This is a genomic window from Mucilaginibacter lappiensis, assembly GCF_900155965.1.
Classification (GTDB): domain Bacteria; phylum Bacteroidota; class Bacteroidia; order Sphingobacteriales; family Sphingobacteriaceae; genus Mucilaginibacter; species Mucilaginibacter lappiensis.
Genome location: NZ_FTMG01000003.1, coordinates 1 through 115,343, shown reverse-complemented (window position 1 = coordinate 115,343; position 115,343 = coordinate 1). Strand labels below are relative to the sequence as shown.

General features: G+C 41.2%; 116 protein-coding genes (1 of these 116 running past the window's edge). 66 read left to right on the top strand and 50 right to left on the bottom strand.

Annotated features, from left to right (window positions below):
• Nucleotides 1-952: the 3' portion of an RICIN domain-containing protein gene (locus BW976_RS07715; protein WP_076372132.1), read on the top strand. It extends 560 nt beyond the left edge of the window; the window shows 952 of its 1,512 coding nt (coding positions 561-1,512); its start codon lies off the left edge, out of view; its stop codon occupies nucleotides 950-952.
• Nucleotides 953-1,264: 312 nt separating this feature from the next.
• Here BW976_RS07715 and BW976_RS07710 read toward each other — a convergent pair whose 3' ends face one another.
• Both BW976_RS07710 and BW976_RS07705 read right to left on the bottom strand, forming a co-directional pair.
• Nucleotides 1,265-1,987 (bottom strand): hypothetical protein, encoded by a 723-nt coding sequence (locus BW976_RS07710; RefSeq protein WP_076372130.1) that lies wholly within the window; start codon nucleotides 1,985-1,987, stop codon nucleotides 1,265-1,267.
• 45 nt (nucleotides 1,988-2,032) lie between these two features.
• On the bottom strand, nucleotides 2,033-2,956 hold the full coding sequence (locus BW976_RS07705) for an alpha/beta fold hydrolase (RefSeq protein ID WP_084192109.1): 924 nt from the start codon (nucleotides 2,954-2,956) through the stop codon (nucleotides 2,033-2,035).
• A gap of 43 nt (nucleotides 2,957-2,999) precedes the next feature.
• Between BW976_RS07705 and BW976_RS07700 the strand changes: the two genes are divergently transcribed.
• The 6 genes from BW976_RS07700 to BW976_RS07675 all read left to right on the top strand — a co-directional run bounded on the left by BW976_RS07700 (nucleotide 3,000) and on the right by BW976_RS07675 (nucleotide 6,525).
• Nucleotides 3,000-3,830, top strand: a complete 831-nt coding sequence (locus BW976_RS07700; protein ID WP_317042928.1) for a Rossmann-like and DUF2520 domain-containing protein — start codon at nucleotides 3,000-3,002, stop codon at nucleotides 3,828-3,830.
• A 19-nt stretch (nucleotides 3,831-3,849) separates the two neighbouring features.
• A complete protein-coding gene (locus BW976_RS07695; RefSeq protein WP_076372126.1) occupies nucleotides 3,850-4,182 on the top strand; it encodes a 2Fe-2S iron-sulfur cluster-binding protein in 333 nt (110 codons plus the stop codon).
• A gap of 125 nt (nucleotides 4,183-4,307) precedes the next feature.
• Nucleotides 4,308-4,550, top strand: coding sequence for a Fe-S cluster assembly protein IscX (iscX, locus tag BW976_RS07690; RefSeq protein WP_076372124.1), 243 nt, complete (start codon nucleotides 4,308-4,310; stop codon nucleotides 4,548-4,550).
• Between the two features lie 90 nt (nucleotides 4,551-4,640).
• The gene (locus BW976_RS07685) at nucleotides 4,641-5,162 is read left to right on the top strand and encodes a KdsC family phosphatase (protein ID WP_217696219.1); all 522 of its coding nucleotides are present in this window, start codon (nucleotides 4,641-4,643) and stop codon (nucleotides 5,160-5,162) included.
• 68 nt (nucleotides 5,163-5,230) lie between these two features.
• The gene (locus tag BW976_RS07680) at nucleotides 5,231-5,803 is read left to right on the top strand and encodes a Maf family protein (RefSeq protein WP_076372119.1); all 573 of its coding nucleotides are present in this window, start codon (nucleotides 5,231-5,233) and stop codon (nucleotides 5,801-5,803) included.
• 65 nt (nucleotides 5,804-5,868) lie between these two features.
• Nucleotides 5,869-6,525, top strand: a complete 657-nt coding sequence (locus tag BW976_RS07675) for a DUF4136 domain-containing protein (protein ID WP_084192108.1) — start codon at nucleotides 5,869-5,871, stop codon at nucleotides 6,523-6,525.
• 56 nt (nucleotides 6,526-6,581) lie between these two features.
• Here the strand turns inward: BW976_RS07675 and BW976_RS07670 are convergent, their stop codons facing one another.
• The 4 genes from BW976_RS07670 to BW976_RS07655 all read right to left on the bottom strand — a co-directional run bounded on the left by BW976_RS07670 (nucleotide 6,582) and on the right by BW976_RS07655 (nucleotide 15,693).
• Nucleotides 6,582-6,815 carry a hypothetical protein gene (locus BW976_RS07670; RefSeq protein WP_076372115.1) on the bottom strand — a complete coding sequence of 78 codons (234 nt, stop codon included), beginning with the start codon at nucleotides 6,813-6,815 and terminating at the stop codon, nucleotides 6,582-6,584.
• Nucleotides 6,816-6,822: 7 nt separating this feature from the next.
• Entirely contained in the window at nucleotides 6,823-10,362 is a 3,540-nt protein-coding gene (locus tag BW976_RS07665) for a hypothetical protein (protein ID WP_139332243.1), read from the bottom strand.
• A 313-nt stretch (nucleotides 10,363-10,675) separates the two neighbouring features.
• A complete protein-coding gene (locus tag BW976_RS07660; protein WP_076372111.1) occupies nucleotides 10,676-13,948 on the bottom strand; it encodes a T9SS type A sorting domain-containing protein in 3,273 nt (1,090 codons plus the stop codon).
• Between the two features lie 239 nt (nucleotides 13,949-14,187).
• Nucleotides 14,188-15,693, bottom strand: a complete 1,506-nt coding sequence (locus BW976_RS07655; RefSeq protein WP_076372109.1) for an ATP-binding cassette domain-containing protein — start codon at nucleotides 15,691-15,693, stop codon at nucleotides 14,188-14,190.
• Nucleotides 15,694-15,926: 233 nt separating this feature from the next.
• On the opposite strand from BW976_RS07655, the gene BW976_RS29285 reads away from it, so the two are divergent.
• Together BW976_RS29285 and BW976_RS07650 are read left to right on the top strand one after the other, a co-directional pair.
• On the top strand, nucleotides 15,927-16,094 hold the full coding sequence (locus tag BW976_RS29285) for a hypothetical protein (protein ID WP_175614067.1): 168 nt from the start codon (nucleotides 15,927-15,929) through the stop codon (nucleotides 16,092-16,094).
• An 88-nt stretch (nucleotides 16,095-16,182) separates the two neighbouring features.
• Nucleotides 16,183-16,638 (top strand): ferritin-like domain-containing protein, encoded by a 456-nt coding sequence (locus BW976_RS07650; RefSeq protein WP_076372107.1) that lies wholly within the window; start codon nucleotides 16,183-16,185, stop codon nucleotides 16,636-16,638.
• A 68-nt stretch (nucleotides 16,639-16,706) separates the two neighbouring features.
• On the opposite strand, the gene BW976_RS07645 is transcribed toward BW976_RS07650, so the two are convergent.
• From BW976_RS07645 to BW976_RS07630, 4 genes are all read right to left on the bottom strand, one after another.
• Nucleotides 16,707-17,150, bottom strand: coding sequence for a hypothetical protein (locus BW976_RS07645; protein WP_076372105.1), 444 nt, complete (start codon nucleotides 17,148-17,150; stop codon nucleotides 16,707-16,709).
• Between the two features lie 120 nt (nucleotides 17,151-17,270).
• Nucleotides 17,271-17,489, bottom strand: coding sequence for a hypothetical protein (locus BW976_RS07640; RefSeq protein ID WP_076372103.1), 219 nt, complete (start codon nucleotides 17,487-17,489; stop codon nucleotides 17,271-17,273).
• A 177-nt stretch (nucleotides 17,490-17,666) separates the two neighbouring features.
• Nucleotides 17,667-17,891 carry a hypothetical protein gene (locus BW976_RS07635; protein WP_076372101.1) on the bottom strand — a complete coding sequence of 75 codons (225 nt, stop codon included), beginning with the start codon at nucleotides 17,889-17,891 and terminating at the stop codon, nucleotides 17,667-17,669.
• A 177-nt stretch (nucleotides 17,892-18,068) separates the two neighbouring features.
• A complete protein-coding gene (locus BW976_RS07630) occupies nucleotides 18,069-18,293 on the bottom strand; it encodes a hypothetical protein (RefSeq protein ID WP_076372099.1) in 225 nt (74 codons plus the stop codon).
• 338 nt (nucleotides 18,294-18,631) lie between these two features.
• On the opposite strand from BW976_RS07630, the gene BW976_RS07625 reads away from it, so the two are divergent.
• Both BW976_RS07625 and BW976_RS07620 read left to right on the top strand, forming a co-directional pair.
• Nucleotides 18,632-19,201, top strand: a complete 570-nt coding sequence (locus BW976_RS07625; RefSeq protein ID WP_076372097.1) for an RNA polymerase sigma factor — start codon at nucleotides 18,632-18,634, stop codon at nucleotides 19,199-19,201.
• 12 nt (nucleotides 19,202-19,213) lie between these two features.
• Complete coding sequence (locus BW976_RS07620) at nucleotides 19,214-20,320, top strand: S1C family serine protease (protein WP_076372095.1); 1,107 nt, start codon at nucleotides 19,214-19,216, stop codon at nucleotides 20,318-20,320.
• A 188-nt stretch (nucleotides 20,321-20,508) separates the two neighbouring features.
• Here the strand turns inward: BW976_RS07620 and BW976_RS07615 are convergent, their stop codons facing one another.
• Together BW976_RS07615 and BW976_RS07610 are read right to left on the bottom strand one after the other, a co-directional pair.
• Nucleotides 20,509-21,705: an NADH-quinone oxidoreductase subunit D gene (locus tag BW976_RS07615; RefSeq protein WP_076372782.1), complete on the bottom strand. Its 1,197-nt coding sequence runs from the start codon at nucleotides 21,703-21,705 to the stop codon at nucleotides 20,509-20,511.
• Between the two features lie 311 nt (nucleotides 21,706-22,016).
• A complete protein-coding gene (locus BW976_RS07610) occupies nucleotides 22,017-22,865 on the bottom strand; it encodes a cupin-like domain-containing protein (protein WP_076372093.1) in 849 nt (282 codons plus the stop codon).
• 153 nt (nucleotides 22,866-23,018) lie between these two features.
• On the opposite strand from BW976_RS07610, the gene BW976_RS07605 reads away from it, so the two are divergent.
• Entirely contained in the window at nucleotides 23,019-23,990 is a 972-nt protein-coding gene (locus tag BW976_RS07605; protein ID WP_245834661.1) for a glycosyltransferase family 2 protein, read from the top strand.
• 181 nt (nucleotides 23,991-24,171) lie between these two features.
• Here BW976_RS07605 and BW976_RS07600 read toward each other — a convergent pair whose 3' ends face one another.
• Complete coding sequence (locus tag BW976_RS07600) at nucleotides 24,172-25,386, bottom strand: BaiN/RdsA family NAD(P)/FAD-dependent oxidoreductase (protein WP_076372091.1); 1,215 nt, start codon at nucleotides 25,384-25,386, stop codon at nucleotides 24,172-24,174.
• Here BW976_RS07600 and BW976_RS07595 point away from each other — a divergent pair.
• Genes BW976_RS07595 through BW976_RS07585 form a run of 3 tightly spaced genes read left to right on the top strand, consistent with a single transcriptional unit; the run spans nucleotide 25,385 to nucleotide 26,860 of the window.
• Complete coding sequence (locus BW976_RS07595; RefSeq protein WP_076372089.1) at nucleotides 25,385-25,999, top strand: NADH-quinone oxidoreductase subunit A; 615 nt, start codon at nucleotides 25,385-25,387, stop codon at nucleotides 25,997-25,999. The genes BW976_RS07600 and BW976_RS07595 overlap by 2 nt on opposite strands.
• Nucleotides 25,989-26,471 (top strand): NADH-quinone oxidoreductase subunit B, encoded by a 483-nt coding sequence (locus tag BW976_RS07590; RefSeq protein WP_076372087.1) that lies wholly within the window; start codon nucleotides 25,989-25,991, stop codon nucleotides 26,469-26,471. Before BW976_RS07595 ends, BW976_RS07590 begins: the two co-directional genes overlap by 11 nt.
• 56 nt (nucleotides 26,472-26,527) lie before the next feature.
• On the top strand, nucleotides 26,528-26,860 hold the full coding sequence (locus BW976_RS07585; protein ID WP_076372085.1) for a hypothetical protein: 333 nt from the start codon (nucleotides 26,528-26,530) through the stop codon (nucleotides 26,858-26,860).
• A gap of 171 nt (nucleotides 26,861-27,031) precedes the next feature.
• Here the strand turns inward: BW976_RS07585 and BW976_RS07580 are convergent, their stop codons facing one another.
• Together BW976_RS07580 and BW976_RS07575 are read right to left on the bottom strand one after the other, a co-directional pair.
• The gene (locus tag BW976_RS07580; protein WP_076372083.1) at nucleotides 27,032-27,760 is read right to left on the bottom strand and encodes an SDR family oxidoreductase; all 729 of its coding nucleotides are present in this window, start codon (nucleotides 27,758-27,760) and stop codon (nucleotides 27,032-27,034) included.
• A 291-nt stretch (nucleotides 27,761-28,051) separates the two neighbouring features.
• A complete protein-coding gene (locus BW976_RS07575) occupies nucleotides 28,052-28,252 on the bottom strand; it encodes a hypothetical protein (protein WP_076372081.1) in 201 nt (66 codons plus the stop codon).
• Nucleotides 28,253-28,450: 198 nt separating this feature from the next.
• On the opposite strand from BW976_RS07575, the gene BW976_RS07570 reads away from it, so the two are divergent.
• From BW976_RS07570 to BW976_RS07560, 3 genes are read left to right on the top strand one after another with little or no spacing between them, the layout of a single operon-like run.
• The gene (locus BW976_RS07570; RefSeq protein WP_076372079.1) at nucleotides 28,451-29,041 is read left to right on the top strand and encodes a TetR/AcrR family transcriptional regulator; all 591 of its coding nucleotides are present in this window, start codon (nucleotides 28,451-28,453) and stop codon (nucleotides 29,039-29,041) included.
• A 5-nt stretch (nucleotides 29,042-29,046) separates the two neighbouring features.
• Nucleotides 29,047-29,280 (top strand): hypothetical protein, encoded by a 234-nt coding sequence (locus BW976_RS07565; RefSeq protein WP_076372077.1) that lies wholly within the window; start codon nucleotides 29,047-29,049, stop codon nucleotides 29,278-29,280.
• 8 nt (nucleotides 29,281-29,288) lie between these two features.
• Nucleotides 29,289-30,563: an MFS transporter gene (locus BW976_RS07560; protein ID WP_076372075.1), complete on the top strand. Its 1,275-nt coding sequence runs from the start codon at nucleotides 29,289-29,291 to the stop codon at nucleotides 30,561-30,563.
• Between the two features lie 752 nt (nucleotides 30,564-31,315).
• On the opposite strand, the gene BW976_RS07555 is transcribed toward BW976_RS07560, so the two are convergent.
• A complete protein-coding gene (locus tag BW976_RS07555) occupies nucleotides 31,316-31,927 on the bottom strand; it encodes a hypothetical protein (RefSeq protein ID WP_139332242.1) in 612 nt (203 codons plus the stop codon).
• A gap of 112 nt (nucleotides 31,928-32,039) precedes the next feature.
• Here BW976_RS07555 and BW976_RS07550 point away from each other — a divergent pair, with 112 nt between their 5' ends.
• Nucleotides 32,040-32,537, top strand: a complete 498-nt coding sequence (locus BW976_RS07550; protein WP_084192107.1) for a hypothetical protein — start codon at nucleotides 32,040-32,042, stop codon at nucleotides 32,535-32,537.
• A gap of 71 nt (nucleotides 32,538-32,608) precedes the next feature.
• Here BW976_RS07550 and BW976_RS07545 read toward each other — a convergent pair whose 3' ends face one another.
• Both BW976_RS07545 and BW976_RS07540 read right to left on the bottom strand, forming a co-directional pair.
• Nucleotides 32,609-33,202 (bottom strand): fasciclin domain-containing protein, encoded by a 594-nt coding sequence (locus tag BW976_RS07545; protein WP_175614066.1) that lies wholly within the window; start codon nucleotides 33,200-33,202, stop codon nucleotides 32,609-32,611.
• Nucleotides 33,203-33,912: 710 nt separating this feature from the next.
• Complete coding sequence (locus BW976_RS07540; RefSeq protein ID WP_076372071.1) at nucleotides 33,913-35,367, bottom strand: NADP-dependent isocitrate dehydrogenase; 1,455 nt, start codon at nucleotides 35,365-35,367, stop codon at nucleotides 33,913-33,915.
• A 182-nt stretch (nucleotides 35,368-35,549) separates the two neighbouring features.
• Here BW976_RS07540 and BW976_RS07535 point away from each other — a divergent pair, with 182 nt between their 5' ends.
• From BW976_RS07535 to purE, 4 genes are all read left to right on the top strand, one after another.
• Nucleotides 35,550-35,930: a hypothetical protein gene (locus BW976_RS07535; RefSeq protein ID WP_139332241.1), complete on the top strand. Its 381-nt coding sequence runs from the start codon at nucleotides 35,550-35,552 to the stop codon at nucleotides 35,928-35,930.
• Nucleotides 35,931-35,996: 66 nt separating this feature from the next.
• A complete protein-coding gene (locus BW976_RS07530) occupies nucleotides 35,997-37,136 on the top strand; it encodes a 5-(carboxyamino)imidazole ribonucleotide synthase (RefSeq protein ID WP_076372067.1) in 1,140 nt (379 codons plus the stop codon).
• Between the two features lie 69 nt (nucleotides 37,137-37,205).
• On the top strand, nucleotides 37,206-37,559 hold the full coding sequence (locus BW976_RS07525) for a four helix bundle protein (RefSeq protein WP_076372065.1): 354 nt from the start codon (nucleotides 37,206-37,208) through the stop codon (nucleotides 37,557-37,559).
• A 36-nt stretch (nucleotides 37,560-37,595) separates the two neighbouring features.
• Nucleotides 37,596-38,093: a 5-(carboxyamino)imidazole ribonucleotide mutase gene (gene purE / locus BW976_RS07520; RefSeq protein WP_076372776.1), complete on the top strand. Its 498-nt coding sequence runs from the start codon at nucleotides 37,596-37,598 to the stop codon at nucleotides 38,091-38,093.
• A gap of 101 nt (nucleotides 38,094-38,194) precedes the next feature.
• On the opposite strand, the gene BW976_RS07515 is transcribed toward purE, so the two are convergent.
• The gene (locus tag BW976_RS07515) at nucleotides 38,195-38,758 is read right to left on the bottom strand and encodes a YqgE/AlgH family protein (protein ID WP_076372063.1); all 564 of its coding nucleotides are present in this window, start codon (nucleotides 38,756-38,758) and stop codon (nucleotides 38,195-38,197) included.
• A 163-nt stretch (nucleotides 38,759-38,921) separates the two neighbouring features.
• Between BW976_RS07515 and pdxH the strand changes: the two genes are divergently transcribed.
• Together pdxH and BW976_RS07505 are read left to right on the top strand one after the other, a co-directional pair.
• On the top strand, nucleotides 38,922-39,569 hold the full coding sequence (gene pdxH / locus BW976_RS07510; RefSeq protein ID WP_076372061.1) for a pyridoxamine 5'-phosphate oxidase: 648 nt from the start codon (nucleotides 38,922-38,924) through the stop codon (nucleotides 39,567-39,569).
• Entirely contained in the window at nucleotides 39,566-40,063 is a 498-nt protein-coding gene (locus tag BW976_RS07505) for an NADH-quinone oxidoreductase subunit C (protein WP_076372059.1), read from the top strand. Before pdxH ends, BW976_RS07505 begins: the two co-directional genes overlap by 4 nt.
• A 120-nt stretch (nucleotides 40,064-40,183) precedes the next feature.
• On the opposite strand, the gene BW976_RS07500 is transcribed toward BW976_RS07505, so the two are convergent.
• Nucleotides 40,184-40,867: a hypothetical protein gene (locus tag BW976_RS07500; RefSeq protein ID WP_076372057.1), complete on the bottom strand. Its 684-nt coding sequence runs from the start codon at nucleotides 40,865-40,867 to the stop codon at nucleotides 40,184-40,186.
• A 146-nt stretch (nucleotides 40,868-41,013) separates the two neighbouring features.
• On the opposite strand from BW976_RS07500, the gene BW976_RS07495 reads away from it, so the two are divergent.
• The gene (locus tag BW976_RS07495) at nucleotides 41,014-42,030 is read left to right on the top strand and encodes a threonine aldolase family protein (RefSeq protein ID WP_076372055.1); all 1,017 of its coding nucleotides are present in this window, start codon (nucleotides 41,014-41,016) and stop codon (nucleotides 42,028-42,030) included.
• A 115-nt stretch (nucleotides 42,031-42,145) separates the two neighbouring features.
• On the opposite strand, the gene BW976_RS07490 is transcribed toward BW976_RS07495, so the two are convergent.
• Nucleotides 42,146-42,661: a YceI family protein gene (locus tag BW976_RS07490; protein ID WP_076372774.1), complete on the bottom strand. Its 516-nt coding sequence runs from the start codon at nucleotides 42,659-42,661 to the stop codon at nucleotides 42,146-42,148.
• A 217-nt stretch (nucleotides 42,662-42,878) separates the two neighbouring features.
• On the opposite strand from BW976_RS07490, the gene BW976_RS07485 reads away from it, so the two are divergent.
• Nucleotides 42,879-43,415, top strand: coding sequence for a hypothetical protein (locus BW976_RS07485; protein ID WP_076372053.1), 537 nt, complete (start codon nucleotides 42,879-42,881; stop codon nucleotides 43,413-43,415).
• Between the two features lie 97 nt (nucleotides 43,416-43,512).
• Here the strand turns inward: BW976_RS07485 and BW976_RS07480 are convergent, their stop codons facing one another.
• Nucleotides 43,513-44,526, bottom strand: coding sequence for an aldo/keto reductase (locus tag BW976_RS07480; protein WP_076372051.1), 1,014 nt, complete (start codon nucleotides 44,524-44,526; stop codon nucleotides 43,513-43,515).
• Nucleotides 44,527-44,983: 457 nt separating this feature from the next.
• Between BW976_RS07480 and BW976_RS07475 the strand changes: the two genes are divergently transcribed.
• Nucleotides 44,984-46,069, top strand: coding sequence for a DNA topoisomerase IB (locus tag BW976_RS07475; RefSeq protein WP_076372049.1), 1,086 nt, complete (start codon nucleotides 44,984-44,986; stop codon nucleotides 46,067-46,069).
• Between the two features lie 208 nt (nucleotides 46,070-46,277).
• On the opposite strand, the gene BW976_RS07470 is transcribed toward BW976_RS07475, so the two are convergent.
• Nucleotides 46,278-48,014 carry a M56 family metallopeptidase gene (locus BW976_RS07470; RefSeq protein WP_076372047.1) on the bottom strand — a complete coding sequence of 579 codons (1,737 nt, stop codon included), beginning with the start codon at nucleotides 48,012-48,014 and terminating at the stop codon, nucleotides 46,278-46,280.
• Nucleotides 48,015-48,025: 11 nt separating this feature from the next.
• Nucleotides 48,026-48,382 (bottom strand): BlaI/MecI/CopY family transcriptional regulator, encoded by a 357-nt coding sequence (locus tag BW976_RS07465; protein WP_076372045.1) that lies wholly within the window; start codon nucleotides 48,380-48,382, stop codon nucleotides 48,026-48,028.
• A 274-nt stretch (nucleotides 48,383-48,656) separates the two neighbouring features.
• Here BW976_RS07465 and BW976_RS07460 point away from each other — a divergent pair, with 274 nt between their 5' ends.
• The 4 genes from BW976_RS07460 (at nucleotide 48,657) to BW976_RS07445 (ending at nucleotide 53,325) form a co-directional block, all read left to right on the top strand.
• Entirely contained in the window at nucleotides 48,657-51,014 is a 2,358-nt protein-coding gene (locus tag BW976_RS07460) for an ABC transporter permease (RefSeq protein ID WP_076372043.1), read from the top strand.
• Nucleotides 51,015-51,157: 143 nt separating this feature from the next.
• Nucleotides 51,158-52,021, top strand: coding sequence for an SDR family oxidoreductase (locus tag BW976_RS07455; protein ID WP_076372041.1), 864 nt, complete (start codon nucleotides 51,158-51,160; stop codon nucleotides 52,019-52,021).
• A gap of 225 nt (nucleotides 52,022-52,246) precedes the next feature.
• Nucleotides 52,247-52,750 carry a c-type cytochrome gene (locus BW976_RS07450; protein ID WP_076372039.1) on the top strand — a complete coding sequence of 168 codons (504 nt, stop codon included), beginning with the start codon at nucleotides 52,247-52,249 and terminating at the stop codon, nucleotides 52,748-52,750.
• A 62-nt stretch (nucleotides 52,751-52,812) separates the two neighbouring features.
• Nucleotides 52,813-53,325, top strand: a complete 513-nt coding sequence (locus BW976_RS07445; protein ID WP_076372037.1) for a GNAT family N-acetyltransferase — start codon at nucleotides 52,813-52,815, stop codon at nucleotides 53,323-53,325.
• Nucleotides 53,326-53,755: 430 nt separating this feature from the next.
• Here the strand turns inward: BW976_RS07445 and BW976_RS07440 are convergent, their stop codons facing one another.
• Nucleotides 53,756-54,400, bottom strand: coding sequence for an HAD family hydrolase (locus BW976_RS07440; protein ID WP_076372035.1), 645 nt, complete (start codon nucleotides 54,398-54,400; stop codon nucleotides 53,756-53,758).
• A 147-nt stretch (nucleotides 54,401-54,547) separates the two neighbouring features.
• On the opposite strand from BW976_RS07440, the gene BW976_RS07435 reads away from it, so the two are divergent.
• Both BW976_RS07435 and BW976_RS07430 read left to right on the top strand, forming a co-directional pair.
• A complete protein-coding gene (locus BW976_RS07435) occupies nucleotides 54,548-56,386 on the top strand; it encodes an ABC transporter ATP-binding protein (protein ID WP_245834659.1) in 1,839 nt (612 codons plus the stop codon).
• Nucleotides 56,387-56,655: 269 nt separating this feature from the next.
• On the top strand, nucleotides 56,656-56,988 hold the full coding sequence (locus tag BW976_RS07430) for a hypothetical protein (RefSeq protein WP_139332240.1): 333 nt from the start codon (nucleotides 56,656-56,658) through the stop codon (nucleotides 56,986-56,988).
• 135 nt (nucleotides 56,989-57,123) lie between these two features.
• Here BW976_RS07430 and BW976_RS29280 read toward each other — a convergent pair whose 3' ends face one another.
• The 3 genes from BW976_RS29280 to BW976_RS07420 form a co-directional block, all read right to left on the bottom strand.
• Nucleotides 57,124-57,279 (bottom strand): hypothetical protein, encoded by a 156-nt coding sequence (locus tag BW976_RS29280; protein WP_175614065.1) that lies wholly within the window; start codon nucleotides 57,277-57,279, stop codon nucleotides 57,124-57,126.
• 137 nt (nucleotides 57,280-57,416) lie between these two features.
• The gene (locus BW976_RS07425; protein ID WP_076372030.1) at nucleotides 57,417-57,824 is read right to left on the bottom strand and encodes a DUF983 domain-containing protein; all 408 of its coding nucleotides are present in this window, start codon (nucleotides 57,822-57,824) and stop codon (nucleotides 57,417-57,419) included.
• On the bottom strand, nucleotides 57,805-58,698 hold the full coding sequence (locus tag BW976_RS07420) for an AraC family transcriptional regulator (protein WP_076372028.1): 894 nt from the start codon (nucleotides 58,696-58,698) through the stop codon (nucleotides 57,805-57,807). The genes BW976_RS07425 and BW976_RS07420 overlap by 20 nt, the downstream gene beginning before the upstream one ends.
• Nucleotides 58,699-59,018: 320 nt before the next feature.
• On the opposite strand from BW976_RS07420, the gene BW976_RS07415 reads away from it, so the two are divergent.
• The 8 genes from BW976_RS07415 (at nucleotide 59,019) to BW976_RS29275 (ending at nucleotide 70,582) form a co-directional block, all read left to right on the top strand.
• Nucleotides 59,019-59,495: a nuclear transport factor 2 family protein gene (locus tag BW976_RS07415; protein WP_076372026.1), complete on the top strand. Its 477-nt coding sequence runs from the start codon at nucleotides 59,019-59,021 to the stop codon at nucleotides 59,493-59,495.
• A gap of 157 nt (nucleotides 59,496-59,652) precedes the next feature.
• The gene (locus tag BW976_RS07410) at nucleotides 59,653-62,607 is read left to right on the top strand and encodes a ligand-binding sensor domain-containing protein (protein ID WP_139332239.1); all 2,955 of its coding nucleotides are present in this window, start codon (nucleotides 59,653-59,655) and stop codon (nucleotides 62,605-62,607) included.
• Between the two features lie 12 nt (nucleotides 62,608-62,619).
• Nucleotides 62,620-63,246: a response regulator transcription factor gene (locus BW976_RS07405; protein WP_076372022.1), complete on the top strand. Its 627-nt coding sequence runs from the start codon at nucleotides 62,620-62,622 to the stop codon at nucleotides 63,244-63,246.
• A gap of 245 nt (nucleotides 63,247-63,491) precedes the next feature.
• On the top strand, nucleotides 63,492-63,848 hold the full coding sequence (locus tag BW976_RS07400) for a VOC family protein (RefSeq protein WP_076372020.1): 357 nt from the start codon (nucleotides 63,492-63,494) through the stop codon (nucleotides 63,846-63,848).
• Between the two features lie 9 nt (nucleotides 63,849-63,857).
• Entirely contained in the window at nucleotides 63,858-64,727 is an 870-nt protein-coding gene (locus BW976_RS07395) for an AraC family transcriptional regulator (RefSeq protein ID WP_076372018.1), read from the top strand.
• Between the two features lie 606 nt (nucleotides 64,728-65,333).
• The gene (locus BW976_RS07390) at nucleotides 65,334-68,456 is read left to right on the top strand and encodes a SusC/RagA family TonB-linked outer membrane protein (protein WP_084192101.1); all 3,123 of its coding nucleotides are present in this window, start codon (nucleotides 65,334-65,336) and stop codon (nucleotides 68,454-68,456) included.
• Between the two features lie 19 nt (nucleotides 68,457-68,475).
• On the top strand, nucleotides 68,476-69,933 hold the full coding sequence (locus BW976_RS07385; RefSeq protein ID WP_076372016.1) for a SusD/RagB family nutrient-binding outer membrane lipoprotein: 1,458 nt from the start codon (nucleotides 68,476-68,478) through the stop codon (nucleotides 69,931-69,933).
• Nucleotides 69,934-70,417: 484 nt separating this feature from the next.
• Entirely contained in the window at nucleotides 70,418-70,582 is a 165-nt protein-coding gene (locus tag BW976_RS29275) for a hypothetical protein (RefSeq protein WP_175614064.1), read from the top strand.
• 37 nt (nucleotides 70,583-70,619) lie between these two features.
• Here BW976_RS29275 and BW976_RS07380 read toward each other — a convergent pair whose 3' ends face one another.
• Nucleotides 70,620-72,767: an FUSC family protein gene (locus tag BW976_RS07380; protein ID WP_076372014.1), complete on the bottom strand. Its 2,148-nt coding sequence runs from the start codon at nucleotides 72,765-72,767 to the stop codon at nucleotides 70,620-70,622.
• Between the two features lie 293 nt (nucleotides 72,768-73,060).
• Here BW976_RS07380 and BW976_RS07375 point away from each other — a divergent pair, with 293 nt between their 5' ends.
• Nucleotides 73,061-75,634, top strand: coding sequence for a phosphoenolpyruvate carboxylase (locus BW976_RS07375; RefSeq protein ID WP_076372012.1), 2,574 nt, complete (start codon nucleotides 73,061-73,063; stop codon nucleotides 75,632-75,634).
• 208 nt (nucleotides 75,635-75,842) lie between these two features.
• On the opposite strand, the gene BW976_RS07370 is transcribed toward BW976_RS07375, so the two are convergent.
• Nucleotides 75,843-76,502 (bottom strand): YdeI/OmpD-associated family protein, encoded by a 660-nt coding sequence (locus BW976_RS07370; protein WP_076372010.1) that lies wholly within the window; start codon nucleotides 76,500-76,502, stop codon nucleotides 75,843-75,845.
• A gap of 251 nt (nucleotides 76,503-76,753) precedes the next feature.
• Here BW976_RS07370 and BW976_RS07365 point away from each other — a divergent pair, with 251 nt between their 5' ends.
• Both BW976_RS07365 and BW976_RS07360 read left to right on the top strand, forming a co-directional pair.
• On the top strand, nucleotides 76,754-77,338 hold the full coding sequence (locus tag BW976_RS07365) for a Crp/Fnr family transcriptional regulator (protein WP_076372008.1): 585 nt from the start codon (nucleotides 76,754-76,756) through the stop codon (nucleotides 77,336-77,338).
• Nucleotides 77,339-77,405: 67 nt separating this feature from the next.
• Nucleotides 77,406-78,377, top strand: coding sequence for a quinone oxidoreductase family protein (locus BW976_RS07360; protein ID WP_076372006.1), 972 nt, complete (start codon nucleotides 77,406-77,408; stop codon nucleotides 78,375-78,377).
• Nucleotides 78,378-78,734: 357 nt separating this feature from the next.
• Here the strand turns inward: BW976_RS07360 and BW976_RS07355 are convergent, their stop codons facing one another.
• Complete coding sequence (locus tag BW976_RS07355) at nucleotides 78,735-79,265, bottom strand: RNA methyltransferase (protein WP_076372769.1); 531 nt, start codon at nucleotides 79,263-79,265, stop codon at nucleotides 78,735-78,737.
• Nucleotides 79,266-79,324: 59 nt separating this feature from the next.
• Nucleotides 79,325-80,491, bottom strand: coding sequence for a galactokinase (locus BW976_RS07350; protein WP_076372004.1), 1,167 nt, complete (start codon nucleotides 80,489-80,491; stop codon nucleotides 79,325-79,327).
• 292 nt (nucleotides 80,492-80,783) lie between these two features.
• Here BW976_RS07350 and BW976_RS07345 point away from each other — a divergent pair, with 292 nt between their 5' ends.
• Together BW976_RS07345 and BW976_RS07340 are read left to right on the top strand one after the other, a co-directional pair.
• Nucleotides 80,784-81,224: a VOC family protein gene (locus tag BW976_RS07345; RefSeq protein WP_076372002.1), complete on the top strand. Its 441-nt coding sequence runs from the start codon at nucleotides 80,784-80,786 to the stop codon at nucleotides 81,222-81,224.
• A gap of 35 nt (nucleotides 81,225-81,259) precedes the next feature.
• Entirely contained in the window at nucleotides 81,260-81,550 is a 291-nt protein-coding gene (locus BW976_RS07340; protein WP_076372000.1) for a YciI family protein, read from the top strand.
• A 154-nt stretch (nucleotides 81,551-81,704) separates the two neighbouring features.
• Here BW976_RS07340 and BW976_RS07335 read toward each other — a convergent pair whose 3' ends face one another.
• Entirely contained in the window at nucleotides 81,705-82,118 is a 414-nt protein-coding gene (locus BW976_RS07335; RefSeq protein ID WP_076371998.1) for a hypothetical protein, read from the bottom strand.
• A gap of 79 nt (nucleotides 82,119-82,197) precedes the next feature.
• Nucleotides 82,198-83,055 (bottom strand): aldo/keto reductase, encoded by an 858-nt coding sequence (locus BW976_RS07330; RefSeq protein WP_076371996.1) that lies wholly within the window; start codon nucleotides 83,053-83,055, stop codon nucleotides 82,198-82,200.
• A gap of 128 nt (nucleotides 83,056-83,183) precedes the next feature.
• On the opposite strand from BW976_RS07330, the gene BW976_RS07325 reads away from it, so the two are divergent.
• Complete coding sequence (locus BW976_RS07325; RefSeq protein WP_076371994.1) at nucleotides 83,184-83,615, top strand: DUF6526 family protein; 432 nt, start codon at nucleotides 83,184-83,186, stop codon at nucleotides 83,613-83,615.
• A 53-nt stretch (nucleotides 83,616-83,668) separates the two neighbouring features.
• Here the strand turns inward: BW976_RS07325 and BW976_RS07320 are convergent, their stop codons facing one another.
• Both BW976_RS07320 and BW976_RS07315 read right to left on the bottom strand, forming a co-directional pair.
• The gene (locus tag BW976_RS07320) at nucleotides 83,669-84,073 is read right to left on the bottom strand and encodes a DUF1761 domain-containing protein (protein ID WP_076371992.1); all 405 of its coding nucleotides are present in this window, start codon (nucleotides 84,071-84,073) and stop codon (nucleotides 83,669-83,671) included.
• Between the two features lie 136 nt (nucleotides 84,074-84,209).
• The gene (locus tag BW976_RS07315) at nucleotides 84,210-86,930 is read right to left on the bottom strand and encodes a hypothetical protein (RefSeq protein WP_076371990.1); all 2,721 of its coding nucleotides are present in this window, start codon (nucleotides 86,928-86,930) and stop codon (nucleotides 84,210-84,212) included.
• 309 nt (nucleotides 86,931-87,239) lie between these two features.
• Between BW976_RS07315 and BW976_RS07305 the strand changes: the two genes are divergently transcribed.
• From BW976_RS07305 to BW976_RS07280, 6 genes are all read left to right on the top strand, one after another.
• Nucleotides 87,240-88,037 (top strand): helix-turn-helix domain-containing protein, encoded by a 798-nt coding sequence (locus BW976_RS07305; protein WP_076371986.1) that lies wholly within the window; start codon nucleotides 87,240-87,242, stop codon nucleotides 88,035-88,037.
• Nucleotides 88,038-88,117: 80 nt separating this feature from the next.
• A complete protein-coding gene (locus BW976_RS07300) occupies nucleotides 88,118-89,059 on the top strand; it encodes a nitrilase family protein (protein WP_076371984.1) in 942 nt (313 codons plus the stop codon).
• 88 nt (nucleotides 89,060-89,147) lie between these two features.
• Nucleotides 89,148-90,563: a serine hydrolase domain-containing protein gene (locus BW976_RS07295; protein ID WP_076371982.1), complete on the top strand. Its 1,416-nt coding sequence runs from the start codon at nucleotides 89,148-89,150 to the stop codon at nucleotides 90,561-90,563.
• Between the two features lie 101 nt (nucleotides 90,564-90,664).
• On the top strand, nucleotides 90,665-91,912 hold the full coding sequence (locus BW976_RS07290; RefSeq protein WP_076371980.1) for a PA2928 family protein: 1,248 nt from the start codon (nucleotides 90,665-90,667) through the stop codon (nucleotides 91,910-91,912).
• Nucleotides 91,913-92,057: 145 nt separating this feature from the next.
• On the top strand, nucleotides 92,058-92,642 hold the full coding sequence (locus tag BW976_RS07285) for an O-methyltransferase (RefSeq protein ID WP_076372767.1): 585 nt from the start codon (nucleotides 92,058-92,060) through the stop codon (nucleotides 92,640-92,642).
• 58 nt (nucleotides 92,643-92,700) lie between these two features.
• Nucleotides 92,701-93,174, top strand: coding sequence for a CYTH domain-containing protein (locus BW976_RS07280; RefSeq protein WP_076371978.1), 474 nt, complete (start codon nucleotides 92,701-92,703; stop codon nucleotides 93,172-93,174).
• Nucleotides 93,175-93,181: 7 nt separating this feature from the next.
• Here BW976_RS07280 and BW976_RS07275 read toward each other — a convergent pair whose 3' ends face one another.
• From BW976_RS07275 to BW976_RS07255, 5 genes are all read right to left on the bottom strand, one after another.
• A complete protein-coding gene (locus BW976_RS07275; protein WP_139332238.1) occupies nucleotides 93,182-93,475 on the bottom strand; it encodes a hypothetical protein in 294 nt (97 codons plus the stop codon).
• Between the two features lie 260 nt (nucleotides 93,476-93,735).
• Nucleotides 93,736-93,951, bottom strand: a complete 216-nt coding sequence (locus BW976_RS07270) for a hypothetical protein (protein ID WP_076371974.1) — start codon at nucleotides 93,949-93,951, stop codon at nucleotides 93,736-93,738.
• Between the two features lie 144 nt (nucleotides 93,952-94,095).
• Nucleotides 94,096-94,647, bottom strand: coding sequence for a GNAT family N-acetyltransferase (locus BW976_RS07265; RefSeq protein ID WP_076371972.1), 552 nt, complete (start codon nucleotides 94,645-94,647; stop codon nucleotides 94,096-94,098).
• Nucleotides 94,648-94,650: 3 nt separating this feature from the next.
• Entirely contained in the window at nucleotides 94,651-95,850 is a 1,200-nt protein-coding gene (locus BW976_RS07260) for a M28 family metallopeptidase (protein WP_175614063.1), read from the bottom strand.
• Between the two features lie 19 nt (nucleotides 95,851-95,869).
• Complete coding sequence (locus tag BW976_RS07255) at nucleotides 95,870-96,796, bottom strand: hydroxypyruvate isomerase family protein (protein ID WP_076371970.1); 927 nt, start codon at nucleotides 96,794-96,796, stop codon at nucleotides 95,870-95,872.
• 361 nt (nucleotides 96,797-97,157) lie between these two features.
• On the opposite strand from BW976_RS07255, the gene BW976_RS07250 reads away from it, so the two are divergent.
• The gene (locus tag BW976_RS07250; protein ID WP_076372763.1) at nucleotides 97,158-97,346 is read left to right on the top strand and encodes a hypothetical protein; all 189 of its coding nucleotides are present in this window, start codon (nucleotides 97,158-97,160) and stop codon (nucleotides 97,344-97,346) included.
• 101 nt (nucleotides 97,347-97,447) lie between these two features.
• On the opposite strand, the gene BW976_RS07245 is transcribed toward BW976_RS07250, so the two are convergent.
• Complete coding sequence (locus tag BW976_RS07245) at nucleotides 97,448-98,053, bottom strand: helix-turn-helix domain-containing protein (RefSeq protein ID WP_076371968.1); 606 nt, start codon at nucleotides 98,051-98,053, stop codon at nucleotides 97,448-97,450.
• A gap of 283 nt (nucleotides 98,054-98,336) precedes the next feature.
• Here BW976_RS07245 and BW976_RS07240 point away from each other — a divergent pair, with 283 nt between their 5' ends.
• A complete protein-coding gene (locus BW976_RS07240; protein ID WP_076371966.1) occupies nucleotides 98,337-98,831 on the top strand; it encodes a hypothetical protein in 495 nt (164 codons plus the stop codon).
• A 30-nt stretch (nucleotides 98,832-98,861) separates the two neighbouring features.
• The gene (locus BW976_RS07235; protein ID WP_076371964.1) at nucleotides 98,862-99,059 is read left to right on the top strand and encodes a hypothetical protein; all 198 of its coding nucleotides are present in this window, start codon (nucleotides 98,862-98,864) and stop codon (nucleotides 99,057-99,059) included.
• A 141-nt stretch (nucleotides 99,060-99,200) separates the two neighbouring features.
• Here the strand turns inward: BW976_RS07235 and BW976_RS07230 are convergent, their stop codons facing one another.
• The gene (locus BW976_RS07230) at nucleotides 99,201-99,530 is read right to left on the bottom strand and encodes a YbjQ family protein (protein WP_076371962.1); all 330 of its coding nucleotides are present in this window, start codon (nucleotides 99,528-99,530) and stop codon (nucleotides 99,201-99,203) included.
• A gap of 149 nt (nucleotides 99,531-99,679) precedes the next feature.
• A complete protein-coding gene (gene ppnP, locus BW976_RS07225; protein ID WP_076371959.1) occupies nucleotides 99,680-99,961 on the bottom strand; it encodes a pyrimidine/purine nucleoside phosphorylase in 282 nt (93 codons plus the stop codon).
• 166 nt (nucleotides 99,962-100,127) lie between these two features.
• Between ppnP and BW976_RS07220 the strand changes: the two genes are divergently transcribed.
• The gene (locus tag BW976_RS07220; RefSeq protein ID WP_139332237.1) at nucleotides 100,128-100,685 is read left to right on the top strand and encodes a LamG domain-containing protein; all 558 of its coding nucleotides are present in this window, start codon (nucleotides 100,128-100,130) and stop codon (nucleotides 100,683-100,685) included.
• 143 nt (nucleotides 100,686-100,828) lie between these two features.
• Here BW976_RS07220 and BW976_RS29270 read toward each other — a convergent pair whose 3' ends face one another.
• Nucleotides 100,829-101,197 carry a hypothetical protein gene (locus BW976_RS29270; RefSeq protein WP_175614062.1) on the bottom strand — a complete coding sequence of 123 codons (369 nt, stop codon included), beginning with the start codon at nucleotides 101,195-101,197 and terminating at the stop codon, nucleotides 100,829-100,831.
• A gap of 201 nt (nucleotides 101,198-101,398) precedes the next feature.
• On the opposite strand from BW976_RS29270, the gene BW976_RS07210 reads away from it, so the two are divergent.
• The 3 genes from BW976_RS07210 (at nucleotide 101,399) to BW976_RS07195 (ending at nucleotide 106,710) form a co-directional block, all read left to right on the top strand.
• Nucleotides 101,399-102,334: a cation diffusion facilitator family transporter gene (locus BW976_RS07210; RefSeq protein ID WP_076372761.1), complete on the top strand. Its 936-nt coding sequence runs from the start codon at nucleotides 101,399-101,401 to the stop codon at nucleotides 102,332-102,334.
• A gap of 206 nt (nucleotides 102,335-102,540) precedes the next feature.
• The gene (locus BW976_RS07205) at nucleotides 102,541-104,343 is read left to right on the top strand and encodes an alpha-L-fucosidase (RefSeq protein WP_084192100.1); all 1,803 of its coding nucleotides are present in this window, start codon (nucleotides 102,541-102,543) and stop codon (nucleotides 104,341-104,343) included.
• 411 nt (nucleotides 104,344-104,754) lie between these two features.
• A complete protein-coding gene (locus BW976_RS07195; protein ID WP_076371954.1) occupies nucleotides 104,755-106,710 on the top strand; it encodes an LTA synthase family protein in 1,956 nt (651 codons plus the stop codon).
• On the opposite strand, the gene BW976_RS07190 is transcribed toward BW976_RS07195, so the two are convergent.
• Nucleotides 106,700-106,945, bottom strand: a complete 246-nt coding sequence (locus BW976_RS07190; RefSeq protein ID WP_076371953.1) for a hypothetical protein — start codon at nucleotides 106,943-106,945, stop codon at nucleotides 106,700-106,702. The two genes, BW976_RS07195 and BW976_RS07190, sit on opposite strands and share 11 nt — an antisense overlap.
• Nucleotides 106,946-107,374: 429 nt before the next feature.
• Here BW976_RS07190 and BW976_RS07185 point away from each other — a divergent pair, with 429 nt between their 5' ends.
• Genes BW976_RS07185 through BW976_RS07175 form a run of 3 tightly spaced genes read left to right on the top strand, consistent with a single transcriptional unit; the run spans nucleotide 107,375 to nucleotide 108,789 of the window.
• Entirely contained in the window at nucleotides 107,375-107,818 is a 444-nt protein-coding gene (locus tag BW976_RS07185) for a response regulator transcription factor (protein WP_076371951.1), read from the top strand.
• A gap of 31 nt (nucleotides 107,819-107,849) precedes the next feature.
• A complete protein-coding gene (locus tag BW976_RS07180; protein WP_076371949.1) occupies nucleotides 107,850-108,377 on the top strand; it encodes a DUF4199 domain-containing protein in 528 nt (175 codons plus the stop codon).
• Between the two features lie 7 nt (nucleotides 108,378-108,384).
• On the top strand, nucleotides 108,385-108,789 hold the full coding sequence (locus tag BW976_RS07175) for a YciI family protein (protein ID WP_139332236.1): 405 nt from the start codon (nucleotides 108,385-108,387) through the stop codon (nucleotides 108,787-108,789).
• Between the two features lie 292 nt (nucleotides 108,790-109,081).
• Here the strand turns inward: BW976_RS07175 and BW976_RS07170 are convergent, their stop codons facing one another.
• The 4 genes from BW976_RS07170 to BW976_RS07155 all read right to left on the bottom strand — a co-directional run bounded on the left by BW976_RS07170 (nucleotide 109,082) and on the right by BW976_RS07155 (nucleotide 111,473).
• Nucleotides 109,082-109,270: a DUF817 family protein gene (locus BW976_RS07170; protein ID WP_139332235.1), complete on the bottom strand. Its 189-nt coding sequence runs from the start codon at nucleotides 109,268-109,270 to the stop codon at nucleotides 109,082-109,084.
• A gap of 12 nt (nucleotides 109,271-109,282) precedes the next feature.
• On the bottom strand, nucleotides 109,283-110,059 hold the full coding sequence (locus tag BW976_RS07165) for an oxygenase MpaB family protein (protein WP_076371945.1): 777 nt from the start codon (nucleotides 110,057-110,059) through the stop codon (nucleotides 109,283-109,285).
• A 3-nt stretch (nucleotides 110,060-110,062) separates the two neighbouring features.
• On the bottom strand, nucleotides 110,063-110,467 hold the full coding sequence (locus tag BW976_RS07160) for a ribosomal maturation YjgA family protein (protein WP_076371943.1): 405 nt from the start codon (nucleotides 110,465-110,467) through the stop codon (nucleotides 110,063-110,065).
• Nucleotides 110,468-110,954: 487 nt separating this feature from the next.
• A complete protein-coding gene (locus BW976_RS07155) occupies nucleotides 110,955-111,473 on the bottom strand; it encodes a hypothetical protein (protein ID WP_076371941.1) in 519 nt (172 codons plus the stop codon).
• 242 nt (nucleotides 111,474-111,715) lie between these two features.
• On the opposite strand from BW976_RS07155, the gene BW976_RS07150 reads away from it, so the two are divergent.
• Entirely contained in the window at nucleotides 111,716-112,204 is a 489-nt protein-coding gene (locus BW976_RS07150; protein WP_076371939.1) for a hypothetical protein, read from the top strand.
• A 178-nt stretch (nucleotides 112,205-112,382) separates the two neighbouring features.
• On the top strand, nucleotides 112,383-114,992 hold the full coding sequence (gene mutS, locus BW976_RS07145) for a DNA mismatch repair protein MutS (RefSeq protein WP_076371937.1): 2,610 nt from the start codon (nucleotides 112,383-112,385) through the stop codon (nucleotides 114,990-114,992).
• Nucleotides 114,993-115,343: the final 351 nt, after the last annotated feature.

The following is a 115,343-nucleotide window of genomic DNA, read 5'->3' as shown; positions in this document are numbered from 1 at the left end:
GGGCTGGGAGGGTAATACCAATGTATCCCAATACCTGTATATCGCTACCATGAGTAACCCCTATACGATCAACAGTGAAAGGGTTGAAATTTCGCGACCAGATTATGCCTGGGAAAAAGTGGGTACGCCAACCGTGAACGAAGGCCCCGAAACACTGGTAAGCGGCTCTACAGTGAATGTCATCTATTCGGCCAGCGGCAGCTGGACAAATGATTATTGCTTGGGTCGTTTAACTTGTACCAATGGTAACTTAATGTCAAAAGCATCATGGACAAAGCTATCGACACCGGCATTTTCCAAGTTTGGTAATGTGTTTGGGCCGGGCCACGCGTCATTTGTTCAATCGCCAGATAATCTTCAGTGGTGGATAGTATATCATGCTGCGAATGCTGATGGCTCTGGCTGGGATAGGAGGATCATGACTCAACAGTTTTCGTGGGATGGCGATGTGCCTTACTTTGGTTACCCTATAGAAAAGGGAATACCTATACCAGCGCCGGCTATCGACCCAAGTTATAGCATGCCTGTAGCTAATGGCACCTATCGCATTAAGTCGAAAGTTACCGGCCAGTGTTTGGATGTACCCAGTGGTTCAACAACCCCCGGAACACAGCTACAGGAGTGGACGGATAACGGCAACATCGCACAAAAATGGGTGTTTACCAGCTTGGGCAATGGCTACTACAAAATTAAGTCGACAGCAAGTAATTTGTGTTTGGATAATGCAGGCGCATCATTAAATGCGGGCAATATTCTGATTGAGTGGAATGATATCGGCGGTACCGCACAAGAATGGCGCGTACAGGACATGGGCAGCGGCTATTTCAAGATCATTAACTGTCATAGCTTGCTGGCACTCAATGTACCCAATAGCAATACCACACCAGGAACAAAATTAGAGCAATGGTACGAAAATCAGTATGATGCCGAGTTATGGAGCATAGTGCCGTAAGTATAGATTGAATATGACAATCTCTTCCTTCTCTGTATGGTCTCAAATGCTGTTGGTGTGCTCAGATGCATTTTTAAGAGATAAGTAGGTTGTCATCGAACGAGTTAAGAGGAGAAATCTTCTGCAACATAAAGCTGAGATTGAGGCTTAGCATTATGCAGAAGATTTCTCTTTTGCACAACACTCATACTGGCTCATGCTCTATCGAAATGATAATTTTTATAGAATTATCACTATCAGAACATCTCTAGACCAGAGGCTGCCGGGTAGATTGCCACGCTTCACTTGTAACACGGCGGCTGTTTTGTTATTTTAATATCCTGATACATCTTTATTGGTACCATAAATGACACCCACACTTATAAAAAACATTCTGAGCATATCGTATTTCTGGGTGCATACCGTTCCAATGTCTAATTTATAAGCATCGGACTCATAATTGTGACAATGAAAGCAAATATCAAGATGATGAATCACTTTGCCTTTTTTATTGAGGAAGATAAAGGAGTTGCGGGGCTCAAAGCAGGCTCCATGCTCCATGAGATTAGCACCATCAGTTTTTTTAAAATCAGTATTAAAAATAATGTTGGTTAGCCGGATGATCTGATTTTTATCTAAGGTTTTTACTTCTATAAGTGTTGAATAATCTAAGCTGTCTTTTATGATCACTAAGCCCTTTTGTTGTTGTAATTCTTTATAGCTTAATGTTTGTGTGGGTTTTATGGTATCTAAAGAAATCACCGGATTAGGTTCGGCGCCACCCCAATATGATACTGCCAGTATTTTATGAGCCTTTGAAAATGGATATTTCTTTAATCGCTGTTCAATAGTATATTGACTGGTGAATACACAGTCATCAAACCAGATCTTATGCCGTTTGTTTAATATTTGAAGTTGTTTTAGCGTGAGTTGTTTTGAGATAATCTTCTTTTGACGATGGTTAATCGTATCTAATCCACAACTTAACTCCCTGCTGTCAGCATAGCTACCCAGGTACATCAATAAAAATAAAAGCAGGAGTAATTTAGGTTTCATCACCTAATATTACAAAATTTTTGGGATGCTGGCCAGTGCCAATTTTTACCCCTGCTTTAAAAAAGATAAAATTTTGTTATTTACCGTATCTGGTTTTTCAATAGAAGGTAAGTGAGCCGCTCCGGCAACCGGGAAGAAATCAACCTTGAGTACACTGCGGATAGAATCGCTGTAACGGAAAGGTGATGTGCTGTCTTTTTCGCCCCAGATCAGCAATACGGGTTTATTGGCATTGTTGAGGCATATATTACTTTGTCGCCCATGCTGGTCATAATCATACATGGTGGATACCAGGGCATGGCGGAAACCTTTGTACTCCATTTGCGGCAGGTAGTGTTTTATCCATTCCGGGTGTTTTTTAGGGTACAGGAAATCATTCAGCTGGCCCTTAGCCCTTTTATTGGAATTTACGGCTTCGTTATACAAAGTAAAATAGCGGGGTGCACTTGGTTTAAGGCTTTCATACGCGGGATCTATCAGGATCACTTTATTGATGATGCCCGGATGCTGGCAGGCAAAATTAGTTATCATTTCGCCGCCAAATGATATGCCGGCCAGATTTACATGCCCCTGTAGTTTCAGGGCAGCTATCAGATCAAGCAGTTGCGTGTTGTACAGGTTTTTATTATATACAGTGGCAGGTCTGTCCGAATAACCCCGGCCATACATGTCATAGCGCAGCACCCTGTAACCGTTCTTCACCAGGAACTCATAGGTGCCGTCCCAGATATAATACGGAACGCTAAAACCATGAACCAATATCACTACTTCACCATTTTCTGGTCCTTCGAGCTGATAATGCGTGATGCCCTGACTTAATTTAATAAATTTGCCGTCGATATTTTTGCGTTCAACATCGGTTAAAGCCTTTTTTTCCTTATTGTTATATTCGTAAAAACTATATAATATAAGGGTAGAGGCTCCTACCAGGAACATGATAATGATGATACTTACTCTAAGTATTTTCATGGGGCTAGGGATAGATAGAGATGATGATTGCTAAAATACAGAAATATTTAAATTACAATGGATTACGAAATATTTTAATTGTAAAAATAGTATGCGTATAACCTTAATCGGATCGGGCAATGTAGCTACTCACCTGGCTGCAGCATTAAAAAACGCAGGTCACCGCATTGTGCAGGTTTATAGCCGCGATGCTCAGCATGCCGCCCTGTTAGCCTATCATGTGGGCGCTGAAGCTATTGATAACCTGGCAACTATAAGTCCGGATACCGATATATTTATCATTTCTGTTAAGGACGATGCCATTATAGAAATGGTAAAGGCGCTGGCCAGATATCAAAAAATTATTGTACATACATCTGGTGCAACCAATTTAAAAGATCTGCTGGCTTTTACCGATAATGCAGGGGTATTATATCCGCTACAAACCTTTAGTAAAACCAAAGAAGTTGATTTTTGGGCCGTGCCGCTATGTATTGAAGCCGCTAATGATGATATCAAAACCGATCTGGAAAAATTAGCAGCTACGATCAGTAATAATATATACCATGTTAACTCTGCCGATCGTAAAATATTGCACCTGGCTGCTGTATTTGCCTGTAACTTCCCTAATTATCTTTATGCTGTTGCACAACAGCTGCTGGCGGGGCATCAAATGAATTTTGATATGCTGAAGCCCCTGATATTGGAAACAGCGCAGAAAGTGCAGACACAACTTCCGGCAAGTGTACAAACAGGTCCGGCTGTACGAAATGACGTGGTTACGATGAATGCTCACCTGCAAATGCTTAAAGCTGAGCCGTATTGGCAAGAGATCTATACTTTATTAAGTCAGGGTATTATCAAAAACAATAATGGAGGGCACAGGGACAAGTAATTTTGTTACTTTTGCCTAAATGAACGTTTTTAAAGTAAAGATAAATTTCGAGGAAAAAGGGCACGAACCAATTGAACTGCCTATTGCCGAAGGAGAATCTGTATTGGATGTTTGCCTGGAGAACGGTATAGAGCTGCAGCATAATTGCGGCGGTGTTTGCGGATGCAGTACCTGCCATGTTTATGTGAATAAAGGAATGGATAATATTCAGGAAATATCAGATAAAGAGGAAGATTTTATTGACCGGGCTGTAAATCCGCGTATTAACTCGCGCCTGGGTTGCCAATGTGTGATCATCGACGGTGATATAGAAGTAACCCTGCCAGATCAGTCACAATTCCTGGGGCACTAATTGAGGTTTTACGTTTAACGTTGTACGTTTTACGTGAAAAGTAAATATGATTAATGAATAAAAAACGTGCTACGTAAAACGTATTACGTATAACCAAAACAAGAGCGTATAACGTACCACAAAAAATGAGCGAAAATAAATTTGCCTTGCCTATTCACTGGAATGATCACGAAGACATCGCTATTGAACTTTATGAAAAGTTTGGTGATGATTTTGACGAATCAAAAATATACCGCATTCGTTTTACCGAATTGCTGGAATGGGTTTTAGCGTTACCTAACTTTGCAGGTACAAAAGCCGAATCGACAGAAGGACACCTGGAGCAAATCCAATCGGCCTGGGTTTACGAATGGCGAGATAATCAATAGTATTCCGGTTAGCGGTTTGTAGTTAGCAGTTTGCATTTAAAGTTGCTGATTCAATAATCCACTAACTCAAAATTCAATAATTAATTACTGGTGGAATCATTTCTACATAAATTAAAAGATATTACCACGTTTATTTTTGATGTGGACGGCGTGCTTACAGATGGTTCTGTTTTTGTGACAGACAGTGGAGAACAAAGCCGGGCCTTTAATATCAAAGATGGGTATGCGCTGCAACTGGCCGTTAAATGCGGCTACAACGTATGCGCCATATCGGGTAGTCGCTCAAAAAGTGCTATATACCGTTTAAACAGCCTGGGTATTCAGGATGTTTACATGGGTACGCATACCAAATCACAACGTTTTAAAATATACCTCGAAGAAAAAGCCATCATTGCTACCAATGTTTTATACATGGGCGATGATATTCCCGATCTGGAGGTAATGAAACTGGCCGGTTTACCGGTTTGCCCTGCCGATGCGGTTGAAGAAATAAAAGCGGTGAGCACTTATGTATCGCCTTATGGTGGTGGCAAGGGCTGCGCCCGCGATATTATCGAAAAAGTGCTTAAAGTGCAGGACAAGTGGATGAGCGAGCAGGCCTATAGCTGGTAAATTGAAGTCAAAATTCAAAAGTTAAAATTCAAAAACCCTTTGTTCTTTATCTCTAATCGATAAAACAAATGAATAGTATTCCCAAGATCATTCTGGCATCAAAATCACCGCGCAGGCAGGACCTGCTCAGGCTGATGGATATGGAGTTTGAAGTTGTTTTAAAGGACGTGGACGAATCATACCCCGAAGGTTTAACACCACAGGAGGTTGCGGTTTACATCGCCCGTAAAAAAGCCGAGGCGTTTGATGGTACCATAAACGATGAGGTGGTACTTACTGCCGATACCATTGTTTGCATAGATGGCCTGATATTAGGCAAGCCAGAAACCCCGGAACATGCGGTTGAAATGCTCAAAATACTATCGGGCAAGGTGCACCAGGTTATTACCGGGGTGTGTTTGCTGTATAAGGGGCGTTATAATAACTTTTTTGATGTATCCGAAGTGTTTTTTCGTAAACTAAGCAACCAGGAGATAGAAAGTTACGTAATTCAATATAACCCACTTGATAAAGCCGGGTCATATGGCATACAGGAACGTATTGGCTTAATAGGTATTGAACGCATTAACGGCTCTTATACTAACGTAGTGGGCTTGCCTACAGAAAAGTTATACGCTCAGCTAGTTAATTTAAATAAATAATTATTTAAATTAAACCTTTGTTTGCTCAACAGTCTAATGATTAAATATAAGGGAGTGAATTAACTATGAAAAGAACTATGTATACAGGGCTGGCAATATTGCTGGTTTCGGCCCTGTCTGCTTGCAGCAGTTACAATTACTACACAGCAGCCCGTAACAAAACCGATCTCTCATCTTACCGAACATTTGCCTGGGTAGCACCCGAAACAAGCAACAAGGCCGGTGGCGTGATTAAAAAAGAGATCGCTGATGAAAGAGTGAAAGATGCCACTATCTCGGCACTACAAACCAAAGGCTTAAGACTACAGGAAAACAATCCCGATCTGCTGGTAAGCTATTCTACTGTGACCGGCAGGGGTGTGAAGACTGAATTTTATCCGGCTTACTATGGCGGCTTCGGTTGGGGCGGCTGGGGTGGCTGGGGCTGGGGTTGGGGCTGGCGATCCCGCGGATTTTACGGCTACTATGGTGGCTGGGGCGGCTGGGGTTACCCATACGGTGGCTACGGCGGTGGCACTTATGCCCGTGTGCCCTACAAAGAAGGCACTCTTATCATCGACCTGATTGACCGTAATACCGGACGTATTGTATGGAGAGGTTTTGGTGTTGGCGAATTGCACAACCCGCAAAAAACACTTGACGAATTACCTAAAGTGGTTGACGGTGTGTTGAAACAATTACAAGTAAACCAGATCAGTCCGTCGCAAATGCGAAAAGTATAAGGCAAACAACACATTCATTCCTGCAAGAAAAAATATAATGATGATCCTTTTGGGCGCTAAGCCTGAAGGGATTTTTTTTGGCGATATAAATGGACAGCGGCAAACACAGCGGCAGCAACTACCAATATAATTACCCAGGTATCCAAAGGGCAACCATCTGGTCCACCGTCAGATCCGTCGCAAAAACCACCGCCAGGGTTTGATTGGGCAAAACAATTGGAGGTGATCAATAAAAGGCATATCCCAGGTAAAAATTTATAAATAGTTTTTACAAAGGCTGTTATTTTCATGGTGATGTTATTGTTTATAAAACTTAGCGCTGCCAATTCTTTTTCCGGTCGACTCGTCAACTGCCTCTATTACGTAAAGTCCGCTCAACAGGTTACCAATATTTTGCTGTAAATAATTAGTATTACTTGCTGTTATGGTTTTTACAAGGCCTCCGGATGCGGTTGCAATACTCACTTTAATGGTGTTGCTATAGGTTTTGCCAAAGTTGATATTGATGTTTTGTGAAGCGGTGCTGGGGTAAACAACAAATCTTATAGGGTTTGTGTTGAGATAATTAAAACTTAAATTTTTTGAAATATCTGTACGATTTGTTACTAGTTGCTGTTTTAAACGGTAAAGTATCTGTCCGTTGCCGGGTGTTAAATCGGTATAATTATAATTACCCGCACCAGTTGACCGCAGGCTATCTATCGCTATAAATGAATTGCCGCCATTGGCGCTTTTTTCAATAACAAATGTGGTGAAATTACTTTCATTGTCGGTTTGCCAGGTTAGTTTTATACCATTTGTTTGTTTTGCGCCATTAAAGCCACGTAGTTTATACTCATGACCGGGAGCTATGCCAATACTTAAATAAAACCTGTCGCGAGCGTAACTAGCCGGGGCGGTGGTTACATTGAAGGTGTATACAGCATTATGTACTACATCTAAAGAATCGTTGGTGAATTTATCTTTTAAAAAGATGGTATAGCGTTCGTCAATGTTTTGTTTAATGGGGGCGGTAAGTTTATACGTGCCATAGTTGGTATAGGCAATAAAAAGATTTACCCGCTTCAGTTTCTCCAGCCCTGTAGTGTAGTTGGCAAAGCATCCTATAGAGTCGGCAGTTTGCGAAAAAAAGAAATTTCCCTGGCCAGATGAAGCTAAGTAAGGAGCATCCTCGCCGGGAACAAATTTATCGTGGGCAGTTTTATCGAAAAAAATATCGGTAGAGCTAAAAGTGCTCGAATCCTGCATCATATCCAGCCGTATCCACGGTGTATTATTGGTATTAACTGTTGTTGTTGCCGTTTCAGCAACTGATGAAGCTGTAGCAGCCGCTGCAAGGTCATGGTTTCCATTAACAGCTAAAGTTTTTACCACAGAGGGCCCCCCTTTTTTTACATTAAAAATGGGAGGTGTTGTGCCTGTATAAGTTGAATAAGATACCTTCATACTTTCGTTAAAAGTAATGGCTGTGGCACTAGGTGCAGCTACAAAAAAGCCCTGTCCTGATAGCACATACTGAGTGCCGCCTGTCCCTATGATCGGTGCGGCGAGTACGGTAGTGTTACATACTACAAACCGGGTAGATGAACTGTTTGGCCCGGTTGATGCATTTTTGATGAGCAGGTAGTAAAATTTTATACCTGTGTTAACCGTGCCAACTTTAACCAGGTCGATAACAGACGCGTAAGGGTTGCCTACCAAATTATATCCCCGTTTTGCCAGTGGGGTGGTAGTATGAAATGATAAAGTAGTAGGATAGCTAGTGCTTGCCAATGGGTAGGTTGATATATCTGTCGCGGTGGTAGTTGGCAAGTTAATGATGTTAGGCGTCATCGGGGAGTTGGTAGCAGTTGACCCCTTAATAACAGAACCGAAAAACGTTAATGTACCATCGTCGGCAGCAGGGAAGGGTTTTACAAAAGGTGCTCCTGTAGTTGAGTTTAACAAAGCCCTGCTTCCTCTGTAATAAAGTAATATGCCGTTGCCCATGGGTATAGCTACACTGGTATTCGTTAACCCTTTGTATTCATTGCCTGCCACCTGGTTAGGGTCGGCAGTTGCCGGCGCATTTTCATTATAAACAAAAACAGACGGGCTATTACTCGTAGAAGGCGCGCTGTCGAAACCATTTGCAGAGCCATTTATCCCTGTAACAATAGTGCTGGTTCCCGCCGCGCCGGGCAATATAATTGGTTTCAGACTGTAACAATTGGATATGGTGTTTGGAGTAATAGCTGTATTGGTGGTGTCGGCAACCGGCGATGAAATAAGCATATATCTGCGTGCACCACCCTTTATAAAACGTTGCACTTCAATTTTACCCGCAATGTTTCCGGCAGTGAGGTTGCCAATACTGGCATCACCAGCCGAAGTGGACAGTAAGGTTAAAGCAGAGGTATAGGTTGAAGGCGTATTTTCAACCGTCAATATACCAGATCCATTCACGTTGATGGTGTAGGTAGGATTCACAAAAAAATTACTTCCCGATTTCATCCGCTTGCTATTTGCTCCCGTTGTACCATTGGTAAAAGTTACATTGTTGAATTTTGTACCTGCTGCAGTGTTGTCAATTAAAGTTTGTGCGGCTGCGCCATCAAAGGTGATGAGCGCTGTAGTATTGGGGGTAAATATGCCCGTATTGGTGTAGTCTTTGGAAATGTTCAAATTACCTGTGCCCATGTTCATGGTTCCGGCATTGCTGAGAGTGCCATTAATATCAATTGATCCTGCTCCCCCGGTAACGGTTACGCCTGTATTATTTGTCCATTTGGCGCCTGTAGCACCGTTTACAACGCCGATGATGGTAGTAGTATTAACCGTATTGAAAGTAGTATTGCTGGCTGTTGTTAAGGTGGAATCAATAGTTAAATAAGCTGGATTACTACCGCCTGGCCCTCCTATTACTGCGGTACCGCTGCCCTGTATAACCAGGTTATCATAAGTAGGACTTGTAGAAGGCGATCCAATAGGGACGCCGCCACCTGGGCCGAAACCTTGATAGGCAGAGGTGAAAATCTGCGGATTAGCTCCCTGGTAAATAGTGGTTGCCTTACCGCCGTGGTCTCCGTAAAAATTACAAGAGGCATAAGGTGTGGGTATAGGACCTATAGGGGTAGTACTCTTAAGTATGACTGTTGGATTAGTAGCTGTATTATTGCTTCCTTTGTAAGATGTGAGGGCATTTACAGTAAAGTAACTGGAGTTTTGGGTGGTACTGCTACCGCTGTTGGTAAAAGTTATCTGCCCGTTTATGGTCATGGTGCCACCTTCGAGCCTGATGCCACTACCATTTTGTGAGGAGCAATTCACGTATATATTAACGTTATTGGCTATAGAAAAAACAGCAGGTTCAACTATTAAATAATACAAATTAGACACTATCGTGGTATTGTTAATACCCAATTGTAAATTATTACAGGTTATGGAGCCTGTTCCCCTGATGTTATTAAATATAGTGGTATTGTTTGTGCTCACATTTTGAACAATATCACCACTTACGGTTAGTGTAGCAGGCGATGTGATTGTTAAAACAGAACCTGAGAATATAGTACCGGAAGGAGTACTACTGTTTTGTATAGATCCAAACGTAAGAGATGCTATGGTTACACTTGCACTAAGCGTAGGTTGATTAGCAAAAGCACTAACGGAGGTATTAACACCAAGCCTCACAATGTCAGTAGTTCGGCTGCTGCTTTCACCCGGATAATTTACGTTTGTTAAATTTTCGCCATTGTTTGCAGTGATGGTCCAATTGGCTTTCAGCGTCCAGGCTGTAGAATTGCTGCCATCCCAGTCGAAAGTTATCGTGGCATAGGTTCGGCTTTGGATAAATATCAAAAAAATAACGATGAGGATAACTTGGAGTAGACGTGTTGGCAAATTCGGGAGTGACAATGTTTTGAGTATTAAAGCTTACAATAATAGGGCTTTATACGGCTAAAATTTCGTCAAAGTTTCATTTTTATACCCTAAAGACATGTAAGTCAGTGAATAAAATGAACAAAAGCATCGTTTTTAAAGAAATTTTAAAAAAAAATTAACAAAGACAGGCTTGCTAAATTATTGCAGAGATTGATCGGCAGCGTTTGTATACCCTGGATTTAAAAAAAGATTTTAATATTTGGAGAGGTAGAATTTAAACGATAGCAGATTATTGTTTGAAGAATTTAGCGCTCCCGATGCGTTTGCCCGTGGTAGCATCAATAGCCTCAACAATGTAAAGCCCTTTGATCAAATTGCCCACGTTTTCCTGTACAGAATCGGTGTCGGTGGTGGTTAAGGTTTTTACCATAGCACCTGTAGCGCTTATAATATTGATCTTGATGTTGTTACTATAGGTTTTACCCAGTTTAATGTGGATATCCTGGGCCGTGTTGGTAGGATATACCATGAATTTTAAAACATTCAGATCGCCACTATAGTCAAATACGAGGGTTTTTGATAGCTGGGTATCACCGGTTACCAAACTTTGGGCCAGCCGATAAGTGATCTGCCCGGTACCTGGTGCAGGGTCGGTAAAGGTATAACTACCCGCACCGGTTGATTGTAAGGTGTCTATCACTTCAAATGACTTACCACCGTTAGTGCTTTTTTGAACCACGAAACCCGTGAAATTACTTTCATTATCAGTTTTCCATGTTAGCTGAATGCCTCCCGTTACCTTACTGCCGCTAAAGCCTAATAATTTATATTCATGCCCCGGAGCAATGCCAATGCTCAGGTAAAAACGATCCCGGGGATAACTGGCTGCATTTTGATCGACGTTAAAAGTATAAACAGGGTTATGCACCACATCTAAGGAGTCGTTAGTGTATTTGTCTTTTAAGTAGATGGTATAGCGTTCGTCGATATTTGATTTAATAGGCGAGGTAATTTTGTACTGCCCAAAATTCGAAAACGCGATAAATAAATTGATGCGTTTTAGTTTTTCCAGGTTACCGATATAATTGGCAAAACAACCAACAGAATCGGCCGATTGCGAATAAAAGAAATCGCCCTGACCCGATGCTGCTATGTATGGCGCATCCTCGCCGGGTACAAATTTAGCACTGGAGTTTTTATCAAAGGCAATGTCGGCTGTATTCAATATATTGGTATCCTTCATCATCTCTAAACGTAATCGCGGCATGGGGTCTGCATTGGTTTGGGCCGCTGCCGGGGCGGCCGCAGCTGTTACCTGTTGTGTATTATTGGCTTTATCGGGACTAACAGCCAGGGTTTTAGCTACCACACTTGGGTTGCGTATCACGTTAAACACCGGGCTGGTTGAAGCAGGTGATGTATAGGAGCTATAAGGCACTTTCATCCCCTCGTTAAATGTTAATGTTGAGGTTGCATTAGCAGCAGTTATAAAAAAGCCTTGTCCGGATACAGCGTACCTGCTGGCTCCTGCAGGTGGAGTTCCGGAATTGGTAGCATCATAAACAGCATATTTAGTTGAGAAGCTATTGGCGCCTGTACTGATATTTTTTACCAGCATATAATAATACCTGTAAGCATTGCTGTTCCCCGAGTAAACTTTTTGCAGGTCGATAACCGAAGGATAGGGATTACCTACCAGGTTGAGCCCTTTTTTGGTAGAAGCAGAACTGGCATATGATAAATTGTTTGACAACGTAACCGCTGATGAACTGTAATAGGTGGGGGGAGTAGCAGGAAAATTGATGATACTTGCGGTAAAAGCGCCATTGGTACCAGCGCCTTTATATACAGCGCCCGAAAAATTTAACGTGGCATTGTCTGGAGCAGGGAAGGGGCTTATAAATACGGCAGAACTTAATACACCCGTACGGCTGCCCCTGAAATAATATTCTAACCCATTGCCCATTGGTACGGTTTCGTTAATGGTAGCAAAGCCTTTAAATTCATTGCCTGTTACCACGTTGGGGTTGGTTGTCAGCGGTGCATTTTCGTCATAGATAAAAACGGATGGGTTGTTTTGGGGAGAAGTGTCAAAACCATTGCCTGCACCACCCGGCCCGCTAATATAAGTAGTGGCAAAAAATGGCAGCAGGTTATAAGCATTGGCCGATGCATTGGCAACCGGCGATGAGATCAGCATATAACGGCGTGGCCCGGTTGATCCGCCACCGCCTTTTACATAGCGTTGTACGTTAAGGGTGCCGGTAACCGTGGCTGTGATGGCGGTGGCGCTGGCATCTGCGCTTAAACTGGCTATGCTGGCATCGCCGGTACTGTTTGATAACAGGGTGAGGCTGTTGGTTGCTGTAGCATCCACATTCATGGTGGTGTTGCTGGTTTTTAAAAAAGCCAAAGTTCCCAGCGCTGCTATGTTATTACGCCCGCTTAGTGTGGCCGTTGTGGCTGTTGATGTAAGGTTATAAAATACGGTGCCAATTGGTGAAGCTGGCAAGACAGTGTTGGCGTATGACCCACCTGCAATAGTTTGGGTAGTACCGGTTAATTGAACGGTATTTTTATTAGTCACAAAATCAATAGGCGAGCTTGCCGAATTATCAATATTACCAGCAACGGTTAGCAAGCCCGTTGATATATTAGGTTGCTTATTGCCTGTTCCTGTAAATGTTAAATTTTGATATAAAGCCGGACTTACGTCTAAGTTACTAAAGCCGGTTGTTGAGTATACCGTTTGTGTACCCGCACCGGTATAGGCATAGTTAACAGTAGCTTGCCCGGTTCCCGTGCTGTTGTAAAAATCAATAATGCCTGAATAGGATGCGCCGCCTGTAGGGGTTGTAGTGAGTGGGACTGCATTGGTAAGATTTAGTATAGCATTAGAGCCAGTAGGAGGATCAATGCTGAATCTGGAACTGCCTGCGGCTCCCAGAACTGTAACGTATTGTGTTAATATCTGACCACCAATTGTAGTGGTCCCATTTTGTAACGAAAATGCGCCGGTTATCCTGCCTAAACCAAGAACTAATGTAAGTGAATAGATAGTTACACCTCCCGTAACATTTAGATTGGCTATCGTTGAACTCAAACGTAAATCATAAACACCAAGTAAGGATGAAAGAACCGCAGCGCTCCCTACTTGTATGGAACCGCAATTAAGTGTGCCTGTACCTGATAACGGTACATTATAACCGGTGAGTAATGTAGGCTGCAGTGCAATAACCCCGGATACAGTTAAAATACCATTAACAGTTAATGGGATATTAACTAACGCGACCAGTGCATTAAAAGAGATGGAGGCGCATTGAGCAGTACCAGTTACGGTTGGTGCATTAATAACAGCTAAAGCGGCGTTTATTAAAACTGGGTCATTAGCCTGGGGAACTGTTGCGGGTACCCAATTTGTCGGGTCGTTCCAATCATATACCGCGGGTGTTCCGGAAAGATTTGTTCCATTCCATGTATGTGTAACCTGCGCTTTTACATTTGTTACCTGTAAACCAAGCAGTATCAGCAACAATATCAAATAATGTAAAAGGCTTTTCATAAAACGCAGGTTATAACCACAGATATTCTTATAAGCTATTAAACTAATAAGTAATTTACGGGTTATTACGTGCGTTTCGTCAGAAGGATATAGCGTTTAAAGTAATGAACAAAATGAATAAACAAATAGCATTTAAAAGAAAAATATGATACAGATTAATAAAATTATACTTAACTATTAAGAAATATTTAAGTGTAATGATGAGAATATGCTATTGTAGATGTGGCGTTTTACTGCCATCAATTCACCATTTTCCCCTTGTCTAATCGCAGCACCTTATCAACGCTATTGGGTATTTCATGCTGGTAATGGGTTACATAAATAAGGGTAACATTACTCAGGCTGCAAATGGTATCCACCAGGTTTTTAAAATGGAGCTGCTGATGGTCGTCCATACCCTGGCAGGGTTCATCAAAAATAAGCAAAGCCGGGTTTTTGATCAGCGCGCGGGCCAGTAAACACAAGCGTTGGGCGCTGGCTGGTATATTTTTTAATAAGGTACGGGCGTAGCGGTCAATCTCCAGCGCTTTCATCCATCTTAAGGCAATATCTGCCCGCTCTTTATTGCTCGGCCTGAATAAGCCAAGCGTATCATAATAACCCGATTCAATTACCTGCAGGCAGCTATTATCGGTAGGGAAGTACTGATGCAGCTCGGGTGATACAAAACCGATCTTCTTTTTGATATCCCAGATACTTTCGCCGGTGCCTCGTTTTTTATCAAACAAAATAATGTTGTTGGCATAGGCCTGCGGGTTATCGCCATTAATCAAACTCAATAAAGTTGATTTACCTGCGCCGTTAGGGCCAAGCAGGGCCCATCTGTCGCCGATTTTGATTTGCCAGTTTATATCATCCAAAATTATCTTATCGCCATATTGAATATGTACCTTATCCATGGTTACAATCTGGTTAAAAACAACCGGGTTTTTATTGATATTTAATAGTGCCGTAAGTTCTTGATGATCAATATTGTCTGATGTGTTTATGGTAAATAGTTCCGGGTTAAAGGCGTCCCGGGTACTTTCATGAATAATTTTTCCGTTTTTTAAAACGGCTACGTGAGTAATGGCTTCGGGTATTTCATGTACAGATGTAGCTATAATGATGCTGATTCCGGATGCTGTTATCTGGTCAATAATGCCAGTAAACTCCTGCCTGGTTTTTACATCCAAGCCCGTCAATGGATTGTCGAGCAAGAGTAATAAGGGGTTTTTAAGTAAGGCCGCAGCCAGCATTAAACGCTTTGTTTCGCCGTTGGAGAGTTTGATGAGTTGCTTATCGCGTAAAGCGTGAAGGTTTAACAGGGTAAGTGTTTTGTCCAAAGTCCACTGTGTACCGGGGCGATGGATGCTTTTAACAGACAATAAATAATCATTAACGGTTAGCGCATCTTCAGAATCTGAGGAGTTGTATCGTTGCTGGTAATAAAAATCCGTAGTGTTTGATAAATTCCTGAAATGGTGTTTGGGTTCAACCAACGATATTAGTTTGCTATGTAAATTCTGGCCATTTTCGGCAACCTGCAAATTCGGAACATCGTCCTGAAAATAATAATTAGTAGTTCCCCCGGTAATATTAAAACGCCCCGCTATAGTTTGTAGCAAGGCGCTTTTACCTGAGCCGCTTTCGCCTATTAATGCCCAGTGTTCACCTTTATTTATTTTGAAAGTAAGGTTATTAAACAATGTATTGGTCAGAAACCTTACGGTAGCATTATTTATGGAGAAAAGCATATTAAACATGGCTTTATAAGTAGGCAGTAAAAATACTTATCTGTCTTAAAAACCTATATTGTTTTACTTAATATTTAATAATGAACAACTATATGCCTGGAAGTTAGGCTGTTTTTTTAAATTACTGGCTGTGATTTATAGGTGGGGCTTTATAGGTATAGCTTTTTGAGTGGAATAAATTACGGCAAACAAAAAACTGTGCAGTACTGTAGTAGATACAATCACCAACAAATAATTAACATATGAAAAATGCACATTTAGTACTTATTGCCCTATTGCTGTTCACGATGAGTGGCTGTTCGGTTATTACAGGAATATTTAAAGCAGGCGCCGTTGTCGGTATTATAGCCGTAGTTGTAGTTATCCTGCTACTCATTTGGATCATCTCTTTGTTCCGCGGAAAGTCATGATGGTTTTATTTATAAATAAGATAAATTTTATATTTTAAATTAAACAATTTAATTTCTGGTGCGTTGCTTCTGTATAAAACTTACAACTATGGAAAACACACAAGCAACAGCCGAGGTATTAAATGACCTGGTACAGATTAATAATGATCGCACTGAAGGATACCAACGCGCTTTAAAAGATCTGAAAGAAAATGAAACCGATCTTAAAGCACTTTTTACTACACTGATTGGCGATAGTCATCGGTTTAAATTGGAGTTGGGGACCGAAATTCAGGTATTAGGGCAGGATATCGATAACGGTACAACCACCAGCGGTAAAATTCACCGTACCTGGTTAGATGTTAAAGCGGCATTTACCGCTCATGATACGCATGATATACTGGAAGAATGCGAATTTGGAGAAGATGCGATTGTTAAAGCTTATCGTGAAGCTTTGGAAGAGAAATCTTTGTCGGCTCATTTGCGCGGAGTGGTGAACACACAATTGAATGAACTGCTTGATGCTCATGACGAAATAAAGGCCCTGCGCGACCGGGTTCAATAAAAGATAATCTTACATAAAAAAAGACCGACCATTTGGCCGGTCTTTTTTTATGTAAGAAGCTTTGCTGTTTAGTTTTCTGGCGATATGCTTACAGATTTAACCTGCCAGCTTGTTTTTTCAGACCAATCGCCACCTGTGTAATTCATATCCACCACCCAAACAGAATTTATTGTTTTGCCGGTAGCGTTTAAGGCTTTTACGGTTGATTGGATCTGGTAGCTATTGGTAGCAGTGTCAATCAACGGCTTAAAATCACGATCAGGAAACAGGGCGGTTGAGGGTTGCTTTAAATGATCTTTTACAATTCCCCGGGCCATATTAAAAGCTTCCTGGCCCGTAGGTTTACGATTAAGGTGTACCGTACTGTTTTTGCTGATACCAAAAATTACCGCAATAAAAACTATAATAAAAGTGATGCTAAAAAGCGTGGCCGTTTTAATATGGGGGTGCCGGTGCCAGCCTATAGTTTTGCGCTCGTCTTTACTGAGTAATTGCCATTCCGAATATTTCATATGATTTTAAACTTACCATATGAAGCAATATCTATCCAAATTGTTTTGATGTAAAACCGGTATCAAACAAAAAACGCCCCGGTAAACCAGGGCGTTTCTTTGTTTCTAAAAAAAGAAAAATTACATTTTTTTAGCTGTGTCTTTTTTAGCTGAATCCATTTTAGTAGAATCTTTCATTGACATTTTAGTTGAATCAACAGCAGTAGTTTTAGCTGAATCCATTTTAGCTGAGTCCATTTTTGCTGAATCAGCACCTGCTGCCGAACCAGAACCTTTACAAGCAGCAAATGAAGTAGCGATAGCCAGGGCTAAAAAGCCAAGTTTGAATGAATTTTTCATGTTTAATTTTTTAATAAGTGATTTAATAGTTTTGTTGTTAATACAGTAAACAACAAAAGGTAACCCATAATTTTAAAAAAAATTACAGATTACCTTTTATAAATTAACGAATAACTAAAAAATCAATAAAAAGGAATCAGAAATTATATTTCTAAAGCCTTTTTTATTGTGGTAAAATTATTTCTTAGCAGCAGTATCTTTTTTAACTGAGTCAACTTTAGTTGCACCAGCTTTAGCAGTAGAGTCAACTTTAGTAGCTGAATCAGTTTTAGCAGAATCAACTTTAGTAGAATCAGCTTTAGCAGTTGAATCAGTAGTTGAAGCTGAACCAGAACCTTTACAAGCAGCGAAAGAAACAGCGATAGCTAAAGCTAAGAAACCTAATTTGAATGAATTTTTCATTTTGTGAGTTTTAAAATTTAAATATTTTGTGATCGTTTTCGAGTGTTAATACTTTTAGGAATAAAAGGTAACCCAAGTTTTTTCAAGAAAAATATAAATTACCTTTTATTGTTTGTAAATAACTGATAAACAGGTTAAAAAAAGGTATAAGATTTTTATTTGTTTGTGGGTTACTTGTTATTTTTTAGTTGAATCGGAAAGAACAGCCGTAGCGGAGTCGGCAGCAGCAGCTGTGGCAGAGTCGGCAGCAAGCGTTTTAGCCGAATCAATTTTGGCTGAATCAATTTTAGTAGCGCTGGTTTTTGCTGAGTCAGTCGGTGTTTTTGAAGCATGACCGCCGCAAGCTGAGAAAGAAATGGCAATAACTAATGCGGCTAAGCCGGTTTTGATTGAATTTTTCATTTGGATATGTTTTAAGTTTTAATTGTTTGTTTTTGATATTAATACCATAAAAATAAAAAGGTAACCTAATTGGCTGCTGGAGGGAAATAGCGTGTAGGGGCTTTGATTAACAAAATATTTTTGAGGCCGTTTTTTTTTATTGCAGATTTGCCGCCTGATAAAAAACGGGGTAAAAAAGGCTTGGGTTACCTTGTTTAAATTATAGTATTAAAAACGAATAAAACATTCGGGCGTATAATTGTTACAACACTAAATATCCGCGTTGGTACTAATAATTTATTTTAGTTAAATTATTTTTTATAATGATGGGTTACAATTTCGTATAAATAGTATTAAGAGTGAATAAAGAGTTAAAGACTTCGGCACCAACAGATAGCGAGATAGTTCTTGGTATACTTAACAACTCGGAAATAGTGTTAAAAAAGTTATACACTACCTATTTTCCGATGATACTACAGTTAATTGTCAATAACAACGGAGATGAGGATGATGCCAAAGATATTTACCAGGAAGCCATCATCGTTCTTTATAATAAAATCAAATCGGGCAAGTTTGAATTGAGCAGTAAGCTTAAAACTTATATCTATTCGGTTTGCCGCCGGCTCTGGCTTAAAAGATTGAGCCATATGAACAGGTACGGGGGCGATATCCGTGATTTTGAAGAATACCTGCCGGTAGAAGAAGAGGTTGATGACCATAATGAAAGGGATATCCAGTTTAGTAAAATGGAAAGTGCCCTGCAATTGCTGGGTGAGCCCTGCAAAACCATTATGGAAGATTTTTATATACATAACAGATCAATGCAGGATATCTGCGAGCGTTTTGGCTATACTAATGCTGATAATGCCAAAACACAAAAATATAAATGCCTGCAAAGGCTCAAAAAGCTGTTTTTTCAGCAGAAATAAGGAGTTTAAGAGATGAGTGATAACCAACTTACGGAATTAATTGAAAGGTACCTTGACGGCAGCATGACCGCCGAAGAAGGTACCCAGTTTGAATTGCTCCGCAAAAACGATGCAACTGTAGAAAGCCGGGTTACCGAGCACCTGCAGTTTATTGGTTTACTAAAACAATACGGTGAGCGCCTGGAGCTTGAAAAACGTTTAAATGCTATTCATGACGAGATTGATGTACATGCCTTGAAAGAGGAAGTAACCATCCATCCAACCTGGGTAGTGCGCATGTGGAGAAATCACCATTCTAAAATATCAGTGGCCGCCTCTATAGCTATTTTTGCTATTTTGGGTACGCTATTCCTCACTGGTAAACTGAATAGTCATGAATCGAATTTTGAGCAGTTAAGCCAGGAGATCGGTAAGATTAAACATTCCCAAGAGACGCTGAATACCCGTACCAACAGTATTATAAACGATATCAAAGGAAGTAAGAGAGTTACTAACCCAGGTAATTTCAGAGGAACAGGTTTCGCGCTTTCGTCAAACGGGTATATCGTTACCAATTACCACGTGATTAAGGATGCTGATTCTGTTTATGTGCAAAATGCAAACGGCGAATCATTCCACAGCAAGGTGATCTATACCGAACCTGCAAATGATATAGCTGTATTACAGATCAATGATGAAGCCTTTGAAGGATTGGGTGCAGTACCTTATAACTTTAAGCGTTCATCTACAGATCTTGGTGAAAACGTATTCACTATTGGTTATCCGGATAGTAAGGTGGTTTATGGTTTGGGGTCATTAACCTCAGCAACTGGTTACCAGGGAGATACTACCGAATACCAGGTTTCCATTCCGGTTAACCCGGGTAATAGTGGTGGCCCGCTGCTGGATGATAGAGGCAATGTGGTTGGTATCATTAATGCCAAGCAAACACAGGTAGCAGGTGCGGCATTCGCTGTAAAATCAGCTTATCTGTTAAAAGCTATCCAGAATATCCCATCAGATTCATTAAGTAAATCATTAACTTTAAATACCAAAAACACGCTGGCTGGTTTAAGTCGCCCCCAACAGTTAAAGAAACTTAAAAACTATGTTTTCATGGTTAAAGTTTACAATCAATAATTTGCCCAACCAATAAAAATTAATAATTGAAAAGGAGGTACCGTAAGGTGCCTCTTTTTTTTATGTCGGATTTCGGATGTTCGATTTCGGATTTATTGACTTGCAAAGGCATTTAAATCTTCAATTAAACATCTTTGATTCTATACATAAACAAATCCGAAATTGAACATCCGAATTCCGAAATCACTCTACCTGTCCACTTCGCCAAGCACAAAGTCAATAGAGCCTACAATAGCTATCAGATCGGCAATGAGTACGCCTTTGGATATTTCGGGTAATACAGAAAGATTATTAAAACTTGGTCCGCGTGCTTTTACACGGGTAGGGATCTCAGATTTGCCATCGGCCATAAAGTAAAAACCCAGCTCGCCTTTGGCACCTTCGCAGCGCACATAATAATCCTGTGCTTTGGGGATGGTTTTGCGCGGCATTTTAGCCCGGGGATCAAAATCGGGAGTGCGTTTCAGTTCGTTTTGCAGGCGATCAAGACACTGATCCACTATTCGCAGGGATTGTTCTATTTCATCCACACGCACTTTGTAACGGTCCCAGCAATCGCCTACAGTACCCATAAGACCGGTACCTACCGGGATCTCAAAATCAAGCTCGGGATAAGCAGAATAGTTATCAATGCGCCGCAGATCCCATTTCAAACCCGATGCCCGCAGCATAGGGCCTGAGCAGCCATAATTAATAGCTACATCCAATGGCAGCACACCCACATTGGCCGTACGCGATATAAATACCTGGTTATCGGTAAGCAGCTGGTTAAGCTCCACCATTTTGGGTTTAAAATATTCGACAAACTCGCGGCAGCGTTCCTCAAAACCTACCGGCAGATCGTAAAATAAGCCGCCCACCCATATATAGTTGTACAGCATGCGCGAGCCAGAGGCCCACTCCAGCATCCCCATAATATGTTCGCGATCCCTAAAACACCATAAAAATGGCGTAAAAGCGCCTATATCAATACCATAAGTACCGATAGCTATCAGGTGCGATGCAATGCGATTAAGCTCGCATACCAGCACGCGGATGTACTCCACCCGTTTAGGGATATCTTTATCAATCCCCATCATCCGCTCTACACCCATCACAAAAGCGTGACTATTGTTCATGGATGCCAGGTAATCCAACCGGTCAGTAAAAGGGATGGTTTGTTGGTAGGTTAAAGATTCGGCGTGTTTCTCGAAACAGCGATGCAGGTACCCGATATGGGGGATTACCTCTTTTACAATCTCGCCATCGGTTATCAGCTCCAAACGCAAAACACCGTGGGTAGAAGGGTGTTGTGGCCCCATATTAAGCACCATATCTTCCACGCTGGCCTCAGCTATTTTTTTATGATAGTTATTTAAAGCTTCTTCGTATTTCGGATTTGTGATAACCAATGTTGCGCTGTTTTGTAGGTTTCAAAAATCAACATTTTTTTGGTTTTATCGGACTAAAAATCTATAAAAATTGTAGTGTTTACGTGGTGCAGAGGCGACTCACCCCGCCTGCGCGCTGCGCGCGGCACCCTTCTCTGCTGCGCAAAGAGGGGGAATTGAAAAGTTATAGAACAAATTTGTCATTCTGAGCGCAGCGAAGGATCTATTCTTCCGGAAGCATAGTTCATGAATAGATCCTTCGCTGCGCTCAGGATGACAAAATTAAGAGAGGGGAGGACAAGCGCAGCGACGTCGGGGTGAGTTGACTACCGGCCCCTCAAAGCTTCACCAATCTTTGATGTTTGTGTAGCCACCGCGGCATAGGCATACATAGCTACAGCTTTCAATTTACTATCGCGTTTTTTAAAGGTCCATACATCCTTCATAAATTCCTTGTGGTTTTTGCTGTTCAGGGTATCAAAAGCAACAGAAATGGTAGGTGTAAGCGAATAAGCCGTATGCCAGGTACCAAAGGGAATAAATAGCGTTTCACCAGGACCAATCACAAAATTAATGGGCGTAGCATCTTTAAACAGTGGGTATTTCTCGTAATCAGGCTCAAATACATTGAGCTCCGAGCGCCAGGGATCATCCGGACGGGGGTAAAGCAGATGTTCCTGCCCGCGTGGGAAAACGGTGAAACGCTTTTCGCCATACAACTGGGTTATCCAGGCATTCAGGTGGTAATAATCAATGTGCATGTAAGGGAACCTGCCGCCCGGGCCACCTATAAACATTTCGGTAGCGCCGCCCCATTTACCAATGCTGAACATTTTATTTTTCAGCCAGTTGGGCGATGCATAGTTCAAATCAAGCGGATCAAGTAGCGGTAATACTTCGGGCAGGGTGGTAGGGATATCAAAGATGATAGGGTAAGGTGCTGGATTTTCCTCGGTAGCAGCCTCCACCATATCCATCACCTGCCGCATGGTGTAGGTGATACCGCGACAATCGGTTTTACGGTCAGGGTAATTTTCACGGAACCAATCCGGACTAAACAGCCCATTAGCCTTCCACACTTTGGCAGCATTGGTAAACACCAGCGGTATGCCGGGTTTATAATGCTCTTCCATAAACCCCTCGTAGGTAATGTTGTCTCGTCTGATGATATCCATGTTTAAACTGGTTGCAGGGTGATACAGGTTTAGTAAAAGATTAAACCCTTAGCTTAATAATTAATTGATTTCTTTAAAGTTAGGAAGGTAGATGGGCTTTAACTGTGTTACGCAGAAGAGCATCTGAAGGTTGTAAAACAATATGAAGATTGGATGAACAAAATGCACAACGGGATTTTTGAACGCAATAAATATCCCGTTACTTTTACCAAAATTATCCCCTGTTTAAATACCTTTGGCTTAATGAAAGTATCTGGATTTACCTTTATCAGAAACGCGGTTAAAAACGATTACCCCATTGTTGAAGCTATCGCCTCTATTTTGCCGCTGTGTGATGAATTTATTGTGATGTCCGGAAATTCTGATGACGGTACCCGCCAGTTGATAGAGGCCATTGGTTCGCCCAAGATCCGGATCATTGATTCGGTTTGGGACGATTCTCTTAAAGATGGCGGACGTGTTTTTGCTGTAGAAACCGATAAAGCTTTTGATGCCATATCGCCGGATACCGATTGGGCCTTTTATATCCAGGGCGACGAAGCCGTGCACGAAAAATATCATCCTCTCATTAAAAAAGAGATGGAAGAAGCGCTGAACAAACCCAACATTGAAGGGCTATTGTTCAAATACCTGCACTTTTATGGTTCGTACGATTACTATGGCGATTCCAGGCGCTGGTACCGCCGCGAGATACGTTTGGTTAAGAATATTAAGGGGATCAGGGCTTATCGTGACGCGCAGGGTTTCAGGCTTAATGATCGCAAGATCAAAGTAAAACTCATTGATGCTTACATCTATCATTACGGCTGGGCAAAACCACCGCAAGGGTTGAATAATAAGATCCGTAATTTCAATAAGTTTTATCACGACGATGCCTGGATGGAGCAAAACCTTCCCAAAACTTTTGAGTTTGACTATGGCAATGCCGATAAACTGGTGCACTTTAACGGTACACACCCAACACCTATGCAAAAACGCATAGCCGCCACCAACTGGAAGATAGATTTCAGTACCAAGGCTCTCCGCAAAAACATGACCTTCCGCCGTAAATTCCTGCAAAGGGTTGAGCAACTCACTGGCTGGCGCATCGGCGAGTACCGGAATTATGAAATAGTAGAACGGTAAAGAGGTAGTTTGGGCTGATGACCTGAAGAAAGGATAAAAAACGGAGCTCAGCATGATAAGATGGCCTCAGGAATAAACCCCTCCCTGCCATTGCACGCTACCCAACCGCACCCCTCCCAAGGGAGGGAATGAAAAAAAGTGTTGTTCAAAGTACTCTCCTTTGGAGAGGATTGAGGTGAGGTCAAATATTTTGCGCAATCACAAAACCGCTGGCCCAGGCCCATTGAAAATTGTAGCCGCCCAGCCAGCCGGTAACATCCACGCATTCGCCGCCAAAAAATAAACCTGGAACTTTCTTAGCTTCCAATGTTTTGGATGATAGCTCATCGGTAGATACGCCGCCGCGCATTACTTCGGCTTTGTCGTAACCCTTGTCGCCAGCAGGTTTTACTTTAAATTCATGTATCAGCTCGCTGATGTTTTCGATATCGGTTTTGGTAAGCGAGGCCAGATTTTTCTCTACCGGTAATTTATCGCTTAGGGCCTCGGCAAATTTGCGGGTATATAAACCGGCTAAGTAAGCCAGTAACATCTTTTTACCGTTCGCTTCCTTTTCTTGTAGCAACAGGTCGGCTATGTTTTGATTGGGAAGCAGGTCGATGTTGATGTATTCGCCGGGTTTCCAATAGGAGGAAATTTGCAGTATAGCCGGACCGCTCAGTCCCCAATGGGTAAACAGGATGTTCTCTTCAAAACTGATCCTGTCGTTCCAAACCCGGCAAAAAATACTGTTGCCGCTCAGCTGCTCATACCAGGGCTGATCTTTCCCGGTAATGGTGAGGGGCACCAGGGCGGGCGCGGTATCCACAATTTTAAGGTCGAACTGGCGCGCTGTACGCAGACCGAAATCGGTAGCGCCCATTTTAGGGATAGGCAAACCGCCCGCGGCAATCACCACGCTGGATGCGCTGATGTATTCCTGCCGGCCGTTAACTTCGGCCCGAACAGTAAAACCATCGTCGGTTTTTTCAACCATTTTAACCTCGGCATCGCACCAGATCTCCTGATCCATATCAGCGCATAGGTCAGTAAAAACCTGTACCACATCTTTAGCTTTATCGCTTACCGGGAAAAGCTGCCCTAGGGTTTTCTCTTTGCCTTCAATGCCATAAGTTTCAAAAAAGCTGATGGTATCTTCCACTGTCCATTGTGAAAAGGCTGATTTACAGAAGTGCGGGTTTTGCGATATAAACTGCTGATCGGTAGCGTACAGGTTGGTATAGTTACACCTGCCGCCCCCGCTGATGAGGATCTTGGCGCCCACACGGTCGACCTTTTCCAGTATCAGCGTACGCTTACCCAAAAAGCCCGCCTGCACGGCGCACATGAGTCCGCAGGCACCGCCGCCAATAATTATTGCATCAAAATGGGTTTGTTTTGTTAAATTTGTAGTCATGACCGATGTTTCGCAAATATCAGAATTTGGAAAGATACTCATCTTTCTGATCACCGGAATAATAATGGTATGTGTAATATTTTTTATTAACCGCCTGCTTGCTCCCAAAAACCCAAATTACGAGAAATTAACCTCGTACGAATGCGGTGAAGAACCCACCGGCAATGCCTGGCTGCCTTTTAATTCGAGGTTTTATGTTATCGCCCTCATATTCTTGTTGTTCGATGTAGAAATGGTGTTCATATTTCCCTGGGCAACCGTATTTGGTAGTCATGAAATTATAGCGCAGGATGCCCGCTGGGGCTGGTTCTCGCTGGTCGAAATGTTTATATTTTTAGGCATCCTGATCCTGGGCTTGGTTTACGTTTGGCGCAAAGGCGATTTGGAATGGATAAAAGCCAAACCCGTGGTGCCTGTTACCGATGTAACCATTCCCGCTTCTTTGTACCAACAGTTAAATATGGAGCAGGGGAAATTTGTTGTGAAACCATTCAGCATGGGTAATGAAGCGCTAGTAGCCGAAGCAGTTGTTGCAGAAATACCCGTAGAGGCTGTGCCTATCCGGAAACCCATGTTTAAACCCACTTTTAAAAAGCCAACCAATGAGCAGTGATATAACGAGTGAAAGCGGCGGTGTTGTAGTAACCAAACTGGATGATCTGCTCAACTGGGCGCGACTGTCGTCCCTGTGGCCCTTAAGTTTTGGAATAGCCTGCTGCGCCATTGAAATGATGGGATCGATGGCCTCAACGTATGATCTGGACCGCTTTGGTGTTTTCCCGCGCCCATCAGCCCGCCAGGCCGATGTGATCATTATAGCCGGTACCGTTACCTTTAAAATGGCCGAACGCATTAAACGCCTCTACGAGCAAATGCCCGAGCCCAAGTATGTGATATCGATGGGGTCCTGCTCCAATTGCGGCGGCCCATACTGGCAGCATGGCTACCACGTGGTAAAAGGGGTAGACAGAGTGATCCCCGTTGACGTATACGTACAAGGCTGCCCGCCACGCCCCGAAGCCCTCATCGGCTCCATCCTGGAACTGCAAAAGAAAATTGAGCAGGAACATTGGGTTAGGGCGTAAAGGATTATCCATAGATATTTATTGACTATGTTCTATACAACATCGCTCAAATATCAATGAATAAGTATTACTGGATACTAGAAACTAAAGCGTTTAAGATAACCTTACTTCTGGTTCTGTTTGCACTATCGATAGTTTATAGTATTGTTTATAATAAAAAGAAAGAAGCCGCATTAAAAAGCAGCGATTTTGTTAGTGCAACAATAATAGATATTACTCCTTCAAGAAGCTGCACCAGAATTTATGTTGAATACGTTTATAATGGTGTAAAATTAAGGAGTGATTTCTCTGTCATGCAAGATAGTTTCAAGATACGGGAAAAGATTCTGCTAAAAGTAGCCAAAAGATACCCTGATGAGTACTTCGAATTTGTTAGAAAAATTCGATAGCAGCAGTTGATTAGAAAAGCCCGACCCCGTGCGATTCCTTCCTGGGGAAGGGGAGGAAGGGGTTTGATGGATTAGTTAATTGATCTACAGGGTGCATAAACCCCTCCCTGCCACCACGCAAAACAGCCGCACCCCTCCCGTGGGGAGGGAATGGGAAAAGCGATATTACAGTTATTTAACCGGGTTTAACCTATTAAATATAACCTTCAACCCCTCCGGATCACTATTGGCTATCGCTTCGCTAAAGCCAAAGGTCAATTCGGTTTTTCCGGCTTTCAATTGCTCAAATATGCCTTCAATAAAGGTGCTTACCGGTGGATGTGCATCATGCAAGCCTATTCCGCCTAAGTCGGTATTCAGTGCGGGAGGTATCACCTCTATCACTTCAATGTTTTTTGGCTGGAGCAGGAAACGGGTAGAAAGTGTAATGGAATGCAAAAAAGCTTTAGTGGCAGAATATACCGGCACCTGGGTAAAAGGCACAAGAGCCAGGCCCGAGCTTACATTCATCACTGTTGTGAATGATTTTAATTGGATAAACAACGATGTTAAATGAAGCGGCGCTTCGATATTGGTGGCTATCTCTATTTTGGCACGCTGCATAAAATCGTCATCGGTGATGTTCATCCATTGCTGTATGCCCGCATTATTTACCAGCACGTTTAAGTCGGGGTGATGTTCGGCTATCCAGTTAAAAAGTTCCACACGATCAGCTTCAACCGCAACATCACATACTTTGGTTATTACGGTGGGATATTTATCGGTAAGCTCCTGTAAAACGGATTCGCGCCGGCCGCAAACGATAACGGTATTGTTTTCCCTGATAAATCTTTCGGTAAGCCCCAGACCAATGCCGCTGGCCCCACCGGTAATCAGAATTTTATTATGGGTTAATTTCATCTTGCTGAGTTATATTAATCATACAAAGATGTTCAGAAATGCAACGCAACTGATTACAAATATCAATGCTATACTTACAAAATTCAAACATTTAAGGGTAAGAGAAACAAGGAGATGATCTTGCTGCAATGGGAGAATTGAATAGTTTATAGTTGTCATCCTGAGCGGAGCGAAGGATCTTCTTCAATATGCATATCGCAGAATAGATACTTCACTCCGTTCAGTATGACAAGTATTTTTTCCTAAGAATTTCCCGAAGGGAAGAAAGGAAAATAACTAAGGCATCTTAGCTTAACCGCGGCAGCCGCACCAGCATGGGTCTTCAGTGCATCTGCATATTTCGCCGCCGGCGCAGGTAATGCTGGTAGCGCAGCCACCCTGGTTAATACTGCAGGTAGGACCGCTGGCGCCACCTGTTACCTTTTTCATTTGTGTTCTTGTAAGCATTTCGGTAACACCCAGTCCTAATGCTTTCAATTTTAAATTTTTCATGGTTTTTGTTTTAAATGATGGTTCATTTACTTGCTCTTAAAAGTAAAGCGGTAATGTTACTTTATAGTAAATTGACCATAGTGTTTTTCTACAAAGGTTAGGAACTTACAGAAAAACGTCTGTTTCACATTGTCAAAATAGTCACATAAATAAAATATCAGTATAAATGAATGAATATTTATTTATCTTTGAGCCGTTATGCGATCAAGAGATACAGATAAGGAAGAATTAGTAAAGCAAAAAGCTATCGAGCTCATCATCAAAGATGGTTTAGAAGGCTTTAGTATGAATAAACTGGCCAAGGCCTGTAATATTTCGGTGGGTACCCCCTACGTATACTATAAAGACCGCGACGATTTGATCATGAAAGTGGCTATGGAGGAGCTGAGGGTGATGGAAGAGTTTTTTACCAGAGATTTTGATCCGGAAGAGCCATTTGAACAAGGCTTGCGCAAGCAATGGGAAAACCGTTACCGTTATGCCAGGGAAAAACCCAGGATGAGCCAGTTTTTCGATCAGCTGCGCAGTTCAAGTTACCAGGAAGAGTTTCTTTCGGGCTTTATGCCCGGATTTGTGAGTGCCATGACCAGGTTTATGCAAAATATTACTGAGCGTGGCGAAATAGAAACTATGCCTTTTGAGGTGTATTGGTCAATCGCGTTCGGTACTTTATATAACCTTATCCGCTTTGATATGGAGGGAAAAAGCCTGGGTGGTACGCCCTTTAAAATGACCGACGAAGTACTCTGGAGGGCGTTTGACCTGGTTGTAAAATCTCTAAAAAAGTAAAACTGATGGAAACGGCTTTGAATTTTAATCATATCCTGCTATTTAAAACCAACATCAGCAGCAATAAAGGTAAACAACTGCTGCATAACATACTGGATAAGCATCCCGCGGTACAATGCTGGAATATAGACGTGGACGATAACGACTATGTATTGCGGATTATATCAGAAACACTGTCGCATACGCAAATTATTGAAATCATAAATCATCATGGCTATAAATGCTGTGAACTAACTTAAATTAAATTATGGACAATCAACAACCGGTAGCTTTTACAGGCTACCAAAAACTCATTATATTTTTACTGGCTATCACCCAGTTTACCGTGATACTTGATTTTATGGTGATGTCGCCACTTGGCGATATATTGATGAAATCGCTTAACCTGAAACCCTCGGCCTTTGGCATTGCCGTATCGGCTTATGCGTTCAGCGCGGGTATATCAGGCTTGCTAACCGCCGGCTTTGCCGATAAGTTTGATCGTAAAAAGCTGCTGCTGTTCTTTTATCTGGGCTTTATTGCCGGTACTGTTTTTTGCGGTTTAGCACAATCTTATGCCGTGCTGGTTGCCGCGCGTATCATTACCGGCCTGTTTGGTGGGGTTATCGGTTCCATATCCATGGCTATCATTACCGATCTGTTTACCCTGCAGCAACGCGGGCGGGTGATGGGTTTTGTACAGATGGGCTTTGGCGCAAGTCAGGTTCTTGGGATTCCTATCGGTCTTTATTTAGCCAATGCCTTGGGTTGGAAAGCTCCATTCTGGATGGTAGCCCTGTTAAGCATCAGTATTGCAATCTTAATAGCCATTAAAATGAAACCGGTAATAGCGCATTTACTGATCAAAACCGAAAAAACGGCTTTTAAACATTTGTTACACACGGTTACCAAAAGCAATTATCGCGTTGGCTTCGCGGCTACAGGGTTGCTTTCTATAGGAGGTTTTATGATGATGCCTTTCGGCAGCGCTTTCGCTATCAATAACCTGGGATTAACCAACGGACAATTGCCTATACTATTTATGGTATCGGGCCTGAGTTCATTGGCGATCATGCCATTGGTAGGTAAACTGAGCGATAAGATCAGCAAGTTTAAAATATTTGCAATTGCCACCGTATGGATGATGTTTATGTGTGTGTTGTATACCAATTTGGGGGTTACCGCATTTCCGATGGTTATTTTTTACAATATATTAATGATGATGGGCGTGATGAGCAGGATGATACCTTCATCTGCGTTAACCAGCGCCATACCCGATATGGCCGATCGTGGCGCCTTCATGAGCATCAACTCCTCGTTACAGCAAATTGCAGGCGGTGTTGCCGCTGCAGTTGCAGGCATGATTGTAACGCAGCCGGGCAAAGGCGCGCCGCTGCAGCATTATAACATAGTAGGCTATGTAATTGTAGCGATATCCATCATCAGTATCCTTTTAATGCGAAGGGTTGATAATCTCACTAAAAAGAAAGCCGAAAACGGCAAATCGATCATCCCAGATGATGTTGTGATTTTGGAAGGGTAAACTAAATTTTCGTATATTTATATCAACAGCCCGGGTGTCTTTTAACAAGTATCCGGGCTGTTTTATTAAACGGAAAAATGGAACAAAGAACCGACCATTTGAGATGTATTCTTAAATAATCGGTATTTGAATACTAAGGGTGTCATGCTGAGCCCCGTCGAAGCATGGCGGGCGGCCCTCTGCGCTCTACCCTTCGACGGAGCTCAGGGTGGCAACCCCGCTTTTATGTTCCTTCAGGGTTCTCTGCGAGTTTAAGTTAACCCACAAAATTGATCAACTTGAAATTTCAACGGAGGCACCTACGGAGCCAAAGAAGGTGCTTTTTTAGAGCTATAAACAGGTGGCCCCGCTGGGGCCGGCAATGCTTTATACTATAATCAGTATACCTGAAATACCATTCGGCCTCAGAGAGGCCACCTGTTTATAGATAAAATCTAAAGAAATACCGGACTCCTGCGGAGTCTCCTGATCCTGAACTTGCCTTCCGGGGACTCTTTAGTTCATATTTAGATTGTATGGGTTAACTTAAATCTGCGAGAGACCCTGAGGGATGAAGCTTGCTGGTTTTACAGGCAACCTTGAGGTGATAATAAATAATACTTTTTAAATTTTCAAAACTCACCAAAACCGGGCAGGAATTTGTTAAAAGTATTAAAATGAAAATTCTTAGAAGGATTTTAAGCTGTTTTTGACTCGATTTTGGATCGAAAAATGTTAAAATAAAAGGTTTAAAAAGTTTGAACGGGGGGTAATCAGAACAATACTTTTTTCTCTTCGACTATCTCTTTCAAAATAGCCTGAAGTACTACCGCGTTCCAGTCTTTGGCAAAACTGCGGCTTTTATACTGTTTTTTGTTTTTGCGGTTATAGATCATGAAATAATTGTAGTAATTGCTGATACCCACTTCGCCCCATTGCAAAATGTTAAGCGCATCCCAACCGATACCATTGGGGTGAAAGTAAATGCCGCAAAGTTCAAATGTTTGATTGATCTTATACAGATCGTAATAGTAATTGTACTGATTTACAAAGTAATAGCGCCAAAGCTGGTGTATGATATCTGACCAGAGTTGATTATACAGGTTTTTACGGATGCCATAATAACTACCGAGTTTGATGCTGATCACCTTTTGCTGATCGGTTTGAATTTCAATAAAATACTGCCTGCCGAAGGTAAAAGCATAGCCCCGTATCCAGCTAACACCATACCGGAAACCAGTAATAGCCTCAGCAGGTATAAAATCAGGCGACTTTAAACCCATCGGTTTTTCGATGATCAGGCTTTCTGTTTTAAACGTTAATATCTTGCTCGTTTTTCTATTCAGTAAAGCCGGAACCTCAATAAGGCAGGTGTCATTATTCATTGCTATAAAAATAAGCATCTGTTACAAAAGTTTACTTAAAAGCAAAAAATAATTTAATAATGTCCGTATCGTAACTTTATAAAAAGCATAAATTAGCCGTTCAAATTTCCTGATGCAAAAAAATACTACACCTCGTAAAAGCAATGTGCTGCTCAATATCCTGGGTATTGGATTAATAACCGGTACGCTTGACGGTTTGGCCGCCTTGTTATTGAACTATAAATTAAAACCAGCTATCATTTTTAAATTTATAGCCAGCGCCGCGTTTGGCAAAGCAGCTTTTAAAGGAGGCGCCGAAATGGTTGTAGCCGGTGTGGTGTTCCATTACCTCATAGCTATTTTGTTTACCAACGCGTTTTACCTGCTATACCCTTTTTTTAAAAAGGGGCTTAAAAACGCTTATCTCATAGCAGTATTGTACGGCTTTACAGCCTGGATCATCATGAACCTGGTGGTTATACCTATCACTCAAAAAGCATTCCCGGTGGTTAAACTACCGGTTTTGATAACCGGTATAGCTGTACTGATTGTTTGCCTGGGCCTACCCGTAGCGTTAATAGCCGACCGGCATTTGAAACAAGGGAAATTTAATGTTTTATTAAAAAAGTAATCTCTATAAAAAAGCCCGGCACCTGCATACCGGGACTTTTTTGGATTTAGAATTAATTAAACAAACGATTTTTATTGCGGTATCAACACGCTGTTAAGGCCGTGTATAACACCATTGCTGGCCATAGTATCAAATGATATCACCAGGGCAGCATTACCTTTGGCATCGGCGATCTGGAGGTTGCTCTTGTCGTTAACGGACAGGGTTAGCGTATCACCATCGATAGTTTTTAAAACAGCCTTGCCCTTGCCGGCACTCAGGGCTTTGATAATGTCGGTTTTGGTGTATTTACCGGCTACCACATGATATTTTAAAACCTTGGCCAGTTTGGCGTGATCTTTCATCAGATCGTCCATAGTAGGTTTGGGCACCTTGCTGAAGGCTACATCATTTGGTGCGAAAACGGTAAACGGTCCGGCACCTTTTAAGGTTGCTTCCAGGTCGGCATTCTTGATGGCCAGGGCCATTGGTGCAAAAGTGGTAGAGCTGGAAAGTACACCAACCACATCGCCCGATGCTGCAGAAGGAGCAGCAGTTGAGGCAGGAGCGGTTTTGTTAGTTGTATCGCGTTTAGTAGTGTCTTGCTGTTGTGTTTGGGCAATTGCACGGGTTGATAAAAAACCGATAGATAGTGATGCAATGGCAATTAAAACTGACTTTTTCATGTTCATCTTTCTTTTGATTTTGTTCATAATTAGCATGTAAATGAGTAGCAGTTTCTCTGATATATTATCGTTTAAATTAATAGTTTATTTCAGTTTGTGTAGATTTATAACTTATAATTACAACGAATGGTTTTTAAATAATTGAATTAGATGCTTAAACCGCTAAGGGAGAGGGAGTAAAAATCGTACGAATTACACAGATGGGTACGAATTGCCCTGTTTATCAAGGCGCACACACCATGACTCGACGGTATTTAGCGTGACAACTGGTCAAAAAGCCAAAGCCCTGTGCGATTCCTTCCCTCGGGAAGAGGAGGAAGGGGGTTATGGAACAAGATAATCATCGCGCGTAGAAACCTCGCCCGTGATTAAATGCTCCATGATATAAGACAAAGGCTGAAAATGTTCAAAAAGGTGGGCTGCCACCCTGAGCTCCGTCGAAGTGTAGAGCATAGAGGCCTGCCCACTATGCTTCGACGGCGCTCAGCATGACAGCCTTTTTATCCCAAAAACATGGTTTACACTTTTTGAGTAAAATAAATTATAAATAATTGATTTACAGTAATTTAAATACATGTTAACCATAAAAAGTGTAAACCATGTAAACCCACATTTTTATCAATTTCTGGTTGATACGAGTAATAGTTAAATCGCATAAAAAAAGCCCGTGATCAATCACAGGCTCTTTCCATATTGATATAAACGGATGCTTATTGGCCTTGCGCCAATGTATAGCCAATTTTACCATCAAAATTCATCAGGAACTCTACAGAGCAAACTTTGGCCAGTTCAGAAAAATCAGCGGCAATATGCAGCAGTTCTTTCTGGGTGATCTCTTTACCGGCTTTCTTTTCAAAGCGTACACGGTATTCGTTAACCAGTTCGGTATAAATAGAGCCTGTTGGCCAAACCTGGGTACCCCGGTTGGATATCATTACCAATTCAAAATTATCGGTTAATACCTTTTTTGCCATTTCGGCCAGTTCATTGGGTTGAACCCTCGCTTCCACAAAAACATCAACACCAATCATTTCTTCTTTGATGTTTTTGGTAACGGTCAGTTTGTTTTTTATCGGTTGCAGATGACTCACTCTGGCTTCAAAATCGGGGTTTGAAAAAACACCACCATTTGCAGGTACCTGGCCTATATTGGCAATAATGGCATCTGTAAAGGCATTGGTATTAGAAGCCGGAATAGCTTTGTTACCAAAATCGCCGGTATGCACGCCTTGTTCTAAAGTATATAATAGCGCATTTTCAATATCAGCCGCATTTTTGGAGAAGCCTAAAAAGCGCAACATCGAAATGCCCGAAAGCAACAAAGCGGTAGGGTTGGCGATGCCTTTGCCTGCAATATCAGGAGCGGTACCGTGTACGGCCTCAAATATGGATATGTTATCGCCTATGTTGGCCGATGGGGCAAAACCCAATCCGCCAACTAAACCGGCGCAAAGGTCTGATACAATATCGCCCTGCAGGTTAGTTAAAACAATGGCTTCGAACGTTTCCGGACGGGTAACCAGTTTCATGCACAGGTCGTCAACAATAATGTCTGATGCTTCTATTTCAGGGTATTCTTTGGCTATTTCCTGAAAAGTTTCAAGGAAAAGGCCATCGGTCAATTTCATGATATTGGCTTTATGACCGCAGGCTAATTTTTTTAAACCTTTACGTTTTGCCATTTCAAAAGCATAACGGATAACCTGCGCCGAACCAGGACGGGTGATGATACGGCGGCCTACAGCAACATCGTAAGTAAGCAAGTGCTCAATACCTCCATAAGTATCCTCTATATTTTCGCGGATAATGGTTAGGTTAATGGGGATGCCTGCCTTTGAGAAAACAGTATCAACACCGTTCAAAGTCCTGAAATCGCGCTGATTGGCGTAGGTATTCCAAACCTTACGGGCGGTTACGTTGATGCTTTTTACACCTTTGCCTTTTGGAGTTTCCATAGGGCCTTTAAACAATATGCCCAGCGTTTCAATGGTTTCCTTAGCCTTAGCTGTCATACCGGTGGAGTGTCCCGCGTCGAAATACGACTTGCCCATCTCCACAAATTCATACTCAAGAGGTACATTATTGGCCTCAAAAACTTTAAGTACGGCCTGCATTATCTCGGGACCTATCCCATCACCGTTGGCTACTGCTATTTTGGTTCTCATTGAAAATTATATTTATGTAAAAACGGTGCAAATGTAGCTGTTTTTGGGGTATTCAGGAGGAGAGGGCATCATTCTATCCCAATTTGTGACAATAGGATTAAAGCTTTTCGGGCTCATATGTGTTTCTTTGCAGCCATAATACCGGCGTGTAACCGGGCTTATTTATTATATTTGATATCAAGATGAAAACAATTCCTAAACAACTTTTCAGAGTCTTCTTATTCTCAGTTATCTTGTCTATAGCGGCCGTCTGCGTTTATTACAATATAGCGCAAAAGAGCGACGATTATACCAAGACATTACCCAAGATCATGGAAAATGTTACTTTTTTAAATATCATCATTTTTGTGATGACCCTGCCTGCTATGTTCCTGGTTAACCCGCAATACTGGAATAACCGCATTGTTCGATTTCTGCTGTATTTTGGCGGATCGGTTGTGTTTATCATTACTGCACTGAGTATGAAAATAAGTCCTCCTGTTAAAGTAGTTTATTTGATGACAGGCGGTATATTCCTGGTTGTGCACGCCATTTTTTATTATTTACTGGTTAAAAAGCGGTAGTAAGCTATAGATGTTGAAGCATTTTATGGCTTTTTGAAAGATTTCAGGTAAACTTGCATCGTCAACATGAAAGCATTCTACGGAGATTTAAAATTAGGTATCCTGGGCGGCGGCCAGCTTGGTCGTATGCTGATACAACAGGCCATAAATTATAACGTTACTATAAAAATTCTTGATCCCGACAGGGAGGCACCCTGCCGTAAGCTCTGCGATGAGTTTACCATAGGTTCCCTGAGCGATTATGAGACCGTTTACAATTTTGGTAAAAATGTAGACATGATCACCATCGAGATAGAAAAGGTGAACGTTGACGCTCTTGCTCAACTGGAGAAAGAGGGGGTGATGGTTTATCCACAGTCGCGTATTATTAGGCTGATACAGGATAAAGGTTTGCAAAAGCAATTTTTCAAAGAAAACGGCATCCCTACGGCCGATTTCCAGATCATATCATCGCCACAGCAATTACAGCAAAGCTTTATACCATTTCCTTACATCCAAAAATTACGTAAGGATGGTTACGACGGTAAAGGCGTTTATAAAGTTGTCGACGAAAGCTATTTGCCTGGCGCGTTTAAAGAACCCAGCCTGATTGAAAAATGGATTGACTTTGAAAAGGAGATAGCCGTAATTGTAGCCCGGAATGAAAATGGCGAAGTAAGTACATTCCCATTAGTGGAGATGGAATTTAATCCACAGGCCAACTTGGTTGAGTTTTTAATATCCCCATCAACTTTACCCTTCGAGATATTGGAACGGGCCGAGCAAATTGCCAAAAAGATTGCTGAGAGCCTTAAAATTGTAGGCATATTGGCAGTTGAAATGTTTCTGGATAAACATGGTAAAATACTGGTTAATGAGCTGGCGCCACGGCCGCATAATAGCGGGCACCAAACCATTGAGGGTAATGTGGTATCGCAGTTTGAACAGCATTTGAGGGCTATATTCAATCAACCCCTGGGTGATACGGCCTGCCTCAATAATGCCATTATGGTGAATATTTTGGGTGAAGTAGGTTATGAAGGCCCGGCTATATACCAGGGCATCGAAAAAATATTGAAAATTCCGGGCGTTTATGTGCATCTATACGGAAAAGCATTAACCAAGCCATTCCGCAAAATGGGTCATGTAACCATTGTTGACGCTGACCGGAAAAAAGCCATAGAAAAAGCAAGGTTGGTGCAGCAAACGCTGAAGGTAATTAGTTAGGTATTAGTTCATGGTTCATGGATCATAGTTCATAGTAAGACAGGTTATTTACATATCAAATAAAAATAAATGGCATTTAGGTTTGAAGATCTTCAGGTGTGGCAAAAAGCTATGGACTTAGATGAACAAATCAATCAGCTGACTAAAACCTTTCCTAAAGAAGAAATTTATATCCTAATATCTCAAATTAAAAGGGCTGCAGATTCCGTAGTACTAAATATTGCCGAAGGCTCAACCGGACAAAGTAAAGCTGTTTTTAAAGTGTTTTTAGGGTATTCACTTAGATCGGCAATAGAGGTTGTAAGCTGTTTATTTATTGCTCAAAAAAGAGGGTATCTTCAGGACGATAATTTCAAAAGATTATATAATGAATACGAGGTGCTGGTAAAAATGATCACAGCACTTAAGAATTCAATTAATTAATAGTGGTCATGAACTATGATCTATGAACCATCAACTATGAACAATAAAGAACTAAAAGTAGCTATCATTATGGGCAGCAAATCCGATTTGAATGTGATGCAGGATGCCGCCGATGTTTTAAAAGAATTGGGTGTTGAGTATGAGATCACCGTAGTATCGGCACACCGCACGCCAGATAGAATGTTTAGCTATGCCCGTGCCGCTGCCGATAGAGGTATTAAAGTGATCATTGCCGGTGCCGGAGGCGCGGCGCATTTGCCGGGTATGGTGGCATCGTTAACGCATCTGCCGGTGATAGGGGTGCCTGTAAAATCAAGCAACTCTATTGACGGCTGGGATTCGATACTTTCTATATTACAAATGCCTAATGGCATCCCGGTAGCTACCGTAGCCCTTAATGCGGCAAAAAACGCAGGTATCCTGGCCGCTCAGATATTATCCACTGCTGACGAATACCTGGTTAAAAACCTCATCAGCTTTAAAGAAGATCTTAAAAAGAAGGTAGAAGATTCTGCAAGGGAAATGGAGGGGTAGTAAATGTTATATGTTTTACGTGTTACGTTGTACGTTTTTTAAATATTCTTTTAAGCGTCCAACTTAACACGCCCAACGTAAAATCTCTTTTAATATGAGATTCAATTCAAAGCCGGATTCTCCGGAAAATTAGCAATGTGGGCATAGCGTTGGCCCAGGCCTATAACTACTTCTTTCCAGAGGTTTTGCTCATCGTTGGAAAATAGTGTTTCCGAGTTGAATTTTTCGGCTACTATCCAGCTATCCTGTAATATTTCTTCGTCAAGTTGCTGGGGCGTCCAGCCAGAGTATCCTGCAAAAAACTTGATCTCGTTTTCGGTTAATTGGTAATTTGATATTAATTCTTTTGCCTGTTCAAAATCACCGCCCCAAAATACACCTTTGGCTATTTCAATACCACCTTCTATTTTTTCGGGGCAGCAATGCATAAAGTGCAGGGTGTTTTTAGCTACTGGTCCGCCATCATAAACCGGCATTTCGGAGTAAGAAACATCTGGTAAAACATCGCCCAGCATATATTCACTGTGATGGTTTAAAATAAACCCCATAGCGCCATCAGCAGAGTATTCTGTTAGTAAGATAACCGATCTTTTAAAATTCGGATCCATCATAAAAGGCTCCGAAATGAGCAGACGCCCAGCGGCGGCCGGAATAGGACTTAGCATAAGGTTCAGTTTTTAAATATTACAACAAGCATAAGAAAAATATGTTCTAGTATCAAGTAGTTAGTATCAAGTATCAAGATTTTAAACGCCCTATCAAACAAAATATGGCTGCCATGATACTTGATACTAACTACTTGATACTATATTTGTAAGTTTGCATTCAATGAATCAACAGGAAATACAAAATTTGAGGCAGGATTACACTGCCGCTACATTATCCGAAAATGACACTAAAGGCGACCCGATAAATCAGTTCGAACAATGGTTTAACGAAGCTTTAGCCGCAAAATTGCATGAGCCTAACGCCATGACCCTGGCTACCGCTACCACAAACGGAAAACCATCGGCACGTATCGTGTTGTTAAAGGGATTTAATCAGCATGGTTTTATATTCTATACCAATTACTTAAGTAGGAAGGGTAAAGAGATCACCAAGAACCCGCAGGGAGCCATTACTTTTTTTTGGGGCGAATTGGAACGCCAGGTACGTATTGAGGGTACGATAGAAAAATTGAGCAAGGAAGATTCCGAAAGGTATTTTCATTCCAGGCCTAAAGGCAGCCAGATAGGAGCTGTAGTTTCACCACAAAGCCAGGAGATTGAAGGTCGTGCTGAGTTAGAGAAAAAATGGGGCGAACTGGAAGCTGAATATGAGGGTAAGGAAGTACCAAAGCCATCATTTTGGGGTGGCTATATCCTGAACCCGCAATTGGTTGAGTTTTGGCAAGGTCGCTCAAGTCGCTTGCATGACCGTATCTTATATAAAAAAGTTGATAAAAAAAGCTGGAAAAAAGTACGTTTGGCTCCATGATGTTTAACGATATCAAGCAATTGCTTGTTCAAAAATTTGGCGAGGCGGTAATTATCGGCGAAGAAACAGGCGGGCTACAACCCGCTTTGTTGATCAATCCAGATGATATCACAGCGGTGTGTCTGGAATTGCGCAATAATTCCCAAACTTATTTCGATTTTCTGTCGAGTCTGAGCGGGGTGCATTACAATGATGAGGATAATCGTTATGGCGTAGTTTATCATTTGGCCTCTATTCCCTATAAAACGCAACTTACCTTAAAAGTAAGTAAACCGCAGGACAGGGAAAGTACAGAATTACCCGAATTTAAAAGCATAACTTGTGTTTACCGCACAGCCGACTGGCACGAGCGTGAAGCTTATGACCTGCTGGGTATATTTTTCGAAGGTCACCCGGATCTGCGCCGCATATTATTGCCCGATGATTGGGACGGTTTTCCACTCCGGAAAGATTATCAGAATGCCGAATATTATAAGGGCATTAAGATTGATTAGGTAAAAACAAAGAATAGCATCATGCTGAACTTGTTTCAACATCTCATTAGCAAGGTTCAATTATGTGTAGCCATGTATGGTGGGATGCCGAATTTATTTCGATATGACTTCTCTTATTTACTATTTTTTATGTGCAGCTATTTGCGCATTATAATAAGTGATTAGCTTATCAATATTTTTTAACCCAAACTGGTGTGCATGTATTTTCTCCACCACATCAGGTTCATCGCCCATAATATCAGTCATGATGTCTTCAAAATTCTGGTCTGTAAGCTGTTTCATTTCGGCTGTGTTGGTACCATAATAGTAAATTGTTTTGCCGCCCTTGCGGCCACGGCCGCCACCAAGTGATATACCTATACCCCCGCCTACGCCACCTCCATAGCCACCGGTCCCGTAACCCAGGCCAACCCCTGGCGAAATGCCAAAACCGCTTCCGCCGCCGCCTTTACCACCCTGGGCAACGTAAAGCTTGGTAGGTTCGTCCAAAACCACTTTTACAAAGTCAGTCTCTTCTTTGCCCCAGGCACCGTTTTGCGGGGCGTGAGCTACCACAAAGCTATCTTTAGCTACGATGAACGACCGAAGGTCGCTGGCACTTAATTTATATGGATTATTTTTTTCGGTTTCTTTAAATTCAATAAAGCCTTCATCTTTTATCGGCCCTTTACCGGGAGGGTCAAGCCTGATGAAACCGGATTCTCGATTGCCTTTTACATCCGTAAAAGTTCCAGGCTGCCATTTTTGAGCCTGAACTGATGTGAAGCTCAATACGATTAATGAAAGGAGTATAGTTGTACGCATAACAAGTTTAAAAACAGAGAACGTAAATTAAAAACATTTAATATGATAGATACATATTTGTTACAACCATAAAATACACGGATAATAGTAAAATTGAACGCATATAATTTAGATTTGAACTTCTAAAATAAGAATAAAAAATTACCATGCAATTAACTGTTGATTTACGCAGCGATACCGTAACAAAACCGACACCCGGCATGCTTGAAGCCATGTGGAGCGCCAAAGTAGGCGACGATGTTTTTGGCGAGGATGAAACCATTATTGAACTGGAGCAAAAAACGGCCGCCATTTTTGGGATGGAAGCGGGCTTATTTTGTCCATCGGGTACGATGACCAACCAAATAGCTATTAAATGCTTTACACAGCCTTTAGATGAGCTGATAGCCGACCAAACCGCGCATGTGTACCGGTACGAGGGTGGCGGTATTGCCTTTAACTCAGGTGTATCAACCCGCTTGCTAAATGGTTACCGGGGTATTATCACCGCCGAAATGATAGAGCCCGAGATTAATGCCGAAAATATTCATTTCCCTCATACCAGTTTAGTAGTGCTGGAAAATACAGTAAATAAAGGTGGCGGCAGTTGTTATACACTGGCTGATATTGCCCCTATTGCCGAACTATGCCGCGCTAAAGGCTTAAAACTTCATCTGGATGGGGCACGTATATTTAACGCCCTAACACACACTGGTGACAAGGCTATTGACTATGGCAAATATTTTAATGGAATATCAGTTTGTTTATCAAAAGGATTAGGCACGCCTGTAGGGTCAGTTTTGCTGGCCGATGTAGCGACTATCAAATTTGCTCGTCGTATTCGTAAGGTTTTGGGTGGTGGATGGCGCCAGGCAGGCTTTTTAGCAGCAGCGGGTATCTATGCGCTTGATCACCATGTAGAGCGGCTTAAAATTGATCATGCCCATGCTGCTATTTTGGGCGAGGAGCTAAGCAAACTATCCTGGGTAAGTAATGTGGTACCTGTGGAAACCAATATTGTATTGTTTGATACCGTTGAACCAGCAGCCGCTATATTGGCCAAGCTGGCTATACATGGAATCAAAGCTAGTGATACCGATAAGCACCGCATCCGTTTTGTAACCCACCTGGATGTTCATCCCGAACAGGTAGAACACGTTATCAAAGTATTAAAAAGCTTCTAGTACAAGAACACGATATTAAATCAAAAGCCCGGAGTTTTTAAGCTCCGGGCTTTCTTTTTGAGTTATTAAATAAAACACACAATTTCCCCCTCATAACTCAAAATTCTTGAATAGCTTATTTGGCTACCGGAACACTTAATGCAATGTCCAGGTAATCTGGAGATCCATTTTTGGTGATTCCGAAATCTTTGGTAATTACTTTAAAATCACCTTTAAAAATGCCTTCATTCCCTTTATCGTCAAAAGTAAAATGAATGGTAACAGGCTTGGTAACGCCTTTTAAGGAGAGCTTGCCATTGGCATCATAACCCGCGTTGGTTTTGCTTACAGCAGTTGATGTAAAAGTGATAGTAGGGTAATGATCAACATCGATAGCATCTTTAGAGTGACTGGTTTTAATGAAAAACCCGGTACTTAACGTGGTGGCATCAATAGTAGCCGAAATTTTGGAGTCTTCGGGATGTGCTTTATCAAACTGAATATTTGCTTTTAGTCCCTGAAATTCTCCGTGTATTTTCCCGTTCGAAAATTTTATTTCATAGGGATCTTTTACCTTCCAGGTAGTTGCTGCAATAAAAGCCGAAAAGCTGATGAATAATATGATCAGCGTGGGATAGATAACTTTTTTCATGGAAATATTTTTATTGGTTTGATACATATAAATACCGGTTAAATGACTGCTCATGTAAAAAATACGAAGAGTTTAAGTAATAGGTTGCCTGTGATAAAAATTTCCATCGAAACATGTTTTTTCTGCCTGATTATAAAAAATAAATAGGAAGCGAGGCAACCTATTTGTAAATGAGATAGTAATGTATGTAAATATTGTTTACTAAAAATTATTACAAATGAAAAAACTATCAAAACTAATAGGTGTAGCTTTTCTGGCAGCTATTTTGTTTTTTGCAACCGACGTAAAAGCGCAAACCACCCCGGCCAAAGCTTTTGTTTTAAGCTTAGGTGTTGAATCGGGACTTCCTACCGGAGTTGCCAAACTGGGTACAAATTTCAGTTTAGGCGGAACCGCACGCCTGCAGTATGGGGTTACCAATGATCTGGCTATCACATTTACTGCTGGTGGTTATCACTTTTTTCCCAAAAAAATACCCGGACAAGACAGAAGATATCAAAGCTATGGTGAGCTGCCTATCAAAGCCGGTGTTAAAGAGTTTTTTCTGCCCAATATATATGTAGGTGGCGAAATTGGTGTCGCTTTCGAGAAGCTGGAAGGTCCGGATTGGGGGCCTCACCGTTTAGATCTGTCTCCTAACCTGGGCTATGCCACCAAACACTGGGATTTTGGGATTCATTATGACTATCTTACTCACAAAGAAGATCACTTAGGCATATTTGCCTTGCGCGTAGCTTATGGCTTTGGATTGTAGTTTTACTGCCTGATATAAAAAGGGAAACCATGATATGGCTTCCCTTTTTTGTTTGTTAAGGCGTACCGGTTTACTCAAAACTGATAACTCCTCTGGCCTATCTGAACCTATGCTGATAATCAATGATCCAGCCTGGATATTCAACGGGCAGCGCGCTTACCTCATCAATCTTTTTCAGATCTTCATCAGATAATAATATTTCAGTCGATTTGATATTATCCAGCAATTGATCATTGTTTTTTGCACCGATGATAGTGCTCGCAATACCTTTTTGTAATCGCACCCAGGCCAGCGCAATCTGTGCTGCAGATACGTTGTGTTGTTTGCCTATCTCTACAATCACGTCTATGATATCATAAGCTTTTTCTTTGTTTATTGGCGGAAAATCAAACGTTGATCTGCGCGATCCTTCGGCGTTTTGGTTGTTGCGGGTAACCTTACCCGATAAAAAACCACCAGCCAGCGGGCTCCAGGGCATCATAGCCAGGTTTTGATCGATAGCAACTGGCAGTATCTCTCTTTCAATATCCCTGCCTGCCAGCGAGTAAAAGCATTGCATACCTATAAACTTATGCCAGCCATTCTTTTCGGCAATACCCATGGCCTTCATCACCATCCAGCCGGGCCAGTTGCATACGGCTATGTAGCGCACTTTGCCACTTAAAACAATGTCGTTTAAGGAGCGCATGATCTCTTCTATAGGTGTGTGGTAATCCACGCCGTGTACATACAATATGTCGGTATGATCCAACTGCAAACGTTTTAAGCTGGCATCAACCGATTGAAATATATGATAGCGGGATAGGCCGCCGCTGTTTTGCCCCTGGTTTAAAAAAGCGCGTACTTTAGTAGCAATAACCAGTTGGTTACGGTCGAGCCCCATATCTTTGATCGACTGACCCAACAATGATTCTGATTCACCAAAGGAGTACACATTGGCGGTATCAATAAAGTTAATACCCGAGTCCACAACCGTTTTCATGAGGTCATTAACCTCTTTTTGCTGAGATTTACCAATGGCTTCGTACAAGCCTGTACCACCAAAGGTCATGGTACCAAAACAAAGCTCAGAAACCAGCAAGCCGGTATTTCCTAAAAAATTGTATTTCATTAGTTGGTGGTTTTTCTTGTGATGTGAAATTAGTAACTATCTGATGTTTATAAAATATAAACATCATTATTAGTGAGGTTTTTCAAAATAATTTCGGCAAATTTCCCTTACTTAATGGACTTAAGCATTATCCCTGAACAAACTGGCCATTTTGTTACAAAAGTGGGTTTACATGGTTTACACTTTTTATGGTTTACATGATTTTAATTTATTGATAATAAGGTAATTATATTGTTTTATCATCATATAACGGGTTTAAAGTGTAAACCCACTTTTTGTCCCTTTACGTCCCCTCAGGGTCTCCTGGAAGGGACCCTGAGGTTAACAGCGAACAGGTCAACACAAACGCAGGGTCCTTTCCGAGAGACCCTGCGAGGACATAATCTGATTAGGGTATCTCAGTGTCTTTACCGTACCCATCAAAACCTAATGGTATAGGTTTTGTTGTAGCATCCATATGAACCGATTGCTGCAAAAACTGGAAAAAATTGGACGCGACCCCAAAATTACTGCAAAGGCGGTCGGTTTGAGATATGTATCAGATTCAACACCCGGCTATACCCGTAAAAAATCTGGTAAGGGCTGGAGTTTTTACGATGTCGAAGGCAAATTAGTAAAAGATAAAGAGTTAATAACCAGGTTTACCCGGTTGGTGATCCCGCCGGCGTATACCAACGTATGGATATCGCCTTATGAAAACGGCCATCTGCAATTTACAGGTATAGATGCTGCCGGTCGGAAACAATATCGCTATCATCCTGGTTGGAACCAGATCCGCAATCAATCCAAATATCATCGCCTGCAAACTTTTGCCTCTTACCTGCCCGCTATACGGGAGCAGGTAGATAAAGACCTGGCCCGCCACAATCCCGGTCACGAAAAAGTGGTGGCTCTTGTGGTGCGCCTCATGGAGCTGACCAGCATTAGAATAGGGAACGAATCCTATCAAAAATTATATGGTTCTTTTGGTTTAACCACCCTGCAAAACCGGCATATTAAAATTGATGGATCAACCATCAGGTTTGAGTTTAAGGGGAAAAAAGGTGTGCAGCATAAGGTAAGCCTGCAAAGCAGAAAACTAGCCCGGCTGGTAAAACAATGCCGTGATATTCCAGGGAAAGAGCTTTTTCAATATTATGACGAAGCCGGTGAACGCCGCAGCATTGACTCGGGCGATATTAACAATTATCTGAAAGAGATTACCGGCGAAGATTTTACGGCCAAAGACTTCCGTACCTGGGCAGGCAGCGTAAGCGCTTTATATGCTTTTAAAGCGGCCGGTGAATTTGCAAATGTAACTGAATGCCGTAAAAAAATCGTCAGTGTAATTGATGAAGTGGCCGTTACTTTAGGCAACACCCGTTCGGTTTGTAAAAAGTATTACGTACACCCTTCGGTGATCAAAAGCTATGAGGAAGGTACCTTATTTAAGTACATCAGCGAACTTGACGAAGAAAAGGATGTGAAAGCAGCCGAGCTCAACCAGGCCGAAAAAGCCTTGCTTAACCTGCTTGAAACAGAAAAACTGGCCGAAGCCAGTTAGTTGATATGATTAATTGTGACCGTTAGGGCTATGGTGTTACCCAAAAAGTGGGTTTACATGGTTTACACTTTTTATAGCTTTCATTTATTTAACTAATTGAAAATAAGATAATTATAAATTTTTTAATCATATAATGGGTTAAAAGTGTAAACCCACTTTTTGTTCCTTCAGGTCTCTCGCAGAGGGCCCCGAGTGTACAAAAGTTTCCTTAATCCTTAAGCGGCCTTCTTTTAGTGCTGATTAGTATTACCCCATCTTTTGCTTTGTCGCCGTATTTTTTTGTAGCGCCTTCACCGTTAAGAACAGACATGGAATCAATATTGTTGGGGTTTAAATTTTTCATGTCAGTTGCAGGTATTTCCTTGCCATCTACAATAACCAACGGAGTTTTATCTTTATCAAAAGAGATATGCATGCCTTTGTCATTATCAACCGAAATGTTTTGAGAAGAGGTGTTTTTGCCATCAACAGATACGTTTGAAACTGACGATACTTTTATAATATGAGCTTTTATATTGTTTTTGATATTCGATTTTAAAGGAGTATCAACAGTTATGTTAGTACTAGTAGTAATAGAGCTGGTTGGATCAGTTTTTACGGTAATGCTGGTTAAATTTACATTAGGCTTTATTTTATTATCAGTTACTACAACCCCATTTAATTGTTTTAATTTTTCTAGTGTTTTTCCATCTGGTGAATCTTTGGTGACAACAAGCATCAGTCCCACTTTTTTTGCATCATCTATATCATCTTTACTAATATAAGCCGGCAAGGGGGCGCCTTTTAAAACGGTAATCTGGGCTATATTATCAGGATCAATATTTTTAAGACTGCCTTTTATACCATTAATATAACAAATTACGGAGTCCTTATTGCCATATCTATTGATAATGAGTACTTTCTTAGTCGTATCCGGTTTTGCAACGGGTAGTGTTTTGGCCGCCGGATGCGCGGGCTTTTTAAGCTTTGGAAGCGGAGCATTACCTGCCGGGCTAGGCAAAGCGTTAACAGTGATGATGTTTTCCAATGGTTTAACCGCATTGGCCAATTTTACCCGGATAGGTTTGGCAAAATCAGCCTTTGATATGCTGAATACAAGCAGTAAAGTAATTACCGCGGGTACCAGGAAGGCGTAGCGGGTAAGGTTTATTTTCGAAGATCTTTTAGCGTTCATCATGATAATGCGTTTTTTGATGGTTGATATATTAAAATGGTTCACTATACCGGGCTGCTGGTTATTAAAACTTACCGAAACCAGGCTGTACTGATAAGTTCTACTGTCGATACCCTTATTCAATATTTTACGATCGGTTATAAACTCTACATTTTCGCGGATAGCCTTTTTCATCAGCCATATGCCGGGGTTAAACCAGTAAAAGATGCTGCTTATTTCGGCTAGTAATATATCGATGGTATGCCACTCGTTCACGTGTATCTGCTCATGCAGTAATATAGCTTTCAGGTCGGCAGGTTCATGTTTTGAAGGGTTTACAAAAATGCTTTGCCAGAAAGAGAAAGGTGCCGCATCCTTGTCCATAATGCGTACCTGGTGATTGTTTATAGTAGCGGGTTTAGAGCTTTTATATAATCTGTACAGCGAGAATAGCTGTACCACCAGTTTAAGTGCCAATACGTATGCTCCCAGCCAAAAAATAACCTCGGCCCAGCGCCAGTAATCGGGTTGGCTCAATGGTTTTACCAGGCTTTGTACCGGTGCCTGCCAATTAATAACCACTTGCTGTACGGGTTTTGCCAGTTCCTCGTGCCGCTGTAAAAAAGCCGAAAGATTTAACCAGGGATATATACTGGCAAAAATAATGGCTGCGAGCAGGTAAATACGGTTTAGTGTATAAAAAGTTAATGGTCTGAGCACCAGGTAATATCCTGCGCAAAATAGCAACAGGGCAACATTTACTTTAAGTAAAAAAACAAACAATGCTGGCATGGTATTAGGGTTTATTGTTTTTCAATCAGTTTAATGATCTCCTGCAAATCGCTGGCACTTATTTTTTTTTCGTTGGCGAAAAACGTAACCAGGTCTTTATAGGAGTTTTGGAAGTAATCGCTCACAAAACCGCTCATAAAGCGTTTTTTATATTCCTCTTCTTTAATAATGGGGATGTAACGGAGCGAGTTACCCATTTTTTCACTTTTTAAAAACTCTTTACGCTCCAGGTTCTTGATGGTGGATGCCAGGGTGGTATAAGGAGGTTTGGGTTCTGATAACTGATCCAGAAAATCTTTAATAAAACCTGGGCCGCATTGCCACACTGCCTGCATGGCTTCTTCCTCTTGCTGCGATAATTTCTCCATTGTATTTACGATTGTTTCGTAAATCTACGAATATTTCGTAGTAATCCAAATTTATTTTATTTTATTTTATTTTCGGAAGGGGGGAGTGGTGTTTTCTTTAGAACATTCCAATGTCAATCTTTTCACTACATTGGGGGATAAACCGTCCGCGTGCGAACAATTAGTATAATGTATTCGTACGGGAGGGTATTTAATGATTTACTTAATTATTTAATAGTCAATTGTTTATATGAATGGCATAATCTTAGCTAACGTTGGTTAAAATGCTCCAATCATGTTAAAAAATTACCTCAAAACCGCCTGGCGTAATTTGTTGAAAAACAAATTCTACTCCATTATTAATATTGTTGGTTTAACTGTTGGCCTGGCTATCGGAATCTTGATATTATTATGGGTGCAAAACGAATTGAGCTTTGACAGCTTCCACAAAAAAACACCAAACATTTACAGGATGGCAATTTTTGGCGGCACCGGTGCCAGCAGGCAAATTTGGCGGCAAGATGTAGCCCCGATGGGGCCACTGGCTAAGCAGCAATTAACCGGGGTAAAAGATCAGGTGCGTATAACGGGCAATGAGTTTTTTTCGATGTTCAGATACCAGGATAAAGTTTTTGGTAACGAGAACGTTGTTTTTGCTGATCCGTCGTTTTTCTCCATTTTCGATTTTCCACTGGTGCAGGGTAATACGGCTAAGCCTTTTGCCAATGATAATTCAGTGGTCATTACCAAAAAAACAGCCAAAAAGTATTTCGGCAATGAAAATCCGATTGGAAAGGTAATTGTAGCAGATGATAAAGCGAACTTTACCGTAAGTGGTGTTATTAACGATTTTCCGGATAATTCGAGTTTTAATATGGGGCTCATCATGCCCATGAGCTACCATACCAACAAACTGCTGGCGGAAGGCGAGAAGGATGTAAATAACGATTTTAGCAATTTTGGCTATGAAACCTATGTTTTGCTTAATCCGGGTATTGCCCCGGAAAGTTTAAAAACCAAGCTGTTTAACATCCACATCAGCCATAAAAAGGAAGATACTGATGTTGAATATCTATTGCTACCCTTAACAAAAATGCATTTGTATCATCTTGATGGCAGCGATGGCGGTATAAGTACAGTAAGGATATTTATTGTTATAGCCCTGTTAATATTGGTGATAGCCTGTATCAATTATGTAAACCTTTCAACAGCGCGGTCAATGTTACGGTCGAAAGAGATCAGCATGCGTAAAATTATAGGGGCAGCAAAATCACATCTATTCCTGCAATTTATTGTAGAAACCGCCCTGCTGTTTTTAATTGCCGCAGGTTTGGCCATTTTACTTATCTACGCCCTGATGCCTGCATTTAATGAGCTATCGGGTAAACAGCTGGTATTTAACCTGAATGATTATCATATATGGATTGTTATATTGGCAACCATATCCGGTACGCTGATCGTATCAAGCATCTATCCTGCGTTGCTGCTTTCATCATTTGAACCGCTTAAAGCATTAAAGGGTAAAGTTTCTGCCGGGATGGGTGATGTTACTTTCCGGAAAATACTGGTGGTTACCCAGTTTACCTTCTCAGTTATACTCATTATTGGCACGATAGTAATTACCGGCCAACTCAACTATATCCGGTCAAAACAATTAGGGTACGATAAAAGTCACGTGTTGGCTTTCTGGATGCGGGATATGGCAAAACATTACGATGCCGTAAAAGCCGAACTTTTAAAGCAGCCCGGTGTATTGGGTGTTACCCGCTCCAACTCCAACATTGTAAGCCTTGGTGGCTTAAGTGGCGATACTGATTGGGATGGTAAGGCGGCAAACCAAACGTTTATTGTTCATCCAATGGCCATTGATAAGGATTTTATGTCTTTTTTTAAAATGAAATTAGTACAGGGTGCTGGTTTTACGGGGGCCGTGGCCGACTCCATCCACTTTATTTTAAATGAAGCTGCTGTTAAGGAAATTGGTTTGAAAAACCCGATAGGCAAAAGGTTCAGGATGCGGAAAATTAGCGGTACCATAATAGGTGTGGTAAAAGATTTTCATTTTGCTTCTATGCGGGAGAAGATCTCACCTGCCATTTTTTATTATACACAGGATTTAAATTCAATATACATCAAAACGGATGGTCGTAATGCGCAAAAGGCTATTAACGCTGCTCAGGATCAGTTTAAACAATACAACGGGCAATACCCTTTTGATTATACTTTTTTGGATGATATTTTTAACAATCTTTATAAAGGCGAACAAAGAGAAGGAACCCTGTTTAATTATTTTGCGGGTATTGCTATCATGATTTCGTGCTTAGGATTGTTGGGCTTGGCAGCTTTTACAGCTCAGGTACGTACCCGCGAAATTGGCGTTCGGAAAGTATTAGGTGCCAGCGTTAGCGAAATTATTGGCCTGCTGGCAAAAGATTTTATCAAGCTGGTGCTGATTGCTATCGCTATAGCCATTCCGGCTGCCTGGTTCACCATGAATAAATGGCTCGAAGATTTTGCCTATCGTATCAGTATCGGCTGGTATGTATTTGTATTGGCAGGACTAATGGCGATATTAATAGCTTTTATCACTATTAGTTTTCAATCGGTTAAAGCTGCATTGGCAAACCCGGTAAAGAGTTTAAGGAGCGAGTAACAAAAGCTTAACCCGGATTGTAAATTCGGATATTTTAATAAAATTGTAAAAGTATTGAAGCAAATCAAAAAATTCCCCCTTTAGGGGGCCAAAAAACAAGTATCTTGCCAATCTGAAAGTTTTCTTTTTAGAGGATACAGGGCATGGCTTTAAAAACAACCGTTATTACCGGTGCAACATCCGGCATAGGACAAGAAACCGCATTGGCATTGGCCGCACAAGGGCACGCGCTTTATTTGTTGGTGCGTAATATACCCAAAGGCGAGCGACTTAAAAATCAAATAATAGGTAAAACAGGCAATAAAGAAATATATGTGCTGCGTTGCGACCTGGCCGATTTGCAAAGTGTACGTGAAGCGGCGGATGAATTAACAGAAAAACTATTTGCTATAAATACCCTCATCAATAATGCCGGTGGTGTTTTTGAAGAACGCCAGCTAAGTAAGAATGGGTTTGAAATGACATTGGCCACTAATCACCTGGGGCATTTTTTATTAACCCATTGCCTGATGCCATTGCTGCAAAAAGGACAGGCCCGGATTATTAATGTAAGTTCAAAAGCGCATAAATGGAGCAGACCCCGGTTTGATGACTTGCAATGGGAACAATTCTACAGCGCTTTTAAGGCTTATGGCATGAGTAAGCTATTCAATATTTATTTTACCCAGTCGCTGGCCGAAAAGTATGGAGAAAAAGGAATCCTGGCATTTTCGGCACACCCTGGTCTGGTAAAAACAGGTTTTGGGGCAACAGTAAAAGGCTTGAATAAAATGATGATGCTATTAGCGCGTCCGTTTATGATAACCGCCGAACAAGGTGCCGAAACCATTATATTTTTGGCCACAGCGGCAAAACTCGAAAAATATAACGGAGCCTATTTTATCAAAAATAAGGTGGCCAAAACTTCGGTTATAGCTACAGACACGGAATCGCGCAATAAGCTTTGGGTTATCAGCGAAAAGCTTCTTTCCCGTTACCTGATCTGGCCGGTTATAAATGCGGGCTAAGAGCAGACAGGCGATGAGAGTCAAGAACCTAGAATCAAGATGAATTTTGCTGTTCGTTTATTAAAATGAAGTTTTTTATCTTAATTCTTGATTCTCGGTTCTTGACTCTGTACCCTGCAATCCCGATTCCATAAATTGTATCTTAAAAATTACCCATTTTTACGGAATCCGGTATTGTAGCATTAAAAGTTAATAGTTATTTTCGGTGACTTAAATATGACACTAATGCCTTTTAATAAGAAAATAGTAGCTACACTTGGATTGTTATCTGTTGTAGTATTAGGTGCCATGACGTCCATGACCCCTAAAAAGCCCCAGGATGAAGGGTTTAAAAATTTAAAAGTATTACCTAAAAACATCTCTGGCGATAATCTTCATAAAGTAATGGAAGAGTGGGAGCATTCATTAGGGGTACATTGCAACTTTTGTCATGCCCGTAATGAGGAAACCAAAAAGATGGATTGGGCCAGTGATGCCAAGCCCGAAAAGGAAATGGCCCGTGACATGTACAAGATGATGAATAAAATAAACCAGAAATATTTTCATGCCAAAAAGGATTCATTAGGCATGATCATGCAATCTGGCATCAACTGTAATACCTGCCATCGTGGTACTGCCCATCCAGAGGTTGTGATACCTGCCGGTGGTGGTCCGGGAGGCATGCCCCCAGGTGGTCAACCAGCGCCAGGCGGCCAGCCAGCAGCCGGTACTCCTGATAAAAAAGGGTAATCCTTGAAAACATTCAAAGCACCTCTTATGTAAAGTAAGGGGTGTTTTAATTTACCATCAATATGAATAGTATAATAAATGTCAGAAATGCGAATGAGGCCGATTTACCTGCCATTCTGTACATCTATAACGATGCCATATTAAACACTACTGCCGTTTACAGCGAGCGGCCTCATACGCCAGAAATGCGCCAGGCATGGTATCAGGACAGAATAGATAATGGCTTTCCGGTATTGGTGGCAGAAACAGGCGGGAAGATAGCTGGCTTTTGCACTTATGGGCATTTCAGGATATGGCCATGTTATAGGTATACTGTTGAGCATTCTGTTTATATAGATCCAGTATTTCAAGGACAAGGTATCAGCAAACTTTTACTCCGGCCGCTTATTGATATAGCACGAAAAAATGGTATTCATGCTGTAATAGCCGGTATCGACAGCGAAAATCAAATCAGTTATCATTTGCACCAGTCATTGGGTTTCAGGCAGGTTGCGCACTTTAAAGAGGTCGGTTTTAAGTTTAATCGCTGGCTCGATCTGCTTTTTATGCAATTATTGCTTGAGGAGCAAAATTAAATTTTTTTTTAAAGTAAAAAGCGCTATGAATTTCATTGTTTTTAAGTTAACTTTAATCGCCCCCTGATTGAAATGTAAACTTATTGGATAAGTATGCACTTTTAATAGTTTTTATTTTGGTCAGGAGGTAAAAAATCCCCTAATTAACTGATCATGACTGTTGAAATTGAAGAAAAATCCATTCTTTCCATTGCTTCCTCAAAGCGAACAAACCCAAGCCATTCACACGCTGTTCATTGCAGGCGTTGTAATAATACAAACATTAACCGCATACCCCGAGGCCCATTTGTAAGAGTTTTTTTGTATTGGCTGCCGCTAAAAAAATATGTTTGTTATCGCTGCCATCGCAAATCATACAGATGGAAACCCTGATTACGCAAACAAGTAACAACAGGGTAAGAAACCGTACTAGTATGCAATAGAACGAATATTAGAGCAGTTCTGTCAGTTCACTAAAGCTATTTACAGTAGCTACCATGCCGTCTTGTACTTTACCAAAGCCGTAATCGGCAAAAATAAAGGGTACACCTGCCTGGTATGCTGCGGTATAGTCGCCCATGGTATCGCCTACGTACACAGGTGCTTTCAGCTGATGGTCGCTTACGATATCCTTAATATTATCAGCCTTAGGGTTGCCTTTAGTACCAAAACACTGATGCCCTAAAAAATGTGCGTGCATATTATTCAGGTCCAGGAACAACTCAATATAACCGCTTTGGCAGTTACTTACAATGTACAGTTTGTATTTTGTGCCCAGGTATTTTAGCGTTTCTTCCAGCTGCGGGTATAAATCGCCGCCTTTAGTATGCAAAATTTCGAGCTCACTGGTAGCACAAAGAGCTTGTACTTCCTTTCGTTGTTCGGTATCGAGATTGGGGAAAAGTTTATCGAAAATAGCATCGTAGGTCATCCCGGTGATAGACTTAACACGCTCTACAGTCATAGGCTCATCAATATAATCAACTTTTGAAATAGCTGCCTGCCAGGCCAGGGCTACATTGGCTGTACTGTCCCAAAGGGTACCGTCGAGATCAAAAATTATACTGTCGAATTGATTATGTAGTGAAGTATCCATAGTGCCGGCAAAAGTAATAAAAAGCAGGTTATTGTTTTGACAGGCAGTTTATGAAAAAACAAAGCAATGTAAAATAAATCCCCCCTTTAGGGGGTTAGGACGCTAATTGGTTAAATTCGCTTATATCAACAAGAAAGAGCATCCATATTGAAGACCGACCGACCACCCAAAAATACTATCAGTAATAAAGTTACCTTAAAAGAGCGTTTTGAGGCTCTACGAAATTTGCCCGCGTTTTTTAAACTGGTGTGGCAGACTAGCCGTTGGATGACGATAGTAAACGCCTTGCTGCGCATTATACGCTCGGCTATGCCACTAGGGCTGTTATATATAGGTAAGCTGATCATTGACCAGGTGGTCATGGTAAGCCATGAGCACGTGAAGGATATGACCTATCTGTGGCAACTGGTAGGGTTGGAATTTACCCTGGCTATACTAACCGATGCACTTAGCCGGGCTATAACCTTAATGGATAGCCTTTTGGGGGATCTGTTCAGCAATTATACTTCGGTCAGGATCATGGAGCATGCCGCCACATTAGATCTGGATCAGTTTGAAGATTCGGTATTTTATGATAAACTGGAGCGCGCCCGTCAGCAAACCGTGGGGCGTACTATATTACTGTCGCAGGTCATGAGCCAGGTACAGGATTTGATCACGATGGGTTTCCTGGCCGTAGGCTTAATGGCTTTTAATCCATGGCTTATTGTACTGCTGCTTATTGCTATTATCCCTGCTTTTTTAGGCGAATCGTACTTTAACGACCAAAGTTATGCCTTAACCCGAGGGCAAACACCCGAGCGGCGCGAGCTGGATTATATCCGTTACCTGGGTGCCAGCGACGAAACAGCCAAAGAAGTAAAGATATTTGACCTTTCGGGTTTTATTATTGATAGGTTCAGGCTTCTGTCTGATAAATTTTATGGCGATAATAAACAACTGGCTATAAAACGTTCGTTATGGGGTACTTTTTTTGCCATGCTGGGCAGCCTGGGCTATTATGCAGCTTACCTGGTTATCATTGTACGTACAGTGAACGGAAGTGTAACCATTGGCGAGCTGGCGTTCCTGGCCGGCTCATTCAGGCAGCTTCGTGCTTTGCTTGAGGGTATTTTAACCCGTTTTACGGCGGTATCCCAGGGCGCTATTTACCTGCGCGATTTTTTTGAGTTTTTTGAGATTGTACCTAAGATTAAACTGGCCGAACACGCGTTACCTTTTCCTAAAACCATTCAACAAGGTTTTACTTTTGAAAATGTTGGCTTCCGGTATATTAACTCCGACAGATGGGCCAACCGGCATTTGAACTTTACACTGTACCCTGGCGAAAAACTGGCACTCGTAGGCGAAAACGGCGCAGGCAAAACTACGCTGGTAAAGTTGCTGGCCCGTTTGTATGATCCAACAGAAGGCCGGATATTACTGGATGGTATCGACCTGAAACAGTATGACCTGACCGATCTCCGGCTTAACGTAGGTGTTATTTTTCAGGATTATCTGCGCTACCAAATGACCTTCGCGCAAAATATAGCTGTAGGTAAAATAAGCGAAAAAGATAACCGGCCGCTCATCGAAAACTCCGCCCGCCAAAGCCTGGCCGATATATTGGCGGCTAAACTTCCCGGTACTTATGACCAGCAATTAGGCAAACGCTTTGCCGATGGGGTAGAGCTATCCGGAGGCGAATGGCAAAAGGTTGCACTGGCACGGGCTTACATGCGCGATGCGCAGCTGTTAATATTGGATGAGCCTACATCAGCCCTTGATGCCCGGGCAGAATACAATGTTTTTGAGCGTTTTGCCGAACTAACCAAGGGTAAATCGGCGGTACTGATTTCACACCGCTTTAGTACCGTTAGGATGGCCGACCGGATTTTGGTATTGGAAAAGGGAGAACTGATAGAAATAGGCAGTCACGAGGAGTTATTGCTTAAAGGGGGCCGTTATGCCGAATTATTTGACCTGCAGGCTGCCGGTTACCGGTAAATAATCAACAGCTTATTAATTACTAGCTAACTATCCGGAATCTATTACAATTGTGATAGCGTATTGCTATTGCTTTGTTTTTAATAAGTTAATTACTTTAATTATTGATTATTATCAATAAAGCAATAGTTTATTCCACGGAATGTAAAAATGCGTAGAAATACGTAGGCGATACCGTATTATCACCCTGTTATTTGTGTTGTGGTAAGATTAATTTTGGACAAATGTTTGAGTGGGCAACTAATCAAATATTTACAAAGCTATTTATCATGAAACTTTTTTATCACTTTTTAATTTTTGTTTTCGTTTCCCTTGTACTTGTTGCTTGTGCCCAAATATTTTCATCAGATGATGAAATAAAATCATATAATAATCAACCATCGGAGATAAAACAGCAGGATAATCAAAATATTAACCAGCCCGATAGTACCGCCCAAGCCGATCTGAAAAAAGATTTTTTTACGACTACGAATTTTAACTACAGAAACCTTTTAAAGAAAAGAAGGTGGACAGATAATCAATGTGATTACAACAGTGTTTTTTATATAAAAAATGTACAAATGGCCATCAATCATTTGGGCCGGTACACACAGCAATATTAATGATCGTTTAGTTTAGTTAGTTTAATTAGGGAAACAGTTGGCAAACAGTCGTTACAGCAGTGTAACGGCTGTTTTGTTTTTTGTCTGATTGCCGATGATATTTCTGCAACCCGGATTAAATAATAAAGATTAGCCTTATTTATAAGTTGGGAAGTGCCCAAAAGTAAAGAGTAGCGTAAAAAAGGGGATGGCCAGTAAAAAATAAATCCTTGCCAGTTGCCGCTCATCGGCATTACCCATTACAAATACATTATAGAGGTCTTTTTTTATGATGTTTAATTTCGCTTTCATGGTCAAAAAAATATAGAAGTTATATATAATTATGACCAAAAGCAAAGCTCATAGTTTAATAGCATCAAAATTATTAGCGCATAAAAAAGCGCCGGCAGGAAAAACACTACCGACGCTTATCATCATTCATCAAAAGATCAGTTTATTTTGTCGCGGCTCATTTCGGGGTGATAATGCAGGCCTGGTGTAAGCCAATACAATAGCATAACCCTTGAATATCTGAAGTTAAAAGGCGATAGTATAACCGCAATAGCCAGTATAATAGTAACATATAACCACGGATTATGACTTCCGGTCAATACGCTTATAGCTACGGCGGCGGTTACCATTTCGGCAACATTAAAGGCATAGCTTACAAACATAGCCACGTAAAAATAGCCTGGCTCTTTTTCGTATGTTAAACCGCAGTGCGGGCAGGTCTTGTGCATTTCCTGACCTTGAAAGCCATACATGCTTGTGGCAAACATATCACCACGCCTGCAACGCGGACATTTGGCATGTACAAAAGCCGGCCATGCCGCTAATTTATAGTTGTTGTTTTCCATGATCGTATAGTAATTTTTTTCTGAATTCCTCGGGTGTGGTGTCTTCCAGTTTTTTAAAAAATTTGGTGAAATAAGAGTTGTCGCTAAAGTTTAATTTCAATGATATTTCGCTGATGCTGAGCTGAGGGTTGGTGAGCATGCGTTTTGCTTCTAGCATTACCCTGTTACGGATCATCTCACCAGCGGGGATACCCATCATATCTTTGCAAACCGCGTTCAAATGGTTCGGTGTTATATACAGCATAGCGGCATAATCCTTTGGTAACCTGATATCCGTATAATGATGTTCAATTAAATTTTTAAAGTTTTTGAGCAGGGTTTGGTTGTATGACGAATTATTGTTTACGGCCGAGATGGCAGTTACACGGTTAACCCTGATAAATATTTGAAGCATCAGTAGCCTGATCATATCGGCAGCTGATGTGCCAGGGTTAGTAACTTCTGTAAGTATGTTTTCAAAAAGAGGTTTGATAGCTGCGTAAGTTTCGGCCGGTAAATTGATCACTGCATCAGCGAGGTTACCGCTGAAAAAAGAAAAATTATCCAGGTATCCATGCTGCAGCAGGAATGATTGGATGAAAGATGTCGAAAAGTTAATAATATAACCATCCGTAACACCCTCAAAACCCCAGGAATGTACCTGTCCGGGTATCATAAAATAAATTTGCCCTGGCTTAACCACAAAGCTTTCAAAATCTATAGTATGTGTACCCGCGCCTGCAGTAAATAATACCAGGTGGTAAAATGTATGGCGATGGGTAGCAAACAGGTTTTTATGTGTATCAAGATATGGTGCAAAACTGCTTATCAGTATGTCATCCTGATTGATGTCAGACAGTGAACAGATATCATATAGTGGTATGTTTTGTAACATGAAGCAAAATTACGCAGCAATTTTTCATTTATAATGGTACTATTTTTATTTTAAATGGTACTATTCAACTATAATTGAATAATACCACTAATCACCAGATTTATTTAAAATATTGAATAATGAATGTCTGATATCGAATAATGAAGGAAGAAATCGATGTTGGGCATTCAAAAGTCGTTATTCGACATTGTATCCTCTTCTTAAATTAATGCCGTTGGTGTTATACGCATATTTTTAGGGTGTTATACGCATACTTTTAGGGTGCTATACACACATTTTTATTTTACAACCATAGTGACATTTGATAAAAAAATATCACAATGAAAAATAAATTTTTGGTGGCTTGCTTAATAAGTTTATTATCGGTCACATCAATCTACGCTTATACAGGTCCAAAAACTGACGATAAGGGTTACACCGCCGTGATCCGCAGCTTTATTGACAGCCACATGAATGGTAATTATAAAGAGCTTAGCAAGATATTGGATGGAAATTATACACTGAAAATCCCACGCGGAAATAAAGTTATACAGCAAAGTAAATCAAGTTTGGTTGATGCTATGAAAAAGGAAGCAGGTACCCAGCAAAACTGCCAGTCAAATTACGAAGTGCTGGCTAAAAGTGATGCACTGGTAATAGCCCGGGTTGATTTTAGTTATCATGATAGTATACAGCATAACTATCTGGTGCTTGAAAAGGATGATGCGCAGGAATGGAAAATTACCCAGGTTTGTAAAATGTTTGAAGATCTGGAAACTCCGGCTGGTAGTAATGGAGCGGTAACCGCTAAAAATTGAGTTTTTTAAACTGATCTTATAATAAAACATTATAGGGGATTTTAACCAATTTACCCTATAGGAAGGAATCACCCCAAAAGGGTGATTTTTTTTGTTTTATTTAGCTTTATTTTGAATGTAATTGCGGTAATACTGCAAACTATTAATTAGGGCGTAAGTGAACAAGTATATTTTATGTATGGTGAGAGTGTTTTGGTGTGTGGTATTTATTTGTTTAATGTGGGTATTTCCGGCATTAGGGCAAAAATATACGTTTGCGCATTATGATATTGATGATGGTTTGATCCAATCGCAGGTAAACAGGTTTTCGATGGATAAGGATCATCGTTTGTGGATAGCCACTTTTGGAGGAGCCTGCCGTTTTGATGGAAAGGAGTTTTTAGGATACTCCAGGCAAAACGGGTTACCGAATAACTATGTAAGTACCGTTTTTTCTGACCGTGCAGGGCGGGTATGGTTTGGTACACTTGACGGATTGGCTATGCTTCACAATGGCAAAATTAAAAATTACAAGCCTGCGGCCTCTCAAAAACACAATGTTGTAACTGACATAACTCAGGATGTAAATGGCACTATCTGGGCTGTGATGAGTTATGGGTTATTTAAAATTACCGACAATAAAATGGAGCCGGTAACATTTGATGACAGCAGCAAGGTAACTACTATAGCCGTTGATAAAAGTGGTAGACTTTATGCCGCCGTTTACGGAAAAGGTATATATGCTTTTACCCGTAACGGATGGACTTCTTCTACCCCTTTTAGTGGGAAATATGAACAACTGGCCGTGAGAAAGATGTTATTTGACAAATTTGATAGGCAAAAGGCTTACTTATTAACCTGGAAAGGCTTGTTTTATACAGAGAATAACCAGGTGATGCCTTATGATCCTGTGCGAATGGCAAGCGTAAAGGGGCAACTATTATGTATTGAACAGGACGAGTACAAGAATATCTGGATAGGTACCGATAACGGCGCTTATTGTTTGATGGATGATGAGGTTGTTCATTACAACTCATCAAATGGGCTTACCGATATTTCTATTGCCGATATATATGTAGATGCGGATAATAATCTGTGGCTCGGAAGCCTGGGTAATGGTTTATATCGTTGTGAAGGCAGTAAATATGTAACTTTTGATGGTACACAAGGTTTGCCTGAGTCCAAAATAATCATGGCGATTACTAAAGATTGGAACGATCATATTGTGCTGGGTGCAGATGGGGGAGGGTTAATAAGGTATGATGGTAAAAAGCTAACCAATATAATAACCGCAGCCAATTCAAAATATTTGGCAGGGATACAGTGCCTTTATACCGATAAAAATAAAACTATTTGGATAGGTACCAGTCAGGCCGGGTTATGGCAATATGATCAAAAAGGTTTTAGGCAGATAAAAGGAAGTGATGAAATAGCCTACCACGCCATTATGGCTGATGACAACGGAGTTATCTGGTTAGCAACATCGCTTGGTTGTTATTATTATGAAAAGGGTTTGCTTAAGCAGTTGGATGGCGTACCTGAATATTCCTCATCATTAGTTTCAGCAGGGCGCGACTCTTTGTTTATCGGCACTCAAAATGGTATAGTGTTACTGGTAAATAAAAAGGTATTGCAGACCTATAACCAAAGCTTTCTGAAAAACTCGGCTATCCTCACCATGATCAAATACCATAACGAGATTTTAATAGGCACTGATGACCGGGGCTTATTTGTTTGGGATTTGAAAAATAATCGTTTAAAAAGCTATACTGTAAATGATGGTCTTAAAGCCAATACCATATATAGCCTGATAGCTGATGATACAGATAATGTTTGGATAGGTACAGGTAAAGGCGTTAACCAGATGAAGTTTAATCGCGCGGCAGATAAATTTACGATTATTAATAATTCAGGCTCAAAAGAGCCAGTTTTTGAAACTAATCAAAACGCCATACTTTATAAAGATCATCAGGTTTGGGTGGCCACCACAAAATCTGTTTTGGTTTATAATACCCGTGTACAAACAAAATCTTCACCGCCTCCGCATATCATTATTGAAAATGTAAAGCTGATGCCACAGATAGGCAGGAGTAAGGATACCGCCTTTACTTATTTAACAGATGGAGCTACCTTAACTTATAACCAAAACCACCTGGCTATTTCCTTTTTAGGCATCTATTTAAAAAATCCTACAAGTGTATCATATCGCTATAAATTAGTTGGTTTAGACAGCACTTTTTGTTCGCCAGTAAAAAACAATATTGTTGAGTACCCTATGTTGCCACCTGGTAAATACACATTTAGGGTAAAGGCTATTAGTCCGGATGGTAAAGTTTCGCCGGATACGGCTAATTTCAGTTTCGAAATTATTCCACCGTTTTATAAAACGCTTACCTTTCAAATATCAGCTGTACTGTTTTTTGTGTTGATAGGTTTTGGCCTGCAAAATATTTGGCAGCATAGCAAATTACAGCGTCAGCAGGCCATTGAGGCTATTAAACAGGAAGAAAAAATAAAGATCAGGCAGCAAACAGCCGAAGATTTTCATGATGATCTGGGCAATAAACTTACCCGCATTTCTATACTTTCAGAAATTTTAAATGCCAAAATCGATCAATCTAAAACAGATCAGCACGGACTTATTGATCAGATCAAACAAAATGCTGCAGCCCTTTATAATGGTACAAAAGATATTTTATGGGCTCTTGACCCTAAAAGCGATAATTTATATGAAACTTTGATACACATTAAAGAAATTGGCCTTGAGCTTTTTCAGGACATGCCGGTTGATTTTGAGTTTAACAAAATTGATGATAACCTGAAACAGGTTAAGCTACCAATGGAGTATAGCCGTAATATCACCATGATATATAAAGAGTTGCTGAACAATGTGCTTAAACACGCCGAAGCCGGGCAGGTTATATTACACTGGGCTTATGTGGATAAAGAAGTGATTAGTTTGCGCCTTACCGATAATGGTAAAGGCTTTAGCAGCAATACTATTTCAAAAGGGCATGGTATGCATAACATAAAAGCAAGAGCAAAACGTATTAATGCTGAGCTGCTTATTGTTTCTGAAGAAGGTAAGGGAACCACAGTAGAGCTAAAGTTCAGAAAAAACATTGATGCATAATTATTAAAAGAAATGAACCGCACTATAAAAATAACCATTATTGAAGACGATGAAACCATTAGAAATGGTTATGCTTACTTAATTGGCGCTACCGAAGGTTATGAGGTAGTGAGCACCTACTGCTCTTATGACGAAGCTGCTAAGAAAATAGCTACCGACCATCCCGATGTTGTGCTATTGGATATTGAATTGCCCGGTACCAATGGGGTTGATGCCATTCCCAAATTAAAGAAGCTGTTGCCGCAGTGTTATGTGTTAATATTAACGGTTTATGAATCCGAGAAATTAATATTCAATGCATTAGCTAATGGAGCATCAGGATATCTTACCAAAAACACACCCTCTGCCAAAATAATTGAATCTATCAAGGAGGTTAAAGATGGTGGAGGACCCATGAGCATTAATATTGCCAAGTTGGTTATACGCTCATTCCAAAAAAATCAGGAATCTCCGCTGTCCAGGCGTGAAACTCAAATACTGGAGCTCATAGGCGATGGAAAAAGCCGCAGCCAAATTGCCAAAGAACTATTTATCGACCTGGAAACTGTACGTAGCCACATCAAAAATATATACGTGAAGCTCGATGTTAACTCTCGTGCAGATGCCATAAAAATGGCTAAACAAAATAAACTCATCTGATCAGCACAAGGCCTTACGCTGTAACTGAGTAATTCTCAGTGCATTCCTTATTTTATTTATTATTGTTTGATATTAAATAAATCCCCCTATTTGGGGGATACGTTGCCTATGCTACCGGCTTATCTTTGGTATGTGCAGTAGTTTTAACTGATCGGCTGCAACCCACACCAAATCGTCACCCCTAACTACTTGTTATTGATATTGGGTTGATTTCCTTAGAAATCTTTTATAAGAGTTATTGCTATATGAAATTGAAATATATCCCTGTTTTTGCAGAGGACGCTGATGCGCAGATAAGCTTTTATACGCAAAAGTTAGGCTTCAACCCTATCAGTAATATGTCATTTGCAGAAGGCGAAGAATATACCGTATTACAGGCGGATAATCTGGATGTAGCACTTGTTGTTGGTGGCAGCGCCTTTAAGAGCTGCATTATTTTAAATACCGATGATTGCCTGAAAGATTATCATTTGTACAAAACCGCGGGTGTGTTTTTTTCCACAGTCCCGCGTTACCTGCCAACAGGCCTTGCGGCTGAGTTCTTAGACCCCTCAGGTAACCGGTTTATTTTATTAGAAGAAAGAAATTATACAGAAATATAAATTTTTTATATGATGGATTATTCAAAAACATTACGGAACAATAATAAAATATATAGCCGTACCAGTAGTCAGAAGCAAAATCAGCAGTATAGCTCAGATTTTAGCCTGAGGTTTGTTTTTGCAGGAAATGAGCGTTACGATATAGGTAAACGGCATTTATCTATATATCCCGATTCTTTTTTAATATTGAACAGAGGGACACAATATTCTACCGATACAGATTCAGATATCCCGGTGCAATCATTCAGCATAAGTTTCGACCAGCAATTTTTACAGGATTTTAAAGAATGCTGGGTATTGGGCGACAGTCACCTGTCTGTAAAGAGTATTTATAAAGGAAAGCAATTTCAGGAGTTTGACGAAACCATTTACCCTTTTACAGGTGATATTATGCATAATGTGTATCACCTTAAACAATATCTGGACAATGGACAGCATGATGAATTGCTGATCAATGAGTATCTGCACCATTGCCTGATCAATTATTTCAGTATCTATAATGAAGAGATATTTAAGAAAGCAGAAAAACTTCATTTTTTAAATGCCAGCACCAAAATAGAGATCTTACGCAGGCTTAATCGCGCTAAAGAATACTTGTACAGTAACTACAACCAGAATATAAGCCTGGAAGATCTGGCAGAGCATTCATGCCTGTCAGTAAATCACTTGTTACGAACTTTTAAGCAAGCATTTAACTTAACTCCACATCAGTTTTTAATACAATTGCGGTTAAAAAGAGCCCAGCTTTTATTAAAGAGCACCACGTATCCCATTAATGAGGTTGTAAACCTTATTGGTTTTGAATGCCCAAGCTCTTTTATCAGATTATTTAAAACGCATTATAAAATTACCCCCTTAAAATATAGGCAAACTGCCTGATGGTGTTTCTTTTAGATTAAATAATACTATAAATAATAAGTTTGTACTCAATAGGGTAATGTGCGAAAGTGATCAAAATGGTGATTATCGCATATTATCCTATTTGCTTATATGTTATTATTGTGTTTGTATTAGTTGTATAAGCTGTAAGTCAGGCTTATATAATATTAACTATTAAACACATATCTTATGATAATAGCACCTACTTAATTCACTGTTTTTACTGTTATACCGGGGTATCACTAAAATGCCCATAAACCAGTCACAGGTATCAATTGATTGTCTCAGTTGACGCCCCTTCATTAACCATAATAGGCTCTCTTTGATTTTTTTACTATGTTGATTTGGTTCGTCTAAAATGAATTCGTTTTAAGATAAATTAAATTAATTGTTCTTTTTAATCAAGTTGGTATTTCTTTTAAAAAGTTAAACCTTCTGTTTATTTAAGAATGATGGGTTATTCAAATTCCTGTAAATCAAATCTATTAATATGAAAAATAAACAAACACAGCCGGATACTTAACCTGTTCTGGTTATTAAACTTTAATTAAGGTTAAAACGTGGAAAAATTAAAAAAGTACATTCTAATAATTAATAAAAAAAAGCATGAAACACAAATTACTTAAAATTTTCATGGTTTGTTTTTTTTGCACGGCTTCAATGGCCTTTGCACAAAATAGAACCGTAACCGGTACCGTAACCGCCAAGGACGATGGCTTACCAATTCCGGGGGTAACAGTAAAAATAAAAGGTACAACAACAGGTGCCCAAACTAATGCAACCGGTAAGTATACGTTAAGCGTGCCAACAGGTTCAACGCTTGTATTTTCTTTTATCGGGTATGTCAGTATCGAAAAACCAGCTGCCGACGTGGTTAATGTTGTTTTAGTACCTGCCAGTAATCAATTAAATGAGGTTGTTGTTACCGCATTAAATATTTCAAGAGAGGCAAAAACCATTGGTTATAGTTCATCTACCCTTAAATCAGAAGATCTGACAAAGGCAAGAGATGCAAACGTGCTTAACTCCATGGCTGGTAAAGTTGCTGGTGTACGTATCAATTCGCAGTCAGGGACATTAGGCGGATCAACAAAAATTGTTATACGTGGTGTGAATTCATTTAACGGTAATTCCCCGTTATTCGTTATCGATGGATTAACCGTAAGTGATAATACCTCTAGTGGTGGAACGGTTGCTAATAACGTTGACTTTGGTAACCGTATGGGTGATTTAAGCTCGGATGATATAGAATCAATGACTGTATTAAAAGGAGCCGCCGCAACTGCATTGTACGGTTCCCGCGCACTTGACGGAGCGGTAATTATTACCACTAAAAAAGGAAAAAAAGGAACGTTCTCAGTGGATATCAACTCGTCCGTACGTTTTGATAACCCATTGGTTTTGCCTAAATTTCAGAATGAATATGCGCAAGGTAACCAGGGAGTGTATGCCAATACACAATTAAATGGTTGGGGACCTAAAATAACCGGACAGTCAGTAAATCAGTTTCCTAACTTTACTGCCGGATCTCCCCAAACTCCTTTGGTAGCTTATCCGGATAATGTGAAAGACTTTTTTCAAACCGGTGTTTCTGCAATAAACAATATTTCATTTGGTGGTGGTGACGAAAAATCTGATTATAGGGTGAGTTTTTCAAGCGCGAATGAAAAAGGTATTATTCCTGAGTCATCTTTAGATAGGTATACCTTAGCCGTAAATACCGGACGTAACTTTAGTGATAAACTTTCATCCCGTTTTTCAGGTTCTTACACTAATATTGTATCAGACGGCCGTCCGGCACAAAGTGCTAACAACCAAAATGCCATCATAAATTCAGTTTATGGATTGCCAAGAACGGTTGATATTAACGCTTTAAAGAATAACGTGGTGGATCCTGTAACAGGTGTTCAGCAATTTCTGGCTCCTGGCCGTTTAGGTAACAACCCATACTGGATCATGGATTATAACAGGAACAGTAACAGCGTTGATAGATTTACCGGCACTTATAACTTAACCTACAAACCTGTTACCTGGGTTACGCTAAGCAATACATTTGGGGCTGACATTTACACCGAAAAAAGGAGCTTGATATTGCGTAAAGGTACTGCCGGATATTTACCGGGTCAGTTTACAAAATACGATCTGTTAAGTAAGCAAGTGAATGATGATTTTTTGGCCACGTTTGAACAAAATAACCTGGTTAAGGACTTTAAATTTAAACTGCTTGTGGGCGGCAACATCAACCAACGTTTTAATCAAACTAACCAGGTAGATGCCTTTAACCTAACTATTGATCAGTTGTATACATATAGCAACGCAGCAAGTTCTACTGCTACTTTAGGCTATCAGAAAAGAAGGTTGCTGGGCTTATACGGTGATTTAAGCATAGGATATAAAGATTATTTATTTTTAGATGTAACAGGTAGAAATGACTGGACTTCAACATTACCAGTTGACAGCCGCTCTTATTTTTACCCCTCAGTTAGCGGTTCATTCGTTTTCTCTGAAGTATTAAAAGATAAAGGTTTTGACTGGTTATCTTTTGGTAAATTAAGAGCTAGCTGGGCTTCTGTAGGTAGCGATTTGGGACCGTACCAATTAGATTATCAGTATTCACCTACCTCAACGGTATTTTTGCAATATGTAGATGCCAATGCTATAGTTTTTCCGGCAGGGCCAATTGCAACAGCTTTTGCTGCACCACGGACATTGCCAAATTCTACTCTGAAGCCGCAAAAAGAAAACTCGTATGAGTTTGGTACAGAATTGAAATTTTTAAATAACCGTATCGGGTTAGACTTTACCTACTACCATTCAAATATCAAAAATCAATTAATATCTATTACCGTGCCTCCATCTACCGGCTATTTTGCTAAAGTAGTAAACGCGGGTGTTATTCAAAACTCAGGTATTGAAGCTACATTGAATTTAGTACCTGTTAAATTAAAAGATTTTGAATGGAATATAAATGTAAATTTTGCTAAAAACAATCAGAAAGTAAAAGAACTGCTCCCTGGTTTGAATTTATATAGTGTGGCAAGCGGTTATAGTGGATTGCTGATACAGGCTGAAGTAGGGCAAAGTTTAGGACTTTATGGCGGGCAATTTTCCAGATCACCAGATGGTCAATATATCATTGATCCAACAAGTGGCTTAAGAGTAGTTACTCAAGGTAAAAGATTGGGAAGTATCTATGCCGATTGGACAGGAGGTCTTAATAATACTTTCAGATATAAAGGCTTTAGCCTGAGTTCATTAATTGATATTCGTAAGGGTGGTGTATTTTTCTCAGGAACAGTTTCTGGCTTGAGAACATCTGGCTTAGCTGCTGAAACTGGTGGCGACAGATCTCAATTGATTGTTGATAAAGGTGTCAATCTGGTAAATGGAGCATACGTGCCAAATACTAAAGCTATAAACGCGCAAAATTACTGGAGCTGGATAGGAAGTACTACAAATACCGAAGGAAGTGTTTTTGATGCGGGCTTTATCAAATTAAGAGAAGTTCAATTTGCTTACCAACTCCCATCTAAATTGTTTAAAGCTTCATTTGTAAAGGGAATACAGATTGGTGTAGAAGGAAGAAACCTATGGTTGATCAAGAGCCATGTACCACATGTTGATCCGGAGCTTAACTTCTTTGGTTCAGGTAGCGTTGGCGAGGGTGTTGAATTTAATAGCATCCCGTCTACCAGAACAATTGGTATGAACTTACGAGTGTCCCTATAAAAAATTAAAAAATATTGTCATGAAATTTAAAAATAAAATTTTGGCCTCTATGTTGCTGCTTGTAGCGGTATCTGGTGTGTCATGTAAAAAATATCTCGATATCAATACTAATCCATTAACGGCCACCAAAGTTGATCCAAAATTACTTTTTGGATATGCGGTTACCGCCTGGGATGTGAGTAAAAATAGTGGTGACTCTTATATCTCTATCGGTTTTATAGGTCAGTCATTATCATCCGGTGGCGATTTTTCTCAAAACTGGGGCGCATCCAATTTATATAATGTAAGTCCCCTGTCTATAGGAAATACCTGGAAGGTATATTTTAGTAATGGCGGCAATAATTTACAGCAGGCCATATCAATAGCTCAAGCTGCAAGTCCGGTAAATAATAATACTGCCGCTCAGTGCAAGATTGTGTTAGCCCAATTAATGTATGAAGCCACTACTTTATATGGCGATATCCCATACTCACAAGCTTTTCAGCCAGATAAGTATCCTTATCCAAAATACGATGCACAGAAGGATGTATTGGAAAGTTTACTGAAGTTACTGGATGAAGCCATTGCACAAATTGACCCAACCAGTGTATTGAAAATATCTGATTATGATATTTACTACGGTGGTGATATGAGCAAATGGAAAAAGCTGGCCAATTCTATCAAATTTAAAATATTAATGGTAATGGTTGATAAAGATCCAACAAAAGCGGCTGCTATTGGTACCCTTTTGAGTACGCCAGATGCGATGATCTCATCAAGCGCCGAAACTTGGCTTACCAAATATACAACAGGAACCAATAACCAAAATCCTAAATACAGATTGTTTTTAGGCCAGAATCCTTTTACTTATGCAAGTAAAGTTATTACCGATTTGATGGTGCCTACAAATGATCCAAGGTTACCTCAATATTTTGATTTGCCAGCCGGCCAAACCACTTATATTGGTGTGCCTGCCAACGTTGACGCTGATGAAAAAACAGCTATCTTGGGTAGTTATTTACTCAGACCAGATGCACCTTCTGTTATTTTATCATACCAGGAACTGGAGTTATTACAGGCCGAAGCTTATGCCAGAGGTTTGGGTGTAGGTGTGAATATGACAAAGGCCGAGGCTCTGTTTAAACAAGGTGTTACTGATGCTATGACTTTCTATCAGGCTAACCCTGCGGCTGTAACTGCTTATGTAAACGACCCAACAAAATTGCCTAATCTTACCTCGTTATCGGCCACAGATGCTATAAAACAAATTCATATCCAACAATGGGTAGATTTGATGGACAGACCATTAGAAGCATTTGTTCAATGGAAAAGATCAGGACCAGATGGTAGTGAGGTTCCTGCATTAACATTGCCTAAGGACGCTACCCCTGGACCGCTAATCAGGAGATACACGTTGTCGCCTGATGAAACTTCGGCAAACCCCAATATTCCGAAGCCTCAACCAACATATTACGATAAAATGTGGTTTGATTTGTAGTAATCAAACATTTATAAAAAGAAAAGCGGCGGTCTGTTTAGGGATCGTCGCTTTTTCTTTTTATATCCATATCTATTACACCTTTAAACTAAATACCAGGTTTTAAGGCGGGCTTGTGTCTATGCATATATTATATATTTATACCTGAATAAGTTGTAGAGTGCTCATTTTTAATAATATATTAAGTTTTGAACAAGTTGAAACTTATAAACATAAGCATTATGGGTGATTTTCACATATCCTGTTTTTGATTTACACACTATGTTTGTAGTAGCCAAGTAGTTTTCGTTAAGATATTTGGTCAGTTAATAGTTAATTAAAAAGTCAGTAACGCGAGGTCACTGACTTTTTTTATATATGGGTATTTAACTTGCTGTGTATTAATATATTACTTGATTGTAGATATGTCGAAATCACTTTTTTTTAAATTGATTGTAACGTTTTGCTATTTACTCTCGTCATATAAGCATCCAAACACCTAAACATGAAAACTTTAATCATATTGGCTATTACCGGCGGGCTATTTTTTAACTCCCCAGGCCTGGAAAAAAAACACGTAAAAAGCGGCAAAGTATGTACTAAAACCTATGCTAAGCATTGTGTAAAAAACAATTGTAATCATACAAAAAAGGTCACGCATACCAGTTAAAGTGCTGTAAATCTGTGGCGGACATGGAGTTGGTTCTTTATTGCAGGATATTGTCAGTTATCTTTGCAATATCGTAACTGATTTTATTGATAAATCCTAACTGTTCTTTTAGCAAAGCATCTTCTGCTGATAGTTCAACTTTTTCAGTATCACTAACGGTTGTTGTTTTGCCTATATTGAACTCAATAGGCTGCCCCAGAAGTTTTTTGTTGCTTTCGTTTAATACGGATATGCTTTTCTTAACCAGCTTAAGCGCTTCTGCATGGGGTAGCTGTGATTCTTTTTTTACAAGCCCCGATGCTATATTGGCGATGTACGACGACAGAATGTGATTTAAAACCACAAACTTATGTACCTCTTTTACCTTACGCTGCTTGCTTTTAGGTTCCGACGTCATCCGCTCAAAGGCAGCCGATAAATTGGCCGATTTTACATAGACATCCTTACGGGCCAGTTTGTATAGAGTGGTGCCGGTTATTTTGCCCGATAAGCTTTCGGCTATGGTTATCAGGTAATTGATATTGGCCACTATCACATCGCGCAGGGTTTCCTGTATCTGGTCAAATTCCCAGGTAGGGAATATCAGGTAGCTAGCAATAAATGCTATGGATGAGCCGATGACGGTATCCAATATACGTTCTTGCGCTACATTCAATAAGCCTACACCCAAAAACTTGAACAGGATAAGCACATACGGTGTCATAAAAATTACGCTCACCACATAGTTCAACCTCGAAAAACTATAAGTACCTATCATAAACACCATCAGAAACACAAATTGTGCGGTAGTATCTGGTATAAAACTTAAAATGAGTATACCGATAACCCCGCCGCAAATAGTGCCAATAAGTCGTTGATAATTACGCTGTTTGGATAAACTAAAACCCGGTTTCAGGATTACGATGATGGTGAGGAGCACCCAGTAGCTATGATGCCCCTGAGCCACTGTTTTGGCCGTAATAAAGCCCACAAGGCAAACCAGTGATACCCGCAGGGCATGCTTAAAGGCGCCCGAATCCAGGGTGAAGTTATCAAAGAAGATATGCGGGGCATAATCCTGGTGCGTTACGAACTGCGAATACTCTACATCACCGCGTAGTTCGGTTGATTTAACAGCGGCTTTAGAGTGATAATAATTATATATATTATTGATGCTCTCGCTCAGATCGCGCAGGTTGATCAATATCTTTTTGAGCACCAGGTTACTGATTTCCTGATTGTTTTTGCCAATGTCGTCTATCTTTAGTTTTAGCTTTTCCAGCTCAATATTAAAATCGGTAAGGTGGCGGTTCCTGACATTTGATAATACCATATAAGCTATCTCGTCAACCTCATCGGCCATGTGCTGCAGTATCCGGGCAATCTCATTCAGGATGCCGGTATCTTTAAAGCGTTCGCGTATCTCACTGTAATCGTAGTGTGTAGCCATGATCTGTTCAAACATATCTACCAGGTCAACAAAGGTCAATACCAATATCCTGCTCGCCCCGGTTGATTCCCTAACAAGTACCCGGCTTTTAAACAGTAACTCTCGTACGGCGTCCTGGTGCTGGCTTACCTGTATTTGCTGTGATACCAGCTTGCGGTAATTATCGTCGATATCTTTCTCGGGTAAATAAAAGTCGGCCTTGATCCTTAAAAATTTGGCTATATCGGCTACATTTTCGCCCAGTGCCTGCTGCGCTGCGCGGTAGGGCCTGATACCAAAGAATATCAAACTGAAAGCCATGTACCATAAACCACCTAGCAAAATGGTGGCGCTATACCATAGCACGTTGCCCGCTGGCTGGGCCTTATCCATCATAAATATCATGATGAGCAAGGAGCAGGTACCTACCGAGGCAGCCCGGTTACCATAAACCGTAAACATGGAGAACAGGAACGAGAACAAGGTAATCTCCAACCCCAATGTATATAAATTAAGCCGGGCAAAACCGGTAATGGCTGCTACCAGGAAAAGGCATAAGTTACCAATAGCCATAGAGTTACGCTTGTGGGTAACAGGACCTGGATTGTCAATTACACAAATACAAAGCGCGCCCAAACTAAAGGTAAGCCCCAGGTCAAACTGGTTAAACTCCAGCAATATCAGCGAGGGGAGCAGTATACCCGCCGTTATACGTAAACCGTCAGAAAAATACTGGCTGTAAAAAAAGCTTTTTATTTCCCTGGTATTAATATTCATCAAAATAGTGTTTGTTTTTGGCTGCTGCGGGGCAATACACAGGCAAGTTATAAAAATCTTTGCTTGCAGCTAAACCGTATAATTTCTTTAATATCATTTTGATTCTAAATTAGGATGTAAATTTACAATAATTAAATTTTTTTATCTTGTTTTAGTAAATTTGATATCAAATTCATAATAATATTATTAAATTTATTAATTTAGTTGAAATTTAATTTTAGATAATTAAATTCACCCCCGGTTTTGCGCAATAGCCGGTACCACTCAATTTTAACCCAATTATTTTTCGAACTATGTCATTAACTTTAAAACTCAGTCAGCGGGAAACAGCTTTTAATAACGAAGTTGTAACCAGGTTTGAGTTATATAACAGTTTATTTCAAACATTACCATTTTATCAGGTAAAAGATACCGGTATTTTATTGCCGTTTTTTAGTTCACATTGCGAAAAAGGTGCCATTAAGCAGGCTTCACCAACGGATATTATTGAGTCGTTCTTTAAAAAGTACGTACCTGATATTGACCACCGCGAACAGATTAACCGTATGTTCCGGTTTATCCAGTACATCGAGCGCCAGGTAGTTTTGTTTGATGCCATTGAAGATTCATCTTTTAATAAGCTGGGCAAGTTTGATGATTCGGGCAACCTGCAAAGTTTATTACAACAAGCTACCAACAGCGAGGAAACACGTGCTAAGATCAGCGAGAAACTAAAAGACTTTTCGTTAAGACTGGTGCTCACCGCGCACCCTACTCAGTTTTACCCGGGCACAGTACTGGGCATCATGACCGACCTGATTGAGGCCGTAAAAAGCAATGATATCAACAATATTGATGTGTTGCTGCAACAGTTAGGCAAAACCCCATTCTTTAACAAAACATCACCCACACCGGTTGACGAGGCCATTAGCCTGTCCTGGTTTTTGGAAAATATATTTTACCATGCCGTATCGGGCATACAATCCAAGCTCGAAGAGGAATTTGATATTGATGCGGCTAGCAGCCGTGTACTGGAATTGGGCTTTTGGCCGGGTGGCGATAGGGACGGGAACCCTAACGTAACCACACAAACCACCAAAGAGGTAGCCAGCTTTTTAAGGCAGCGCCTGTTCCGTTGTTACTACCGCGATTTTAGGGTGCTTAAACGCCGTATCACTTTTCGGGGAGTGGAAAAGGCCATGGCCAAATTGGAGAAGCTGCTGTACAAAAATGCCAACGAACATCCCGATTCTAAAAATCTGCAGGGCGAATTAATGAGCCTGCTGCAATCTATCAAGCAAACCATCATTACCGAGCACGATAGCTTGTTTGTAGATATTGTAGAAAACCTGATCCAGAAAGTGCGCTTGTTTGGCTGTTATTTTGCCACATTGGATATCAGGCAGGATAGCCGCGTTTTGCGCAGCGTATTTGATTATGGTATAAAAAATATCAAAACAGGCATCGTTAAAGGCTATGCCGATCTGGATGAGGAAGAAAAACTTAAGCAGATCAGCTTTAATGAGGCCGATTTTCATTGCCCTTCTGACGCGGATGCCATGACACAGGATACCCTGAACACCATTCGCCTGATGCAGGAAATTCAGCAAGCTAATGGCGAAAAAGCCTGTCAACGGTTTATCATCAGCAACTGTCAGCAGGCATCTGATATTTTACAACTCATCGACCTGTTTTTATGGAGTGGATGGGAAAAAGACAGCCTGAGTGTCGACTTTATGCCGCTGTTCGAAACTGTTAACGACCTTTCACGCGCGGCCGAGATCATGGAGCAGTTATATACACATTCATACTATGCCGAGCACCTGAAAAAACGAGGTAACCGGCAAACCATTATGCTTGGTTTTTCTGACAGCACCAAAGACGGTGGCTACCTGATGGCTAACTGGTCTATATATAAAGCCAAGGTGGAACTAACCGCTATGGCCCGTAAATATGATATCAGCCTGGCGTTTTTTGATGGCAGGGGAGGCCCGCCGGCACGTGGCGGCGGTAAAACACACCGTTTTTATGCTTCTATGGGTAACGAGATCGCTAACGATCATATCCAATTGACCATCCAGGGGCAAACCGTGAGTTCTCAATACGGCTCGGTAGAGACTGCCCGTTTCAATATGGAGCAGTTGATTAACGCGGGGATCATATCGGCACTACACCCTAATCATAACGACTTGCTGGATAACAGGCACAAAGCCCTGATATCTGAAATGGCCAGCGAAAGCTACGAACTGTTCATGGCCCTGCGCGCGCATCCTTTATTTGTGGAGTACCTGGAAAAATTCAGTCCGCTTAAATTATTGTCGCGTATCAATATCAGCAGTCGCCCAACCAAGCGTAATGCCGGTGCACCATTGAAACTGGAAGATCTGCGCGCTATCAGCTTTGTAACTTCCTGGAGCCAGCTCAAACAGAGTATCCCGGGCTTTTATGGCGTGGGTACCGCTTTGAAAAAGATGAAAGACAGCGGCAATTGGCTCGAAATAAAAGAGCTGTACAGAACATCAGGTTTCTTTAAAACCATGCTGGATAACTGTGCCATGTCTATGTCGAAATCTGATTTCAGGGTGACCGCTTATTTGGAGAAAGACAAAAAATTCGGCGCTTTCTGGAAAATGTTGAAGAACGAGTTTGAACTGACCCGCGAAATGCTGCTCGACCTGACCGGCAGCACGGTGCTGATGGAAGAATACCCTGTTGAGCGCCGTTCTATCGCCATTCGCGAGAAGATTGTACTGCCACTCGTGATCATCCAACATTATGCCTTGCAGAAGCTCAATAGCAGCGATGACAGCGAACTGATTGATATATATGATAAGCTCGTGATCCGTACCGTTTACGGCATCGTTAACGCGGGTAGGAATTTGGCGTAATAGCCCCACGGTTTTATCCGTATTTGTCATCTCGAACGATAGTGAGAGATCTTTTGCGCGCGATAAGTCAGACGTAAAAGATCTCTCCTCGTACCTCGTTCGAGATGACATTTATTTTTATTGGCGATCCAGCTGCCTTTGCTCTGCTCCAGCCGAATGACTTTTATTTCCCGGCCTCTGGCTGATGGCATAACAAGTGAAATCGCGTTTACTTATCCGAAGGATTCTTCTTTTTATTGATCAGCATTTCTACCATTTTAACCATGCGGTCCTGGCGAGTTTTTTCCTGTTTGGCGGTCAATATCCATAGCACGTATTCCTTTTTATGGCTGTAGGCCAGCTGCTGAAACCAGCTAAGCACGCCAGGATGTTGTTCCAGCACGGCCTTGATATCATCGGGCAGGGTCACGATTTTCTTATCCACATCAATATAAGTGCTGTACTCATTATTTCGCACCGCGTCAGTACGGCCTGCCGAAACCTTTACCTTATCAACCGGGCGAAAACGCAGGGCTGTCCATACCTCATTAACCGCTGCCGAAGCCACCGGGCGGATGCTGTATTGGGCCGGGGCATCCCAACTGCTCATCATTTCGAGGTCGGTGGTGATGCCTGAATTTTTTTTAGGATAGATGATCCAGAATACGGTATCAACCTTCAATAGCGGAACGATTACTTTCAATTCATCCGTCAATTCCGCACTATTGGTAACAAACAGCTGTATGCCGTTAAATGTACCTCTGGTGTTATGTACTATCTCCACATCATCGGGCAGGGGCTCCAGGCTTTCCAGGTAGTTGGCGGGCGCGTTATGCAGCAACCAGCGCGTACGGGGCTTCATCTGTAGTTTTTTGGCAAGGGCGTTCATGGGTTTATAGGTGGTTTTACCTTAGCTAATTTAATAACAAATTGTGTTAAAGGCGCTTGTTTCCTGTATGTCATTGCAGAAACGACGAAGCAATCTCGTAGCTATTCAGATCGTTAAACAAACGAAGAGATTGTCACGCTGCGCAATGACATGGTTTTATAAGTCAGAGGGGCGTTCAGCGCAACGCAGACGAGCTGAGTTGTTTGCAATGCAACCCGGCATTTTACTACCTTAGCTCATCAATCAAAAAAATGCTTTTTCATTTCAGAAATAAATTTCCGAAGCTGAATACCTACTGGGATAAATACATGCCTTTTCAAAAGCGGCAGGAAATTCCGGCGAAAACCATTTTGCTGGATGAAGGCAAAGTATCGCAAAACTACATCTTTATAGAAAAAGGTTGTGTACGGGCATTTTTTAATAATAATGGGAGCGAAAAAACAGTACAGTTCTTTTTCGAGGACGAAGGGTTAACCTCTTTTGATAGCTTCGTTAATAATGTACCCAGCCAATTTACCATCGAAACCATTGAGCCATCGGTTATTTATTTGTTGCCCAAGCCATATGTAATCCAATTGATGAACGAACTGAGCCAGGAGCCCGACTTTGCTCAAATGATCCTGCAGATGTCGGCTCAGCGGCAAACGCATTACATCAATGAATTTGTTTCCTTTATCCGCGATACACCCGAGCAGCGTTATCAAAACCTTTTGACCGAACGGTCGCACATTATCCAGCGGGTGCCGCAGCATTACATCGCTTCGTACCTGGGCATAAGCACCGTACACCTGAGCCGAATCAAAAGCAAACTGGCCAAAGGCAAATTACATTTCTGAACTTGATAACATATGTTATCGTTTGGGTGCAGGCGATCATCCTACTTTTGTTTAAACAAAATATAAAATGAAAGCAGCAGTAATGTATCAAAAAGAGGGTTTACCTCAATATACAGATTTCCCGGAGCCTATAGCTCAACATGACGATGAAGTACTGGTTACCGTAAAGGCGGTAGCCATCAAACATTTGGATAAAAGTAGGGCCAGCGGCAAGCACTATTCGAGCGATGCACCAAAAGAGAGCGGAAAAGTGATTGGCGGCGACGGCGTTTGCGTGCTCGAGGATGGAACGCGGGTGTATGGCATGGGCGTAAGCGGTATGTTGGCCGAAAAAGCGACCATTGATAAAGATCGTATCGTGAAAATTCCGGATAGATTGGACGATGCTACAGCCGCGGCTCTGCCCAATGCAGTGATCGGTGCGGCGATGGGGCTTAAATTCAAAGCGGACATCCAGCCAGAAGATGTGGTGCTCATCAACGGGGCAACCGGTTTTACCGGGCGTGTAGCGGTGCAGATAGCCAAACATTATGGTGCCAAAAAAGTGATCGTAACTGGCAGGAACCAAGCCTCACTGGATGACCTGTTATCGCTTGGTGCCGACGAAATAGTTTCGGTATTGCAGGATGATGAAGGTTTCCAAACGCAACTGGCCGCAATTCATGCAGCCACGCCTGTTGATGTGATCATTGATTACCTGTGGGGGCATACCGCCGAAATGATATTGGCTTGTGTAAAAGGTAACGGTTCATTTACCAATAGGGTAAGATATGTATCCATAGGTGCCATGACCGGTGATCTGATCCAGCTATCGGCTGCAAACCTCCGTAGTGTCGATCTGCAATTAACAGGTTCGGGATTAGGCGCCTGGTCAAAACCACAGGTTGGACAGCTATTCAGTCAGATCTTGCCTGAAATGTTTGAGCTGGCAGCAGCAGGCAAGCTTAAGGTAGAAACCATCACCGTGAAACTGGAAAACATCGCCGAACTTTGGGATCTGGAAGTAGATAGTGGTAAACGCTTGGTGGTAATTATTTGAGTGAAGAAGAGGCTGTCAGCCTGAGCTTGTCAAGAGTCCAGGCCCGTGCGATTCCTTCCTTGGGGAAGGGGCAATGTCATTAAGTTAAGGGGAAACGCAAAAGCAATTCCGCAAAAGCCCCCTCTAAACGGCGAAGCCCTCATGTAATAATCTCCCCCGGAAGGGGAGACTTAGCTTCAATTTTTTAAAGTCCTCCCTACCGGGGAGGATTTAGGGGGGGCTCCATGTGTTTAACTTAATGACATTGGAGAAGGGGAGGAAGGGGTTTTAACGCGGGCTAAACCCCTCCCTGCCTTTACGCTTTATCCATCGCACCCCTCCCACGGGAGGGAATTGAACGGCCATAAAATAATAACCTTACATCGCCATTTTGGCAAAAAAATCCCAAAGCACTATCCCTGCTGATACTACGATGTTAAAAGAGTGTTTAGTGCCGAACTGGGGTATTTCGATACAGGCATCGATGTGTTGCATTACCTCGTCGCTTACGCCGTTTACTTCGTTACCAAAGATGAGGGCGTATTTTTCATTGTCGAGCGGGGTAAACTCGTTAAGCATGGTGCTGTTTTCGGCTTGTTCAACAGCTATAATGCGGTAACCAGCCTTGCGCAGCTGTTCAACGGCTTGCAGCGGGGTTTCGTAATAGGTCCAGTTAACGGATTGTGTGGCACCGAGAGCGGTTTTTTCGATTTCGCGATGTGGGGGCTGAGCGGTAATGCCGCAAAGACAGATCTGCTCAACCGCGAAACCATCCGAAGTGCGGAAAATAGAGCCAATGTTGTGCATGCTGCGCACATTGTCAAGCACCACCGCTACAGGCAGTTTATCCTGTGCCTTAAATTCATCAACCGAAGCTCGTTTCAGCTCATCTAATTTTAATTTGCGCATAGTTTTTAGTCCATGGTCCATGGACTAAAAACCATGGACTTTTCAATAGCGCAAAAGTATTAATTAACCAACAGATTCAGCAATCCTACACCGTTACCAATCAGCGAACTATAAACGGATGGGGCATAGCCAATTTTTTGGGTGTAATATTCAGTTATTTCGGCACTGTAATTATCAAATGCATCAGCCTTAACCAAAGCTATGGCACAACCGCCAAAACCTGCACCTGTCATGCGGGCACCAGCTACGTTAGGGTTGGTTTTGCTGTATTCGGCCACGGCATCCAGTTCGGCACCACTTACTTCGTACAAATCGCGCAGTGAATCGTGCGAGGCATACATCAACCGGCCAAATTCCTGTAAGTTATTAGCGGCCAGTGCAACAGCGGCCAACTTTACACGGTCGTTCTCTTCAACAACATGTTTAGCGCGGTTCAGTACCACCGGATTAGTGATCAGGTGCTGATATTTTTTGAATGTATCGGCATTAATGTCGCACAGGTAATTGATTTTCAGTTCCCGTTGCAGGGCTTTCAAGGCTTCCTGGCATTCCTGCACGCGTTCGTTATATTTAGATTCGGCCAGTTTACGGGGTTTATTGGTGTTGATAATGGCCAGCACGTGCTCACCCAGGTTACTGTCAACCGCCTGGTAATCCAGCGTATCGCAGTTCAGCATCAGGGCCTTGTTTTTTTCGCCAAAGGCAACGGCAAACTGATCCATAATACCACTGTTTACGCCGATAAAGTTATTTTCGACAGATTTCGACAGTTTCACCAGGTCGAGTTTGCTGTAACCGCAATTGAAAATATCATTGAGGGTGTAAGCCGTAACCACCTCGATAGAGGCTGATGACGACAAACCAGAGCCGATAGGGATATCGCCATAAAAAAGCATATCCAGACCTTTTAACTGGTGCCCATCCTTACCAAAATGATCTATTATACCGATAGGGAAGTTGAACCATTCGTCGCCCGTTTTTTCATAACGTTGTTGAACAGGGATATCGCCCTGATCGGTAAAGTTTAAGCTCCTGAAACGAAAAACGCCATCTTCATTAGGCGATATTAACAGGTAAGTGCCAAAAGTAATGGCGCATGGCATAACCAGGCCGCCGTTGTAGTCGATATGTTCGCCGATAAGGTTTACGCGACCGGGAGAAAAATAGGTGGCGTCGGCCTCTTTATGATATAATTTAGTAAATTCCTGCTGCAAAGTATTCTTCATTATTTCAGGTTAGTTGTTTGGAAAAAACAAATATTGTAAAAATTGTCAAATTTACATTTATAAAGTTTATTTAAAATAGAATTTTTTAATTTTTTCAGATACCGGTCTGATCGGGCAGGAGGTTTAAATATATCGTTTTACAGCAGTTGAGGCAAACAGAATAGCCTATTGCCTGTTGGATAAGTATCAGCCGAAAGTAGTATACCGGAATGGATTATTCGTGTAATTTTTTTGTGGGACTTGTAATTTTTTAAATGACCCGCTGCTGTAACGATATAAAAATCAAAAAAAGATGACAACGCTAAACCCTTACCTGGTTTTTAAAGATAATTGCGAAGACGCTTTTAATTTCTACAAAGCTGTTTTTGGCGGCGATATCCTGTTTATGGGGCGCTATAAAGATGTGCCGCAAACCGATAAAAAATTATTCCCGCTTTCGGCTGATGAAAAAATTATGCATGCTTCTTTACAGATTGCCCCAAATACGGTTATTATGGGTTGTGATAGTATAGAAGCGTATCAGGGATTAACACCTGAGGCTGCCAATAATTTTTATCTCTACATCAGTACTGCCAATCAGGCCGAAGCTTATCGCATATATAATGAACTTGCTGCAGGAGGGGAGGCTACGATGCCCATTGGTGAAACTTTTTGGAGCACGCATTACGGGATGCTGGCCGACAAATTCGGGATCCATTGGAAGATCACCTTTGACCCCGATAAGCATCAATAAAAAAATTACTAATTCACTAATTCAATAATTGTAATATGAAACAATACCTGGTTACGGGCTATGATTATACAGATGAAGGCGCCTTGCAGCGTCGCATGGATGTACGCCCGCATCATTTAGATAATCTTAAAGAACTCAAAGAAAGTAGTAATTTCCTGATAGGCGGAGCCGTACTCAATGATGAGGGCAATATGATGGGTTCGGTCATGATCATGCAGTTTGAAACTGATGAAGCCCTGGAAGCCTGGAAACAAAACGAACCTTACATTACTCAAAAAGTATGGGAGTCGGTTGATGTGAAGCCGTTTAAGGTGGCGGTGGTTTAAGGACAGAACGAAGAATTAAAACCATGTCATTGAGCGAAGCGTGGCAATCTCCTCAGATGTCTATCGATGAGAACAGCTACGAGATTGCTTCGTCGCACCTCCTTACAGCAATGACGCGTAGAGAAAAATGAAGCCTGTTTGGTCTGTCTGGATATTAATTGAGGGCGTTCCAATTATCTAATTGCCAATATCCCTCTGCATCTTTTTTATAAAAGGCGGTATAAGTTTTTCCCTCCATGTCAAAGTTGAACGAAAACTCTTTCACCGAGCGGGCATGAGGTATAAAGTGGGGTAGTATGCTATTGGCAACCATGGTAATGGCTTCGCTAAATTCATCGCGGCTTTTCTGCTGCTGGCAGGCCTCCTGCAAGGAATGACTTACATAATCCGCATAGGTGGTAAACTCATATACACTGTCCTTCATTTGGCGGGCCGCGTTGAAGGCAGCCTCGGCCCATAGTTCTTTGTAAGTCTCCATAGCCTTTAGCAGGTCGGGAGCTGATATTTCGGGTAAACCATCGTTGCCGGTGGTGTTATAGCTGTTTAGGATCTCTTCTTTGCTCTTCATGTATTTAATGATGATACAAAATTAAAAGGATGCCCGTGTTTTATGGCATCCCTTTAATTTTACCCGGTTTAGGGGCGATTTATTTTGCATCTTTTAGACCTTCGAGGATCAGCAGATCGGCATCGTCCAGTTTGATGTCGGCTGTTTTCATGTTCTCTTCCAGGTGTTCCACAGATGATGTACCCGGAATAAGCAGGATATTAGGCGAGTGGTGCAGCAACCAGCTCAGGGCCACCTGATGTATGGTAACGCTATATTTATCGGCTACGCCCTGTAATATCTGCTCGCCTTTTACATTACCGCCTCCTAGTGGATACCAGGGTATAAAGGCGATGTTTTGCTCGCGGGTGTATTGCAGCTCGGCTTCCCATTTGCGGTTATCCACACTGTACATGTTTTGTACCGATACCACCTCAAAAAACTGCTGTGCATGTTTGATCTCGTCTACGCTTACTTCCGACAGGCCAATGTGTTTGATCTTACCCTGCTGTTGTGCTTTTTGTAAAAACTCAAATGTTTTTTCGGCCGGTACGTTAGGATCTATCCTGTGGAGCTGATACAGGTCGATACGATCCTGTTTCAGACGTTTTAAGCTACCTTCCAGGGCTTCCTGTAAGTGAGCTGGGGATGAGTCAATATTCCACTGGTTAGGGCCTGTACGCAGGAAACCACCCTTGGTGCCGATGATAAGCCCGGCAGGGTATGGTGCAAGCGCTTCGGCTATCAGTTCTTCGGAAACATTGGGGCCATAGCTGTCGGCAGTATCAATAAAGTTTACGCCCAGCTCAACAGCGCGTTTGAGAACACGGATGCATTCATCCTTATCTTTTGGTGGCCCCCAAATGCCCTGGCCGGTAATGCGCATGGCACCGTAGCCCAGGCGATTTATGGTATAGTCGCCACCTAATGTGAACGTTTTTTCAAAAGTGTTTGCCATAGTATAAGTTGTTGTTATTAAAATCAACTCAAATATGCTTGCATTGTTTAAAAATATTATAACCCGATTGTAATAATGGCGTATGCAGGGGTAACAATTTAGCAGTATCTTTCGCCCAAAAACAAGCCATGACCGTACAAAACTTCGCCAACCATAAACGCAATGTTGCAGGCTTTCATTATTTGCTGGGCGCTATGCTCATTTTGGGATTGATAGTTTCTGCGGTTAATGTGGTGATGCAATGGCATACGGCAAATTTGATGAGCGCCTTGCTCATTATGCTGCTTTTTGGCTGCTGTTTACTGATGGGCTTGTTTGTACGCATTTTTCCGCTAAAGGCACAAGACAGGGCCATACGTGCCGAAGAGGGGCTGCGTTATTTTATACTTACCCGCAAGCCACTGGATAGCCGGCTTACCATAGCGCAGATAGCCGCCCTGCGTTTCGCGCCGGATGCCGAATTGATCCCTTTAATGGAAAGAGTGATAGCAGAAAATCTGTCGGCCAGTGAAATTAAACAAGCTATCAAAAACTGGCGTGCAGATCATCATCGGGTGTAGGTTAAAAGTTAGAATTTAAACTTTAAACTTTAGACTTTAGCATTTCCCCATATTTACCTCCACCAGCCTATAATAGTCCCCATCAGGGTTAATGACACCAGGCTGTAGCCTCCGTTTATAAATATCAGGCGCCAGCTTTTTAGCTCAAACAGGCCCTGTATCGCGATGGCACTAAATGTCCATACGCCAGCCAGAGAACCTGCCGTGGCACCCCAGGATATGTCGGTTTTGGCATCAGCCAGGAACATCCCCAGGTTAACCGCCATAATGATGGAAAAGAAAAATGAAAAGCCAAAAATTCGACCCTTATTGGAGGCCTTTAATTCGTCGGGATTAAGCTTGTTATCAGCCATCCACGGTTTGGCGAATAATAAAGGAGAGTACCAGATACCGCCAACTAAAAATGCCGAAACGCCGGCAGCTACCACGGCCAGCCAGTTGATGTGTGAAAAGTCCATAATGATAAGTTTATGTGTATCATAAAATTAACAAAATGTTTTGGATTTTGGGAGTAAGGATTATTGGAGTAAGAACCGACAGAATACTCTGTCCCCGGTCTTTGTTCCTTGCTCCCAAAATCCTTACTCCAAGAAATTACTTCACCTGGATGTGCATCACCTGTCGGCCAAGGTCGCCTTCGGCATCCAGGCCTTCTATAATTACACGGTACGTTCCGCGGGCGTCGCTGTTAAAAAAGCTGAATGAGGCTACACCGTTTTTATCGGTTATCACTTTAGGGTTCCAGTAAATAGTGTTACGCAGATCGACCCCAAGTGCGCCTTGTTTAGTAACATCATACTTAGGCATGTAAAACTCTTTGGATTTACGATAACCCTGTATGGCGAAATTAACCACGTTTTGTTTGGGGATAAGCGCCTGTAACTGGGCCAGGGTTATTTTTTCCTTTTTGATCACCTTTTTGTTGATGATCAAAACGCCGTTTGTTTGATTCATGCGATTAAGACCACTTACACCATCCTTTAAAAATATCTCAACCGATGCCACTTCGGCGCCTGTCATACTTGTTAAAAAGTTCACATCAACGGGCATACTGCCTACATATATTTGCACCGGCACTTTTTTACCGGCATTATAATCGCGGGTGATATAAAAGTTATTATCTACATAAGTTAAACCAAAAGCCATAGTGCTCAAACAGTTGATCAGCAGGGGGCAATCTTTTAACTGATCACCCGATATTTCATGGTCGGCTTGCCCGGGTAACCCGGCAAATGTGCCAAAATCATTATGGCTTGGTTTTTTCTCGAATTTGGTTGATTTAACCACTACCTCTTTCAACACGCGGGAGTTTTGATATTGCCTGCGGCTGTTATCCAGGTACGGGCGCATGGCGCTGTCGATGTTTACAATTTCGTCGGGCTGATTAGGGTTCCTGGTTAATTTCTGGTACAATTCACCATTTACACTGATCACCATGTTTTTACCGTTCACGTTGTTACGGGCGCTCAGGGTTATTTTAGAGGTATCCATTACCACCACGTTACTGAACTTGAAATTACCCGATAGATCGGTTACTGTTTCTGCCGAAAAGTTACGATCAGGTATCAGCAAACGAATGCTGCCTTTGCCTACCGGTAGTCCAGTAGTAGTTCTTAATATACCGGATACTTCAATCCCCTGTTCGGGTGCAATGAAAATAGGAGGGTTTTTATCTGCCAGTATATCCTCGTACGAGAAACGGCGATAGCCTTGTGTAAGCATCAGGATATCCAGGTTGTCCTGTTTTTCCTGATCGGGTTTGTTGAAATAATAATTGGGTTTTTCTATGTATCCTTTCAGATCTGATGTAAGCAGCAGGTTACTTAATATAGTCGATTCTGAATCTTCGTTGGTAGGTACGCTGGTATCATCAAGTACGGCTACAGAAAAACTACCTTCAACAGGAGCGGTGCTGTTTTTTGCCGATACAGCAATCCTTACATTTTGCCGGGTGGTGTAAGATGGCTTATCGGGCCTTAATGCCAGGTTTAGCTGGTCATTATGCTGTACAAAAGCTATACGCTCGCATAAAGCATACCCCCCAGACGAGAACAGGGTAAATTGCACAATACCGGTTGGGAATTTGTTTTTCGGAATATTGGCTGTATAGGCGGCATTTTGTAGTACGGTTTGAGCTGCATAATAAATAACCCCTCCGCTTTGTCCCACCAGGTAAAAACTTTTGTTTTGTTTGCGCTGTAAAAACAATTCGTTAGCTGATATTTTAACGGTAAGATTATCAGCATCGGGACTAAATACGGCTAAATTGATGCCCATAGCCTGTACCCGCGGAAGCTTATAAGTACTTGTAGAACCATTAGCAAAGATAACATTAGCGGTATAGGTTTTTCCACTTTCGGGGGTCAAAACAAATACCCCCATGCCCAGATGCGCAGAGGTAAAAGATGCCATAACGGTACCCTGGTCATCAGTTACCGTTCCTTTTACATCAGTTCCTAATCCTTTGGAATTGATTGCTTTAAAGGCGATTTTTGAACGTATACCATTGGTAAGCTGTCCGCTTTCGGGAAAAAACTGTACATCATAAGCAGTTACTGCGCCTCTTAACGAAAATGAATTGGTTACCGATTTACGTTCGCCCATATCAATGGCGGTTACCAATGAACTGGATGTGATGGTAGCAGATTCGTTTTCGGGTATATCTACCAGTAAATGGCCCTTATCGTCTGTACGGCCACTCCCTTTGGTTATAGCATCGCCATTGCGTACCAATTGCCAGCTTACTTTTTTGTTGGCATAGGGAGCGTTGGTGGGGTCTTTATAAAGAATGTCCGCATCAACTTTTACTGTACCTTTTTTTGCCGAACTTTTATAGCTGATAAAAGTATTTACCTGGTTATCAATAGCATTACCCACGTTAATGGTATGATCGTAAAAATAGTCAGCATCAAAATTGCGCATCCAGTTGGTATAGGCCCTGATGCGGTAAGGTCCCTGTTTATAGGTTTCGCTGGTAAGGGTAATGTTACCATTGGCAAAGCCATTTTTTACAGGTAAACGCAGGTTTTCCATGACAGAATCCTGGCTGTTGATCACATCAACATAAACCACACCGCTTAAACCCGATGGCTGGTGCTTTTCAACAGTTACATAGGCTTTAAACCAAATGGTATCGCCCACGGCATAATAAGGCTTATCTAAATGCAGATAAACTTTTTCAATGGGGTAACTGCTTTGAAATTTGGCAGTTTTTTGAATAAGTGTGTTTAAAGGTATGCTATCCTGTTGCGCCGAAGCTGCAAAACCAAAAGAGAATAACAATGAAATTATGAGTAAAATTTTTCTAGATATCATTAATATAATATAAAGCGGCTAACAGGGGCTAATATAAACATTTAGGGTTGTAGCGTGCCGGACGCACCTGTCATTTAACATTTTTTTACAATCACGGTAAATTTTAATAATGCGATGGGCTTATAACTCAGGTGCTGTTAACACTCAAAATTACAGCTTTTTGCTATATCAACGGAAAGTTATAAGCAATATGTTGCGTGTGAGGCATCATAACATGATTGTTACTTTTTTGAAAGAAGGACATCTGAATCAGCATCCGCAGCCTATCTATTCAGAAATTGGTAACTTTGCCTAATTACCAGGCTTATTATGCAAATACCCCCATCATCGCATCTTGCTCATATTATCAAACACTATTTGATACTGGAAAGCAATTGCAACGAGCCAATTAATTACCGTTTGTTTTCTGACGGTAACCCCGGGATGGTTTTTTACTTCAAAACACCGCTGATGCAACAAGGAGCAGATCAGGCATACGCCCACCCCAATAGTTTTGTTTACGGACAGCTAACCCAATACAAGGACCTGGTATCAACAGGGAAGTTAGACATATTGGTAGTTGTATTCCAGCCTTATGGCCTGTATGCTTTATCAGGCGTAGCCTCGGTTGAACTAAACGACAGCCTGATTAAACTAAATGAACTTTTTAAAAGCAATGCGGAGGATCTGGAGGACCGGGTTTTGAACGAGAGCGGTATCCCAAACAAAATTGAACACATCGAAAACTTTGTGTTCAAAAAGCTGGCGGGTAGCTCGTACCCCGACAACGCACTTACCGGGGCTTTAAAACTGATAGATAACAGCAAGGGAAATATATCTGTAGCTCAATTGCTCCATGTTTTACCCATAACCGAAAAACAACTCGAACGCCGGTTTAACCAGTTTGTTGGGATAGGCCCTAAGCGTTTTACAGCCATTGTGAAGCTGCAATATTTTTTGAAGAACTTACAAAGGCATTCGCAGGATGTAAAAATTGCCGATGCGGCTTATGAGAGTGGTTATTATGATCAGGCACACCTCAATAACTATTTTAAAAAGAACATTGGTATAACCCCATCAGCCTATAAAATAAATAATCTGCTGGCTATTAATTTTATGCAGGTTTAGCCCCTTGTATAATTGTCGGTTTTTTACAAGGCAACATCTTTAACCAGTCATAGCTTTGCTGTACATTAAATGCAAAGCATATGAAAAATTTTAAAATAGCTACAGCTCAATTCGAGAACAAAAGCGGCGATAAAGCCTATAATTTATCGATTATTAAACAGCTGTCGCAAAAAGCGGCACAGCAGGGGGCGGATGTGATTGCCTTTCATGAGTGTTCCGTTACCGGATATACCTTTGCCCGGCACCTGGATAAACAACAAATGCTTAACCTGGCCGAAGTAATTCCCGGGGGAGAAAGCCTGTTGGCACTTACCGACTATGCCCGTGAATTTGACATCGTTATACTGGCCGGACTGTTTGAAAAAGACGAAAACGACAACCTGTTTAAGGCCCAGGTATGTGTAGATAAAAATGGCCTGGTAGCCAAACATCGCAAATTGCACCCGTTTATAAACCCGCATTTACAGCCAGGCACCAGCTATACCGTTTTTGATATTTTAGGCTGGAAATGCGGCATTCTGATCTGTTATGATAATAACGTTATTGAAAATGTAAGGGCCACCAAACTGCTGGGTGCCGATATTATTTTTATGCCGCATGTAACCATGTGTACGCCATCTACCCGCCCAGGTGCAGGTTTTGTTGATGCCCAATTATGGAAGGATAAAGAAAGTAATGCTAAACAACTACGCGAAGAATTTGACGGACTTAAAGGGCGTGCCTGGTTGATGAAATGGTTGCCTGCCCGGGCTTATGATAATGCGGTTTACGCTATTTTCTCCAACCCGATAGGTATGGATGATGATCAGCTTAAAAACGGCTGTTCTATGGTTGTTGACCCTTATGGTGATGTGATAGCGGAGTGCAGATCGTTGGATAATGAAATTACCATAGCCGATATTCATGCAGACAAATTAACCCTGGCCGGCGGTTACCGGTACATCAAAGCCAGAAGGCCAGAATTATATGGTGATATTATTAGAAAAGCGCACCAGAGCGAACAAAAGGTGGTTTGGCTTTAAGGTTAAATATTGCTGATATTAGTTTTATCATCCTGATGCATTGTAACATAAATAATTTAGATTGCGTTACCGATATAAAACTTGAACTATGAGAAGCCTGAAAACCAACTTATTTATATTCCTTTTTTTCTTAATCGCCAGGCATGCATTTGCACAGCAACCCTATAAAATAACCTATCAGCAATTAAAGGAGTATGAAGGTGTTTACCAATACGGCAAGGAGGATAAATTACAGATCGCAGCCTCGCCGGTGGATACCTGTTTGGTTGCGATTATTAAGTTAAGTGTATATCCGTTAAAAGGTTCCGGCAAAGATATTTTTTTGGATATCGGCAAAAATAAGATCACCTTTTTAAGAAATGCTTCCAATCAAATCATAAGTTATACTAAAGGCAATGATACCAATAAGCTCATCACCAGGAATGTTACCTTTCCGCCACAAATGTGGTACCCCAGGTTAGTGGCTAATGTTAAAACCTATCAGTATAAATATGGCAGGCCCGCCAAACTAAAAGATGGTTTGCAACCCGGTGATGCTACAGCTGTTGGCTTGGATACTGCTCTACTCGATAAAATGATGAACAAGATTGTGCAAGGTAAATATCCCAATGTGCACAGTGTTTTAATTATAAAAGGTGGCAAACTGGTGTTTGAGGAGTATTTTTATGAATATACCAAAGATAGCCTGCAGGAAATGCGTTCGGCTACTAAAAGTATGGTATCTGCGCTTACCGGTATCGCTATACATCAGGGGTTTATCAAGAGTAAAAACGAAACTGTGTTATCCTACTTCCCCGAATATAATCTGGCCAATAATACCGATATCAAGAAAACCATCACCATTGAAAACATGCTGGCCAACCAAAGCGGTTTGGATTGCGATGTGAGTAATCCTAAATCGGAAGGCAGTGAGGAAGCAATGGATGCCTCAGACGACTGGGTTAAATTCACCCTCGATCTGCCGATGATCGATAAACCAGGTAACGATGGCAGGTATTGCTCCGGCAACCCCATCACCATTGGGCGTATTATTGAAAAAGCTACTCATATGGCGCTTTCCGCCTTTGGTCAAAAGAATCTTTTTGGCCCCTTGGGTATTACCGGCTACAAATGGAATTTTAAGCCCGACAGATCAAACATTAATGAATATTGCCAGATCTACCTTCACCCGCGCGATATGGCCAAATTTGGGCTGTTATACTTCAACAAAGGCGTTTGGAATAATAAACAGATCATCCCTGCCGATTGGGTGACGGCATCGTTCCAAAAGCACTCCGTAGTACAGGGCGTTGATTATGGCTATCTGTGGTGGTTAAAATACCTGGATGCCGACGGTGGGGTGCGATATTACGGAAAAGCAGCACAGGGCAATGGTGGTCAAAAAATATATGTTTTCCCAGATCAGGACCTGGTTGTTGCCATAACCGGCGGCAATTATAACACCAAATCGCCCTCTGATGAGCTGATCAGCAAATATATCCTGCCATCATTTAATAAAAAATAAACAAAGATCCGCATAACGTATATGGCATTATGCGGATCTGACTCCTACAGATGGTAGAACAAACAAATCAAAAGCTATCGTGTTTTTGATTAAACTACCTTATGCAACAGCACAACTTTTCTCCTGGCGCAATACCATCTCAACGTAATTACTGGCGACTCGTATTGCTTTTTCTGTTACCCGTATTGATTGTAATTGGTATTATTTTAGGTGTGATCAGCATCATCAATATTGGGGCCGCCACTTATGCCCAGCCTGATGCCTTATTTTATACTGCAAACGGGCATACGGTAATGGCTACCGTTGTAACTCATGAATCTGGAGCGACAGAAACATATATCGACAACAACAGGTATGCCGAAGCTATCGATGTAGAAAATGGTAAAAGGCTGTGGCGGGTGCTGCTTGACGCTAAAAACAATCGCGACCAGGATTTTGGCCATGCGGCATTGTTGGGTCAATCTTCTAAATATTTATTTTTTCTACGGAATGAATTGTATGTGATTGACAAACAAACAGGGGAGGTGGTTGCTCAAAATGATCATTTTGAAACCATTAAGGATAAAATGAGTAAAGAAGAACTAACATCTTATAACAGCAGTGATATCAAATATGCCTATAGTGATTCATTAAAAGCCGTGCTGTTTAAAGGTACGGACGGCCTTTTTTATAGCATCAACGGTGTTACCTTAAAAGCGGATATTATCCATATCATCAATTCCGATGAATACTTTAAGCCGACTAATCAACCCTCATACAATAGTCTTATGGTACAGGCTTATGACGATGGCAAACAAAGCCTGGTTTTGCTGGATGAAAAAGAAGTACAGTTGTTGCAAGCCAATAAGCTAATAGAAGGAGTACAGCATCGCAGCGTGGAAAAGTCGGTGAGGAGGTCCTTATACAGTCATCCTGTCGACAAGCTTAGCGGTAATTGGAAAAAAGTAAACGAAGCTGTTTATATATACGGCGGTTTTTTAACCGATCCGCATCAAGGCTATAGGCTGTCCACTGATTCATTGGCTAATAATGAAACCTATCGGCTATTTGCCAACAATTATAATAATATTCATGCCCCCATTCGCTTAAATAACGGGGGACTGATCGTGATGCACAAAGCATCTATGGAGAACACCTCGCCGGTATTGCTCACGGCTATACTGCCAGATGGTAAGGTTATCTGGCAGGCCAACACAGGTTACGCTGATATCGGCTTTCTTTACAAACAGCCTGATGGTGATAAGCTATTTTTCATGGGTACACCCGCGGGTAAATTCAATTATCCCATGCAGCAGTTGCTTTGCCTTAACTTAGCTAATGGAGCCTTGCAATCCTATCCGATAAAGTAAGATGCTTCGGTTTGACTGTAAAGATTGATAATGTATTCAAAATACCAAATTGGTTTTTGGTACAAAATATATCCAAATTGTTTTAAATAATATTTTTGTTAGCTATACTTGTAAACAAAACAATCATAACCTAAAACAATATCCAATGAACCAGGAAATAAAACAAGCCTATCCCAAAGCATACACCGATATTGATAAAGCCACCATCAAATCGGGTTTTACCATGGCGTCCGATGCCTTAACCTGCTCTTTATTGAAAACACTTGCCGCTGCAAAGCCGGGGGGTAAATTCCTGGAGTTGGGTACGGGTACTGGGCTGTCAACCTCCTGGATACTGGATGGTATGGATGCCGCGTCTACTCTTATTTCTATCGACAATGATGCCCGGTTTTTAGAAATAGCCGATCAGTTCCTGGGTAATGATAAACGGCTGGAATTGGTTTGTACAGATGGCGCCAACTGGTTTGAACAAAATAAACATTTAAAGTTCGATTATATTTTTGCAGATACCTGGCATGGTAAGTATTTGTTGCTTGATGAAGCTATAGCCATGCTTAATCCCGGTGGTTTATATATTATTGATGATATGCTGCCCCAGCCCAACTGGCCCGATGGTCATCATGAAAAAGCTATCCGGTTGATGGAAGTACTGGAGCAACGGACAGACCTGGTGCTCACCAAACAATGCTGGGCTACCGGTATATTGATAGCGGTTAGAAAAGTGCTGTGATGGCATCCTAATAGTTATTCTTTTCATTCCTATATTTACCGTCCAGGTATAAAAAAATATGGCTATTGAAATTGAACGCAAATTTCTGGTTGATCACGAACAATGGCACCAGCTTAGTAAACCCGCGGGTAAACATTATCGCCAGGGATATATTTTAAGTGATGATATTAAAACTATCCGGGTGCGTGTTACCGACGAACACGGTTATATAACCATTAAAGGGAAAACAAAGGGTATTAGTCGCCTGGAATATGAGTATATTATCCCGGTTAATGAAGGGGTAGAGCTATTGAATAATTTTGCAGTATCAGAGCTGGAAAAGACTCGCTATTGTATTAACTATGAAGGCAAGATGTGGGAAGTTGACGAATTTTTAGGTGATAACCAGGGCTTGCTGGTAGCAGAAATTGAACTGGAAGATGAGGCTGAAACGTTTAAATTACCATCCTGGATCACTGTAGAGGTTACCGGTGACAAAAAATATTACAACTCGGCTTTATCGTTAAATCCGTTTATGAGATGGACTGAGTAACTAAATATTAAGCGCTCTGCGGTAAGGCCAATAAATAATCCGGTTTTGATTCGTCAAACACGGTTTTAACATATTTATTACCATCCGGGCAAAGGGCGGGGATCAGCGTGGTTTTATTACCATACTCATCAATAATATATGCTTCACCGTCAGCATCCTTTATCCAGTCATAAAGTTTTGCTCTTTCAGTAACCCCTTTTACATTGATGCGTTCATTTACCCACTCTAATGAATCAATAGCTACATAAGGGTTTTTGTGCAGTTTAGCATCGGTTTTTATACAAAGAATACGTACAGACATCGGCTCGTTCGTTTTAATTAACAGGTTTAGCAAAATTAAAACAAATAGGAATGAAGGAAAATAGGTGTTTTCACCCATTTTTTTTGCGTAAAAGTACCCGAAATGCGTAAAAACCACATGGTTAGCCGGTACCTGAAGAATAAATTTAGCTTGAAAATTATTTGATAATGCCTGTGAAAGCCAGGCAAAGAGGGAGAGATAAATAGGGGGAGTGTAAAATAAAAGCCCCGGTATTAATACCGGGGCTTTTATTGTGCTATTTACCAGCCAGTGCCTTTTTTGGCGTTACCGTTTTTGATATGCTCTTCGGCAGTTGCTTTTCCCATGATAGCGGCCATTTTGTTACCTGCGCTATCTTTTCCTGTTGCGATGTACCTTCCTGATTTGATGTCAATAACAGGATCGATCATTGGTACATTTTTAGTTTTGGTTTTTACTGAATACGCGGTAATGCCGCTTCCTTTTTCTGTTGCCATGATAAGTTCTTTTGTTTTTAATAATTGTTAACCCCATTTTAGCCGAATTGTTTCGGCATTTAGCTATAATTGGTTTTTATGCTGTAAACATGCATTAAAATTTTTTAATTCAAAATACCTGAAGTAAATATTTTGTTAACACATTTAAGTTTTTGTTAATAACGTGTAAACAAGTGTATCTTCAAATACCCCATTAAAAAAATAATTTTCCTTAAAATAAGCCTCCTGTGTAAAGTTGTTCTTTTGAAGCAATTTTATTGAAGCCAGGTTGTCAGGACTCACGTTTGCTTGTATAGTGTGGAGGCTCATGGGCCCAAAACCGTAATTAATGATGGTTTCTATGGCTTCCTGCATAATTCCCCTGCCCTGATAGGCCGGGTTTAAAAGATATCCAATCTCGGCCCGATAATTCTCTTTTTCTATACGCCAAAAGCCTATGCTGCCAACAAACTCCTGCTCGTTTTTAAGTGTAATACACCAGGTAATGCCATTATTGCCCTTGAGTAAATCGTTAATAACTTTTATCAGATCTATAGCATCATCAAGCGTTTTTGAGAGTGGCCGGGATATATATTGCATAATGACCGGGTCTTTTCGCAGCTCAAAAAGCTTTGGGGCGTCGGCAAAAGTGAACCTTCGCAATATCAAACGTTCGGTAGTAAGAACAGGGAAAGGATCAAAATTAAGGTTAAGCATAAATTAATTGACTGATGATATAGTAGTTTTTTGTTTTGTCATCAGGCTGTTGTTAAATTTCAGGATGAGCTTGAACAAGTCGGCATACTCCGTAAGGGGTAAAGTTTTGCTGATGTCAAAAACATCGTGATAGGCCTTGATACCACCCAATGTGTATATGAAAAAAGCAGGAACCCCTTTTTCTGTAAAATAGTAATGATCACTATTGGCGGCCTTTCCGCGCGGGTTTACTTTTACCACATAATTACCCTGGCTGTTAATTTGTTTTAATGCGGCAAATTCTTTGGGGTAAACGGTGGCGTTCACTACCGTAATGCCTTCAATACCGGTGCCATCAAGATCCAAATTGATCAGGAAGCGGATGTTTTTTAAAGGTATCAAAGGGTTATCGGTAAAATATTTAGAACCCAATAGTCCGGCTTCTTCGCCCGAAAAACAAATGAAGGCCATGCTGTAGCGCTGCGGATGGGCGCCATAGTATTTAGCTAAGCTTAATAATTGGGTAATTCCGCTGGCATTGTCATTAGCGCCCGGGAAATAAGTATTGCTTCCCATGCCGCCCAAATGATCGTAATGCGCGGTGATAACCAATATCGAGTCGGGCTTTGAAGTGCCATTGACAATACCGCAGATGTTTGCTGTTTTAAAATCAGGGATCAGTTGGTTCTCTATATCAACCTGAATAGTGGATGGTGTTTGTTTTACCGATTTTTTATCCATCTGTATCAGTGTATAATCAAGCGCTTTACCCTCCACAGACCAGGTGAGCTTATCTTCGAGCGATAAAACTACCCGGTTTTCCTTATCAACAAAGTGTGTGCTATCAATTTGCTCCAGCTTGCCGGTACCGGTTACGCCTTTGCTGTCGGGACTTACAATGTAATCTACTCCTGGTTTAAGCTCGATATTATTGATCACCACCTTCATTTTACCCGGAAAAGTATTAACCGGGTAGCTAAACTCCTGCATATAATTTTTGCCATCCATGGGTTTTACACCATAAGCCTTAAACTGCGCGACTAAAAAATTGGCTGCACGATGCACACCATCTTTGGTATAACCACGGCCCCAGAAATAGGGCGAAGTTAAAGTATCAACCATTTTGCGGGCAAACAGCGTGTCCTGAGCTTTTGCAAAATTGGCGGTGAGCAATAAGCAGGAGGCGGCAGTTAACAATAGGTGCTTAGGAGTTTTGAAATTCATTATTTATGATGACGGTTGTCTATATAAAACTATCAGCTTCGCGGTATGCTTTGATCAGGGCCAATTCGCCCTCTTTACCGGCGCCCGCTGTGCCATGTTCCATACCTAGTACGCCTTTATATCCTTTGTCATAAATGTGTTTGAATATGTTTTTGTAGTTAACCTCGCCCGTGCCGGGTTCTTTACGACCAGGGTTATCGCCAATCTGGTAATAACCTATCTCGTCATATACCCAATCAAGCGTGGGGATAATATTACCCTGGTTGCGCTGTACATGGTACATATCATATAAAATTTTGCATGAAGGACTGCCTACCGCTTTGCAGATAGCGTAAGCCTGATCGGGGGTGCGTAAAAACAGATCGGGGTTATCACTTAAGGGCTCCAGCACCATCACCAGGCCATGAGGTTCAATAATGGATGTACCCTTTTTAATGGCTTCAATTACATTACCCGTTTGTACGCCGATGGGGAGGTTGCGCACAAAATCGCCCGGAACCACGGTAACCAGTTTACCATTAATGCGTTTGGCAACTTCAACTGCTTCTTTACAGCTGGTTATGAACTTGTCGAGATGCTCGGCCTTGCCAGATGCTAAAAGGTTGTTGTCATTACCTAAACCGGGTTGTACAAAAACGCCCATAGCCATACCCAATTTAGCCAGCGTATCACCAATTTTTTTCTGCTGATCAACCGGTCGGTGGGCCATACCATTATCTTCAATACTGCGGAACCCCTGATCATAAGCAAACTTGATCTGATCAATAAAATCATCGCCTGCAAGGTTTTTAAACATACCATCATGAATGCCGTAGTTTAAATGAAAAGGTTTACCGGTATCGGAGGCAGCGGTCTCTGCTGCTGCGGGATCTGTTTTTAAAAGTCCGGTTGTGAGTAATGATGCACCTGCCAATACAGAGTTTTGTACAAAGTTTCTGCGTTTCATAATAGGTAATTGGGATTTGAGGCAGCAATATAAAAAAAAGTTGTGAGTTTGGATTTAGGAGATGCTATAGCTACGGGAAGGCCTTCAAACTATCGGGAGGGTGCATTCGTGATTTTTGCTAAAAAATCGTATATTTGTACCACAAACGGAAAATTTACTGCTATTTCCCATATAGCCACCGCTAATCAATCCTTGTTGACCAGGGTTCATTTTTATCCCCGCTGATACCGTTGCTGCCCGGAAATTAAATTGATGATCCTCCTCTTCATGCATGTTTAATGTAGAACTTTTTGTTCAGTTGATAGGGTTTTACAGGTTTTAACCGGGAATGGCAAATTGTTTAACTAAATTTTTAATAAATATGGCTAAATCGCAAGCAACCTTCATGAAAAAACAGCTCGAAAAAAACAGGCAGAAAAAGAAAGAAGAAAAAGAACTGCGTAAACAAGAGCGTCAGCAAAATAGCGGCGGCAGCGACCTGGAAAGCATGATGGCTTACGTTAATGAATTTGGCGAAATCGTATCGACCCCGCCAGAAAAGAAAGTATAAATTTCTATTTACAACTTATGTAGTGTAGCACCAACTGTTTACACTACATAACCATTGTAAAGTGCTTGTTTTTAAAGAATCCCCCCCACCAATAGAGGTACCTACCTTAAAAATGGTATAGCAGGTTTATAAACTACTTGTATGCCTTTATAGCTTCGGAATGCATTGATTAGCACCAAAAGTGTATTAATCAAATACAAAATCAGGGGTACAGATATCATAATAAGTTCCAATAAGCCAAAGCCAGCAAAAGAAACTTGCGGAATATGGATATTGAAATGAAAGATCACCGAGCCAATAAATAAGATATAACTCAGAAATATCAGTAAACACCAGGATATTTGAAAGTTGAGTATCCTCTTACCAGTGTAATCAATGTTTTTAATTTTATCTTTTTTGAGCATATAAAGTGCAAGGGGTACAATAATGCCTAACAACGGGAACGCCAAAAAGGCTAAGGCCGATAGGTTTAAAAATGTTAAAAAACCTCTGTCTTCCTGCTCAGTCCATTCTATCAGATCATTCGGCGTAACATTTAATGCATTAGATAACCGTTTCAGGGTATCGCCCCTTGGTTCAGTTTCACCATTTTCAACCCTTTGTACCGTTCTTAGATTTAATTGTGATGTGGTGGCTAATTCGTCCTGGCTTAATCCTAAACGAACACGTAATTCTTTAATTCTTTTGGATAGGTCGGTCTCTTTCATTTGTTTAATTATTTGATGTAGAGCAAAGGTATTTTATCCATTTCTATTTCTTTGCGACAGGCTTACGGCATTTATACGGCATTTGCGCCAAAACCACCTCTGCGTGTTTATTTGGTTACGGCAAGTGTACGGCATTTATGTTTACACGCTTATTTGTTGTGTAATAATAAGCTTGTTTATTAGCGCGATTTATTAACCTGTTGTAAATCAGGTTATAAATATCGTAACAAGATATTGAACCTTTTGCTATTTAATTTGTCATAACATATATCGATATTTATAAATGGCCATAAAAATAAAACTATGCCTGCTGGTAGCAGGGATGATGGCTGCCTCATGCTCAGGCAACCATAGCAATACCACTGACACACTTGATACAGGCGGTAAAAAGGATACGATGCTGGCCAACGAGGCCGATGCACCTGTGGTAAACATGCAATATTGCTTTTACCATACCGATGGGAAACGGGCTCAGGATACCACTATGGTCAATATGCTTATCAATGGCGACGAGGTAACCGGGAAAATGAGTTGGCTCCCGAAAGAGAAAGATGCCCGTAAGGGAACCATCGCCGGCAAACTTACTGGTAACGCCATTAAAGCTGTGTGGACGTTTACACAGGAAGGTTCAAAGGATAGTATGAATGTTGAATTTCAGTTGAGGGGAAATGCCCTTGCTCAAAAACCCTATAGCTATGATACTAAAACCGGCCGGGAGCAAACCAATACCGGTGCCGATTATAGTGTAATTTACAGCATGAAAAATTGTACTAATTAAGCCAAATTACTACATTAGCTTAAAATAATAATGAAGAAAAGAGAAACCAGTATACTATACCTTGTATTAGGCTTATACACGCTTATGATCAGTTGGTATTATAACCACTCGCTGATATTGCTGCTTATACACTATTTATTTTGGCCGCTTTACCTCATTTACGAGTTATTGATCGGTCATCTGGCTAATGGCATGTGGAAAACTATCCCGCTTTCGTATTTTAATTAAATGAACAGGTATTTCTGATATTGTGTTATATAAACCGGCAACAAGCCGGTTTTTTTGTTTATCCCCGGATATCATCATGGTGCGTTTAAAAAAAAGAGCGACATTGATTGCCGCCCCTTTCTGAACAAAAGATATATCAGTTTATACTTTTTCAACCACAACGGCAGTTCCGTAGGCCAATACTTCGGTGATGCCCTGCATCACTTCATTAGCATCATAACGCATGTTAATAATGCCATTGGCGCCTAATGCCTGCGCATGCTGCACCAAAAGCTGGAAAGCCTCTTCGCGGGCATTTTCGCATAATTCCACGTAAATAGAAAGTCTGCCGCCAAAAAGTGATTGAAAGCCACCTGCAATATTACCAAGAGCGCTGCGACTGCGTACGGTAATGCCACGAACAACGCCTAAATGTTTGGTAACGTGATAACCCTCTAAAGAGGTACTGGTAGTAATAAGTGAAGTGTCCATTTGTTTTTTAATTATTGGTATTGATGTTTAGGTTAACCGTTTTAATGGTTAGTATGTTTTATAGTTAGATAAAACATCATCTTTATAATTACAAATAATGTCCACTTTATTTTTACCAGGCACTCCTACAGGTTTTAAACTTTGTAGCTTTACCGGTAGGTACACAGGTATGAGCTCTGCTCTTCTGTTTTAACTTTAAATACGGTGTTGGCATTTACTTCAAACGTTTGTCCGGCGGTAAATAACTGCCAATTAGTTTCACCGGGTAATAAAGCTTCCAGTCGGCCTTCAATAATGGTCATGGTTTCATGGCTCGATGTACCAAATTCATATTCGCCTTTTTCAATAACACCAATAGTACTGCGACCCTGATCGGTAGTGTAAGCCAGTGACTTAACTGCTCCTTCAAAATATTCGTTTACGTTAATCATGCTTAAAAAATTTAAGGCCTAATATGCTTAATTAAAATCAATTGTTTTATAATTTGCAAACTTCAATTACGTGATGCATTCATCGAGAATGTTAAAATATGTGAAAAAAGCAACTTCGGTTGTAATTATTACTTCGTAAAAAGCGTTATTTGCATAAAATTTATATATGAAGAAAATTCAACTATTGATGCTGTTACTTTTATCAGCTATATGTATCCAAAGCTGTAAAAAGGACGTAACTACTTCTGCTTCTACTATTTCCGATAAAATACTGTCTGCTGATATTAACGGTACTGCGTGGAATCCGGATACGGTAAGCGCTGCTATCACCTATAATGCTGCCACCAAAACCAAGACTTTTACAGTGGTTGGTACCGCTACTCAGCAACAGGTAAGCATTAGTGTAGCCGTTCCTAACAGTATAAATACCGCTGGTTTTCCTTTTGCTACTTATAAAGTTGATGCTACTAATAATGTTCAGCTAGCTTATTATATCCAGGCTTCACTTGGTGGTAATTTTACTCAGATAGGTACTGTAGAACCAGGATCAGGATCGGTTACTACAACCGCTATCGATTCAGTTAAAAAAGTAATCACAGGTACTTATTCATTTACCTCCAAACAAGTTAATAAAGACCAGAACGGTAATATTATATCCATTAACGTACAACAAATATTGTCGGGCACATTCACCAATTTGCCTTATACATTTGTAAGCAACTAAGACGGGTTTTTCATCTCATATTTAAGTTAAATCAGAAATACATATTCTGCATCATTAACAATTGATTGCATCATACCATATTTAAAAGGCCCGCTGTGGAAACGCAGCGGGCCTTTTACTTTATATCAATCTAAATCAAACTATTAAGCAGGACGCGTTGGCGTAGGGCTTGGACTTGGTGTAGGTGAAGGTGTTGGACTTGGCATTGGCGTAGGTGTTGGATTAGGACTTGGTGTAGGATTCGGATTTGGATCCGGACTTGGAGTTGGCATAGGTGTAGGACTTGGATTGGTTGGATCCGTAGGTGTTGGAGTAGGATTTGGCGCCGGGGTCGGTGCTTTTGGCGCTTTTTTCTTCTTCTTATCCGGAATGGTATCTGTAACCATAGTGGCCGTCTTTATATTCAATCTATTAACTTTTTGCAGATTATCAGCCTTGTGATTACCGGCAAGCACCACAGAAGCCGCAAATGTGAGTGCAATGGCCACTGCTGTTATTTTTGAATTCTTCATAATTAATTTCTTTAATGTTTTATAAATTAACTAATATGATAACATTGCTAATCCGTTATGGTTTCAATAAATTCGAAAATATCAATCCACTTTATTGATAATGAGATTATTAATGTCTTGTGGTAAGTAGTTTACATTCTTAAAATGCGCCTGTTTTTTTTAATTCAAACAAATACCAGATATAAGTATTTAGTTTATGATATGGCGTCGTCAAAAAAATCTATTTACAGCGCGCTTGCGGCCAATTTGCTGATAGCGGTCACTAAGTTTGTGGCGGGTGTGGTAAGTAACAGCGCCGCTATGATTGCCGAAGGTGTGCATTCGGTTGTTGATACAGCCAATCAATTGCTGCTTTTGCTGGGTTTGCACCAAAGTAAAAAGAAACCTGATGTAAGGCATCCCTTTGGCTACGGTAAGGAATTGTATTTCTATTCATTCATTGTATCTATACTTATTTTTGGCCTGGGTGGCGGTGTTTCTATTTATCAGGGCATCAATCACATCATCAAACCCGATGTGCCGGGTAACCCAACCTGGAGTTATGTGGTGCTTTGTTCTTCTATTTTGTTTGAAGGAACTTCTTTTATTATATCGGCAAAAGAATTTAACAAATTGCGAGGTGATCAAACCTGGTGGCGGGCCATCACCAATAGTAAAGATCCATCCACTTTCCTGGTGCTTTTTGAAGATGGAGCCGCGGTTATCGGCCTGTTTATAGTGATGATCTGTTTGTTCATTGGGCACCACTATCATCTCGACTATCTGGATGGCGTAGCCTCCCTGCTGGTAGGTTTATTGCTTGTTGGGGTATCCATTATATTGGCCCGGGAAAGCCGCAGTTTATTAATGGGCGAGGGGATAAGCCAGCAAACAAAAACCAGGATTACCGAAATTGTGGAGCATGATACAGATGTGTTGAAACTGATGCACATCCTGTCAACCTATCAATCGCCAAGCGAAATATTACTCATGCTCATCATCGCATTTAAGCCTAACCTGGATACCGGGCAGCTCAATGAAGCTATCTCGCGGATCCGTAACCGGGTGAAGGACGAGTATGGTTTAATCCATTTTGTGATCATCCAGCCCGACATTTACCTGGATAAGATAAGTCCTGATGTGCAAACGTATATTTAAAGAGTTATAAATCTACTTCAGACCAAGCTTAATTCAGGACTTCAAAGCGAACAGAATTTCAGATTAAGCATCTCGGGATAGTAATCTTTTGTGCCAATTTCGCTCAGTCAAATGATAAGTTCGCGAAATTTTAAGCAATAAACGATCATTACTTTTATAAACCGTTATAAACGTTTTTAATTGTCAAATAAATACCCATCCGTAAAATGCTGAAACGTACATTACTTGCTTTGTTGTTATTCTTTTCTTTTATAGGTGCTGTTAGCGCTCAGTCTGCATCAAATGATAGTGAAAAAGTTAAATGGTTTACCGATGCCCGTTTCGGTATGTTTATTCATTGGGGATTGTATAGTGCGGCCGAAGGGATATGGGAAGGCGAGCGCCTGAGGAATGGTAATAATTATGCAGAATGGATCCGCTACCGCAACCGCATACCCGAGGATGAGTATGTGAAACTGGCCAAACGGTTTGACTGGAATAAAATAGACCCCGAACAATGGGTAATTCTGGCAAAAAAGGCAGGAATGAAATATATCCTCATTACGGCCAAGCATCATGATGGGATAGCCATCTGGAACTCCAAAGTGAGTGAACATAATTTAAGCAAACTCAGCGGTACCAATAGGGATGTATTGAAGGAGTTGGCTGCTGCCTGTAAAAAACATGGCATGAAGCTGGGTTTTTACTATTCGCATTGGTTGGATTGGGAACATCCGGATGGCTGGGATCATAACCAGGAAATAACCGGCCGTATTACCGATGAGCAATACAATAAATACTGGCAGGGAAAGGTTTTACCACAACTGCGCGAACTGCTCACCAATTATGGCGACATTGCCATGATCTGGTTTGATATGTGGGTTGATTATAAAACAACCATTGTAAAAAAAGAGCAGCTGGATCAGGTTATTAAGCTGATACATGAACTGCAACCGGCTTGTCTGATCAATTCCAGACTGGGCTTACCTGCAAATACTCCGGGTATTGATTTTGAAACGATGGGCGATAACCAGCTGGGAGCAGCTTATACCAATCATCCATGGGAAACATCCGGAACAATTGCCAATTCATGGGGATATAATGCGTTGGAGAATGAGTATAAGTCTACCAGCCAGTTACTACAGTCGTTGATAGGCAATGTTAGCCTCAACGGAGGATTTACCTTAAATATAGGCCCCCGGGCAGATGGTGCCGTTCCGTACGAAGATCAAACCCGGTTGAATGATATGGGCGCCTGGCTATCCAAAAACGGAGAATCTGTTTATGGATGTACTGGCTTGCAATTACGATCAGATCAGCACGATTGGGGAAGAATAACCACCAAAAAACTGGATAACAAACAGATAGTTTATCTACAAGTGTACAACTGGCCATTGGATAAGATATTACGCTTAACCGGGATTCTGTCGAAACCTGAAAAAGCCGAGCTGATAACTGATGCTGGTAAAGTTGCCTTAAGCTTTACAAAGTCAGGCCCATATACCCATATTCAATTACCTGACGTTGCCGGAGATCATTTTGTATCTGTAATTGCTTTACAATATGCCCAACCGGTAGAACTGGATGAAAAGGCCGTGGCTGAATCTACCTTCGGTGGGTTGGCATTAAGCAGCAATAATGCATCGCAAAACACAGTAGGATATAAAAAGGTAGGGTTTGACGGTGTGCGCCCTGCTCATTTAATCATTGATAAAAATGGAGTACTTACCTGGCAGGTTTACATATCGGCCGCAGGAACCTATCAGGCAGATTTATCGTACCATAATGATTCAAAAACAGGCATGTCCATAAGTATTAGCGCCAGCGATCAAAACTTGTCGGCATCATTAAAACCAACCGGGAAGGTGGTTGTAGAGCCACATGATAGTTATACTGATGAATTTGTGAACAACCCAATCGGTGTGTTTAATTTCCCTAAAGAAGGCTTTTATAAGATCACCTTAACGGTGAACTCAACAGAAAACGAAAAATTATTATTTAATAGGATTTGGTTAAGTAAAAAGCTTTAAGCTTTTGAAAAGACATAACAAATAAAAAAGAGGGGTGTCGCCTTTCGACGGAGCACAGCATGACATCCTTTTTTGAACAACTGTCTTATTACTCTTTTGAAGGAGCAATTCCTGACTGTGGTGTGATACCAAGCCTGTACATTCTAACTAATGCAACGGCAATGAAGGGGAAAATCAATTGATCTCTATTCATTGCCGTTCTGTTTATGGGGCGGATAATGGGTGAATGAGTTTCCTCTCCGGCACCCGCTATTTGCCAATGTAATGTCATTAAATTTATGTTATTTAAATATTAATTAATTGTTATTCTGATTTTTTTTATTTTCCACCTTTTAAAAGCTCCCGGTATAAATAAAGATCGATTATACCCCGTCGATCCAACCTGGGAAAATTAATAGCAAAGTGTTTTTCATGGAAGGTAAATTAAGGTTGGCTGAGTATAAAGTGCTTTTATACAGGCTGTTTTTGGGGTATTTGTTTTACTTTATTGCAAGGGTATTATTTTTTGCTTTTAATACTCATCTGTTTGCGGTTGATAGTTTTTGGGCATTGCTTAGGTTGTGTTACTACGGTATGGCCTTTGATACCACAGCGTTGCTTTATATCAATAGCTTGTTTATTCTGCTCAGTGTTTTGCCGCTTACTGTAAATACGCAGCCTAAGTTTCAAAAGGGGATGGCTATGCTGTATTTTGTTACCAATTTGCTCGCCTACGCCACCAACTTTGTTGATATTATTTACTATCGCTTTAGCCAGGTACGCTCAACCAAGGCAACATTGGATGTATTGGCTGATGAGAGTAATAAAAAATTGTTGTTTACTCATTTTTCTGAGGCTTACTGGTATGTGATCATCCTATTTATACTGTGTTCGTTTTGCTGGATCTGGCTATATAAACAGGTAAAGGTAAAACCAGCAAGGGTAACAGATAAGAAAGTATATTTCTTATCATCTATCGTATCATTTCTGCTCATCCTTACCTTGGTTATCGGTGGTATCCGGGGCGATTTTGCACATAGTACCCGGCCTATTAACATGGTTGATGCCTACAAGCATATTACTGTGCCTAACCAGGGCGATATTGTGCTGAATACCCCCTTCTCTGTTATCAGAACATTAAGCAGCAACAACTACAAACTGCAGCACTGGACAGATGAAGGGTATATCCGCACAAGCATTAAACCAGTAAAACAATACAGTTCGCAACCCGCCAATAAACCCAATGTGGTGATCATTATACTGGAGAGTATGGCCCGCGAGTATTGGGGCAGTATGAATCATGGGGTAAGTATACCCGGGTTTAAATCATATACGCCGTTCCTGGATTCATTGTCCAACAACAGCCTTATATTTACCAACGCTTATGCCACAGGCCGGCAATCCATCCATGCCATGTCATCCGTATTGGCGGGTATACCATCGTTTCAGAACGCTTTTACATCATCGCCTTATGCCAAGCAAAAGATCCAGTCGATAGTATCCATTTGCGATAGCATGGGGTACGAAACCTCGTTCTTCCACGGTGCGGCAAACGGTTCTATGGGCTTTCAGGGTTTTGGCAGCATTTTGGGCTATAAGCACTATTTTGGTCGTACAGAATACAACGATGATAAAGACTTTGACGGCATTTGGGGTATTTGGGACGAGCAGTTTTTTCAGTTTATGGGTCGTACGCTGACACAGGAAAAACAGCCTTTTATGGCTACGCTGTTCACGCTGTCATCGCATGATCCTTATCAAATGCCCGAAAAGTATAAAGAAAGGTTTAAAGGCGGTCCGCTGGCTATTGATAAATGTGTTCAGTATACAGATAATTCCTTACGGATCTTTTTCAATTATGCCAAAACGCAGCCCTGGTTTCATAATACCATTTTCGTGATCACTGCCGATCATACCAGCCAAACTTACTATCCCGAATACAGTAAACAGATAAACCGCTTTGCAGTGCCTATACTATTATACAGCGCCAATAGCGACTATAATCTCAAAGGCGTGCGTACAGATTTGGCTTCGCAAATGGATATCTATCCAACGGTTGTTGATTTAATAGGTTATAACAAGCCATTCCGGTCGTGGGGCAGGAGTTTGGTAAGTAACCTTCCAACCGAAATGCCGCGTATTATAAACTCAACAGGCAATATCTATCAATTGATGCAGGGCAATTATATTTACCTGTTCGATGGAAAAAACATCACCGGTATATTCGCGGTTACCGATAAAGGTTTGGAGAAGAGCCTTTCTAATGGCCAGCTTAATCCGGAAATGCAAAAAGGGGTGATGGACTGCAAAGCCCTCATACAAGATTATACTGATAGAATTGTGAACAGGAAACTGGTGGCTGAACAAAAATATGCGGTTAACCCTTAGTGGTTATCAGGGCAGTACCCTCTTTATCGATGCTGACGTGGCAATCGCTAACCGAGATATGGTGTTTAAACTTGCCAACGGATTCTATCCAATCCCGGGAAGTACAAACCGGAGCATCAATCTGTACCGATTCAACCAATACTTCATCACCGTCAAGAATCAGGCGCCAGCATTGATCATGGCCATTACTGTCGGTATTATAACGTATTTTAACTTGACTGTACTGTTTACTCATGTTGTATAGCGAAAGGGGTTCCTGATAGGAACGATACGATATCAGGGCTTATTATCGCCGTTAACAAAGCATCGAAAATGTTACAGATAGATTTATTGTTGATAGTCGATAGACCATGGATGAATATGGTAGAAATCACAAATAAAAAAAGCATGTCAGTCTGAGCTTGTCGAAGACGCGTGAAGGGCCCCGTCCACCATGGTTCCGCAGGCCATGAAATACCAATCAAAAAGCCAAGGCCCGGTGCGATTCCTTCCCTCGGGAAGGGGAGGAAGGGGTTTATGGAATAGGATGATCATCGCGTGCATAAACCCCTCCCTGCCACTGCATTTGCCCAACGCGCCCCTCCCGTGGGGAGGGAACTAAAAATGATGGTCTTTAATTTACCCTGAAATAGATTAAATTTATCGGTAGAAATAATAGCTGTTAATGACCAAACCACTACTGAAGATCTCCATCGGGATAGGCTTAATTACAGCCGTCGTCATTTTGTTGTATGAATTTACCAACCTGCTGTTGGTCTATCATTATTTTAAATACGAATATTATTTAGCCGGTATAGCTATTGCCGCCTTAGTTACCGGCGTCATCTTAACTAACAGGTATCACCAGCAACAAACAGCAGACCTGACTAACAGTAATCCACTTGAGATCCTGACAGCAAAAGAACTTCATATTTTGGAACTGATTGCGAGCGGCAAAAGTAATAAGGAGATCGCTTCGGCAAACTATATCGAAATAAGTACGGTAAAAACGCATATCAATAACATGTTCTTTAAACTTAATGTGAAGAACAGAAAAGACGCCGCAAAGATTTACCACCAGTACCTCGAAAACCAAAAATCAACCCTTTCTCCACCCGCCAGAATTTGATTTTTATGCATTAACCATTCACTTTTGCAACATGAACAACAAGTATCCCTGGAAACAGGCCATTATTACCGGGCTCATTGTTAGTATTTTTGCCATTGGTTCTTTTACCGTAGCGGATAGCCTCAACAAACATTTTGCATGGGGTGTCAATACTACAACCATCCGTGGCCTTACTGGTCTGCTTGCTTTAATCATATTAGGTATAGGCATTTATACCGGGATGCAAAGCGTTAAAAGAAGTAACAGCGGAAAATTGACTTTTGGTAAGGCTTTATTAGCTGGTTTTATTATTGCTTTAACCACAGGTATTATTACTGTGCTGGTAGGGTTCATCTACTGTGATTATATCAATCCGGGTTATGCGGCTTATATGCTGTCTGAAAGCAAGAAAGCGATGATAGCTGATGGTAAAAGTTCGGCCGAAATTGCAGCAAGTATGCCTGGCTTAAGGCAACAATGGACAACTGGCGGACAAATGCTGCAAGCATTAGTGGGTCAAACGGTTTGCGGAACAGTGATCGCATTAATCATGGCTTTATTTGTTAAAAGCAAAAAATAATAAAACGATGAAATATTTATTGACAATTATTATCTGCCTGTTTACAGCCTGTGCATTTGCGCAGCAAAAGCAAAACCAGTTTGTCTTTATTATTCGCTCAAAAGCCGATATCAAAGCATCTCCCGAAGTTATCAAAACAAACATCCAGCATTGGACAGCCTGGATGACTGATTTAGGAAAGAATGGTAAGATCTCCGGTGGTTACCGTTTCCCTTCAGAAGGCACAACATTGACCAGTACAGATAAACCAATTAAAACAACAGCTTACATAACCAATGGCGAACTGGTCAGTTCATTTTTAATCATAAACGCTGCCGATTTGACTGAAGCTAAACAAATCGCGGCCAAATGCCCTGTTTTTGAATTAGGCGGCAATGTAGAGATCAGGTCAATACAAAACACCGCAAACTGATTGCTAAAAAAGGCCTGTCAGTCTGAGCTTATCGAAGATGCGCGCGCAGAGGCTTGATGTACTGTACGAAGTCTCTGACTTCGTACAGTACGAGTAATTGATTAAATAACATGTCATTGCGAAGCATAGTTTACCCTGCTTCTTTCTCAATCAAAATAATCCAATATAATAATTATGCTAATCTAAAGGAGGAGGAACGACGAAGCAATCTCATCGCGTTCAAAATATGAATGCGAGGAGATTGCCACGCTGTCGCAATGACATGATTTTATATAACTTCAAAAAGTGTCTGTTAGGCTGAGCTTGTCGATGACTCATGCACAGAGAGTGAAGCTGATTCTTTAACACCGCCTTTCAGCATTTTTAACTCGGCTACGATAATAAAACTCACAATCACCAGGAAGCCCCAGGAGCTTATCTTTTGGTAATTTACCATGGCCCAGCTGTGGTGCTGGTAAGCATATTTCCAGGCGCCAAGCAGGGTACTTAGAACTCAAGACTCATTACTCAAAACTTCGGACTCAAGACTCAAAATTTGCGTTTTGTACGCTGCAGGTAACAGCGCGTTGCGTAAAAACGTATGCAGTTTTAACAGTTTTAAAAATTTATATCCCCATAATATTGGCCGTAACCAGGGTAGTGTATTTAAACGGAGGTGATGGCGTACCTCTGGCTGAACCACCAGTAATTGGGCCTGTTTTAATACCTGGTAGCGCGCGGCACCCAGATGATGGCGATACTGATGGTACAGATCAACCGTTAATTCGCTGCGAACCAGGTTTTGTTGCAGATGTTCGCGACGCATATTCAGGTATTCCGAATAGGTGGCAGGCAAGCCGGAAAGCTGCATGCGGGTACCAACGCGCTTGAATACGGCAAAAGTCTGCGCTTTCTCTAACAGGGTAAGGGGGCGTTCCAGCAGTTCGTAAGAGCTGATAGAAAGATCGATGAGCAGGAACAATACATCGCGATAGGCCCAGTCGGGTATTTGCGCACCCCGGCTGGTTTCAACACCCTGATGAATGGTGGTGATCCTGTCAATAGCCTTTAAAGCCGCGTCACGCTCTGAAAAAATAATCTGTCGGGAATAAGCCACTGTGGAGAATAACCTGTCCAATGGGTCGGCTGGTAGCTTACCGGTATAATATAACCAGTCTACCGCCTTGTTTAAGGCAAATTCGGCGGCAGCACCTGCAAAAATAAACAGGATGGTATCGGCTTTGCCCCATATCTTTCGCACTATAGAGCGTTCATCTACAAAATATTCCATAGTTTATTTTTTCGGGTTCCGGATTCCTGGCCTACCTGCCGTAGGCTGAGATCTGAATTGTTCTATGATGATGATCAATACAAAAGCACTGGTATAACACAATATATCCATCCATGCAAAGGAACTGCCCAATAGTAAAGTGATCGTTTTTGAGTTTTGCACGCCCAATAGCGTGGTCAAATGAAAATATTGCGATATCTCTATGGCGTATGCTACCAACAATGCCAGTAAAGCAGCTTTAAACGGAGGTATATAAAAAAAGCTTTTGATAAGGCAATACAGGAATAATACCGCCAGAAAATCGCCGCCATATGGCCGGATAATGTTATCGTGCACGTACCAGGCTATGATAGCCTCCAATAAAAAAAGCAGCAGGGCGGGGGTGAAGTATCGATATGATTTTATCATTAAAAAGTACTTTGTTATTCAAAGTAATTAATAATAATTTGTATTTCCAAATCTGAAAAGGAAGAAGAGGTTTTTCATGGAAATTGTGGATTGGATTTACGCCTTAATTTTTGTATATTTGAGTAAACGGGCAGCCCGGTTTTTCTGATCAAAAAGAAAAATCGGGCTGTTTTATTAAGGGAGAACAGAGCCCAAAAACCGATCGTTTTGTATGTAGTTATTTGATAATCATAAATTTAATACTTTTTAAAGCTTTCAAAAGCCATCAATAATTTGTTAAAAAGTGTTAAAATGGCGTTAAAATTTAGTTAAAGTGGCCAAAAGCTAAGCCTTTTTACCCTGTTTTTGACTAAAAAAGTGTTAAAATTTAAGGTTTAAAAAGTTTTATTTAGTATCAAGTAGCTAGTATCAGGTATCAAGACAATTGGTTTGATCTTATTTCTACTGTCAAAAATCTTGATACTTGCTACTTGGATGAGACGAATATTTAGATGCTAACACTCCTGGTTTTTTGAGGGGGATCTTGTTTATCGTTGATGGTGGTATAAAATATAGAAGATGGTAAAACAATCTCTGGGTACCGGTCATAGAAGTAGGCCTTTTGAGATGGCAGGCTAAAGGCATCACAAACCTTGCTGCTGAATGTTTTAACCTGTATTAACTCGCTACCACGTCGTATATTTATGATCTGTTGCGGCCGGCCGTTTACCTGGTAGTTATAGTTTAGCTCAATGGAATCGAAATAAATATCTTCTTCAGTTCCGTATTCGTATACTTCCAGGGCATGGGTTATTTTTTTACTTCTTTTTTTGACAATAAGATAAATACCACCGGCAATTAAAAGTAGCATCGCTACAGAGGCTATAATACCAGCAAAAGCAGCAACAACAATAGTTAAAGGGATGCCAAAAGCCAGCATAAATATAATACCGATAGGGAAGCCGGTTTTATAAAAAAGCCTGATCCGGTTGCTTTGCTCATCACTTAATAATCTTAGGTTGCTCATAACGTAAATTTTAGCTTTAACAGCATCCGGAAAAAGTTGTTTGTACCTGGTGCAATTTCTATCAGAAAATATTTAATGTTTTTATAAAGATGTTTTTATACCAGCAAACCAATGTATAATAACAGCCGTATATCTGTTTGTAATACGGTAATTAATAATGAAGATATAAAAACTGTAATATTGACATTAATTTTTTTTATTTTCATTATTTTTTTTATTTTAGTACTGACTATAAACTGAAAATGAACATTATCACTTATAAATGCAGTAAAGCCTTGTGGCTTGTGGGTATCATTATACCCTTTGCTATTGCGTTTATATGTGTTGCTGACATTAATGATCATAACTGGCCAGGCGTATTACCGGTAATAGCTGTTCTTAGTGCCGTAGCTATTTACTACTGTAGGCAATGTTTTACTTATGATTTGCAAGATAAAGCCGCACTACAAATCGATCATGAAAAATTGATCTATCATATTGAAAATAAGGTTATTTACTGGGAAGATGTTACGGATATCAGTTGCGGTAAAATGCGTGGGCAGGGCTTGTCTATCTTTTTTACCGTAAAGGGAGAGGGTATCAGAAGCAGCTGTATCTGTGTATCGACGGATTTGATAGAAGGGAATGACAAGGAAATTTATAATGATATTATAGAGTGTTACATCAAAGCAAGAATTAAACCACCATCACCTTTTTCTGGCCAGGAAACCATGGGTGAGTTAAGTAGGTAGTTGCAAACAGATGTCAGTAAGACTTTTAAGCTTTGTTTCAGGGATATTGAACCCAATTAGTTTTCACCACTTAAAGTTCCGGTTTTTGCCAATATCCACAACACTGTAACTTTTCCACAATCCCATAAATACGCAGCCAATGCATTAACTTTACCCGATTAACAAAAGGAGTAACCGCTTGGCTAAAGACACTACCAAAGAAACCCCCTTAATGCAGCAATACAACGCCATAAAGGCTAAGTATCCCGGGGCCTTGCTGCTATTTCGTGTGGGCGATTTTTATGAAACCTTTGGCGAAGATGCCATTAAAGCCTCAGGCATATTGGGCATTGTACTTACTCGTCGTGGTAATGGTGTTGGTACCCATATTGAACTGGCTGGTTTTCCGCATCATTCGCTCGAAACCTATTTACCAAAACTGGTTAGGGCAGGGCAGCGTGTGGCGATCTGTGATCAGCTGGAAGATCCTAAGACTACTAAAACCATTGTAAAGCGTGGGGTTACTGAATTGGTTACCCCTGGTGTGGCTACCAATGATAATATACTGCATCAGAAGACCAATAATTACCTGGCTTCACTGCATTTTGAAAAAAATACTATAGGCATTGCCCTCATTGATATTTCGACCGGTGAGTTTATAACCGCGCAAGGTAACAGCGACTATATTGATAAGCTGCTGCAAAGTTTTTCACCAAGTGAAGTAATCTATCCTAAAAGCCGGTCGCGCGATTTTAAAGATACTTATGGCGACCGCTTTTATACCTACTCGCTCGACGAATGGCCCTATAGCGGTGATTATGCCAACGAAACTTTGTTGAAACATTTCGGCGTAAAATCGCTCAAGGGTTTTGGTATTGATAAGCTTAACCTGGGTATCATTGCCGCCGGTGTGGCTATCCACTACCTCAACGAAACCGAACACCGTAACCTGCAGCATATATCGTCGATATCACGTATTGAAGAAGACAGGTATCTGTGGCTCGATAGGTTCAGCATCCGTAACCTGGAACTAATTGGATCTGCTAATGAAAACGCCAAAACCCTGGTTGATGTGCTTGACCAAACCAGCTCGCCCATGGGCGCGCGATTACTGCGCCGTTGGATAGTGATGCCGCTGAAGGAAATAAAACCTATCAACGATCGCTTAGGTGTGGTAGAATACCTGATAGCACAGGAGAAACTCCGAGAAGAGCTACAACAATACATTCGCCAAATAGGCGATCTGGAAAGGCTGATTTCAAAAATCGGTTTGCAACGCGCCAACCCACGCGAGGTTTGTCAGCTCAAGAAAGCTCTTTTAGCTATCGCTGATATCAAAAAGATAGCTGAAACCTCAGAGAGCTTACCGCTTAAAGCGATAGGTGAACAGTTGAATCCCTGCGGCTCTATTTGCGAGAAGATAGCGAGGGAACTACATCCCGAGCCCCCGGTAATGATCGTAAAAGGATCAGTGATGAACGAGGGGATCAACGAGGAGCTCGACAGGTTGCGCAAGATCGCTTTTGGTGGTAAAGGTTATCTGTTGGAGATCCAGAAGCGTGAGGCTGAAGCAACCGGTATCCCTTCCCTTAAAGTATCCTTTAACAACGTGTTTGGTTATTACCTGGAGGTTACACACAGTCACCGTGATAAAGTGCCGTCGGAGTGGATCCGCAAGCAGACATTGGTGAATGCCGAACGTTATATTACCCCCGAACTAAAAGAATACGAAGAACAGATATTGGGTGCCGAAGAAAAGATACTGGCGCTGGAAACACGCTTGTATAACGACTTGTTATACGCCCTTGCCGAATATATTAAGCCTATACAGCTTAATGCCCAGCTGATAGCCCGTTTGGATGTGCTGCTGAACTTTGCTACCATATCTATTAAAAACTATTACGTAAAGCCCGAAATGAGCGAAAGCCGGGAGCTGGACATCAAAGGCGGCCGTCACCCGGTGATCGAGAAGAACCTACCACTGGGTGAATCATACATCACCAATGATGTGTATTTGGATTCGGAATCGCAACAGATCATTATCATTACCGGGCCCAACATGGCTGGTAAATCGGCATTGTTAAGGCAAACCGGCTTGATTGTACTGATGGCTCAGATGGGTTGCTTTGTACCAGCTAAATCCGCTTCGATTGGTTTGGTGGATAAGATATTTACCAGGGTAGGAGCATCAGACAATCTTTCGTCCGGCGAATCAACCTTTATGGTGGAGATGAATGAGACGGCCAGTATATTGAATAACCTGTCGGATCGTAGCCTGATCCTGTTGGATGAGATAGGTCGTGGTACCTCAACATATGATGGTATTTCCATAGCCTGGTCAATTGCTGAATACCTGCATAACCATCCATCGGCAAAGGCCAAAACACTGTTTGCAACTCACTATCATGAATTAAACGAGTTAAGCAACAGCTTTAACCGCATCAAGAATTTTAATGTATCGGTAAAAGAGGTTGGTCACCAGATTATTTTCCTGCGCAAGCTGGTACCGGGTGGCAGTGAGCATAGTTTCGGTATCCATGTAGCCAAACTGGCGGGCATGCCCCCAAAAGTATTGAGCCGTGCTAATGAGATCTTGAAAAAACTGGAAAACGAGCGTACCGGTGGCGAGCATATTAAAGAGAGTATCCGCAAAGTGCAAAAACAAGCCGTGCAGATGCAAATGTTTTCTATAGATGATCCGGTATTGGTAAAAATCCGCGATACTCTGAATAACCTGGATGTAAATACCCTTACCCCGGTTGAAGCGTTGATGAAGCTGGATGAGATACAGCGGGTAATTAAGAGTTAATAAGGATGTGCAGATAATAGTAGACTTACCTTTAGATTAGCTTCAACAAGAATAAACGAGTTGTTATTATTGTTGAAGCTTTCTTTTTGCTTCTTTTTCTTTGTTAACAACTCCGATTTTTGTTAAAAAGATTAACACTGACAGAGGCACATTAAAAGACTTACCAGGCTTAAAGGCCTATACTTCGATTCAATCCTCTGTCAGTTTGTTTAAACAAGCATCAAATAGAAATTAGAGTTCTCAGGCTCATTAGTAAGGTATTGATTGTGTTTAAACAGGTTAATCTTGATTTATTAACAATCAAAAGCAAAGTTATGGAATTCACCTATTTCATCGGCACCGATGTGTCAA

Bases quoted from the DNA above. Each gene is read 5' to 3' on its own strand.
- BW976_RS07710 (WP_076372130.1), bottom strand. From the start codon at position 1,987: ATGAAACCTAAATTACTCCTGCTTTTATTTTTATTGATGTACCTGGGT.
- BW976_RS07705 (WP_084192109.1), bottom strand. From the start codon at position 2,956: ATGAAAATACTTAGAGTAAGTATCATCATTATCATGTTCCTGGTAGGA.
- BW976_RS07695 (WP_076372126.1), top strand. From the start codon at position 3,850: ATGAACGTTTTTAAAGTAAAGATAAATTTCGAGGAAAAAGGGCACGAA.
- iscX (WP_076372124.1), top strand. From the start codon at position 4,308: ATGAGCGAAAATAAATTTGCCTTGCCTATTCACTGGAATGATCACGAA.
- BW976_RS07680 (WP_076372119.1), top strand. From the start codon at position 5,231: ATGAATAGTATTCCCAAGATCATTCTGGCATCAAAATCACCGCGCAGG.
- BW976_RS07675 (WP_084192108.1), top strand. From the start codon at position 5,869: ATGAAAAGAACTATGTATACAGGGCTGGCAATATTGCTGGTTTCGGCC.
- BW976_RS07670 (WP_076372115.1), bottom strand. From the start codon at position 6,815: ATGAAAATAACAGCCTTTGTAAAAACTATTTATAAATTTTTACCTGGG.
- BW976_RS07660 (WP_076372111.1), bottom strand. From the start codon at position 13,948: ATGAAAAGCCTTTTACATTATTTGATATTGTTGCTGATACTGCTTGGT.
- BW976_RS07655 (WP_076372109.1), bottom strand. From the start codon at position 15,693: ATGTTTAATATGCTTTTCTCCATAAATAATGCTACCGTAAGGTTTCTG.
- BW976_RS29285 (WP_175614067.1), top strand. From the start codon at position 15,927: ATGAAAAATGCACATTTAGTACTTATTGCCCTATTGCTGTTCACGATG.
- BW976_RS07650 (WP_076372107.1), top strand. From the start codon at position 16,183: ATGGAAAACACACAAGCAACAGCCGAGGTATTAAATGACCTGGTACAG.
- BW976_RS07645 (WP_076372105.1), bottom strand. From the start codon at position 17,150: ATGAAATATTCGGAATGGCAATTACTCAGTAAAGACGAGCGCAAAACT.
- BW976_RS07640 (WP_076372103.1), bottom strand. From the start codon at position 17,489: ATGAAAAATTCATTCAAACTTGGCTTTTTAGCCCTGGCTATCGCTACT.
- BW976_RS07635 (WP_076372101.1), bottom strand. From the start codon at position 17,891: ATGAAAAATTCATTCAAATTAGGTTTCTTAGCTTTAGCTATCGCTGTT.
- BW976_RS07630 (WP_076372099.1), bottom strand. From the start codon at position 18,293: ATGAAAAATTCAATCAAAACCGGCTTAGCCGCATTAGTTATTGCCATT.
- BW976_RS07620 (WP_076372095.1), top strand. From the start codon at position 19,214: ATGAGTGATAACCAACTTACGGAATTAATTGAAAGGTACCTTGACGGC.
- BW976_RS07610 (WP_076372093.1), bottom strand. From the start codon at position 22,865: ATGGATATCATCAGACGAGACAACATTACCTACGAGGGGTTTATGGAA.
- BW976_RS07605 (WP_245834661.1), top strand. From the start codon at position 23,019: ATGAACAAAATGCACAACGGGATTTTTGAACGCAATAAATATCCCGTT.
- BW976_RS07595 (WP_076372089.1), top strand. From the start codon at position 25,385: ATGACCGATGTTTCGCAAATATCAGAATTTGGAAAGATACTCATCTTT.
- BW976_RS07600 (WP_076372091.1), bottom strand. From the start codon at position 25,386: ATGACTACAAATTTAACAAAACAAACCCATTTTGATGCAATAATTATT.
- BW976_RS07590 (WP_076372087.1), top strand. From the start codon at position 25,989: ATGAGCAGTGATATAACGAGTGAAAGCGGCGGTGTTGTAGTAACCAAA.
- BW976_RS07585 (WP_076372085.1), top strand. From the start codon at position 26,528: ATGAATAAGTATTACTGGATACTAGAAACTAAAGCGTTTAAGATAACC.
- BW976_RS07580 (WP_076372083.1), bottom strand. From the start codon at position 27,760: ATGAAATTAACCCATAATAAAATTCTGATTACCGGTGGGGCCAGCGGC.
- BW976_RS07575 (WP_076372081.1), bottom strand. From the start codon at position 28,252: ATGAAAAATTTAAAATTGAAAGCATTAGGACTGGGTGTTACCGAAATG.
- BW976_RS07570 (WP_076372079.1), top strand. From the start codon at position 28,451: ATGCGATCAAGAGATACAGATAAGGAAGAATTAGTAAAGCAAAAAGCT.
- BW976_RS07565 (WP_076372077.1), top strand. From the start codon at position 29,047: ATGGAAACGGCTTTGAATTTTAATCATATCCTGCTATTTAAAACCAAC.
- BW976_RS07560 (WP_076372075.1), top strand. From the start codon at position 29,289: ATGGACAATCAACAACCGGTAGCTTTTACAGGCTACCAAAAACTCATT.
- BW976_RS07555 (WP_139332242.1), bottom strand. From the start codon at position 31,927: ATGAATAATGACACCTGCCTTATTGAGGTTCCGGCTTTACTGAATAGA.
- BW976_RS07550 (WP_084192107.1), top strand. From the start codon at position 32,040: ATGCAAAAAAATACTACACCTCGTAAAAGCAATGTGCTGCTCAATATC.
- BW976_RS07545 (WP_175614066.1), bottom strand. From the start codon at position 33,202: ATGAAAAAGTCAGTTTTAATTGCCATTGCATCACTATCTATCGGTTTT.
- BW976_RS07540 (WP_076372071.1), bottom strand. From the start codon at position 35,367: ATGAGAACCAAAATAGCAGTAGCCAACGGTGATGGGATAGGTCCCGAG.
- BW976_RS07535 (WP_139332241.1), top strand. From the start codon at position 35,550: ATGAAAACAATTCCTAAACAACTTTTCAGAGTCTTCTTATTCTCAGTT.
- BW976_RS07530 (WP_076372067.1), top strand. From the start codon at position 35,997: ATGAAAGCATTCTACGGAGATTTAAAATTAGGTATCCTGGGCGGCGGC.
- BW976_RS07525 (WP_076372065.1), top strand. From the start codon at position 37,206: ATGGCATTTAGGTTTGAAGATCTTCAGGTGTGGCAAAAAGCTATGGAC.
- purE (WP_076372776.1), top strand. From the start codon at position 37,596: ATGAACAATAAAGAACTAAAAGTAGCTATCATTATGGGCAGCAAATCC.
- BW976_RS07515 (WP_076372063.1), bottom strand. From the start codon at position 38,758: ATGCTAAGTCCTATTCCGGCCGCCGCTGGGCGTCTGCTCATTTCGGAG.
- pdxH (WP_076372061.1), top strand. From the start codon at position 38,922: ATGAATCAACAGGAAATACAAAATTTGAGGCAGGATTACACTGCCGCT.
- BW976_RS07505 (WP_076372059.1), top strand. From the start codon at position 39,566: ATGATGTTTAACGATATCAAGCAATTGCTTGTTCAAAAATTTGGCGAG.
- BW976_RS07500 (WP_076372057.1), bottom strand. From the start codon at position 40,867: ATGCGTACAACTATACTCCTTTCATTAATCGTATTGAGCTTCACATCA.
- BW976_RS07495 (WP_076372055.1), top strand. From the start codon at position 41,014: ATGCAATTAACTGTTGATTTACGCAGCGATACCGTAACAAAACCGACA.
- BW976_RS07490 (WP_076372774.1), bottom strand. From the start codon at position 42,661: ATGAAAAAAGTTATCTATCCCACGCTGATCATATTATTCATCAGCTTT.
- BW976_RS07485 (WP_076372053.1), top strand. From the start codon at position 42,879: ATGAAAAAACTATCAAAACTAATAGGTGTAGCTTTTCTGGCAGCTATT.
- BW976_RS07480 (WP_076372051.1), bottom strand. From the start codon at position 44,526: ATGAAATACAATTTTTTAGGAAATACCGGCTTGCTGGTTTCTGAGCTT.
- BW976_RS07475 (WP_076372049.1), top strand. From the start codon at position 44,984: ATGAACCGATTGCTGCAAAAACTGGAAAAAATTGGACGCGACCCCAAA.
- BW976_RS07470 (WP_076372047.1), bottom strand. From the start codon at position 48,014: ATGCCAGCATTGTTTGTTTTTTTACTTAAAGTAAATGTTGCCCTGTTG.
- BW976_RS07465 (WP_076372045.1), bottom strand. From the start codon at position 48,382: ATGGAGAAATTATCGCAGCAAGAGGAAGAAGCCATGCAGGCAGTGTGG.
- BW976_RS07460 (WP_076372043.1), top strand. From the start codon at position 48,657: ATGTTAAAAAATTACCTCAAAACCGCCTGGCGTAATTTGTTGAAAAAC.
- BW976_RS07455 (WP_076372041.1), top strand. From the start codon at position 51,158: ATGGCTTTAAAAACAACCGTTATTACCGGTGCAACATCCGGCATAGGA.
- BW976_RS07450 (WP_076372039.1), top strand. From the start codon at position 52,247: ATGCCTTTTAATAAGAAAATAGTAGCTACACTTGGATTGTTATCTGTT.
- BW976_RS07445 (WP_076372037.1), top strand. From the start codon at position 52,813: ATGAATAGTATAATAAATGTCAGAAATGCGAATGAGGCCGATTTACCT.
- BW976_RS07440 (WP_076372035.1), bottom strand. From the start codon at position 54,400: ATGGATACTTCACTACATAATCAATTCGACAGTATAATTTTTGATCTC.
- BW976_RS07430 (WP_139332240.1), top strand. From the start codon at position 56,656: ATGAAACTTTTTTATCACTTTTTAATTTTTGTTTTCGTTTCCCTTGTA.
- BW976_RS29280 (WP_175614065.1), bottom strand. From the start codon at position 57,279: ATGAAAGCGAAATTAAACATCATAAAAAAAGACCTCTATAATGTATTT.
- BW976_RS07425 (WP_076372030.1), bottom strand. From the start codon at position 57,824: ATGGAAAACAACAACTATAAATTAGCGGCATGGCCGGCTTTTGTACAT.
- BW976_RS07420 (WP_076372028.1), bottom strand. From the start codon at position 58,698: ATGTTACAAAACATACCACTATATGATATCTGTTCACTGTCTGACATC.
- BW976_RS07415 (WP_076372026.1), top strand. From the start codon at position 59,019: ATGAAAAATAAATTTTTGGTGGCTTGCTTAATAAGTTTATTATCGGTC.
- BW976_RS07405 (WP_076372022.1), top strand. From the start codon at position 62,620: ATGAACCGCACTATAAAAATAACCATTATTGAAGACGATGAAACCATT.
- BW976_RS07400 (WP_076372020.1), top strand. From the start codon at position 63,492: ATGAAATTGAAATATATCCCTGTTTTTGCAGAGGACGCTGATGCGCAG.
- BW976_RS07395 (WP_076372018.1), top strand. From the start codon at position 63,858: ATGATGGATTATTCAAAAACATTACGGAACAATAATAAAATATATAGC.
- BW976_RS07390 (WP_084192101.1), top strand. From the start codon at position 65,334: ATGAAACACAAATTACTTAAAATTTTCATGGTTTGTTTTTTTTGCACG.
- BW976_RS07385 (WP_076372016.1), top strand. From the start codon at position 68,476: ATGAAATTTAAAAATAAAATTTTGGCCTCTATGTTGCTGCTTGTAGCG.
- BW976_RS29275 (WP_175614064.1), top strand. From the start codon at position 70,418: ATGAAAACTTTAATCATATTGGCTATTACCGGCGGGCTATTTTTTAAC.
- BW976_RS07380 (WP_076372014.1), bottom strand. From the start codon at position 72,767: ATGAATATTAATACCAGGGAAATAAAAAGCTTTTTTTACAGCCAGTAT.
- BW976_RS07375 (WP_076372012.1), top strand. From the start codon at position 73,061: ATGTCATTAACTTTAAAACTCAGTCAGCGGGAAACAGCTTTTAATAAC.
- BW976_RS07370 (WP_076372010.1), bottom strand. From the start codon at position 76,502: ATGAACGCCCTTGCCAAAAAACTACAGATGAAGCCCCGTACGCGCTGG.
- BW976_RS07365 (WP_076372008.1), top strand. From the start codon at position 76,754: ATGCTTTTTCATTTCAGAAATAAATTTCCGAAGCTGAATACCTACTGG.
- BW976_RS07360 (WP_076372006.1), top strand. From the start codon at position 77,406: ATGAAAGCAGCAGTAATGTATCAAAAAGAGGGTTTACCTCAATATACA.
- BW976_RS07355 (WP_076372769.1), bottom strand. From the start codon at position 79,265: ATGCGCAAATTAAAATTAGATGAGCTGAAACGAGCTTCGGTTGATGAA.
- BW976_RS07350 (WP_076372004.1), bottom strand. From the start codon at position 80,491: ATGAAGAATACTTTGCAGCAGGAATTTACTAAATTATATCATAAAGAG.
- BW976_RS07345 (WP_076372002.1), top strand. From the start codon at position 80,784: ATGACAACGCTAAACCCTTACCTGGTTTTTAAAGATAATTGCGAAGAC.
- BW976_RS07340 (WP_076372000.1), top strand. From the start codon at position 81,260: ATGAAACAATACCTGGTTACGGGCTATGATTATACAGATGAAGGCGCC.
- BW976_RS07335 (WP_076371998.1), bottom strand. From the start codon at position 82,118: ATGAAGAGCAAAGAAGAGATCCTAAACAGCTATAACACCACCGGCAAC.
- BW976_RS07330 (WP_076371996.1), bottom strand. From the start codon at position 83,055: ATGGCAAACACTTTTGAAAAAACGTTCACATTAGGTGGCGACTATACC.
- BW976_RS07325 (WP_076371994.1), top strand. From the start codon at position 83,184: ATGACCGTACAAAACTTCGCCAACCATAAACGCAATGTTGCAGGCTTT.
- BW976_RS07320 (WP_076371992.1), bottom strand. From the start codon at position 84,073: ATGGACTTTTCACACATCAACTGGCTGGCCGTGGTAGCTGCCGGCGTT.
- BW976_RS07315 (WP_076371990.1), bottom strand. From the start codon at position 86,930: ATGATATCTAGAAAAATTTTACTCATAATTTCATTGTTATTCTCTTTT.
- BW976_RS07305 (WP_076371986.1), top strand. From the start codon at position 87,240: ATGCAAATACCCCCATCATCGCATCTTGCTCATATTATCAAACACTAT.
- BW976_RS07300 (WP_076371984.1), top strand. From the start codon at position 88,118: ATGAAAAATTTTAAAATAGCTACAGCTCAATTCGAGAACAAAAGCGGC.
- BW976_RS07295 (WP_076371982.1), top strand. From the start codon at position 89,148: ATGAGAAGCCTGAAAACCAACTTATTTATATTCCTTTTTTTCTTAATC.
- BW976_RS07290 (WP_076371980.1), top strand. From the start codon at position 90,665: ATGCAACAGCACAACTTTTCTCCTGGCGCAATACCATCTCAACGTAAT.
- BW976_RS07285 (WP_076372767.1), top strand. From the start codon at position 92,058: ATGAACCAGGAAATAAAACAAGCCTATCCCAAAGCATACACCGATATT.
- BW976_RS07280 (WP_076371978.1), top strand. From the start codon at position 92,701: ATGGCTATTGAAATTGAACGCAAATTTCTGGTTGATCACGAACAATGG.
- BW976_RS07275 (WP_139332238.1), bottom strand. From the start codon at position 93,475: ATGTCTGTACGTATTCTTTGTATAAAAACCGATGCTAAACTGCACAAA.
- BW976_RS07270 (WP_076371974.1), bottom strand. From the start codon at position 93,951: ATGGCAACAGAAAAAGGAAGCGGCATTACCGCGTATTCAGTAAAAACC.
- BW976_RS07265 (WP_076371972.1), bottom strand. From the start codon at position 94,647: ATGCTTAACCTTAATTTTGATCCTTTCCCTGTTCTTACTACCGAACGT.
- BW976_RS07260 (WP_175614063.1), bottom strand. From the start codon at position 95,850: ATGAATTTCAAAACTCCTAAGCACCTATTGTTAACTGCCGCCTCCTGC.
- BW976_RS07255 (WP_076371970.1), bottom strand. From the start codon at position 96,796: ATGAAACGCAGAAACTTTGTACAAAACTCTGTATTGGCAGGTGCATCA.
- BW976_RS07250 (WP_076372763.1), top strand. From the start codon at position 97,158: ATGGCTAAATCGCAAGCAACCTTCATGAAAAAACAGCTCGAAAAAAAC.
- BW976_RS07245 (WP_076371968.1), bottom strand. From the start codon at position 98,053: ATGAAAGAGACCGACCTATCCAAAAGAATTAAAGAATTACGTGTTCGT.
- BW976_RS07240 (WP_076371966.1), top strand. From the start codon at position 98,337: ATGGCCATAAAAATAAAACTATGCCTGCTGGTAGCAGGGATGATGGCT.
- BW976_RS07235 (WP_076371964.1), top strand. From the start codon at position 98,862: ATGAAGAAAAGAGAAACCAGTATACTATACCTTGTATTAGGCTTATAC.
- BW976_RS07230 (WP_076371962.1), bottom strand. From the start codon at position 99,530: ATGGACACTTCACTTATTACTACCAGTACCTCTTTAGAGGGTTATCAC.
- ppnP (WP_076371959.1), bottom strand. From the start codon at position 99,961: ATGATTAACGTAAACGAATATTTTGAAGGAGCAGTTAAGTCACTGGCT.
- BW976_RS07220 (WP_139332237.1), top strand. From the start codon at position 100,128: ATGAAGAAAATTCAACTATTGATGCTGTTACTTTTATCAGCTATATGT.
- BW976_RS29270 (WP_175614062.1), bottom strand. From the start codon at position 101,197: ATGAAGAATTCAAAAATAACAGCAGTGGCCATTGCACTCACATTTGCG.
- BW976_RS07210 (WP_076372761.1), top strand. From the start codon at position 101,399: ATGGCGTCGTCAAAAAAATCTATTTACAGCGCGCTTGCGGCCAATTTG.
- BW976_RS07205 (WP_084192100.1), top strand. From the start codon at position 102,541: ATGCTGAAACGTACATTACTTGCTTTGTTGTTATTCTTTTCTTTTATA.
- BW976_RS07195 (WP_076371954.1), top strand. From the start codon at position 104,755: ATGGAAGGTAAATTAAGGTTGGCTGAGTATAAAGTGCTTTTATACAGG.
- BW976_RS07190 (WP_076371953.1), bottom strand. From the start codon at position 106,945: ATGAGTAAACAGTACAGTCAAGTTAAAATACGTTATAATACCGACAGT.
- BW976_RS07185 (WP_076371951.1), top strand. From the start codon at position 107,375: ATGACCAAACCACTACTGAAGATCTCCATCGGGATAGGCTTAATTACA.
- BW976_RS07180 (WP_076371949.1), top strand. From the start codon at position 107,850: ATGAACAACAAGTATCCCTGGAAACAGGCCATTATTACCGGGCTCATT.
- BW976_RS07175 (WP_139332236.1), top strand. From the start codon at position 108,385: ATGAAATATTTATTGACAATTATTATCTGCCTGTTTACAGCCTGTGCA.
- BW976_RS07165 (WP_076371945.1), bottom strand. From the start codon at position 110,059: ATGGAATATTTTGTAGATGAACGCTCTATAGTGCGAAAGATATGGGGC.
- BW976_RS07160 (WP_076371943.1), bottom strand. From the start codon at position 110,467: ATGATAAAATCATATCGATACTTCACCCCCGCCCTGCTGCTTTTTTTA.
- BW976_RS07155 (WP_076371941.1), bottom strand. From the start codon at position 111,473: ATGAGCAACCTAAGATTATTAAGTGATGAGCAAAGCAACCGGATCAGG.
- BW976_RS07150 (WP_076371939.1), top strand. From the start codon at position 111,716: ATGAACATTATCACTTATAAATGCAGTAAAGCCTTGTGGCTTGTGGGT.